Annotated in this window: 106 protein-coding genes and 10 pseudogenes (2 of these 116 running past the window's edge); 49 read left to right on the top strand and 67 right to left on the bottom strand. The window is 45.9% G+C overall.

Going from position 1 to position 115,343, the window contains the following annotated elements:
• The 18 genes from glgB to U5R06_05880 all read right to left on the bottom strand — a co-directional run.
• Positions 1-427, bottom strand: the beginning of a protein-coding gene (gene glgB / locus U5R06_05965; protein ID MDZ7722368.1) for a 1,4-alpha-glucan branching protein GlgB. Its footprint begins 1,787 nt before the window's first position; only the first 427 of its 2,214 coding nucleotides appear in the window; its start codon is at positions 425-427; the stop codon falls past the left edge of the window.
• Positions 428-448: 21 nt separating this feature from the next.
• A complete protein-coding gene (locus U5R06_05960; protein MDZ7722367.1) occupies positions 449-1,075 on the bottom strand; it encodes a hypothetical protein in 627 nt (208 codons plus the stop codon).
• 99 nt (positions 1,076-1,174) lie between these two features.
• The gene (locus U5R06_05955; GenBank protein MDZ7722366.1) at positions 1,175-1,552 is read right to left on the bottom strand and encodes a macro domain-containing protein; all 378 of its coding nucleotides are present in this window, start codon (positions 1,550-1,552) and stop codon (positions 1,175-1,177) included.
• Positions 1,553-1,565: 13 nt separating this feature from the next.
• Positions 1,566-1,925 (bottom strand): YraN family protein, encoded by a 360-nt coding sequence (locus U5R06_05950; GenBank protein MDZ7722365.1) that lies wholly within the window; start codon positions 1,923-1,925, stop codon positions 1,566-1,568.
• Positions 1,906-2,526 (bottom strand): ribonuclease HII, encoded by a 621-nt coding sequence (locus U5R06_05945; GenBank protein ID MDZ7722364.1) that lies wholly within the window; start codon positions 2,524-2,526, stop codon positions 1,906-1,908. Before U5R06_05945 ends, U5R06_05950 begins: the two co-directional genes overlap by 20 nt.
• A 2-nt stretch (positions 2,527-2,528) precedes the next feature.
• Positions 2,529-3,242: a hypothetical protein gene (locus U5R06_05940; GenBank protein ID MDZ7722363.1), complete on the bottom strand. Its 714-nt coding sequence runs from the start codon at positions 3,240-3,242 to the stop codon at positions 2,529-2,531.
• Positions 3,243-3,251: 9 nt separating this feature from the next.
• Positions 3,252-5,168, bottom strand: a complete 1,917-nt coding sequence (locus U5R06_05935; protein ID MDZ7722362.1) for a FlgD immunoglobulin-like domain containing protein — start codon at positions 5,166-5,168, stop codon at positions 3,252-3,254.
• The gene (locus tag U5R06_05930; GenBank protein MDZ7722361.1) at positions 5,125-9,819 is read right to left on the bottom strand and encodes a VCBS repeat-containing protein; all 4,695 of its coding nucleotides are present in this window, start codon (positions 9,817-9,819) and stop codon (positions 5,125-5,127) included. Before U5R06_05930 ends, U5R06_05935 begins: the two co-directional genes overlap by 44 nt.
• A gap of 2 nt (positions 9,820-9,821) precedes the next feature.
• Positions 9,822-11,669, bottom strand: coding sequence for a PEGA domain-containing protein (locus U5R06_05925; GenBank protein ID MDZ7722360.1), 1,848 nt, complete (start codon positions 11,667-11,669; stop codon positions 9,822-9,824).
• A gap of 148 nt (positions 11,670-11,817) precedes the next feature.
• On the bottom strand, positions 11,818-14,187 hold the full coding sequence (locus U5R06_05920; protein MDZ7722359.1) for a DNA internalization-related competence protein ComEC/Rec2: 2,370 nt from the start codon (positions 14,185-14,187) through the stop codon (positions 11,818-11,820).
• A gap of 469 nt (positions 14,188-14,656) precedes the next feature.
• Complete coding sequence (locus U5R06_05915; GenBank protein ID MDZ7722358.1) at positions 14,657-15,781, bottom strand: peptidoglycan bridge formation glycyltransferase FemA/FemB family protein; 1,125 nt, start codon at positions 15,779-15,781, stop codon at positions 14,657-14,659.
• 56 nt (positions 15,782-15,837) lie between these two features.
• A complete protein-coding gene (locus U5R06_05910; protein ID MDZ7722357.1) occupies positions 15,838-16,122 on the bottom strand; it encodes a hypothetical protein in 285 nt (94 codons plus the stop codon).
• 175 nt (positions 16,123-16,297) lie between these two features.
• A complete protein-coding gene (locus U5R06_05905) occupies positions 16,298-16,918 on the bottom strand; it encodes a carbonic anhydrase (protein ID MDZ7722356.1) in 621 nt (206 codons plus the stop codon).
• Positions 16,919-17,116: 198 nt separating this feature from the next.
• Positions 17,117-18,730 (bottom strand): DEAD/DEAH box helicase, encoded by a 1,614-nt coding sequence (locus tag U5R06_05900; protein MDZ7722355.1) that lies wholly within the window; start codon positions 18,728-18,730, stop codon positions 17,117-17,119.
• Positions 18,731-18,768: 38 nt separating this feature from the next.
• A complete protein-coding gene (locus U5R06_05895) occupies positions 18,769-19,038 on the bottom strand; it encodes an RNA-binding protein (GenBank protein ID MDZ7722354.1) in 270 nt (89 codons plus the stop codon).
• Positions 19,039-19,324: 286 nt separating this feature from the next.
• A complete protein-coding gene (locus tag U5R06_05890) occupies positions 19,325-19,525 on the bottom strand; it encodes a cold-shock protein (protein MDZ7722353.1) in 201 nt (66 codons plus the stop codon).
• Positions 19,526-19,747: 222 nt separating this feature from the next.
• Positions 19,748-20,137 (bottom strand): polysaccharide lyase beta-sandwich domain-containing protein, encoded by a 390-nt coding sequence (locus U5R06_05885; GenBank protein ID MDZ7722352.1) that lies wholly within the window; start codon positions 20,135-20,137, stop codon positions 19,748-19,750.
• Positions 20,138-20,274: 137 nt separating this feature from the next.
• Entirely contained in the window at positions 20,275-21,831 is a 1,557-nt protein-coding gene (locus tag U5R06_05880; protein ID MDZ7722351.1) for a polysaccharide lyase family 8 super-sandwich domain-containing protein, read from the bottom strand.
• Positions 21,832-22,171: 340 nt separating this feature from the next.
• Here U5R06_05880 and U5R06_05875 point away from each other — a divergent pair, with 340 nt between their 5' ends.
• The 3 genes from U5R06_05875 (at position 22,172) to U5R06_05865 (ending at position 23,232) form a co-directional block, all read left to right on the top strand.
• Positions 22,172-22,534 carry a cupin gene (locus tag U5R06_05875; protein ID MDZ7722350.1) on the top strand — a complete coding sequence of 121 codons (363 nt, stop codon included), beginning with the start codon at positions 22,172-22,174 and terminating at the stop codon, positions 22,532-22,534.
• A gap of 115 nt (positions 22,535-22,649) precedes the next feature.
• The gene (locus tag U5R06_05870) at positions 22,650-22,964 is read left to right on the top strand and encodes an ankyrin repeat domain-containing protein (GenBank protein MDZ7722349.1); all 315 of its coding nucleotides are present in this window, start codon (positions 22,650-22,652) and stop codon (positions 22,962-22,964) included.
• A gap of 136 nt (positions 22,965-23,100) precedes the next feature.
• A complete protein-coding gene (locus U5R06_05865; protein MDZ7722348.1) occupies positions 23,101-23,232 on the top strand; it encodes a hypothetical protein in 132 nt (43 codons plus the stop codon).
• 119 nt (positions 23,233-23,351) lie between these two features.
• Here U5R06_05865 and aroQ read toward each other — a convergent pair whose 3' ends face one another.
• The 9 genes and pseudogenes from aroQ to U5R06_05820 form a co-directional block, all read right to left on the bottom strand.
• Complete coding sequence (gene aroQ, locus U5R06_05860; protein ID MDZ7722347.1) at positions 23,352-23,807, bottom strand: type II 3-dehydroquinate dehydratase; 456 nt, start codon at positions 23,805-23,807, stop codon at positions 23,352-23,354.
• Positions 23,808-24,905, bottom strand: a complete 1,098-nt coding sequence (gene aroB / locus U5R06_05855; protein ID MDZ7722346.1) for a 3-dehydroquinate synthase — start codon at positions 24,903-24,905, stop codon at positions 23,808-23,810.
• Complete coding sequence (locus U5R06_05850; protein ID MDZ7722345.1) at positions 24,895-25,431, bottom strand: shikimate kinase; 537 nt, start codon at positions 25,429-25,431, stop codon at positions 24,895-24,897. The genes aroB and U5R06_05850 overlap by 11 nt, the downstream gene beginning before the upstream one ends.
• Positions 25,412-26,603, bottom strand: a pseudogene (gene aroC, locus U5R06_05845) (chorismate synthase). Before aroC ends, U5R06_05850 begins: the two are co-directional and overlap by 20 nt.
• Positions 26,604-26,626: 23 nt before the next feature.
• Entirely contained in the window at positions 26,627-27,466 is an 840-nt protein-coding gene (aroE, locus tag U5R06_05840) for a shikimate dehydrogenase (GenBank protein MDZ7722344.1), read from the bottom strand.
• A complete protein-coding gene (gene aroA / locus U5R06_05835) occupies positions 27,459-28,742 on the bottom strand; it encodes a 3-phosphoshikimate 1-carboxyvinyltransferase (protein ID MDZ7722343.1) in 1,284 nt (427 codons plus the stop codon). The genes aroE and aroA overlap by 8 nt, the downstream gene beginning before the upstream one ends.
• Before the next feature lie 2 nt (positions 28,743-28,744).
• Entirely contained in the window at positions 28,745-29,857 is a 1,113-nt protein-coding gene (locus tag U5R06_05830) for a prephenate dehydrogenase (protein MDZ7722342.1), read from the bottom strand.
• 20 nt (positions 29,858-29,877) lie between these two features.
• Positions 29,878-30,894, bottom strand: a complete 1,017-nt coding sequence (gene aroF, locus U5R06_05825) for a 3-deoxy-7-phosphoheptulonate synthase (protein ID MDZ7722341.1) — start codon at positions 30,892-30,894, stop codon at positions 29,878-29,880.
• Positions 30,895-30,921: 27 nt separating this feature from the next.
• Positions 30,922-31,176 carry a chorismate mutase gene (locus U5R06_05820; GenBank protein MDZ7722340.1) on the bottom strand — a complete coding sequence of 85 codons (255 nt, stop codon included), beginning with the start codon at positions 31,174-31,176 and terminating at the stop codon, positions 30,922-30,924.
• Between the two features lie 340 nt (positions 31,177-31,516).
• Between U5R06_05820 and U5R06_05815 the strand changes: the two genes are divergently transcribed.
• From U5R06_05815 to U5R06_05805, 3 genes are read left to right on the top strand one after another with little or no spacing between them, the layout of a single operon-like run.
• The gene (locus U5R06_05815; protein ID MDZ7722339.1) at positions 31,517-33,562 is read left to right on the top strand and encodes a hypothetical protein; all 2,046 of its coding nucleotides are present in this window, start codon (positions 31,517-31,519) and stop codon (positions 33,560-33,562) included.
• A 49-nt stretch (positions 33,563-33,611) separates the two neighbouring features.
• Entirely contained in the window at positions 33,612-34,166 is a 555-nt protein-coding gene (locus U5R06_05810) for a PKD domain-containing protein (protein MDZ7722338.1), read from the top strand.
• A gap of 16 nt (positions 34,167-34,182) precedes the next feature.
• Positions 34,183-34,326: a hypothetical protein gene (locus U5R06_05805; protein MDZ7722337.1), complete on the top strand. Its 144-nt coding sequence runs from the start codon at positions 34,183-34,185 to the stop codon at positions 34,324-34,326.
• A 69-nt stretch (positions 34,327-34,395) separates the two neighbouring features.
• On the opposite strand, the pseudogene amt reads toward U5R06_05805, so the two are convergent.
• From amt to U5R06_05780, 5 genes and pseudogenes are all read right to left on the bottom strand, one after another.
• Positions 34,396-35,615 (bottom strand): annotated as a pseudogene (gene amt, locus U5R06_05800) (ammonium transporter).
• A gap of 154 nt (positions 35,616-35,769) precedes the next feature.
• A complete protein-coding gene (locus U5R06_05795; GenBank protein MDZ7722336.1) occupies positions 35,770-36,111 on the bottom strand; it encodes a P-II family nitrogen regulator in 342 nt (113 codons plus the stop codon).
• Positions 36,112-36,587: 476 nt separating this feature from the next.
• Positions 36,588-36,818 carry a 6-carboxytetrahydropterin synthase gene (locus tag U5R06_05790; protein MDZ7722335.1) on the bottom strand — a complete coding sequence of 77 codons (231 nt, stop codon included), beginning with the start codon at positions 36,816-36,818 and terminating at the stop codon, positions 36,588-36,590.
• Between the two features lie 7 nt (positions 36,819-36,825).
• Positions 36,826-36,957 carry a 6-carboxytetrahydropterin synthase gene (locus tag U5R06_05785; protein ID MDZ7722334.1) on the bottom strand — a complete coding sequence of 44 codons (132 nt, stop codon included), beginning with the start codon at positions 36,955-36,957 and terminating at the stop codon, positions 36,826-36,828.
• Between the two features lie 120 nt (positions 36,958-37,077).
• On the bottom strand, positions 37,078-38,703 hold the full coding sequence (locus U5R06_05780; protein ID MDZ7722333.1) for a sulfatase-like hydrolase/transferase: 1,626 nt from the start codon (positions 38,701-38,703) through the stop codon (positions 37,078-37,080).
• Positions 38,704-38,922: 219 nt separating this feature from the next.
• Here U5R06_05780 and U5R06_05775 point away from each other — a divergent pair, with 219 nt between their 5' ends.
• The 15 genes from U5R06_05775 (at position 38,923) to U5R06_05705 (ending at position 51,691) form a co-directional block, all read left to right on the top strand.
• A complete protein-coding gene (locus U5R06_05775; protein MDZ7722332.1) occupies positions 38,923-39,342 on the top strand; it encodes a hypothetical protein in 420 nt (139 codons plus the stop codon).
• A gap of 152 nt (positions 39,343-39,494) precedes the next feature.
• Positions 39,495-39,683: a ferredoxin gene (locus U5R06_05770; GenBank protein ID MDZ7722331.1), complete on the top strand. Its 189-nt coding sequence runs from the start codon at positions 39,495-39,497 to the stop codon at positions 39,681-39,683.
• Positions 39,684-39,888: 205 nt separating this feature from the next.
• The gene (locus U5R06_05765; GenBank protein MDZ7722330.1) at positions 39,889-40,899 is read left to right on the top strand and encodes a TRAP transporter substrate-binding protein; all 1,011 of its coding nucleotides are present in this window, start codon (positions 39,889-39,891) and stop codon (positions 40,897-40,899) included.
• On the top strand, positions 40,859-41,344 hold the full coding sequence (locus tag U5R06_05760; GenBank protein ID MDZ7722329.1) for a TRAP transporter small permease: 486 nt from the start codon (positions 40,859-40,861) through the stop codon (positions 41,342-41,344). The genes U5R06_05765 and U5R06_05760 overlap by 41 nt, the downstream gene beginning before the upstream one ends.
• Positions 41,345-41,375: 31 nt before the next feature.
• Positions 41,376-42,680, top strand: coding sequence for a TRAP transporter large permease (locus tag U5R06_05755; protein MDZ7722328.1), 1,305 nt, complete (start codon positions 41,376-41,378; stop codon positions 42,678-42,680).
• Between the two features lie 2 nt (positions 42,681-42,682).
• The gene (locus U5R06_05750) at positions 42,683-43,765 is read left to right on the top strand and encodes a LacI family DNA-binding transcriptional regulator (GenBank protein MDZ7722327.1); all 1,083 of its coding nucleotides are present in this window, start codon (positions 42,683-42,685) and stop codon (positions 43,763-43,765) included.
• 11 nt (positions 43,766-43,776) lie between these two features.
• Complete coding sequence (locus U5R06_05745; protein ID MDZ7722326.1) at positions 43,777-44,556, top strand: SDR family oxidoreductase; 780 nt, start codon at positions 43,777-43,779, stop codon at positions 44,554-44,556.
• A gap of 33 nt (positions 44,557-44,589) precedes the next feature.
• Positions 44,590-44,748: a hypothetical protein gene (locus U5R06_05740; GenBank protein MDZ7722325.1), complete on the top strand. Its 159-nt coding sequence runs from the start codon at positions 44,590-44,592 to the stop codon at positions 44,746-44,748.
• 24 nt (positions 44,749-44,772) lie between these two features.
• Positions 44,773-45,624, top strand: coding sequence for a tetratricopeptide repeat protein (locus U5R06_05735; protein ID MDZ7722324.1), 852 nt, complete (start codon positions 44,773-44,775; stop codon positions 45,622-45,624).
• A 12-nt stretch (positions 45,625-45,636) separates the two neighbouring features.
• Positions 45,637-47,088, top strand: a complete 1,452-nt coding sequence (gnd, locus tag U5R06_05730) for a decarboxylating NADP(+)-dependent phosphogluconate dehydrogenase (protein ID MDZ7722323.1) — start codon at positions 45,637-45,639, stop codon at positions 47,086-47,088.
• Positions 46,997-47,836 carry an alpha/beta hydrolase gene (locus U5R06_05725; GenBank protein MDZ7722322.1) on the top strand — a complete coding sequence of 280 codons (840 nt, stop codon included), beginning with the start codon at positions 46,997-46,999 and terminating at the stop codon, positions 47,834-47,836. Before gnd ends, U5R06_05725 begins: the two co-directional genes overlap by 92 nt.
• Positions 47,837-47,853: 17 nt before the next feature.
• Positions 47,854-48,558, top strand: a complete 705-nt coding sequence (locus U5R06_05720; GenBank protein MDZ7722321.1) for an amino acid racemase — start codon at positions 47,854-47,856, stop codon at positions 48,556-48,558.
• A gap of 21 nt (positions 48,559-48,579) precedes the next feature.
• Positions 48,580-49,836 (top strand): lactate racemase domain-containing protein, encoded by a 1,257-nt coding sequence (locus U5R06_05715; protein MDZ7722320.1) that lies wholly within the window; start codon positions 48,580-48,582, stop codon positions 49,834-49,836.
• Positions 49,837-49,959: 123 nt separating this feature from the next.
• On the top strand, positions 49,960-50,730 hold the full coding sequence (locus tag U5R06_05710; GenBank protein ID MDZ7722319.1) for an SDR family oxidoreductase: 771 nt from the start codon (positions 49,960-49,962) through the stop codon (positions 50,728-50,730).
• Positions 50,731-50,806: 76 nt separating this feature from the next.
• Positions 50,807-51,691, top strand: a complete 885-nt coding sequence (locus tag U5R06_05705; protein MDZ7722318.1) for a hypothetical protein — start codon at positions 50,807-50,809, stop codon at positions 51,689-51,691.
• 315 nt (positions 51,692-52,006) lie between these two features.
• On the opposite strand, the gene U5R06_05700 is transcribed toward U5R06_05705, so the two are convergent.
• Entirely contained in the window at positions 52,007-52,369 is a 363-nt protein-coding gene (locus tag U5R06_05700; protein MDZ7722317.1) for a hypothetical protein, read from the bottom strand.
• Positions 52,370-52,710: 341 nt separating this feature from the next.
• On the opposite strand from U5R06_05700, the gene U5R06_05695 reads away from it, so the two are divergent.
• The 6 genes from U5R06_05695 to U5R06_05670 all read left to right on the top strand — a co-directional run bounded on the left by U5R06_05695 (position 52,711) and on the right by U5R06_05670 (position 60,232).
• The gene (locus U5R06_05695; GenBank protein MDZ7722316.1) at positions 52,711-53,436 is read left to right on the top strand and encodes a class I SAM-dependent methyltransferase; all 726 of its coding nucleotides are present in this window, start codon (positions 52,711-52,713) and stop codon (positions 53,434-53,436) included.
• The gene (locus U5R06_05690; protein ID MDZ7722315.1) at positions 53,433-53,828 is read left to right on the top strand and encodes a class I SAM-dependent methyltransferase; all 396 of its coding nucleotides are present in this window, start codon (positions 53,433-53,435) and stop codon (positions 53,826-53,828) included. The genes U5R06_05695 and U5R06_05690 overlap by 4 nt, the downstream gene beginning before the upstream one ends.
• Before the next feature lie 22 nt (positions 53,829-53,850).
• A complete protein-coding gene (locus U5R06_05685; GenBank protein MDZ7722314.1) occupies positions 53,851-54,807 on the top strand; it encodes an NAD(P)/FAD-dependent oxidoreductase in 957 nt (318 codons plus the stop codon).
• Positions 54,808-55,807: 1,000 nt separating this feature from the next.
• Positions 55,808-56,149: a hypothetical protein gene (locus tag U5R06_05680; GenBank protein ID MDZ7722313.1), complete on the top strand. Its 342-nt coding sequence runs from the start codon at positions 55,808-55,810 to the stop codon at positions 56,147-56,149.
• A gap of 316 nt (positions 56,150-56,465) precedes the next feature.
• Positions 56,466-58,523 carry a hypothetical protein gene (locus U5R06_05675; protein MDZ7722312.1) on the top strand — a complete coding sequence of 686 codons (2,058 nt, stop codon included), beginning with the start codon at positions 56,466-56,468 and terminating at the stop codon, positions 58,521-58,523.
• A 203-nt stretch (positions 58,524-58,726) separates the two neighbouring features.
• Positions 58,727-60,232 carry a hypothetical protein gene (locus U5R06_05670; GenBank protein ID MDZ7722311.1) on the top strand — a complete coding sequence of 502 codons (1,506 nt, stop codon included), beginning with the start codon at positions 58,727-58,729 and terminating at the stop codon, positions 60,230-60,232.
• 307 nt (positions 60,233-60,539) lie between these two features.
• Here the strand turns inward: U5R06_05670 and U5R06_05665 are convergent, their stop codons facing one another.
• The 6 genes from U5R06_05665 to U5R06_05640 all read right to left on the bottom strand — a co-directional run bounded on the left by U5R06_05665 (position 60,540) and on the right by U5R06_05640 (position 65,231).
• Positions 60,540-61,220 carry a hypothetical protein gene (locus U5R06_05665; protein MDZ7722310.1) on the bottom strand — a complete coding sequence of 227 codons (681 nt, stop codon included), beginning with the start codon at positions 61,218-61,220 and terminating at the stop codon, positions 60,540-60,542.
• Positions 61,221-61,357: 137 nt separating this feature from the next.
• Positions 61,358-61,570: a hypothetical protein gene (locus U5R06_05660; GenBank protein MDZ7722309.1), complete on the bottom strand. Its 213-nt coding sequence runs from the start codon at positions 61,568-61,570 to the stop codon at positions 61,358-61,360.
• A 113-nt stretch (positions 61,571-61,683) separates the two neighbouring features.
• The gene (locus U5R06_05655; GenBank protein MDZ7722308.1) at positions 61,684-62,931 is read right to left on the bottom strand and encodes an OFA family MFS transporter; all 1,248 of its coding nucleotides are present in this window, start codon (positions 62,929-62,931) and stop codon (positions 61,684-61,686) included.
• A 249-nt stretch (positions 62,932-63,180) separates the two neighbouring features.
• Complete coding sequence (locus U5R06_05650; GenBank protein ID MDZ7722307.1) at positions 63,181-63,321, bottom strand: Arc family DNA-binding protein; 141 nt, start codon at positions 63,319-63,321, stop codon at positions 63,181-63,183.
• 435 nt (positions 63,322-63,756) lie between these two features.
• Positions 63,757-64,644 (bottom strand): DMT family transporter, encoded by an 888-nt coding sequence (locus tag U5R06_05645; protein ID MDZ7722306.1) that lies wholly within the window; start codon positions 64,642-64,644, stop codon positions 63,757-63,759.
• Positions 64,645-65,003: 359 nt separating this feature from the next.
• Positions 65,004-65,231, bottom strand: a complete 228-nt coding sequence (locus U5R06_05640) for a hypothetical protein (protein ID MDZ7722305.1) — start codon at positions 65,229-65,231, stop codon at positions 65,004-65,006.
• Positions 65,232-65,525: 294 nt separating this feature from the next.
• On the opposite strand from U5R06_05640, the gene U5R06_05635 reads away from it, so the two are divergent.
• The gene (locus U5R06_05635) at positions 65,526-65,783 is read left to right on the top strand and encodes a type II toxin-antitoxin system RelB/DinJ family antitoxin (GenBank protein MDZ7722304.1); all 258 of its coding nucleotides are present in this window, start codon (positions 65,526-65,528) and stop codon (positions 65,781-65,783) included.
• Positions 65,725-66,045: pseudogene (locus U5R06_05630) on the top strand (type II toxin-antitoxin system YafQ family toxin). The gene U5R06_05635 and the pseudogene U5R06_05630 overlap by 59 nt, the downstream one beginning before the upstream one ends.
• 136 nt (positions 66,046-66,181) lie before the next feature.
• Here U5R06_05630 and U5R06_05625 read toward each other — a convergent pair.
• The 3 genes from U5R06_05625 to U5R06_05615 form a co-directional block, all read right to left on the bottom strand.
• The gene (locus U5R06_05625) at positions 66,182-67,393 is read right to left on the bottom strand and encodes an AAA family ATPase (protein MDZ7722303.1); all 1,212 of its coding nucleotides are present in this window, start codon (positions 67,391-67,393) and stop codon (positions 66,182-66,184) included.
• A 214-nt stretch (positions 67,394-67,607) separates the two neighbouring features.
• Positions 67,608-67,964: a type II toxin-antitoxin system PemK/MazF family toxin gene (locus tag U5R06_05620; protein MDZ7722302.1), complete on the bottom strand. Its 357-nt coding sequence runs from the start codon at positions 67,962-67,964 to the stop codon at positions 67,608-67,610.
• Positions 67,957-68,184 carry a hypothetical protein gene (locus U5R06_05615; protein MDZ7722301.1) on the bottom strand — a complete coding sequence of 76 codons (228 nt, stop codon included), beginning with the start codon at positions 68,182-68,184 and terminating at the stop codon, positions 67,957-67,959. The genes U5R06_05620 and U5R06_05615 overlap by 8 nt, the downstream gene beginning before the upstream one ends.
• 382 nt (positions 68,185-68,566) lie before the next feature.
• Here U5R06_05615 and U5R06_05610 point away from each other — a divergent pair.
• Positions 68,567-69,724: pseudogene (locus U5R06_05610) on the top strand (IS4 family transposase).
• Positions 69,725-69,731: 7 nt separating this feature from the next.
• Here the strand turns inward: U5R06_05610 and U5R06_05605 are convergent.
• The 18 genes and pseudogenes from U5R06_05605 to U5R06_05520 all read right to left on the bottom strand — a co-directional run bounded on the left by U5R06_05605 (position 69,732) and on the right by U5R06_05520 (position 83,910).
• Positions 69,732-70,040 (bottom strand): annotated as a pseudogene (locus U5R06_05605) (transposase).
• A 106-nt stretch (positions 70,041-70,146) separates the two neighbouring features.
• Positions 70,147-70,515, bottom strand: a pseudogene (locus tag U5R06_05600) (transposase).
• Positions 70,516-71,075: 560 nt separating this feature from the next.
• The gene (locus U5R06_05595) at positions 71,076-71,381 is read right to left on the bottom strand and encodes a HigA family addiction module antitoxin (GenBank protein ID MDZ7722300.1); all 306 of its coding nucleotides are present in this window, start codon (positions 71,379-71,381) and stop codon (positions 71,076-71,078) included.
• A 13-nt stretch (positions 71,382-71,394) separates the two neighbouring features.
• Positions 71,395-71,675, bottom strand: a pseudogene (locus U5R06_05590) (type II toxin-antitoxin system RelE/ParE family toxin).
• A gap of 174 nt (positions 71,676-71,849) precedes the next feature.
• The gene (locus U5R06_05585; GenBank protein MDZ7722299.1) at positions 71,850-72,152 is read right to left on the bottom strand and encodes a helix-turn-helix transcriptional regulator; all 303 of its coding nucleotides are present in this window, start codon (positions 72,150-72,152) and stop codon (positions 71,850-71,852) included.
• A 3-nt stretch (positions 72,153-72,155) separates the two neighbouring features.
• Positions 72,156-72,503 (bottom strand): type II toxin-antitoxin system RelE/ParE family toxin, encoded by a 348-nt coding sequence (locus U5R06_05580; protein ID MDZ7722298.1) that lies wholly within the window; start codon positions 72,501-72,503, stop codon positions 72,156-72,158.
• A gap of 971 nt (positions 72,504-73,474) precedes the next feature.
• Positions 73,475-73,768, bottom strand: coding sequence for a CopG family antitoxin (locus U5R06_05575; protein ID MDZ7722297.1), 294 nt, complete (start codon positions 73,766-73,768; stop codon positions 73,475-73,477).
• Complete coding sequence (locus tag U5R06_05570) at positions 73,765-74,028, bottom strand: toxin (GenBank protein ID MDZ7722296.1); 264 nt, start codon at positions 74,026-74,028, stop codon at positions 73,765-73,767. Before U5R06_05570 ends, U5R06_05575 begins: the two co-directional genes overlap by 4 nt.
• Positions 74,029-74,420: 392 nt before the next feature.
• Positions 74,421-74,711: pseudogene (locus tag U5R06_05565) on the bottom strand (transposase).
• A 970-nt stretch (positions 74,712-75,681) separates the two neighbouring features.
• Positions 75,682-77,997 carry a NosD domain-containing protein gene (locus U5R06_05560; GenBank protein ID MDZ7722295.1) on the bottom strand — a complete coding sequence of 772 codons (2,316 nt, stop codon included), beginning with the start codon at positions 77,995-77,997 and terminating at the stop codon, positions 75,682-75,684.
• Entirely contained in the window at positions 77,888-79,789 is a 1,902-nt protein-coding gene (locus tag U5R06_05555) for a hypothetical protein (GenBank protein ID MDZ7722294.1), read from the bottom strand. Before U5R06_05555 ends, U5R06_05560 begins: the two co-directional genes overlap by 110 nt.
• Before the next feature lie 554 nt (positions 79,790-80,343).
• Positions 80,344-80,499, bottom strand: coding sequence for a hypothetical protein (locus U5R06_05550; protein MDZ7722293.1), 156 nt, complete (start codon positions 80,497-80,499; stop codon positions 80,344-80,346).
• A gap of 223 nt (positions 80,500-80,722) precedes the next feature.
• Positions 80,723-81,262 carry an outer membrane beta-barrel protein gene (locus tag U5R06_05545; GenBank protein MDZ7722292.1) on the bottom strand — a complete coding sequence of 180 codons (540 nt, stop codon included), beginning with the start codon at positions 81,260-81,262 and terminating at the stop codon, positions 80,723-80,725.
• 21 nt (positions 81,263-81,283) lie between these two features.
• Positions 81,284-81,742 carry a hypothetical protein gene (locus U5R06_05540; GenBank protein MDZ7722291.1) on the bottom strand — a complete coding sequence of 153 codons (459 nt, stop codon included), beginning with the start codon at positions 81,740-81,742 and terminating at the stop codon, positions 81,284-81,286.
• 224 nt (positions 81,743-81,966) lie between these two features.
• On the bottom strand, positions 81,967-82,701 hold the full coding sequence (locus U5R06_05535) for a sulfatase-like hydrolase/transferase (GenBank protein MDZ7722290.1): 735 nt from the start codon (positions 82,699-82,701) through the stop codon (positions 81,967-81,969).
• Positions 82,644-83,141 (bottom strand): sulfatase-like hydrolase/transferase, encoded by a 498-nt coding sequence (locus U5R06_05530; GenBank protein MDZ7722289.1) that lies wholly within the window; start codon positions 83,139-83,141, stop codon positions 82,644-82,646. The genes U5R06_05535 and U5R06_05530 overlap by 58 nt, the downstream gene beginning before the upstream one ends.
• On the bottom strand, positions 83,104-83,553 hold the full coding sequence (locus tag U5R06_05525) for a sulfatase-like hydrolase/transferase (protein MDZ7722288.1): 450 nt from the start codon (positions 83,551-83,553) through the stop codon (positions 83,104-83,106). The genes U5R06_05530 and U5R06_05525 overlap by 38 nt, the downstream gene beginning before the upstream one ends.
• An 84-nt stretch (positions 83,554-83,637) precedes the next feature.
• Positions 83,638-83,910 (bottom strand): hypothetical protein, encoded by a 273-nt coding sequence (locus U5R06_05520; protein MDZ7722287.1) that lies wholly within the window; start codon positions 83,908-83,910, stop codon positions 83,638-83,640.
• A 275-nt stretch (positions 83,911-84,185) separates the two neighbouring features.
• On the opposite strand from U5R06_05520, the gene U5R06_05515 reads away from it, so the two are divergent.
• The 3 genes from U5R06_05515 to U5R06_05505 are packed head-to-tail and all read left to right on the top strand — an operon-like array spanning position 84,186 to position 87,706.
• Positions 84,186-84,950 carry a hypothetical protein gene (locus U5R06_05515; GenBank protein ID MDZ7722286.1) on the top strand — a complete coding sequence of 255 codons (765 nt, stop codon included), beginning with the start codon at positions 84,186-84,188 and terminating at the stop codon, positions 84,948-84,950.
• Between the two features lie 9 nt (positions 84,951-84,959).
• Positions 84,960-86,135, top strand: coding sequence for a hypothetical protein (locus tag U5R06_05510; protein MDZ7722285.1), 1,176 nt, complete (start codon positions 84,960-84,962; stop codon positions 86,133-86,135).
• A 14-nt stretch (positions 86,136-86,149) separates the two neighbouring features.
• Positions 86,150-87,706, top strand: coding sequence for a hypothetical protein (locus U5R06_05505; GenBank protein MDZ7722284.1), 1,557 nt, complete (start codon positions 86,150-86,152; stop codon positions 87,704-87,706).
• A 128-nt stretch (positions 87,707-87,834) separates the two neighbouring features.
• On the opposite strand, the pseudogene U5R06_05500 reads toward U5R06_05505, so the two are convergent.
• From U5R06_05500 to U5R06_05485, 4 genes and pseudogenes are all read right to left on the bottom strand, one after another.
• Positions 87,835-88,715 (bottom strand): annotated as a pseudogene (locus U5R06_05500) (bifunctional methionine sulfoxide reductase B/A protein).
• A gap of 224 nt (positions 88,716-88,939) precedes the next feature.
• Positions 88,940-89,236 (bottom strand): hypothetical protein, encoded by a 297-nt coding sequence (locus U5R06_05495; protein ID MDZ7722283.1) that lies wholly within the window; start codon positions 89,234-89,236, stop codon positions 88,940-88,942.
• Positions 89,237-89,473: 237 nt separating this feature from the next.
• Positions 89,474-89,908, bottom strand: coding sequence for a hypothetical protein (locus tag U5R06_05490; protein ID MDZ7722282.1), 435 nt, complete (start codon positions 89,906-89,908; stop codon positions 89,474-89,476).
• Positions 89,895-90,170, bottom strand: a complete 276-nt coding sequence (locus tag U5R06_05485; protein ID MDZ7722281.1) for a hypothetical protein — start codon at positions 90,168-90,170, stop codon at positions 89,895-89,897. Before U5R06_05485 ends, U5R06_05490 begins: the two co-directional genes overlap by 14 nt.
• 467 nt (positions 90,171-90,637) lie before the next feature.
• On the opposite strand from U5R06_05485, the gene U5R06_05480 reads away from it, so the two are divergent.
• Complete coding sequence (locus U5R06_05480; protein ID MDZ7722280.1) at positions 90,638-91,231, top strand: hypothetical protein; 594 nt, start codon at positions 90,638-90,640, stop codon at positions 91,229-91,231.
• A complete protein-coding gene (locus U5R06_05475; protein MDZ7722279.1) occupies positions 91,228-92,049 on the top strand; it encodes a T9SS type A sorting domain-containing protein in 822 nt (273 codons plus the stop codon). The genes U5R06_05480 and U5R06_05475 overlap by 4 nt, the downstream gene beginning before the upstream one ends.
• A 285-nt stretch (positions 92,050-92,334) precedes the next feature.
• Here U5R06_05475 and U5R06_05470 read toward each other — a convergent pair whose 3' ends face one another.
• The 3 genes and pseudogenes from U5R06_05470 to U5R06_05460 form a co-directional block, all read right to left on the bottom strand.
• Positions 92,335-94,182 carry an IS1634 family transposase gene (locus U5R06_05470; protein MDZ7722278.1) on the bottom strand — a complete coding sequence of 616 codons (1,848 nt, stop codon included), beginning with the start codon at positions 94,180-94,182 and terminating at the stop codon, positions 92,335-92,337.
• Positions 94,183-94,328: 146 nt separating this feature from the next.
• Positions 94,329-94,886, bottom strand: a pseudogene (locus U5R06_05465) (methionine-R-sulfoxide reductase).
• A 171-nt stretch (positions 94,887-95,057) separates the two neighbouring features.
• Positions 95,058-96,296 (bottom strand): hypothetical protein, encoded by a 1,239-nt coding sequence (locus U5R06_05460; GenBank protein MDZ7722277.1) that lies wholly within the window; start codon positions 96,294-96,296, stop codon positions 95,058-95,060.
• 475 nt (positions 96,297-96,771) lie between these two features.
• Between U5R06_05460 and U5R06_05455 the strand changes: the two genes are divergently transcribed.
• From U5R06_05455 to U5R06_05390, 14 genes are all read left to right on the top strand, one after another.
• On the top strand, positions 96,772-98,142 hold the full coding sequence (locus U5R06_05455) for a T9SS type A sorting domain-containing protein (protein MDZ7722276.1): 1,371 nt from the start codon (positions 96,772-96,774) through the stop codon (positions 98,140-98,142).
• Positions 98,143-98,577: 435 nt separating this feature from the next.
• Entirely contained in the window at positions 98,578-101,592 is a 3,015-nt protein-coding gene (locus U5R06_05450; GenBank protein MDZ7722275.1) for a TonB-dependent receptor, read from the top strand.
• 34 nt (positions 101,593-101,626) lie between these two features.
• On the top strand, positions 101,627-103,225 hold the full coding sequence (locus tag U5R06_05445) for a hypothetical protein (protein ID MDZ7722274.1): 1,599 nt from the start codon (positions 101,627-101,629) through the stop codon (positions 103,223-103,225).
• The gene (locus U5R06_05440) at positions 103,218-103,787 is read left to right on the top strand and encodes a hypothetical protein (protein ID MDZ7722273.1); all 570 of its coding nucleotides are present in this window, start codon (positions 103,218-103,220) and stop codon (positions 103,785-103,787) included. The genes U5R06_05445 and U5R06_05440 overlap by 8 nt, the downstream gene beginning before the upstream one ends.
• A 21-nt stretch (positions 103,788-103,808) precedes the next feature.
• Entirely contained in the window at positions 103,809-104,033 is a 225-nt protein-coding gene (locus tag U5R06_05435; protein MDZ7722272.1) for a hypothetical protein, read from the top strand.
• Positions 104,000-104,812, top strand: coding sequence for a PorV/PorQ family protein (locus tag U5R06_05430; GenBank protein ID MDZ7722271.1), 813 nt, complete (start codon positions 104,000-104,002; stop codon positions 104,810-104,812). The genes U5R06_05435 and U5R06_05430 overlap by 34 nt, the downstream gene beginning before the upstream one ends.
• 58 nt (positions 104,813-104,870) lie before the next feature.
• Positions 104,871-105,593, top strand: coding sequence for a DUF1961 family protein (locus U5R06_05425; protein ID MDZ7722270.1), 723 nt, complete (start codon positions 104,871-104,873; stop codon positions 105,591-105,593).
• Positions 105,594-105,830: 237 nt separating this feature from the next.
• Positions 105,831-106,091: a sulfatase-like hydrolase/transferase gene (locus U5R06_05420; protein MDZ7722269.1), complete on the top strand. Its 261-nt coding sequence runs from the start codon at positions 105,831-105,833 to the stop codon at positions 106,089-106,091.
• On the top strand, positions 106,072-107,187 hold the full coding sequence (locus U5R06_05415; GenBank protein ID MDZ7722268.1) for a sulfatase-like hydrolase/transferase: 1,116 nt from the start codon (positions 106,072-106,074) through the stop codon (positions 107,185-107,187). The genes U5R06_05420 and U5R06_05415 overlap by 20 nt, the downstream gene beginning before the upstream one ends.
• A 79-nt stretch (positions 107,188-107,266) precedes the next feature.
• On the top strand, positions 107,267-108,646 hold the full coding sequence (locus U5R06_05410; GenBank protein MDZ7722267.1) for a sulfatase: 1,380 nt from the start codon (positions 107,267-107,269) through the stop codon (positions 108,644-108,646).
• A gap of 28 nt (positions 108,647-108,674) precedes the next feature.
• The gene (locus tag U5R06_05405) at positions 108,675-109,055 is read left to right on the top strand and encodes a hypothetical protein (protein MDZ7722266.1); all 381 of its coding nucleotides are present in this window, start codon (positions 108,675-108,677) and stop codon (positions 109,053-109,055) included.
• Positions 109,000-110,049, top strand: coding sequence for a hypothetical protein (locus U5R06_05400; protein MDZ7722265.1), 1,050 nt, complete (start codon positions 109,000-109,002; stop codon positions 110,047-110,049). Before U5R06_05405 ends, U5R06_05400 begins: the two co-directional genes overlap by 56 nt.
• A gap of 83 nt (positions 110,050-110,132) precedes the next feature.
• Positions 110,133-112,733 (top strand): DUF4962 domain-containing protein, encoded by a 2,601-nt coding sequence (locus tag U5R06_05395; protein MDZ7722264.1) that lies wholly within the window; start codon positions 110,133-110,135, stop codon positions 112,731-112,733.
• Between the two features lie 129 nt (positions 112,734-112,862).
• Positions 112,863-115,343, top strand: partial view of a glycosyl hydrolase family 2 gene (locus tag U5R06_05390; GenBank protein MDZ7722263.1) — the 5' portion only. Its footprint extends 498 nt past the window's final position; only the first 2,481 of its 2,979 coding nucleotides appear in the window; its start codon is at positions 112,863-112,865; the stop codon falls past the right edge of the window.

The following is a 115,343-nucleotide window of genomic DNA, read 5'->3' as shown; positions in this document are numbered from 1 at the left end:
CATCGATCCGGGTAGGATGAGCGCCCATCTTTTCATAGAGCTTGTGATGATCGCCTTTGCCAAATAAATAGAGATCGGTGTCCGTGAGATATGGCAGAAAAAAATAGGAATCATGATCAAATCGTTCTTTATCATCGTACGTCAGCACGTGAAATTGGTAGTTTGGCAATTCAGCTTTTCGTGACACTATCCCTTCAAAAAACTGATCATGATGCGCCCTCACCATATCGATATGTTCTCTTGCCTCCGGTAAATAAAGGCTTACTGTTCTGGCATTCGGAAGCCATGCCCTCACCAGCCAGCATAATTCTCCATTTATTTCAATCTGATGCGGACCCAATATCTGAAACGGATCATGATGGTTTTTATGAACAATCTGTTCCACTTTCTCTTTTGTAATATTCGGTAAATCATTAACTTTTGGCATAGGTTGTCAATTCCTTGTCGTTTATTCAGTGACTGAAATCAAAACACCGACATTCAGCATAAGATCGTCAGCATCGGTTCGAAAAGTACGGTTTTCTTTTTCAATCTGTACATCGAATAGTCTCTGATAGTTGAAACCAACATCGATTAAAACCCCCAGCCCGATATCAAAGAGCAAACCACCCTGCAAACGGCCGCCATAAGTCCATTGACTGTCACGCGTGTCTGATACCGTATAGCCGTAATAGTAATACAAATCAGGATAGGTTGATACGGAGCGAAAGTTAAAAACTCCTACCATGGGAGAAATATAGGATCGTACCGTGCCTGATCCCCAATCAAATTGCACGCCTGTGGTCAGCTGAAAGGATTCATGCCGGGTTCTCTCCAAAAGACCGGGCGTGTTTTCAATCGAACTCCGTTGTTCTCCGTAAGAAAGATACAAAAGATCAGCCCGGGCGCGTAAATAATGTATATTTTCAAATTGATACAGCACTTTGGCGCCAAGTCCCTCACCGGCCGTATTGCCATAAACATGGTCTCCGGTCGGGAATGAAAAACCGACATGCGGGCCGATTTCCCATTTGGGGGCGGCGAACGATACGCAATGCACCAGTAACAGTGCAGCAATAAAAATAGTTTTTTTCATGAGCTAAACTCCAGCTGTTAATCAGTGATTTACATGTTTGAAACCCGGCATTCAGGGCATTGTTCCGGCCAAAGGAGGGATATTTTTGGCGTTCCCGGATTATTTTCCTGACAATTCCTCAACAAATGTATCATAGGCTTTCTGGTTGAACAAACAAAATATAATATGCTTTACAGAGGAACCGGATTTCAGGAATTCAATGGATTCAGAAATCATAATCTCGGCACATTTTTTCAACGGGTACCCGAATATCCCTGTGCGGATGGCCGGAAACGCAATAGACTGACCATGCTTTTTGACCCACTCTGTGCTCTGTTTCTGTACAAGCCTGCCTCCGGCCTTTGAAATTGCTTTGGCCACCCCTCCGCCATGTGCCAACTGTTCATTGGCAGCATTGACAATGGCATCAACCGATAATTTCGTAATGTCATCCTGCAGGCACTGCAGTTTTTTTCCATCTGCTAAATATTTTTCCATGCTCACCTCCCCGTCATTCAAGCCAAAAGGCGTTTTCAAAATGTTCAATCTGCATGCAACTCAAATCAACGGTAACAATATCAAAACGGCAGTCCAGTTCGTTCTCCTGCCGGCTCATATATTCATTCGCAGTTTCACCTATGCGTTCCTGTTTTCGGGCATTCACCCATTCCAGCGGATCGCCGAAGGATTTGGATTTTCGGCTTTTCACTTCTATAAAGACCAACACATCACGATCCCGGCAAATGATATCAATCTCCCCTCCTGCGCCATGATAGTTGCGTTCCTGAATGTCATAGCCTTTTCTTTCGAGATATTCTGCAGCAAGGGCTTCGCCCTGTGTTCCGGTTTTTTTAGAGTTCGATGCCGTCAAGTGCTTTTACCCTGAATGATCGTCTGTGAATCGGTGACAAACCATGTTGTTCAATGGCTTCAACATGGTGTTTTGTAGGATAACCTTTGTGCCTTGCAAATCCGTATTCCGGATACTGCCGGTCGTATTCTATCATCATACAGTCGCGTTCCACTTTGGCAATAACCGAAGCAGCTGCAATCACTCTTGATTTTAAATCTCCTTTGATGAGCGCCTCACAGGGTATCGTTGTATCCAGAACATTCCGGCCGTCAACAAGAATTTGATCCGGTATTACGCTCAAAGCGTTAACGGCCCGCTGCATGGCCAAAAGGCTGGCTTTTAATATGTTCAGCCTGTCAATTTCATCATGTTCACAAATTCCGATTCCAACGCACAACGCGCGCTCTCGGATATATTCAGCGATCTGTGTTCTCTTTTTAATAGACAATAATTTTGAATCTTTAATTCCTGGGTTTTCAAAATCATGTCTTGAAAAGATCACCGCAGAGGCTACCACCGGACCGGCCAGGGGTCCCCGACCCGCTTCATCAACCCCGGCAATATAAGCATGGCCTTTGGCCCAGAATTCAGTTTCAAATTCGAGTAAATCAGTCAGCATAATCAGGGGCGGTCCGGAGGCAACGGTAAGGATTTTTTCTCATTGTCTGAATCCGTATCTACAAATTGTGCTAAAACCAAAACGCCGGCGACTAAAATTCCAGCTCCGTAAGGCCAGTACTTTTTCAGAACAGCTGGTTTGCTTGCTTTCAGTGTTACGTTCAGAATCTCCGATTTTGACGGCTGCAGGGTTGCGGCGCCTGTAAATGCCTTCCAGCCTTGTTTAGAAACGACAATGCTGTACCTTTTACGTTCGATACCATACAGTCGATACGGAGTCACATGTTCCTCAATTTCATGCGTTTCAAGATCCAATAAAACGATTGAAGCGCTATCCGGATGACTGGTAACCAGCAATGAACCGACCGTTTCCCCCCGTACAGAATCATATCGGTCGGTCAAATCAGGTGGAAATTTGGCGGAATCAAGCACGGTGTCCGGTCTGGCCTGAGCAGCCAGACGAAGATGCATAGTGATATTTTCTACCAGATAGCCAAGGCGGTATTTTGAAAATGCAATGTAAAGATGAATCCTGAACAGATCGCTTTTTTCCAGAGTATCCCGATTCAGCACGTTCTGCAGAATTTGTATGGATTGTTCAAATTCTGCCTGGTAAAAAGCTTGTATGCCGCGATCAATTTCAATATCAGCTTCCTGCCCGGAGATCATGCCGGCTGCAGCTATCATCATTATAGTGAAAATACTTTTTTTAGACATCGAGCCTTCCTAACGGGTATAAATCATTTTACGTGTTTGGGAATACTCCTTGGTCTCCAGACGGAGAATATAGATTCCCGTACCGACCGGATTTCCAAAATCATCCAGTCCGTCCCAACTGATTTGGTGAAATCCTTTTTCCAGAAATCCTGATTTTAATCCCCTGACCCGCTGAGCCAGTAAATTGTAAACAACCAGTTTCACATCAGACGCAGACTCTAAATGAAAAGATATGACGGTTGTTGAATTAAAAGGATTCGGGTGATTCTGCAGTATTTTCCGGGGTTCAGCCGTATCCTCTGATTCTTCAGCCAAATGGTCACTGCTACTCCCGATGATTTCCAATGTACGGGGTGACATATCCCTGTTAGAGAGGAATTGATATGACGATTCCTGCGTCAAATCAATTTCAATATTAGCTTGTTGATCCTTTAAAACCAGATGCAGATCGTCCGGCAGAGGCGTGAGAGTATGGAAAAACAATTCGACACTGCACTCGGGTTTGCTGTTTTCCACATGCAAAACCCAGGTATTTTTATGCTTTGGAGCGCGTATATCCACGCCAAAACGCTCCAACACAGGTTTCCAATCCGGGTGTGGAAAAAACAGAGTGATATAATCGCCTATCACCGGAGCTTCCACATAATCGTACCGATCAAAAGCATCATTGGCATTCTCAGCTGTGCCAATGATGTTCATCGAGTCTGCAGACGCTCCGCAGACAGCTATGAGCTGTAATCCCCAATTCAGGACGCTCCCATAGGGCTTATTCAGGCTGGAACCGGCCTCAATCGGTGGTATTTTCAGGGTCATTTGTTCCGATTCGCAGTAAAGACTGTATCCCTGCCAGGGCTCCAGTGTCTTTATTTCAAATGGATAAATCCAGCGTTTATCAAATGTAAACGGTCCCCATAACAACGAGGTGTCCAGTGTACTGGCCGTTACAATATCATCCCAGGTAATGTTAAACGTGAAAGGCAAAGCGATATCATTCCAGCCCTGGTACAGCTTTATATCATACGCTTCTTTGGTTGAAATTGATTTGCCGCCAGTGACACTAAAGTTAACACTGTCGCTTAAAGTAATACTCCAATAAGCCTGAGCCGGCTCAAGTGATTGAATATCAGGGTATTCGACATATTGATTGTTCAACGGCTGCCAATATAAAAATCGCCAGGTTTCATCTTCAAAGGGACCAAAATTGTCCACCAATACAGCTTCAGCGTGATTGTTGGCCGGTTCAAACGGAATTGAAACCATCCGATATGCATCAGCTTCACTGCCGCCGATTAAGGTAAATGCAGCGGTTCGATCGCCCCCCCATTGGACATTGGGACACAGAACACTGGAGTCTAATGGGAAGAATGGGCTATAGAGCGCGTCTGAGGCTTGTATTTTGAATTCAATTCCGCGCATGCCGACAGAATCACCGGGAATGACAGCAGAATACACATCTCCCGTTGCATTCATCTCGATTTGGTTAAAGTTTTGCCAGCCTCCCTTTTTATAGTAGAGCAGCGCCTGTTCAACGAAAACATCATCTGTAATACGGGCCGACACTGAATAGTCTTCTCCCGCTTGTGTGAGAGTATCCCACTGGCTGATCTCGATTCCGGGAGCAATCAGATCGATATCGATAGAGAAACTGTCCAATTGCGTATTCCGGGCGGAATCGCCAACCATGCAGTATACAGAGTGATTTCCCGATGCTAAATCCGAAAGATCCACAGTCAACGACAGACTGTCATTGTCAACAGGAACGCGTAGAGTATCCAGGTTCGATGAGAAAAAACTCACAAAAGCCGGATTCATTTCCTGCATTTGCAAAAGAATGCTGCACCGGCTCGCCATCTCTTTTGAAAAACGGTCAATATTTAATGGATTAATCGGATAGACTGTTGTGATAACCGGAGACTGTATTATCATTTTTTATATAAATTTCCGTATACCGGGTATGATCTGTGTTTCCGACGCCGTCTTCAAGCCAGAGAAAACATCGGACTCCGTTTTCCGGTATGGTATTGAGAATGATGGAAGAATCGCCGTTGATTCTCTGCATCCCGCTGTAATCCTCAGCAGTTTCAGGAGCGGTACCATATTTGTAATAAACAGCTGAAATGCCGGAAAGATCATCCGGGTTTTTCCATGACAAAGTTAGTGAGGTATCACTAAACCATACTGTGGGATCTTGTCCGTTTATTTTAACAGATAACGGAGCATCAGGAGGTGTCGAATCTTGAAAATTGGTATCGATATGCGTGCTTGTTTCCGCTATACCGCTGAACAGTTCACGATTTCCGGTATTGTCCCAGGCGGCCGCTTCAAATTCATACGTTTTGCCGTGATCCCCGCTGAATGAAAATGACTTGATTCCGAGTCTGCTGATAATCGTGCGCCACTCTCCTGCATTCACCCGCATTCGTAAATCATATTGTCCGGACAATCCCGAGCCGTTTTCCTGATCTACACCCGGAGCGCCCTGCCAGGTTACGGAAAACGCTTTGGATAAACTCGTGTCCGGAGACTGGGCAATCGTTGCCTGCGGTGCTTCTGAATCAATACAGCATTCATGCTGCACCGTTGTACTGTTTCCCGCACTATCTGTGACTGTAAATGCAATCCTATGACAGCCCTGAGCAAGATCTAAAACCGGAATCTGCAGGTTATATTGTGCGTTCATGGATGCCAGGGTATCCATGAACGCAGATGCGGCATCGGTTCCCTCAATTGACCATTGTATCGAATCTAAATGAGCCTCACGTACCGTCAGTCTGTAATGCGCGGCTGTATTTGAATCCGGATTCAGCCATTTTTCTAAAAATACAGCATTAACAAGCCGAAGAGAATCAACCTGCGGATCAGTCGGATCATATCCCAGCCGGATATCAGCGTATTGTTCGCTGTCCGTATTACCGCTGCTGTCCTCAAGCCAGAGGTACAGGATGTTCTTTCCCGTATCCGGTATTGTCGCCGTGAATGGCGAAACAGCCGGTTCTTTTTCATCATAATCCGATGAATCGGCCGGCGGTGAGTTCCACTTTAAATAGTAATGAGATATTCCCGATTCATCCGGGGGAGTCTCCCATGATACCTTTATCTCCCGATCAGCAAACCATTGAAACAGTCCGTGGCCATTCACTTTAGTATTCAGCGGTTTTCCAGGCGGCTGATCATCAACATAATTCTCATTCACATAGGTACTGCATTCGGCCTGGCCCTTAAACAGTTCGACGTTACCGGCATTATCGATTGCACCGGCAGCAAAATAATACATATGTCCGAATTGCGCAGCATGATTGTATTTTGAATCGGTATATCGGGATCGGGCAATAGACCACTCCCCATCGTCTGTTTTCACCCATATACGGTAAACTCCGCTCAGACCGGATGTATTTTCAATGGTGTTTATGGTATCTATGGAGATGGGAATATTTTGCAGACTGGTGGTATCAGGCGCCAGCGCCATCGTATTCTGCGGTGGCGTCGAATCCAGTCCGATAAAGAACGGCTGTTCTGAACGGTTTCCGGCTTTATCTATGCAACTGAGCGTTGCGGTTAACCGCGTATCGGGTATAGTCTGCAAATCAATTGAAAAATCAATACTGTCTGTTACGGCGGGAGTCCGGGTTATAGGATCAAGAAACTCGGAAAATTCGCAGCGCAGCTGTACAGGATTCAGTTCATCATAGAACATACGCAAAACCGCTGTCGAATTGCTGTCCGGATTGAACCACAAAGCCGAGGTATCCCGACCTGCCAGCAAAAGCTTTACAGCCTGTATTACAGGTTCTGTGGCATCGTAACGCAACAGAACCGAATCCCTGCTGTTAAAATCTGCATTGCCGCTGGAATCCTGCAACCAGATATAAACATACTGTCCGTTTTCCCGGTTGGCTGAAATGTCTACACGTTGCGTTTGCGGCAGAGTGCCGGTCGTATCCCAGTCATCCAGAGGTGACGTTTCCAGTTTATACAGTGTACGTGCAATACCGCTTTCGTCCGGTGGATTTTCCCAGCCGATCTGAAATTCAGGTTGTGCCTGCCAATTTGACACTTTGCCGTCATCCACCAGCAAATTGACGGGTTGTCCGGGTGGCAGGGTGTCGCCGGGTATAGAGACGGTCACAGCATCCTGTTCACCGGCATAAGGCTGCTGATATCCCACATGATCTGAACCAACAGCCTCAAAATAGTATGTGCTTTTGTTTTCTCCGGTGAACAGCGAATCGGTTTTTTCTGTATTGTAAATCCATACCGTCCACTTACCATCATTCTGCTTGTAACGAATCCGGTAGCTGTGAATGCCGCTGCCGTTGCCATCTTTTCCTCCGCCCCAAAACACTCTGAATGTATCCGTTCGGCTGGTGTCGCTTTTAATGTCGCAGGCCGCGCCGGACGGCGGGGTAAAGTCGAGTCCCAGGGTGTCAGCAATAAAAGAGCGCTGTCCTGCTTTGTCAATCACATCGCAACGGACGGAGTACAGCCCATCAGTTTGAACCTCAGGCCAAAAGGAAAATGGACCGGTATGCAGGGTGTCGTCGAATATATAGGCAAACCGACCCACCTCGTCTCCGGTCAGCACAACAGAATCCGGATGCTCCTCCTGCAGATCAACTTGAAAACTGATTTCTGTTTCCGTATCCGCCGCATACCATTTGTCAGCATAATCCGGGTTTTGCCAGATCAACTCTGTGATGATCGGAGCTTGAGAGTCAATACTGAATGCCCGGCGCGGCGAGGGCTCGCTGATCATCAGGGAATCCTGCGCAATCACCTCCCATTCGTACACCGCGTCTCTGAGAGAGACAGGCAGCTGAAATCGCATGTCTCCGCTTGCAGCCGCCACCGGGGGAACCGGATCGAACAATTGCGGCTTCTTTGCCGCATCATATTGCAAAAGGGTTCCGTTTTCATCAAAAATATTCACAATAAAAGATAATGAATCACCATCCGCATCGTCCGGAATCTCCCAGGCAAACCGGGAAAGGGTATCCTGATGCACACTATTGGATAACGGGGCGATGAGCCGGGGTGAATCCGGAGCATGCCGTTCATCCGGACGATTAAACAAAAAAGTCATTGTGCCGGACGCATCAGCAATGCAAAAATCCATACCGTCGTTTTGATCAAAATATCCGCTTGCAGCCCGAACCGGATTCTCCAGAATTCTGTAATTCGTGGACGCCGTGTTAAAACCATTGTCGTTCCACAAAATACTAAATTGGCCCACGGAATAGCCAATCCAGCCGATATCCATATCATCATCCGCATCAAAATCAGAGGAAATCAGGGATAGTGTACCGCCGATACTGTTGTTAAACCGGGACAATCTAAACTCCGGTTTGAACGGCGTCAGTCCCGTGTCAACTCCCTGGTGTTCATAAAGAAAAAAGTCAACATTTGTAAAATCTCCCCAAAGCAGATCAGGAAGATGATCATTGTTAAAATCATGGCAAAGACTGGATTCAAAATCATAATTACCGTGTTCAATCGTATAATCCGGTTCGTTCTGATACAAAGAGTCCCGCCCGGAATTGCAAAAAATCGATATCCCGCTCCGGCTTCCGCTATGATGGGAAACCGCAAGATCAACCGTTCCGTCCAGATTAAAATCGTTTCCCAGCATGCTTTCACCCTGGGGCTGACTGTAAAAAAGGTGTGATGGACCGCTCTGATCGAATGCCCCGGAGCCGTTATTCAGATAAACATAGATGCTTTTTGAGGTCCCAGTTCGCATGAGTAAAGCGATATCAAGCGCGCCGTCTCCGTTCAAATCCTTTAAAAAAGCATCTCTGGGTTCAGCCGTGCCGGCTTTCAGTCCCGCCACGGTAACTGTTTGTTCGAGTGTAAAATTTCCCTGAGAAGAAACCGTGACAACAGAAAACCGCGGCGGTATGTCATACAGCGATTTCCCGCGGTGCAGCAGCAACAAATCAGAAATCCCGTCGGCATTCAGGTCACCCGTGATAATCGGACGCACACGGTCAGGCACGCCAAACAGAGGCCCGGCTTTAATCTGACCATAGTTATTATTCAATAACTGGATATAATGCTGATTATTCCGACTCCCCGCAATAATGATTTCATCGACACCGTCATCCTGGATATCCAGAGTGGCCAAAGAGGTCAGATTCAGATTGGAATCATAGCTCAGATTATGATAATAGGGATGGGATGCGGCGGTACGGATTGTAAAACTCCAGATAAAAAAATCAGGTGAACGATCAATATTCAAAGCGTTTAAGGATAAAACGCCCGTGATTTCATCACTAAATAGAAAAGGAGATTGCGGTGTAAAGATAAATTGTGCTGAATCTGAATTGTATTGTACGTTTCCGCTTATACGACCGGAACGCTGGCCGTAAAGCTTCAGCATATCTTCAGGGCGGTCAATAGAATCAACATCAAGAGTTGTGTGTATGATGATGGCTGTATTTTCATTCACACCGATTGTATAGGGTCGAGGTGTAACACTTTCAACAAATTCCGAGTTAACGGCCTCGCCCTGAGAGAACAAAAGCTGAAGCACACCCTGGATCAAAAAAACGACAATAATATGTAACTTTTGTTTAAACATCTCTAGTTCATAATTCGACAAGTTATTTTGACCTGCTGGTCAGGCTCGACGACAAACACCGTATCTTGAGGTACAACCTGATAGCCTTTTCTGGAAAAACGGACCCGGTGGGGCCCGGCTGAGAGCGTTGTTTTGTAAGGTGTTGTCTGTAAAGTCTGGGTATCATCTATACTTACAAAAACATACCCATGTTCCTCAGCGTTGCGTAACACAAACAGCGCATTTCCTCTTCCCACATCAGCACGGTGCACCGACAATGTATCCGGAGAATCCGCTGTAATACTCAGAACCTGCGTATATGTAAAACCGGTTTCTGAATGCAGAAATGTGATAGTATGCCGACCCGGCGTCAACTCAATCTTGATCGGCAGGTCCTGATATTCTCCCTGGTCAATTTTTGCACGCTCTGCAAAATCCGGTTGTGTAATGGTCAGACGGTGGGCCGCTCTAACCGGTGAAAGCTCCGCCCTGATGTTGGCCCCGGTATTTTGCGGCCTGATGCTGCGTTCCCAGTTTTGATAGCCGTCTTTTTTTACAGCAATTAAAAAGGTTTCTCCTCGATTCAGGTTTAGACTGACAGGCCGGCCGGGATAGCATTGCCCCACATAATTCCGGTCAATAAACACACGGGCATTTACGGGTTCAGAGTTTGCATGAGCAGAAATGGTGTACTCTACTGATTGCGGCAGCTGTTCGCCGGGTTCCGGTTCGACGGTTGCGGAAGCAGCCCGGACTTTAGGTCCGTTATCATTACCTTTTTTTTCCATTTGCAGGCTGTCCGCCCGGCCTGCAAATTCTGTTGAATCCCGGACGGCAGAATCCGGCAATATCGTTCGTTCCGGTGATCCGTCGTTCATACCGTCATCCCGGGGGGTCGTTTCGACCATTTCCTGATACGCTGCATTGAGTTGTTCGTTTTCATTGTCAAAAGTACTGATCACCCGAAGAGTAACCAATAAAATGAGCAGAATACCCATTCCGGTTAAAATAAAAGCTTTATAGTTTGACCAAACCGCTAAAAGCTGCTGAGAAAAAAAAGCCTTTACAGGTTCGACTATTCGATGTATTGTCCCTCTGGGCACAATACTGCGTTTCCTCAGGTCCGGATATACATTTTTATCCTGCTGCGGATCAAGATAATCCAGAAAAGTATTCAAGGTGGTTCGCTCCGTCGGCACCGGATGCAGCAGAGACATGGCCCAGTCCGCCAGCTGAACCGGCACATGCGTATTGATATCCTTGGGTGACGGAGGTAGTTCCTGTTTTTGACGGATCACCGTCTGAATCGATTCTGAATAAAACGGCAGTATACGGGTCAGCATATAATAGCACAACACACCAAAGGCATAGACATCGGCTTTTCTGGAATCCAGCGACCGACCCTGAACAGCTTCCGGTGGAATAAAAGGCAGAATTGAAGTATAAAGTTCCGGATACAGAGGATACAGGAAATCATAGAGATGGTGGATGCCAAACCCAAATATTTTAATCTGATCTGTATCCGGATCAATCAAAATATATTCCGGCGCCGGACATCCATGCGGAATTCCAAGAAAAATTGTGTGCTGCAGAGTGCGTGCAATTTTTACCCAGATTGAAGTGATGCGGACTCGGGGTAAAATATGCTTTTTTTCAACAAAATCTTTGAACGAGACGCCTTTAAAGTGCTCGTATTCAATGACAGGTATTCCCTCTATAATCTGAGAATCGTAAACACGCAGCATATTCCGGTGCATGATCTTTTTGCCGACATCGAACTGGTGTGTAAACTGCAGAGTGGCTTCCAGATCTGTGGAAAATGGCTCTTCCAGGACCTGGATACAGACGCGGTATCCGGTGCGTGTGTTCAACGCACTGTAAAAGGACCAAAACGGAGCGCGAATAACAAGCTCGAGATTTTTATAATAGCCAATCGTCAGAATATAACCTTGTCTTTAATTTTTCTCTACTTGGAACTCTTTTAAATATAACAAAACCGATGTGAATATGCAATAGAATTTAAAAATGAGAATCGACAATTAACCCCTGTTCCTGAATTTGAACTCGGACAGCGCCGTTTAGATCAGTTCGCAATATCTTTGTGCCCTCAATTTCAAACTGCTCGAGCCGGAATTCGGACGGCAAACCAAACCGGTTAAAGGCGCCGACAGAAACCACGCCACATTCCGCATCAACCCTCTCCCGAAATGCGTGGCTGCTTGCGGTTGCGCTTCCGTGGTGGCCTATTTTCAAAACATCGACGTCCAGTAACCGCTGATAGACTGACATCTCCTGTTCAGCGGCTATTTCGGCATCGCCGGTCAAAAGAACAGAGCCGGTTTTATATTTGCAAAGAATGACCAGGGACACATCATTTATATTCGATGTGGTATCCTGTAACATGTGTTTACCCGGGTTCAACACCAAAAGGACCGGCTTTCCGTAGCCTTTGAGGATATCCCCTCTCTCTAATCCTTTCGTCGGGATGCTATTTTCCGCTGCAAATCGTTGGTATTTGATAAATTCTTTATGTTCCGGCTGATTCGGCATCGCCAGGGTATCAATGTGAAAATGATTCAGTAAATATTCGGCCCCGCCGGTATGATCGGAATGAAAATGAGTCAGGATCAACAGGTCAATATGGTCTATGCCGCGTCGTTTTAGAAACGGGCCTACAATGGACTCTCCACAGTCATACTTTTCGCTTGAATCGCCGGCATCAACAACCACGACAGAATGATTATCGAACATGAGCACAGCTGAATCACCCTGTCCCACATCCAGAAAATCAATGGACAAGATATCCTGTTTGGAAAAATTTCGGAACCAGAGTGATAAATTGGCCAGAATCAGAACCGTACCGATGGCTGCAAACCGATAGCGCCGTTCCTGCCAAAACACCAAAAGGCCCAAAATGAGATAATAAGCGGCAATATGCCAAAGCTTTGGCTGTGCAACATCAAGGGATACAAACCAAAGTGATCCCGTTGCCTGGGTGATGATCAACAGCAGTTTGGTAAACAACCACATCACTTGTCCCAACATCCAGCCGATCGGCCAAAACAAGACAGACAGCCCTAGAGCAAGAAACGCAGTGCTGACAATAACTCCGGCCAGAGGAAGCGCGACCAAATTCATCAATAGCGCCAGTGTCGGAATGCGGTTGAAATAATAAGCAGTCAAAGGCAGGGTTGCAAATTGCGCAGATGCACTGACCAGCAGCAACCCGACCAGGTAAAACCGGATTTGACCGTTCTCGCGCGCGTTCAGCAGCCAGCCCTGGGCCAATGTTTTAAATTTCTTATAAAACAGTAAAATGCCGGTTACCGCGGCAAAGCTCAGCTGAAATCCTGCCTGAAAGAGGTGCAGAGGCTGAATTAACAGCAGGACTAATGCGGCCATTGCCATGGAATTCAAAGAATATCCGGGCCGCTGTATGACGGTACCGATCATTAATATAACCGCCATAAGCGTAGCCCGGACCACGGGCACTTTAAAGCCGGTCAGGGCTGCATAAAACACCAGACATCCGATAATCAGCACAACACGCCATGGGTTTTTGATGCGCAGCAGTTGAAACATTGCGGTCAGCATGGTCCATAAAAATCCGACATGCAGTCCGGATACCGCCAGGATATGGATAATTCCAGAGCGAGCAAACGAATTTTTCATATCAGAAGAAAGCCCGCCCCGTTCACCAATGATCAGGGCCGCTGCAAAAGCGGACATTTCTCCTCCATCCAGCTGATTGAAAAAGAATAAAGCGTAACGCCTGCATGGAATAACAATATGCGACATGACCCAGCTGGCCTGATCGCGTTCGAGAATCAGTAAATCCATGTTGTTTTTCACGGAAAAAATTGAATGGATGTGCCGCACAGCGAGATATTCCCGATAATTAAAATCCCCGGGATTGCGGTCCCGGGACGGAAGGCGCAATTTGCCTTTTGCTATGATCTCGTCACCATAACGGAGAGGTCCGGGGTCATACCAGTTCAAAAGAACCTTGCCGCTTACAGGATAACGCACTCCCTGAATCCATACGGAGTCCGCTCGCAATACGCTACGAATGGATTCATCCCGCTCGCTGACAGGTGAGACAACAGTTCCTCTAATCGCGGTCAGAACCGGTAAATCGGCCATATGAGAACAATCCGTTTTTTTAATCTGTCCCGAGCCCTGATAAATCAGAATTCCGGCAACAAACAGCAAGAGAAAAGCGCACAGAGCAAACAATCGCAGGCGGTTAAAAAAATAAAACAAAAAGACAAACATAAATAATGAAATACTTGCGCTGTACAGCAGGACTGTCGGAGTCTGAACGCAGCGGGCGAATATAATCCCGGCTATATAGGGAAGTAAAATTTTTAAAATCGGAACTTTATGCAAAAGCACCCCCTTGAGTTTTGACAACACTAGAAACCAATAGTGCCGAGGCTATTACATGAAAATTGTTTTTGAATTCAATATTCAGAACTGTTTTTATTAACAGCATTAAATGATACAATGCGGCAGTCCTAAATTCTCCCTGCTTTAATATTTGACAAGACCTGACATGAACATCTGCCGGATGCCCGGTTTATGCCTGCAGCAGCCTCTGGCTGATGGTTTTCAGAATCGCATGTATGGAATCCAGGTCCAACTTGTATTTGATACTGCAATAAATTAATTTAACTAATCCTTGTTACTGACTGCTATATTGCGTATTACGTCGGTCGCTTTAACCAGTGGATTGCTGCATGCTAAATTGTCGCTCTTGATCCACAAATAATTTTCGGCCTGGTTTTTTATCAAAAGCTCAATACAGAACGGCTTTCTGAAAATGCCCGGCCTTTTGAATCCCCGGCAATTGTAGCATTTAGCCGAGATGGTATCCCTGACTGTTCAGTTCGGATACCCGATAGGTATCATAAGCGCGTTCGTTGAGAGGATAATCCCAGCAGCCCATACGGTGAAAAACATTTCCGCCGAACCCGGTTTTAAACCGGTAAAGACCGTACAGCGGATGCGCCGGATCAGGTTTCGGTGCAATGCCGAACATGTCATAATAACGGCATCCGGTCTGTTTGGCGCGTTTGATGGCATGCCACTGCAGCGCATAGGTGGGCATGGCATTGCGGTGCAAGGACGATGAAGCGCCATAGAGGTACGTCGCACGCCGACCGGAGAACACCAGAAACATGGCAGCCAGAGGTTCATGTTCTTTTTCTGCAATGAGCAGTTCTACATTTGCCGGTGAGCGCAGCTCATCGGTTTCTGCATTCAAAACAGTTTGAAAATAGTTCAGATCGTGCAGGCAGATATGATTCCGTTGCGCGGTTTGCCGGTACAGCCGATACCACAGTTCAAGATCGCTTATTCCGCCCCGCCTGACCCGGACTCTTCGTCTGCCTGACAGCCTGATGTTATAGCGGGTTTTGGGTTTCATGTTGGCAATCAGCTCTTCTTCATCCTGTAACAGATCGATAAACACCGTATCAGGCGGCAGCACATTGGTATTCGCCTTTTTCAAATTCCAGTTCTCGGTGCCGAAATTCACACGGATTTCCTGGTTGATTCTGGAAGGCGGACCTGTCCAGATTCCGTTGGCATCAAAATACGCATGATCCTTGGCCCAGGGTGATTCCCATCGGAGGTCATAGCGCAGCAATACGCAATTGTCCGGTAAATTCGGGCGCAGCGTCTCTGACAACTCTTCCAGAAACAGCCCCTGGTTTTCATCGTCCGGATTGAGTGTCGGACCATAAGGAACGTATCCAATCACATCATTCTGGCCCGCCGACTGCAGCAGCACCAGCACATCATCGGTTACATGCCGGCTTTGGGTATCTCCAATGTAAATATCATCTGAACGGATCTGGATATCAAAAGCCTGCGAACCAATCCCCTGCTGACGTTTTACTTTGGCCCAAAACGCGGTTTGCTGCAGCACCGGCGTTTTCGATATCTTTTCAGGCCGTTTTTCATTAATATGAATTTGCATAACATGATAATTTAATAATTCTCTGCTTTTGTTTCAAGGCCTGATTCGGCGTGTTTTCAGCTGCCGGCTGTATCGAAAGACGTTTTGAACGTCTCGCCGCTCTGATCCTGCAGATGTATTCGGGTTTTCGGCAGACTTGGATAGTTTGTATGTACCTTGCGGGACTGTAAATTATCCTGTACAGAAATGTCATAGCGTTTCAGGAAATTCAGCTTGATGACGCGTACAATTCTGATGAGGAGCCAGGCAATGCTGAAAATAATTAAAATCGTGGTTAATTTGTCTAAAATATTCCATGCAATCAAATCCCCGGGTAAAATTATCTCAGCTGCCGTTTTCATCAGAATAGACAAAATCAGTACAATCCACGGCGGAACGGCTTTTTAATATATTCTTTACTCATCAATTTAACCTCCCTGTTGATGTCCCTATAGTACAACAAAAACGAGGCCGTCGAGTATTTCAACATGCAGGCTCAAAATAGCCCGTATCTGTCCGGAACGTTCGGGGCTGCTCTCAACCTTTTTCCAAAAGCGACAGATCTTCGGGGGAAGAGAGCGTCAGACCAAGATCATTCATCCTGCCGGTTTCAAGATTGTAAATCCATCCATGTACACTCAGTGACTGCCCGGTATGCCAGGCGGACTGCACAAATGAGGTAAAACAGAGATTGAGCACCTGCGCGCGGACGTTCAGCTCGCACAAACGGTCCCATTGCTGTTTTTCTGACCCCGCGGCATCAAGTTCTTCCTGATGGTGACGGTACAAGTCCCGGAGTGGAGAAATCCAGTGTCCGACCACTCCGGAGGTTCGTTCCTGAAGCGCAGCCTTGACACCACCACAGCCGTAATGACCGCCGATAATAATGTGAGATACCTTGAGTACATTAACGGCATACTGGATCACGGATTGACAGTTGATATCCGTATGCAGAACCAGATTGCCAATATTTCTGTGAACGAACAAATCCCCCGGCTGCAGTCCGAGAATAAGCTCCGGAGGAACCCGGCTGTCTGAGCAGCCGATAAAAAAATACTCCGGAGCCTGCCCTGCTGACAGTTTGATAAAATCCGGATTCGATTGAAAGCTTTCGGACCATGCTCTATTATTTTTAAACAAATGTTCCAAGCCGTTCATCATTCTTTCCTGTGCTTGTTCGGCATTTTACTGACATTGAGGTTTTATAGAATATAACAAACTGTTAAAAAAAATCCCCGGCTTTAAGACGAGGATATTTTTAAAAATGAGATTACAAAATTTTTTAGTTAAAACCAAGAAAATTCTAAAACGCGAAAGATTAATCAGACTGACCGATAAAAAATTGTAGCCGTTATATTAGTGTTTTCCCGATCCTTTTTTCTTTTTGGACTTTTCTTTGGCGTGAGTAAACAGCGGTCTCTGACCTTTGATTCGGAAATTTTTGACAATCTCTTCAGCTTTGTCAAACGGCACCGTGACAAACGAAAAATTGTCCAAAAGCTGAATATCGCTGATCTGCCGGGGTTTAATCTCAACCTGATTGGTGATCATATCGATCAATTTTCTGGCTGTGAGTTTGTCTTTTTTACCGAGAGCGACAAACAGTCTGGCTCTGCCCTGCTTGTCCAGCTGGGTTCCGCGCGCACTGGCTTTGGACAGTTCAGTGTATGAACCGGCATCAAGTTCTTTTTCAAATGAATAGCTCAAGACCGCTGCCAACACCTCTGTTGGATCTTTGGTTTCAAGCAGTTTTTTAGCCCAGTTGTAAAACATGGGATCCAGTTCTTCTTCCAGTAAAAGCTCAATATCATCTGTGATTTTTTTACGTTTCGCCCGGATGATCTGTCTGACCTTGGGCACTTTGGATTTTTTGATATCGGTTTTGGTTTTCTTCTGGATGAACAGCAGCCGTTTGTACTCGCTGGGCGTAATAAACGTGATCGCGGTCCCCTCTTTTCCCGCCCGGCCGGTTCGTCCGATCCGGTGCACATAAGATTCGGGGTCCTGAGGAAGCGCATAGTTGATGACATGCGTAAGGTCGTTGACATCGATTCCGCGCGCCGCCACGTCCGTGGCCACCAGTATATTAACCGTCCGGCCTTTGAATTTGCCGAGCGAACGTTCGCGCTGCGCCTGGGAAATATCACCGTGAATCGCTTCAGCGTCATAACCGCGGTCGATCAAGTGCGTGGCCAGCTCATCCACATCCCGTTTGGTCCGGCAGAAAATAAGTCCGTAAAATTCTTCTTCAATATCAATAATGCGGCACAGGGCTTCGAATTTGTCTGCTGCCTTGACTTCAAAGTAGATTTGTTCCGTTAGATGCGTGGTCAGGGTTTCTTTTTTGGCTTTAATCAGCTCATAACCAGTCATATACTCACGTGCCAACTCTTTAATCCGGGCTGGCATAGTGGCTGAAAACAACAGGGTTCGTTTGTCAGGATTGGTGTATTTGAATATTTCTTCCATATCCTCGATAAAGCCCATATTCAGCATTTCATCCGCTTCGTCCAGAATCAGATGCTCAATGCGATCGAGAAACAGAGTCCTGCGGTGCAGATGATCAATGATCCGGCCGGGCGAACCGACAACAATATGAACGCCTTTTTTCAGTCGGCGCAGCTGCTGGTCAATGGACTGACCGCCATAGATCGGAATAGTTTTTATTTTTTTATCGCCTCGCAGGGAATTGATCTCTTCAGAGACTTGTATTGCCAATTCACGGGTCGGCACAAGAATAAGCGCCTGCACCCGTTCATCACCGGGATCAATCATTTCCATCAGCGGCAGTCCGAATGCCGCGGTTTTACCCGTGCCCGTCTGCGCCTGGGCAATGATATTATGCTGATCCTGCAACATAACCGGAATGGTCAGCGCCTGGATCGTGGTCGGCTCTTCAAACCCCTTTTTATTTACCGCCTTTAACATGGCGTCAGATAGGCCGAGATCCTTAAAAGTTACTTTGTTCATTCTATTCTCTTTAATATATCTGATATGTCAATGATTCACTATCTGCGCCGTCTGGAAGAACGTTTTCGCTTGTTTTCAGCCTGGCTGATTTTGATGCGTGATTCTTTGACTTGCATGCCGTTCAGGGCTTTCATTGCCTTGTCGGCTTCTGAATTATCCGGCATATCCACAAACCCGAATCCTTTTGATTGTCCTGAAAACCGGTCTTTGACAATCTTGACTGTTTCCACCGTTCCATAGTCAGAAAATAATTGTTCCAGATCGCCTTCGGTCACTTTATGGGATAAATTTCCAATGTACATATTCATAAACAGTCACCTTTCATAAGTATCATCGGCAGCATGCCGATGTCACGGGACCATCATCGCCCCGTATATTCAATTGGAAAATTAGAGTTAATAATCGGAATTTGAATGTGCAATCGATGCAGCGTGATTAAAACCTGGCTGGATTGATACGTTTGAATCTGCCGATTGGTGAATAAATAAAATTCATGGATATTCAGCAGAACTTCAGATTCATACTGTTTTTGGATATGCCGCGTATTGAAACAAAAAAAACCCCCGAAATCGGGGGTTTTTGAACAATCGTCTATTATATTCTCGAGACGTTGGTGGCTTTTTGACCCTTGGGGCTGTCTTCAACTTCGAATTCGACTGTTTCGCCTTCATCGAGAGTTTTGTATCCGTCACCGTTAATGGCATTGTAATGTACAAAGATGTCCGTGCCCTCATCAGTGGTGATAAAGCCATAACCTTTAGATCCGTTAAACCATTTGACTGTTCCTTTTTGCATAGAACCATTCCTTTACTTGAATTAAAGTCAATGTACGTCTCAGTTTTAAGCTCATGGGAACGAAAGAGACAACCTAGACTAAGTTTCAGCCGATTTGCGCTCTGTTCGTTTTGCTGTGCGTCGCCCCTAAAAATAGAGTGTTAACATCAAACCAAAAGTCCTAAAAACAGGGTACAAATAAATTAGTTGTATAATATACTGTTATTTTTTATAAAATGCAAGTTATTTCTTTGAAAAAAGGCTCCGTTTCACAGATTGTCCGGCAGCTCCGCCGGGAGGCAACGTGAACTCAACATGAGTGATACCCTGGCCGGCCTCATACCGGCAGCCTGGCCCGGTCCACTGCCCGGACAAGGATACGATCAGCTTTTCCAGCATCTGTGTCGGATCCGACACACAGACTTGCAAACCGTTTTCATCTTTCTGCAGCATAAGCAGACCGGGATGATTCATCCGCAGCTCAAAACCGCCAACAGACAGTGCCCCGGGCACGTAAAAGACGCACTGCCATATCTCTCGCTCGGGATGAAACACCGCCTGAAGCCGCGAATGATTGGCCAATATGCGCACATCCGGGATTGGCTGCAATTCCGGATTCGAGTTCGGCCGCACAATATAAGCATATTCCGCATTCCGCGGCTGAGCGCCATGGTCAATGCACAGCGTAAACAGCTCATCGCTCAGCAGTTCAGCAGGTTTGGAGCGGTTGATCTCGTACCAGGATCCGGATTCAAAGGTGTTGTGCAGTATCAGTTCGCTATACTCGGGAAAATATATTCAGCAGATGCATGCCGGATCATCACCGGCCCCTTTATGCGGTGCTCTCCCCGTGACGGTGTCTGTACGGATTCCTTTGAGATGCTCACCTCTCCGTTCAGATAACATTGATCCACGGTTGTATACACCGGTTCATTTGTATTGCTGGAAATACCGGCGCCCAGACAGACATACTGCCGGTCAAAGAAAAACCAGGATTTGCGCGCAGCCAGAGAATCGTATTTGAAATCAAACGCAGCCAGACCGTATGTGCCGTCCGAGACGCCGCCGACAAAGTCCGATCTGCCGCTGCGACGTACATTGCCCTGCAGACTATCAAACTGTATAACGGTAGTTCCTGGAATCCTGCGCCAGTCCCAAAGCGGGAAAATGTTTTTGTATTCATTCCCGGACACAAACCGAAAATTGCATCCGTCGGCAATATGATGACTTTTTAATCCTTCGCTGTTGTAGGGATTGTCGGTATTATCCATGCGCGTGGAATACATGCGCACTGACGCGTAATAATCCGGTCGGTGATGCGTCATAAAATCAGAGCGCCAAAAGTGTTTGTTGCCGAAAATATTGGCGGTATCCGGATAGGTGATCCGGTTGATCAATCTTTGCAGCTCCTCTTCCCTGCCGGTGTCCAGCTGCAGCAGATTTTCCGCGGCGTTGCGCAAATAACCGGCATTCTCGCCTGGACGCGTTATCTCGCGTCCAAGCGCCCCGTAATCCGCGGTGCGGCCATAGATCATCCACGCCGATCCGTCCAGGATGTAGCGCGTCAGAATATTTATTTTTTCAGCTGAGAACTCAAAGCGGGTTCCGGCGGCCAGAGCGGCAAGTCTCGACACATCCACCGCAAATCCGGAGCCGTAACCGTGATTGTACAGACAGTTGCCATGCTGATGAAAACTGAAATCCGGCTGAATGCCCTCTGCTGTGGTGATGCGGATCTCGCTCTCAATGCGCGCAAAGGCGCTGTCCACCAGTGCAAGATCGTTCTGCAGAATACCACGATTGATGGTCACACCGGCCACCCACACCAGATTCTGACCGGTCATGCCCAGTTCGGCGCGTTTGAGGATTTCAATGCCTTTGCTGAGCTGCACAGAATCAAGTTCAGACTGCAACAGTAGAAACAGAGACGATAGGGATCTTGGCACTCCGATGACATTGTGCCACCAGTTGGGATTCTGATAATCATGCTGCAGCCAGTCATTAAGCGCTGCATGCACGGCCCGGCGCAGTTCAGGCTGCCCCTGCAGGGGCGAGCGGTCAGAGCGGTACGCCAGCGTCAGTTTGGTCAGATTGTACAGATGCTGATTCAGCTTCCAGCCCGAGCGTGTGCTGTCCGAATAATCAATGGACGGCCAGCTGCCCTCCGGCTGCTGCGCTGTTATCAGCCGCTGCACCTGATCCGTGTCCACCCGTGCGTTCTGCAGTGGATCCAGAATGCGGGATTTCAGCACCTGCAGATCATCAGCCTGCGCACCAACGGCGCCGCCTAAAAGAATAACAATGACTATCAGAATCCAAATTCGCATGTTCATTCCGTTTTGAGGGTCAATGATCACAGAACTCTTTAAAGCTAACAGTTTGTCATATCAGAATCAAGTAAAAATAATGAATCGGAATGCGATATTTTCAAGTGGTGAATCGTGAATTGAAATTGGAAAACCGGAAGCTCGGATTATTTGCACATCGGAAAAGTCAATTAAATTTTGTATATTAATAAATACTATTGAGATAAAATAGTACGTACTAGGGTATGTACTGTTCTACGGTGCGTCTTTTTTTTGTGTTAACTGCTTTACCAATGTTGCATCATAACCTCAATTTTGTGTTTTTTATCATCGTAAAAATCAATCAAAAGGATTTTTTTTTATGGCCACAGTCATAGAACATCCCACGCGCATCCCGGCAGCCGGTGTACCCGCCAAACAAATCCATGAATACATCGGCCGCGTCAACAGCGGCACGCAGCAGATCAGCGTTGCGCATATGAACAGTCCGTGCGGCTGGTCCGAGCCAGGACAGACGCCCGGGTTTGATGAATATACTGTGGTGCTTCAAGGCAGTCTGCACATCAAGCTGCGCGACTCGGAATTTGATGTGAATGCTGAGCAGGCTGTCATTGTCCATGCAGGTGAATGGGTGCAGTACAGTTCTCCGGGGCCCGACGGCGCCGAATATATTTCTGTATGTCTGCCGGCGTTTTCCATCCAGACTGTGCATCGTGACGAATAGGGGTTTTGTGTGAGGTAAAGGGCTGCTTACTCCCTGATTCCGATGACATCAGAATCAGCTCTATTACTAAAAAAAAGTCTTGCACTTTCCGACAAATCAATATTATAATAGAGGTGTGAACGTCAATGCAATGTCTGATAACGGCAGTACAGCATTGATAGCCGCTGCGGGTTTGGCCGAACCAAGGCTATTGGGTTTTCTGATCCAGGCCGGCGCAACTGTCAACCATCAGAACAAAAATGGGTATACTGCTCTTTTGGCTGCGGTGGACACTATGCGTCCGGAAATTATCAAACTATTGCTTTCAAAAGGCGCCAGGACCGACCAGAGAACCCGTTTCGATCGTACAGCCAAAACTATTGCGGACATGCATAAACCGGATGAAAACTATGACACGGTCATCAGGTTATTGCAAGCAACCGATGGCTAACGCTGATAAGGCGCTGGCGCAGATCCGCATGGACTCTACCCTATTGCCCGTCAAATGCTTGCACGCGCTTTATAGTAAAGTTGAGGCGGTGAAAAAACATTGATTCCGGGTAAAAAACCCAAGCTGAGGAGGTTCTATGCTCGCTCTTGGTGCATTAGCAGGTCTTGGAATTCAAGAATTGTTGGTGCTGCTAATTGCTGTGTTCGGTTATATTCTGCCCTTTTATCTGAAATTGACACCGCCCGCGTCCGGGAAACGTACGGCCTGAGCATGGCCTGTTTCACATCAACAATCGAAAGAAAAGGAGGATGATCCATGCTGGATAGCCGAGCTCAATATTAAACTGCTTTTATAATTTAAGCTTGGTTAAAGTTACACGCAAAAAAGTTATTCTGTTTTCGATTCGTTGTTCAAAATATCTGTAATAAACTCCAGACCCTCAACATACCCCTCAATCCCCTTGCCGCTGATCTGTTTCAAGCAAGCCGGCCGGGTAACAGAAATCCGCCTGAATTCTTCACGCTTGTGAATATCTGACAGATGCACTTCCACGGCCGGCAGGCAAATACCGATAATCGCGTCGTGCAGGGCATAGCTGTAATGCGTCAAAGCGCCGGGATTGATCACCAGTCCCCTAACTGTTTTGCGCTGACGGTGCAGAAAATCAATGATCCGGCCTTCGTGATTGGACTGATAAAAGACCGGTTTGACATTTAGCTCGCGTGCTTTGCTGCGGATTGCTGCATTCACATCTTTGAGTGTGGCTGTGCCGTAAACATCCGGCTCGCGTTCGCCCAGGAGATTCAGATTCGGTCCGTGTACAATTAAAATCCGCGGTTTCATCTAGTGATCCATTTCTTTCATAAATGCAATACTCTGACGGATACAGTCATCGGTCACGTCCTGCTCCAGGTGTGCGCGTCCCGGTTTCTGCAGCAGCACCCAGGTCTGACCCGTGGATGACCGCTTTTTATCGTGTTTCGTCGCATTCAACAGTTCAACATCATCGATGGAAGCGGGGATGGCGGGAGGATCAAAGCGGTTGAGCAGCAGAATGCTTTTTTCAACGGTAGAGCGTTCCAGATACCCCTTGAGATAAGACAGGTAAAGCGCGGCTTTCATACCGTGCACCACGGCTTCGCCGTGTAGAAAATGCTCATATTGCGTCAGTGCTTCCAGAGCATGACCGATGGTATGGCCGAAATTCAGTATAGCGCGCAGACCGCTTTCCCGTTCATCCTGGGCCACCACATCCGCTTTGATCTGACAGCAGGTTTCCAGCACTGACTGCAGGTGTTCCATGTCATTCAACGCCAGGAGATTGTCGAGAGATTCTGCAAGCAGATGGAACAGTTCAACATCAGCGATAAAACCGTATTTGACCACCTCACCGAATCCGGCGCGGGTCTGCCGCTGTGACAGGGTATGCAGCACATTCGGATCAATGAGTACAAATTTCGGCTGATAAAAGGCGCCGATCATATTTTTACCCAGTGGATGGTTAATACCGACCTTGCCTCCCACACTTGAATCCACCTGACTTAATACCGTAGTGGGAATCTGCACCAGCGGCACACCGCGCATATAGGTTGCTGCCACAAATCCGGCCAGATCACCGATCACACCGCCGCCGAATGCGATAATCACCGAATCGCGGCCGGCCTGATTTTCAATCAGCCAGGTATACAGTTTTTCAGCCGATTCCGGGGATTTGGTGCGTTCACCGGCGGCCAGCACAACGTGTTCCGAGTGAAAGCCTTCCTGACGCAGATGCTGCAGCGCGGCATTGGCGTACAGCGGCGCCACATGTTCATCGGTGATGATAAAAACCTGACGCGCCAGCTCGTGCTGATGCAAAAGTTCAGCCAGTTCACCCAGTCCCCCCTGCCGGATATAAATGGGATAAGGTTCGCCTGTATTGACAATAATTTCACGATTCATATAACAGTCTTTCAAACAAATCAAAAACGACTTTATTCACAGGTTGTTTTCCGCTGCAGTTTATTTTCACCCGGGCTCGTTGATAATAGAGTTTACGCGCCTGCATCATGGTGCGGATTTTTTTACGGCGTTCAGAATCGGACAGTCCGGCCAGCAGCGGACGCTGTGAGGATGTCGCCACCCGCCGATCCACAGCGCTCACCGGAATATTGAGCCAGATGGTTATACCCGACGCATCAAGCAGCTGCCAGTTTTCCTCGCGCAATACAGCGCCGCCGCCGAGAGCGATGACCGTATTTTTGCGCTGCGCCAGGTTTCGGATGGCGTCTGTCTCCATATCCCGGAACGCTGTTTCGCCCTGTTCGGCAAATATTTCAGGCACGGATTTGCCCGCGGATTCTTCAATATAGGTATCGGTATCCACAAACGGCCAGCCGAGATAAGAGGCAAACGCGCTGCCGATGGTCGATTTTCCGGCAGCCATAAACCCGATAAAATAAATATTTTTACCACTCCAGGGGTACATGCGGCAATGCGTTAAAACGTTCAGTCATTTCATTGACGGAATCTCCGCCGATTTTGTCCATCAGGGCATCGGCCAGAGTCAAAGCCATCATTGCTTCTCCCACCACAGCAGCTGCCGGTACGGCACAGACATCCGCGCGTTCATAATGCGCTTCTTTTGCGGATTTGTTTTTGACATTCACGGACCGCAGCGGTGCGGTCATGGTCGGCAGTGGTTTCATGGCCAGACGCACCACAATGGGTTCGCCGTTGCTCATCCCACCTTCAATACCGCCGGCATGATTGTGACTGCGGCTATAACCGGATTCTTTGCTGTAAAACAGTTCATCGTGCACAAGCGAACCGGGGGTTTGCGAGACACGCCCGCCCAGTCCGATCTCGACCATTTTGATGGCATTGATACTCATCATGCTGTACGCGAGCATTGCATCCAGTTTGCGGTCCCAGTGAACATGACTGCCCAGTCCCACCGGCACACCGCAGGCAATGCATTCCACCAGTCCGCCCAGCGAATACCCCTGCTTTTTTGCCTGATCAATCGCCGCGCGCATGGTATCACCGGCCTTTGCATCGGTGCAGGACACATCCGATTCCTCGGCGCGTTTAAAAAATGCCGTCCATTCCTCAGTACCGGGCGCCAATGGATGATCAATTCGAGAATTGTCCGATACAGCCGGACCAATACGCGTTACATGGCTGTAAATCCGGATATTAAACTGCGCCAGCAGCTGTCTGGCGGCGGCGCCTGCGGCCACACGCATCGGTGGTTTCGCGCGCTGACGAGCGTTCCAGAATATTGCGCAGATCATCCTGGCGGTACTTGACCATGCCGGCAAAGTCGGCATGTCCGGGACGAGGCATCTGCAGTTTATCCACCGGATATTGAACCGGGTCTGCGCTCATTTTATGCGTCCAGTTGGGCCAGTCCTTGTTATGCAGCACCAGAGACACCGGACTCCCCAGTGTGCTGCCATAGCGCACTCCGCTGAGTATGTTTGCCTTGTCTTTTTCAATCTGCATACGTCCGCCGCGACCGTATCCTTTTTGCCGGCGTTTTAAATCACGGACAATATCATCTTCCGTGAGCGGCAGTCCGGCCGGAAGTCCCTCGATAATGCAGTTGAGCGCCGGCCCATGCGATTCGCCGGCTGTCAAAAAACGCAGTCTATTCATAAAGTTCGGTTTCCAGTAAGGTTCTACATTCTTTTAGTTGCTCCGGCGTCAGCTTGCAGATTTTGTCCGGTCCAGATGCGCAGCGACTGCAGACCCTGAAAGATAAGCATATCCAGTCCGTTCTGCACAAACGCGCCTTTGGATTTTGCGGTACGCAACAGTCGGGTTTGCAACGGATTGTAAATCAGATCATAGACAAAATGGCGCCTGGAAAACGGCGCATCATCACCGCAGAGGGTGGCCTCGATGTGCGGATGCATCCCGACCGAGGTTGTATTGATCACAATAGAGCTGGATTCGATCGTGCGGTTCAGCTCACTTTGCGCGACGCTCTCAGCCGATGTGAACCCGAAAGACTGTGCAGCCTCGCGGATGAGCTGCTCCGCGTTCTCGCGCGTCCGGTTATAAATTGACACCCGATCCACCTCAAGCTGTGATAATGCATAGAGAATCGAACGCGCGGCGCCGCCGGCGCCCAACATACAAACAGCATTTCCCCGGAACAGGCTTTGCCGATCTCCCAATGATTCGAGAAATCCGGCGTGATCCGTCACATCAGCACAAAGGCCTGTTTCATCCGGAGTAATGGTGTTGGCCGCGCCCAATGTTTCAACATCTTTAGAAACTGTCCGGCAAAAAGCTCGCACCTTGATTTTATGCGGCAATGTGACGTTGATACCTTTTATATTCAACGCCTGCAGTCCCGCCAGAGCCGTTTTAAGGTCTTTGGAGCGCACATGACAGGCCGCATATACCGCGTCCAGATCAAATAGTTTGATCAAATAGTTCTGCATCAGCGGGGACAGGCTGTGCTCAACGGGGTCTCCGATGACCGCATAAATGTCAGTGGACCCTTTAATCACGAGTCAGGTGTTCCAATTTTTCATAAAAATCAGGAAAACTCACGGACACACAATCCGTATCTTTGATCACGGTTTCGCCTTTCGCGATCAGTCCGGCAATGCTGAATGCCATAGCAATACGGTGATCCTTGTAACTGTCAATTTCAGCGCCTTTGAGCTGAACCGGACCTTTGATGACCAAACCGTCTTTTTTTTCCCGGACATCCGCACCCATCCGCTTGAGGTTGTCGACAAGCGCGGAAATTCGATCGGATTCCTTGACGCGCAGTTCTCCGGCATCCCGGATGGTGGTGGTGCCGTGCGCCTGGGTAGCGGCAACCGCCAGAATGGGAATCTCGTCGATGATGCTCGGGATCATGGGACCGGAAATATGGGTCGAATTCAGTTTGGAGGAAATCACGCGAATATCAGCCCGGGGTTCCCGGTTTATCTCGACCTGGTTTTTGTATTGAAATTGCGCGCCCATGGCGCTGAGTGCATCCAAAACGCCGGTGCGCGCCGGGTTAATGCCCACATTCTCTAACAGCAGTTCGGAATCGGGTAAAAGCGCCGCGGCGGCGATGAAAAACGCCGCTGCGGAAATATCGCCGGGCACATCGATATCGCAGGCAACCGGCACAGTCGGTCCTTTGATGGCGACGATGGTCTGTGTCTGTTTGATGGTGACCTGCATATCCGATAGCATGCGTTCACTGTGGTCACGAGACCGGTAGGGTTCCGTGATTTGAGTCATGCCTTTGGCAGACAGACCGGCCAGCAGAATACAGGATTTGACCTGAGCGCTCGAGATGCGAGTGCTGTAATCAATCGCGTTCAAATGTCCGCCTCGTATTTTGAGCGGCGCGCGGTAGTTGTCACTTTCCACGGTCGCGTACATTTGTTCCAGCGGCTCTATGATGCGGCGCATGGGACGGTTTATCAAAGACTCGTCTCCGGTAATTTCCGTGACGAACGGCAGCGATGCCAGAACGCCGCTCAACAGCCGGATGGTGGTTCCGGAATTTCCGGCATTTAGCGGTTCAGACGGCTGCTCCAGTCCTTCAATCCCCCTGCCTATAATCTTCTTGCCGTTTTCATGGTCCTCGATGGACACGCCCAATTGCTTTAGACAGTTTTCAGTGCTTTTTACATCAGCGGAATTCAACAGCCCGGTGATCCGGCTCTCTCCTTTTGCGATGGCATTGAAAATAAGCGCCCGATGCGAAATAGATTTGTCGCCGGGCACACGTATGTTTCCATCAACCCGACTGACGGGTTTGATACGACGCTCTGACATAATTAACCTCGCTTCCGGCACTCAAAGCCGTGTTTCTGTAACAATTCGATCGCGCTGGTTTGTTCGGATTCTCCGGCAAATGCAAGACGGATGGTACCGCCTTCATCTTCTCTGATTTTCAGAACTTCGATGTCTTTGATATTAATACTCTCCTTTGCAAGCGTCCCCGCGATATCCGCAATGATACCGGGACGGTCTTCAACGGACACACTAATCTCATACTGGGGATTCAAAAATCCCTTGGTATCCGTGGGAATGGACAGGCGGTTTTTGGCAGCATCATGAAAATAGGATTCGAGTTTTCCCTTGTTGTTAATAATACCTTTCAACTCCTCCAGTTCTTTTACATACGCATCAATAAATCCGGTAATCATATCTGCATTGGTGTCGCAGATATCTTCCCAAATGCCGAACGGACTGGAGGCAATGCGGGTCATATCCCTGAATCCGCCGGCGGCCATTTTGAGAAAATGCGGACTTTCTGTCTGCTTTTTGGCGACCAGATTCATCAACGCGATCGCGGCCATTTGAGGCAGATGGCTGACCGCGCCCGCGATTTCGTCATGCAGTTTGGGCTGTAGCAGCAGCACCTTGGCGCCGATGCATTCAAGCAGTTCACCCAGAGCCTGACGTTTGCTGACATCCACAGGCCGGCTGGGTGTGAGCACATAAGAAGTATTCTCAAACAAAAACGGATCAGCAGCATGCACGCCCCGGAATTCGGATCCGGCCATGGGGTGTCCGCCGATGAAGCTGCAGCTGGACGGCAGATGCAAATTGGCAGTTTCTACAATCTGGCGTTTGATACTGCCCACGTCGGTGATCAACGTCCCGGATTTTACATAATCGCCGATTTCCTTCAACAGCTGCATTATATCAGTGATGGGTGTGCACAGAAAGACCAGGTCGGAATGTTCAAGACCGTCTTTGATATTGATACGGGAGATGCCTTCATCGATGGCTCCGCGTTTGAGAGCGTTTTCGAGAACATAGGGATCATCGATACCAATAACCCGGCCTCTGAATTTTTTGCGCCGCAGTGCAAGTCCCAGTGATCCTCCGATCAATCCAACGCCGATAATACTGATGGTTTTGAAATGATCACATGTTGACATGGTATCTACCTCCTGAATATCTAATCCACGTTGCGGCCGATAGCCCAGGCGATCATACGGATCTCTTCCATAAGCCGACTGAACTGTTTGGGATGCAGAGACTGCGGGCCGTCCGACATTGCATGATCCGGATCGTGATGCACCTCCACCATCAATCCGTCAGCGCCGGCCGCAACCGCTGCGCGGGCCATAGGGGCTACCTTTTCACGAATCCCGGTGCCGTGGCTGGGGTCCGCAACAATCGGAAGATGACTGGTCTTTTTTACGACAGGAATAGCTGAAATATCAAGTGTATTGCGAGTATAGGTCTCAAACGTCCGAATGCCGCGCTCGCAGAGAATCACGTCATAATTGCCGCCGGCCATCACATATTCAGCAGCCATAAGCAGTTCCTCGATCAGCGCGGACATACCCCGCTTTAGCAATACGGGCTTTTTGATTTTGCCGAGCTCACGCAATAAAGGGAAATTCTGCATATTGCGGGCGCCCACTTGCAGAATATCGACATATTCACTCATTAATTCAACCTGATTTTCACGCATCACCTCGGAAATAGTGGGAATATTAAACTCTTCGCCCGCCTGCTTTAGCAGTTTCAGGCCCTCTTCTCCCATCCCCTGGAACGAATAAGGCGATGTTCTCGGTTTGTACGCCCCGCCGCGCAGGACTTTGGCTCCGGCATCCTTGACGGCTTTGGCAATGGTGAACAACTGCTCTTCGCTCTCAATCGAGCAGGGTCCTGCAATAACGGAAATATGATCGCCCCCGAATACCGCATCCTTGACCTTGATCACGGAATCTTCGGCATGAAACGTTCGACCCGCCAGTTTATAGGGCTCGGATATACGAATCACTTCAAACACACTGTCCATGATCTCGAATTCTCTCTGATCAACACCGCGTACTTCACCCAGGGCGCCCAGGATGGTGCGGTTGACACCAACCACCTTGTGAACATCAAATCCGATTTCTTTTAAGCGATTGGATACGGTTTCAACCTGTTCCACGGTTGCCGTATCTTTCATAACAATGACCACATCAGCACCTCTTGGATTTGTTAAAATTCAGTTTTGAATTTCTCTGCAGGCAGCAATGATTTGTTTATAAATATCGATAATATCCCTGTCTTTCAACGGTCCCGGATTCAATCCGACCATCCGATGCAAAATATCCTGTTCGCGTTTTTGGTTGACGACCGGCATATCCGCACGCGATTTTTCACGGCCGATCTTTTGCGCAATATCCGCTCGCGAGTTCAGCAGTTCAAGAAGTTTTTGATCGATCTGATCGATGTCGGAACGGTATTTTTTCAGACTCATCTGCATCACCTATAAAAAAAAAGCCCACTCGAAAAAGTGGGCAAAGTTAGCGTTGAATGATAGTATTCGGCGTCTCCGTGCTAACCTTTGCCGCTACAGGTAAAATAAAAATAATAGTTGTAAAAAAAATAAAACATTCAAAAATCTCCTTTATACTTCACTAAAGATACAATTTTTTTTTATTCAGAGCAAGCACTTTTTTCTTTGATTTCCTTATAGTATTTCTTACTTTTTTTAGTGGGTGGTCATATCTGTTTCCTTCCGTTGATTCTTCCGCTCCCGCGATCACCTTTTTATTCTCACAACATAGCTATATTTTCACAACATAGCGGGGTGCGTCATGAAAACTTTATTATGTATTTTCATGCTTTTGGCAACTTGTTATTCAATGGACTTGCTGGATCAGGACTTTCAAATCAGCAGGATTTCTCCGGAAAACTTTAAATTCGGCGATCTGCATACTGACGCAAGCGGAAAAATGCTGTTAACCTGGGTTGAGGCCTATCGTCCCACACATTCACCTTCTTTTTACTATGCATTGTATGGACAACGGTTGTCCAATTCCGGTGTTATACTCACCGAACCATTCGAGATTGAACATGATTTCACTAATGTCAAAAGCCAATACGCGCTTTCTATTTCAAACGATGGAAATTTTATTGTGGCATGGATCAAAAACAGCAAAGTATACATCAAACGGGTAAACTATGATAATTCACTGTATGAACGGGATGCTGTCCGAATTGATGCCGGATTCACGAAACGGGCCACTCGGGACAATATCCAGGTCAGTATCAACGAACAGGGATTCGCCGTTGCGGTGTGGGAAACACGGAATCCGGCCCACGAACTGGAAGGCGCTCTCATTCCCCCCGTTCCTGCGCCCACTGCAAATTCGTTTATCATCTCGACTGATGCTGTTTGCCCCAACGTGCAACTACTGCCGGACAGCAAATTCCTGACGATCTGGGCCGATGGAGATTTGAAAGGAAAAATTTATGATTATTCGGGGAATTTGACCGTCATTAAAAATGACTTTACCATTGACTCGACACCGTCGTCGATTCCATACCCTCCGTTGATGGATGCAGACAACAATGGAAAAACCACTATACTCTATCAACCGTTTGAGGATAACTATGTTAACATCAAATGCTGCCAGCTGAGTGCGAATGGAGGCATGGCAACATCGCCTGTATACCTCGAAAAAAACCAGTATCATGTAACCGACCGTTTGCTGGGTCTGGATGTCGGCTCTTCAAATTCAGTGGTTGCCCTCTGGGGATCGTCTCTTGATCATGTTCTGCTGACTGAACAAATGAATTCCCATCTGGATAATATCTGGGGCCCTGTAAACATTTTCCACGATATCACCCGGGATGACATGCATGGATATGCTGTGCCGGCTCTGGGATCGAATAACGATACCTGGATGCTTTACAGTTCCGGCTATAGCGGGATGGTTCTGGGCAGACGTAATCAAAACGGCTATCAAACCAAACCTTATGTCTATACACTGAGACCCGGATCCGATGCCGCCTATCCGCAAACAGCGATGGATAAAACGACTGGCTATGCGGCTGTAACCTGGCATGGTCATGAAAATGGCGAGATAAGGGTACAGCTTTTGAGCCCTGAACCGGATTATATTGAGGAAAATGTAAATGTATGCGAAACCAATACCGGTTCGCATCCCGATGTCGGTGTGGGTGATCATGTGGTTGTGGTCTGGGAAGACCATCGCGATTCTCAGGAACAGGATATTTATCTGCAGTCTATCGAACTGGTCGGCGCTCTTTCCGGCGGCAATGTGCGTGTGAATGACCTGGGTATGAGCTGTGAGGAATCTTTTGCGGCAATGAACGGCGACACCGCCCTCGTAGTTTGGGAAAATACGAATACCGGACAAATAACAGGTCAGCTTTTCAAGTCAGGTTCACCGCTGGGCGGGAATTTTGTAATTTCCAGCGATTTTGACAATGCCTCCGCCGCTTGCGTGGCCGGCAGCGGCAACGGACGGTTTGCGGTTGCCTGGCAGGCAACTCATATCACGCCGCCGTTCCTGGTCTCATCTGCTGTCTATGGCCGTGTTTATGATTCAAAAGGCGATTTGATTGTTGATACGTTCAAAGTTGCAGGCGACAGTGGCAATGCCAGTCAACCCAAACTGGATATGGACCGAGATAATAACTTGATGATCACCTGGTTGGACTACCGCCGTGATCAGTTTAACGCCTCGGTTTACTGCCGACGGTATTCAAACAGCGGCAAACCAGCGGGGAAGGAGATACGAATCAACGCAGATGACACCGGCAAAGAACGTGTGGATATTGCGGTGCATCCGAGCGGCGGCGGACTTTTATACTGGGTGACGCGGTCAATATGATGATCCGCCTTACAAACTCGAATTTCGCTTTTTAAATGAAAACGGCAAATTGAGTCCGATTGCCCGGGCCTCGCGGTTTGACTTGCGGGCGCAAAAAGCAGCGCCCTCCATTGCCTGCTCGGATACGGTTGCACTGCTGACATGGATGAACTCTCACCATCAGGATATAAGCAAACGCGATATCTGGGCGGATTATGTTGCCTTTTCTGATGATCTGTTTGATGTCGATCCGGCCTTTACAGCGGATGACACAATAGGTCAGGCCCCGTTCACAACTCAATTCCGTGATCAATCCAGCGGCCTTGTCACTGAACGGCGCTGGACATTCGGCGACGGAACCGTCAGCACCGAACACCATCCTGTCCATACCTACACTGAACCGGGAACCTACACAGTCAAATTGGTAATAAGGAGACTATCTTCACTTGCTTCACAGACTTTTGAAGACTATATCACAGTCATTGACAGCACAACATCAGTGGCTCAACATCCGGCGCTCCCGGATCAATTCAGACTGTCAGCTTTTCCCAATCCTTTCAATCCGAGCACAACGATTAAAGTTGAGGTTCCCCGATTCGGATTGATCGAGCATTGCTGTTTATAATATTCTGGGAAACCGCGTGCAAACGCTGATAAAACGCGACCTCCAGGCCGGATATTATGACTATACATGGGATGCTTCGTATCATAGCAGCGGGATTTATTTCATAAAACTGCAAACACGTGATGAACAGCAGACTTTAAAATGTTCCCTCTTGAAATAAAAAATGCGCCGTACCTGTCATAATGCAGGTACGGCGCTTTCAGGCAGAAAAGGACAAAGGTTTGTCACACTATTCTGTAATAAAAATCTGAAATCCGCTATAGGCTTCCATACTGTGCTCACCGATATCCAGGCCGCGCAGTTCCTCTTGTTCGCTCACCCGGATTCCCATGGTTTTCTTGAGCACAGCAAAAAGTCCCAACGCCACCGGCAAACACAGGGCAGCCGCGCCGGCCACACCGGCCAGTGCGAGAGAAAACTAAACTCGCTGCTGAACAATCCAACCGCCAGTGTCCCCCATACACCGCAGATCAGGTGAACGGAAAGCGCACCCACCGGATCATCCAGATGCAGCTTGTCAATGGTTAAAACAGACACCACCACGATGAATCCGGCAATACCGCCGATGACAATAGCCGAGACAATCGACACCACATCGGCTCCGGCTGTAATCCCGACAAGTCCGGCCAGACAGCCGTTCAGGACCATAGACAAATCCGGCTTTTTCTGAATGATCCATGAGGTCATCATGGCAATGACAATTCCCGAGGCGGCTGCCAGAGTGGTGGTCACAAACACATAACTGACTCCGCCCGGATTTGCCGACAATACTGAACCGCCGTTGAATCCAAACCAGCCGAGCCAGAGCAGAAACACACCGATGGCGGCCAGCGGCATGTTATGTCCCATAATGGGTTTAATATGGCCGTTCACATATTTTCCAAGCCGCGGTCCCAGCACAATAACACCGGCGAGTGCAGCCCAGCCGCCGACGGAATGCACAAAGGTTGAACCGGCAAAATCATGAAAATTGATGGAATCCAGCCAACCTCCGCCCCATCCCCAGGAACCGACAATGGGATAGATCACAGCGACGTACACCGCGGAAAAAATCAAAAACGCATCCAGCTTGATGCGTTCGGCCACCGCACCGGAAACAATGGTCGCAGCGGTGGCTGCAAACATGGCCTGAAACAGAAAATCCGTCCAGTAAGTATACCCGATGTTATAAGCAGGTGTAATACCGGCCGCATCGGTTCCGATACCCAATCCGGCAAATCCCAGCACCTTTCCCAGCATCCAGGTATCGCCGGGATACATGAGATTAAAACCAATCAGCGTATAGGTCAACAGGCCAATCGCCACAATCAGGGTGTTTTTGAATAATATATTAACGGTATTTTTTGCCCGGGTCAATCCAACCTCAAGCGTCGCAAAACCAAGGTGCATAATAAATACCAGAAACGTTGCAACCAGCATCCAGGTATTATTGATGGTAAAAAGTGCCATTTGCGATGAATCACCGGATTCCTCTGCAAACAGACCTGTTGATGTTAAAAGTATTATGATACATGCAGACAACCATGCAGTTTTTTTGAGATCGATCACACTAGCCTCCAGAAAATGTTTTTAGTAAAATTGACAATAAAAGGTTATGCAGCGCTCAGCCGATGGCATCGTGTCCGGTCTCACCCGTTCGAATACGGATACATTCCGTCAACGGCATGACAAATATCTTTCCGTCCCCGATCGTACCGGTCTTGGCGCCGGCAATAATTGCCTCGATTGTTCGATCCACAAAATCATCGTTGACAGCGATTTCAATACGGATTTTTTTCAGCAGATTCACCTCGATATCCGCGCCGCGATAGGTCTCGTGATAGCCCTTTTGCTGTCCACAGCCCAATGCATTGGTGATGGACATTTTAAAGACCTCACGCTCGTACAATTCCTGTTTGACAAAATTCAGGCGCTCCGGCTGAATATAAGCGATAATTAGATTCATGTGTCTCCCTGTAATTTTTTGATTTCTGTAAGGGCAAAGTCAGTGCCAAATTTTTGCAGCTCACACGACAGGGCCGAAAGGTTATTTAATTAATTGTTTTATTGTCAGTTAAGGAAAAGATATCTGGAATTGATTTAATGAAACAAGATGCAATATTGTAAGAATTAAAATAATACCCCACTCTATTGTCATTTTTTAGCATTTTGCCGCGCTTGCGGTCAGAATTTCTCCGCAACCGCGGCAACGGTTGTGCAAATAGACAAGTTTGCTGATAAAATACAAGGGTTACCTGCCATCAAAATTGAGTATTTTTACGAATAACCCTGAAACTAAGGGGAAAACATCAGACATTCCATCCAAATCAGCATAAATCAGTTCTAATCCATACATTATTGTATTTCAATAAATATATATATCATATTTGTAGGATATAAAACAGCATGCAGGCGGGTGATACGCAGAGATATGCAGGTTTTTTATTCCCCCGAATAGGTCACACTGAACGCATCCACTTCATGCACGGTCACACAGGCGACCGACACATGTTCAGGGATTCGTTTTGCCATCGCGTCAAATATAAACTTTGCGATATTTTCCGAGGTGGGATTGTTGCAGTTAAACGGTTCGATTTCATTCAGCAGTTGATGATCAAACGGTTTGATGCAGTGATCGAGCATTGTCTGCAGCTGCATCAAATCCATGATCATTCCGCTGTCATTGAGTCTGCATCGCCTGAATGGACAGCGATACTTTGTAATTGTGACCGTGAATACGTTTGCAATCTCCGGGATAATCGACCAGACGGTGCGCAGCGGAAAAACCGCTTTTTACGGTCAAAGTATACATGAACAACGCTCCTCTATTGAATAGCCGGATGCGGCATGTCTCCGTATACCGCAGCCGAACTGTATTTATCGTTTCCAGATGGGATTTGCCTCCTCAGGCGGCCAGACAATGCTCCCATGATCACGCGGCAGCCAGGCGATATAATCCGTGCCCAGAATCTTTGGTGTTTTTGGCCAACAGTTTATACTCGGGTGTATACAAAAACGGCTGCGGCTGCAAATCGTACGGATGTGAAAATGTGCCAAGCCGAACCGTTAGCTTTTGTTTCATTGATTTTAAGATTTTCGCATAATCGGGATTACCGGCCAGATTATTTTGTTCAAAGGGATCAGATTTCAGATCGTATAGCTGATCTTGATCAAAATAATTCGGGAAATGCTGAATCGCAATTTGGGAATGTGCCTGTTTGAACGTATCGAGATGATTCGGCGCATACTGCGTTTCACCGTTTTTCATGGCGTCAACAATCGGTTGCGGATAACGCACTGCAATGTATTTGTATTGTCCGTCTACAAGAGCGCGGGAATATCCCGACTCGAGGTACACAGAGTCACGCACCTGATCTGAACCTTTAAACAGCGGGGTCATATCAACTCCGTCGAATTGATGATCTGCAGGCAAGGTAATACCGGCTGCATTCAGCAGGGTCGGCAGTATATCCACACTCTGGACCAGCGCAGGACTCACCTGTCCCGGTTTGACATGTCCAGGCCATTTGATAATAAACGGAACGCGGTTGCCTTTTTCATAGCACGTGGCTTTTCCGGGTTCAATGTTGTGGTCGCCCATAAATATGACAATCGTATTGTCTTCAATTCCCAGATCCGTTAGAGTTTGCATGACTTGTCCCACATGGTGATCCAGGCAGGCCATACCGGCGATCTTGTGGTGCATCCATTCCGGTGCGAGCTTTAAGCGTTTATTCAGAGCATCCTGAGAGAGCTGATACTGTTCAACATCTTCAAGCTTGCCCTGCGGCGTATAATTCAGATCATGCTTGAACTGATCAGGATGATAGGGGCCATGAACCGCGGTGGTGGCTGCATAAACAAAAAACGGCTTGTTCTTTTGCCTACAATCCTGAATCAACTCTACGGTTCCCTTGGTGATCCAGGGAAAATTATGATGACGCAGGGCCCTGACCGGATGTTCGTCCAGATTGCCCCAGGACACGCTTTTGGCCAGATCAAATCCGGCATCCTGCTTTACCTGTTCAGCGGCAATTCTGTGACGTTCCTGAAGCAGTTTGTCGGTTTTTTCGTTCTTTAAATCTGCATCAGCATCTATTTCAGGAAACCCCAAAGTCTCCGGTCCGATATGCCATTTTCCGCTCATCCCGGTGAGATAACCGGATCGGGACAGCAATCCGGGCAATGTAACATGCGATTGATCCAGGTAAGTATTCCAGGCCACCGAATACATCTGATCATCGGGATACTCCTGGATAAAGGCGGGATGCTTGCAGCGTCCCGGATACTGACCGGTCAGCACGCCAAAGCGGCTGGGTGTGCACATGGGCGCAGCACAGTAAGCATGTGTAAACCGAAGACCTTCTCTGGCCAACTTGTCAATATTCGGCGTTTGAACTCCGCCTCCGTAACAGCTGATAAAATCATAGGCCAGCTCATCTGAAAAAAACAGGACGATATTCGGCGGTTTTTCACCGGAACAGCGAAAAGAACCCAGAGCAGACACAGCAGCAGCGGCGCCTGTTGATTTCAGGAATTGACGTCGTGTGGTTTGCATAATGATTTCCTTTATTTGGTGCGGTTGAATTTCAAGATCTAAAATACCAAAAATTAATGAATAAACAAATGAAATGCCCATCAAGTTTATATTTTTTCCAGTCTCACTGTGATCCGTACAATATTTTCAGGATGCTCTGAGGGGTCAAAGTTTGGTATAATGCAGGAACCTGACAGGACTCTGGTTCTTTATTTGAAAAATTATACGAAAGGAGAATTTATGCAATTGTTTCAGAGTCAAACATTGAAACAGTTAACCACTCCGCGCAATGAAATTTGTTTTTCGATTTATATTCCGACCCATCCGCAATGGGACAAAATACAGAATGATAAAATCCGGTTTAAAAACAGGCTCCAGGATCTAAAAGCACAATTAAAAAATGACGGCTATGATGAGGTCACAGCTCTGGCCATGCTGGAGCCGGGAGAACAGTTTTTAAATCCGGACTATAAAGTGTTGGGAAAATATAATGCAGCAGACGGCAATGTGGTTCTTGATGAGCCGAATGATCCGGAAAACCGGGATCTGGTTGAAATGATTATTGTAAACACGTTGCATTACGGCGGCACGGTTTACACGGTTGATCCGCAGCAGATGCCCAACCAGGAACATATGGGCGCCTTGCTGCGTTTTCCCTGAAAATGCACAGACACACAGACAGCTGGTGGATGACAGTCTGCAGCGGGTCATTTTTTAATGTACAAGTAAAAATACTTGTGTAAAAAAAAACTCTTTTGTATATTCAACTGCTGAAATCATTAAAAAATGTCCATTTAACTGGAGGATAAACAATGAAAGCTTCAATTGATGAAAGTCTGTGCACAGCATGTGAGCTCTGTGTAGATACGTGCCCCGATGTTTTTGAAATGGGAGATGATGTCGCGCAGGTTAAAGTAGATACAGTCCCTGCTGAATTCGAAGATGACGTCCGAGATGCAGCCGACTCTTGTCCCGCCGAATGCATCAGTATTAAAGAATAAAACATGTTTTGATAGGAAAGGCCGGTTTTTAACCGGCCTTTTATTCTCCCTCCTGCTGAATTTTCCTGATTTATAAGCGGATTTGGCTGCAAAATCCGCTTGACTTTGCTTTTTTTCAATAAATCACAAAACAACTCTTGACAAAGAAACCCTGAATAATTATATTAAACAACATTTTGAACCGGTTCAAATACAGGAGAATCCAATGAGACGTATAAGTTTATTTTTGGCAGCAGTGGCGCTGATTATCAGCGGCTGCGGAAACAATAGCGGTGTAACCAATCTGAAACTTGCACACGGGCTGGCCACCAGTCATCCCGTGCATCAGGGTATGGAGTACATGGCTGAAAAGGCGCTTGAGCTATCTGATTCGACACTTGTTATTCAAATTTATCCGAGTGAGCAGCTGGGCAACGAAAAAGAAACCCTGGAAAAACTTCAAATGGGCGCCATCGCCATGTGCAAAGTCTCAAGTTCCATGCTGGAACGTTTTGTCGAAGAATACAAAGTGTTTGCCCTGCCCTATCTGTTCAACAATGAAGAGCACGTATGGAAGGTGTTAAACGGCGACCTGGGGAAAGAAATTCTGACCGCAGGCGAGAGTAAAAAGCTCAAAGGACTGGTCTATTATGATGCGGGCGCGCGCAGCTTTTACACACGCGAAAAACCGATTCTGCATCCGGATGACCTAAAGGGCCTGAAAATCAGAACCCAGCAGAGCCCGATGGCCATGGATATGATCCGCAGCATGGGCGGATCCGCCACCCCCATCAGCTGGGGCGAACTTTACACATCACTGCAGGCCGGTGTGGTAGACGGCGCCGAAAATAATGTTCCCAGTCTGTATACGTCCAATCATTATGAAGTCTGTAAACATTACAGTCTTGATCAGCACACGGTTGTTCCGGATGTGGTTGTCATCAATACGACCGCATACGAACGGCTGTCCGAAGAACACAAACAAGTACTGCAGCAGGCTGCAGAGGCGTCTGTGTCCTATCAGCGTGAAATGTGGGATGAATTTGTCGAAAATGCCATGCAAAAAATGAAAAAGAAGGCTTGCAAGTGTATCAGCCGGACAAAGCCCCGTTTCAGGAACGCACCCGGTCCATGTATGATAAATTTGACGGAACCCGTATCGGGGAACTGGCTCAGGCTATACAAGAGGTGGAATAATGCTAAAACGCTTTTTGAACAAATTGTCTCGTGTCCTTGAATTTTTTACAGCCGCATCCATGGGAATTCTTGTCATCGATGTCTCCTGGCAGGTGATCACCCGGTTTATTCTAAAAGCTCCCAGTGATTTTACAGAAGAACTGGCTACTTTTCTCATGATCTGGGTTGGATTGCTGGGCGCTGCAGTTGCATACAACCGCAAGGCTCACCTGGGCATTGACTATTTTGTTGCCAAATTCAATCCAAGGAACCGTTTAATAGCAGAAGGAATTGTTAACTTTATGGTTCTGTTTTTTTCCGTATCCGTATTGTTTTACGGTGGCATACAGCTGGTGGTCAGGACATTTTCCCTGGGACAGGCATCCCCTGCCCTGGGACTGCCGCTGGGATTTGTTTATCTGTGCGTCCCGGTGTCCGGGTTCTTTTTGACCCTGTACAGCATTGAATATCTGCTAGAAACGATACACCAATTTAAATCGAACTGACACTTGCATAACCCGTTGATCGAGGTTTTCGATGAGTATTCCAATCATTGTTCTCATAGTGAGCTTTGTCATATTTCTTTTGCTCAATGTTCCCATTGCCTTTGCCATGGGCCTGGCCTCTTTTTTCACCCTGATTGCCATCGGCACCATGGACGGTGCAGCCATACTTTCAATGATCGCGCATACAACTGCAACCGGCATTGACAGTTTTGCACTGCTGGCGATTCCGTTTTTTATACTCGCCGGTTTATTCATGAGCCGGGGCGGAATTGCCAGACGTTTGATTGATTTTGCCAATGTTCTGGTAGGCCGGTACCGCGGCGGTTTGTCCTATGTCAATGTGGTCACCTGTATGATGTTCGGCGCCATCTCCGGGTCGTCTGTGGCTGCGGTTTCCAGTGTCGGCGGATTCATGATCCCGTTGATGAACAAAGAAGGATATGACAATGACTTTAATGCATCCGTCACCATCACTGCTGCAACTACGGGACTTTTAATACCGCCCAGCAACGTGATGATTGTCTATTCTCTCGCCACCGGCGGGATGGTCTCGATTGCGGCCATATTTATGGCCGGAATTCTGCCCGGCATCCTGATGGGCCTGGCGCTCATGATTGTCGCCGGCATCATTTCCATCATAAATGATTATGGACGCGGCGTGAAATTCGGACTCCGCGAAGGTGTGTTCAAATTCCTGGCCGCTATTCCGCCGCTGTTTCTCATTTTCCTGGTTCTGGGCGGTATTCTGAGCGGAATTTTTACTGCCACTGAGGCATCCGCGATTGCTGTGCTCTATGCTTTCTTTTTATCTGTGTTTGTGTACAAAGAAGTCAAATGGAAAGATATACCGGATATCCTTCTCCAGTGCGGTATTACCACAGCGGTGGTGATGCTGCTGATCGGTACATCCACAGCCATGTCGCAGGTGATGACTCTGGAAAATATTCCGCAGAAAATCAGTGATGCGCTTCTGGGCCTGACCAACGACAAGTATATGATTCTTTTGATCATCAATATCATGATGCTGCTGGTCGGCACGTTCATGGATATGACACCGGCGATTCTCATTTTCACTCCCATCTTTTTGCCGATCGTCACCAATCTGGGCGTACATCCCATTCATTTCGGTATTATCCTGATTATGAACCTGTGTATCGGTATCTGTACCCCTCCGGTCGGGACGTGTCTGTTCGTGGGCTGCGGAATTGCCAACACATCGATCACCCGCATTCTTCGGCACATTCTGCCGTTTTTCCTGGCCATGATCATTGTACTGTTGATCACAACCTATTTACCGATTATTTCACTGTGGCTGCCCAACTTGTTTAATTTATAATTATGAAACGATCCCATCGACATATTACGATCAGCGATATTGCCAGAGAAGCCGGTGTGTCCAGGGCTACGGTCTCGGGTGTTTTGAATAACAATCCGGCTGTGGCTTATAAAACACGCGAACGTATTTTAAAAATTATCGCAAAGCATAATTACAGTCCCAATGAAACAGCCCGGGCTCTGGCCCGTCAGCATACCGGCATGATTGGATTGGTGGTCAAGGATATTTCCAACCCGCTCTATTCCAGCATCTCACTCGGTGTGGAAGCGGCTTGCTCAAAGAGCAAATATAATGTTGTGATCGGTAATACGCATACAAAGCCGGAACAGGAAGTTGAATATCTAAAGCTTTTAAAACGCAGGCGTGTGGATGGTATCATTATCCTCCCGCTTCAGAAGGAAAGCGATCTCGAAATGTTCCACGAACTCGAACAGCGCAAACTCCCGTTTGTGCTGTTAGGTGATCTGGAAGGTGTACAGGCCCCGCTTGTGCGTGCAGACGATATCACGGGCGCCTACAATGCCGCCTCTCATTTGTTGAAAAATGGCTATCGCCGTCTTTTGTACCTGTCCGGCCCAAAAGAGTTTATGGCCAGCGACCGACGCAGGCAGGGCTTTGTCAAGGCGCATCAGGATTTCGGTATGCCGGTTGATAAAGACCAAATCAGGGTGTGCGGCTGGCGGATGCAGGACGGCTACTGCACCGGGACTGAATATTTTGAGCAAATCAAAAGCCGTTTTGATGCTGTTTTCTGTTACAACGACACAATCGCCATCGGTTTGATCCGGGCGATGCTGGAAAAAGGTATCCGGATACCTGAAGAAATCGGAGTGATCGGCTTTGACGACTCTGAATTCGGGAATTATATCACTCCCGGACTCACCACAGTGGCGCAGCCGGCTTTCGATATCGGCTATCGGGCGGCGGAGATACTCATCGATTGTATTAAAAATGACAATCCCCCTAATACCGAAACCACGCTCCTAAATACGACCCTGATGATTCGTGAAACCTGCGGATCATATCGAAATAATGGCCGAAAATACATGGCGATGGGATGTAATCAAGAATTGGATCAAACCTGAAAGGAGTTATTTTGAGTTATATTCAAGAATTGTATCAGCTAAACGGAAAAACCGCAGTGATCACCGGTGGCACGGGAGTGCTGTCCCAGGCGATGGCTGAAGGACTTGGAAAGGCGGGTTGCCGCCTGGTGTTACTGGATATCAATGCGCAGAATTGTGACGCCGAGGTTGAGCGTCTGCGAAATATGGATATTGAGGTTGAAGCGCTTGTCTGCAATGTTCTGAACCGCGACAACATTGAAGAATGCGCGCAGCATATCGCTACAACCCGGGGTGAGCCGGATATTCTCATCAATGCGGCCGGTGTCAATTCCTCCACCCCCTTTTTCGATATCACTGAAGCAGAGTATGATAAAATTATGGGCGTCAACCTAAAAGGCACATTTTTCGCCTGTCAGGTTTTCGGGCAGCGTATCATAAATGCGGACAAGCCGGCCAGCATCATCAATATTTCTTCGGCTTCGTCCGGTCCTCCGCTGTCCCGTGTCTGTTCTTACAGTATCAGCAAGGCCGGTATCAATAATCTGACCCAGTTTCTGGCCCGCGAATGGGCACAAAAAAAGATACGCGTCAACGCCCTGGCGCCCGGCTTTTTTCCGGCGGAACAAAACCGAAAGATTTTGACCGAGGAGCGTGTTAAAGACATTATGGGACACACGCCGATGAACCGCTTTGGTGATCCCAAAGAGCTTATCGGGGCTGTCATCTGGCTGGCATCGGAAAAGGCTTCCTCTTTTGTTACCGGTTCCATTATCCGAGTGGACGGCGGTTTTTCAGCCATGACCATTTAACCCGTTAATCGAAAACAGCAAAAGGAATGCTCTATGAAGCAATTATTGGTGATACTGTTCGGTTCTCTTTTCGCTCTGTTTGCGGCCTGCGGCAAGTCAACTGTGTCATTTGTCGATTCTCATAAAACAGCGCTTGAGCTGGCAGGTGCAAAAAACAAACCGGTGCTGGTTGATTTTTATTCGCCGACCTGAGGCCCCTGCAAAAAGCTGGACCAGTTGGTTTTCCAGGATAAAGAACACGCACAAAAGATTAACGAGCTGTTTGTCGCTGTAAAAATTGTTAAAAATAAAGGAAATTATAAAGAGCTCCGGGAATTGTACCATATGCGGGGATTTCCGACCGTCATTGTGCTGGCCCCGGACGGATCGGAACGCGACCGTATCGTGGGATTTGCAAACAATCCGGACAAGTATATGCAGAAACTGACAGACTATGCACACAACCGGAACACATTGTCAATGCTGCAGAAAAAGTATCGGCAAGATTCCATGGATGTCGAAATCACGTTTAAACTCGCTGAAAAATACATGGATCGGTTTGAAGCGAAAAACGCACAACCCTATTTCAGACGCGTGATAAAGCTCACAGATGATCCCGGTGACAAATATGCACAGCAGGCGTGTTACCAGATCGCCACGTATCAGGCCCGGAACCATCAGAATGATGCCCCCTTGCTTGAACTGATTCCGCAACTTGACCGGGAAAAGAAAAGCGATGCGTACGTTACTTTGGCCCGTTCCCATAATGCTCAGGCGGACACACAAAAGACGTTCTATTATTATGAAAAAGCCCTAAAAGAGCTGCCCCGGGATGCGGGATTGATGAATGCCTATGCCTGGACCGTATTTGAATACAAATATCATAAAAAATACGACCGGGCCATCCAGGTAGCGGAAAAAGCGGTCAAACTGGACCCTGACAATTCTTCCATTTGGGATACCCTGGGATGGCTGTATTATGCCAACGGCGATACGACTGAGGCCATCAGGGCCATGCAGCAAGCATTCGACCTGGATCCGGACAATGAATACTATCGAGATAATTTGCAGACATTTAAAAAACAATAAAGGAGTAATAAAATGGCAGAACATGATATCGGCATCATCGGTCTTGCGGTGATGGGAGAAAACCTGATTTTAAACATGGAAAGCAAAGGGTTTAAGGTTGCCTGTTATAACCGAACCACCTCCAAGGTGACTGATTTTGTAGAGGGCCGGGCCAAGGGCAAACAAATCAAAGGCTGCTATTCCATTGAGGAACTGGTACAAAGCCTGAAGCGTCCCCGGCGCGTTATGCTGATGGTCAAGGCGGGCAAACCCGTGGATATATTTATAGACAAGATAATTCCCTATCTGGAAAAAGGCGATATTATCATTGACGGCGGCAACAGTCATTTTCCCGATACCATGCGCCGTACCGAATATCTGGAAGAAAAAGGATTGCTGTATATCGGCACCGGGGTATCCGGTGGTGAAGAAGGCGCGCTAAAAGGTCCATCCATGATGCCCGGCGGTTCTCCGGACGCGTGGCCGCATGTAAAAACTATTTTCCAGACCATTGCCGCCCATACTGATGACGGTGAACCCTGCTGCGACTGGGTTGGTGAAAACGGCGCCGGTCATTTTGTCAAAATGACCCATAACGGTATCGAATACGGTGATATGCAGATGATCAACGAAACCTATGCCATTATGAAACGCGGGCTGGGCATGAGCAATCAGGATATGCACCAGGTTTTTTCCGAATGGAACACCGGAAAACTGGACAGTTATCTGATCGAGATCACTCGGGATATTTTGAACTATAAAGATGAAAACGGCGAGTATGTGCTGGACTATATTCTGGACACGGCGGGACAAAAAGGCACCGGCAAATGGACAGCCATCGAAGCGCTGAACCAGGGCCAGCCGACCACGCTGATCGGTGAAGCGGTGTTTGCGCGAAATTTATCCGCGTTAAAGGATGAACGCGTTGAAGCATCAAAACAGTTAAAAGGTCCGGACACTCCATTCACCGGTGATAAAAAACAGTTTATACAGGATCTGGAACAGGCCCTCTATGCTTCCAAGATCGTCAGCTATGCCCAGGGATTTCAGCTGATGCGCGCTGCTGCGCAGGAATATAACTGGAATCTGAATTACGGCGGTATTGCCCTCATGTGGCGCGGCGGCTGTATCATCCGTTCCGCATTTCTGGGAAAAATCAAGGAAGCGTATGAACGCAATCCGGAACTGGTGAATTTGCTGCTGGATCCGTTTTTTAAAGACGCGATACAGGAAGCGCTGCCCGGATGGCGCCGTGTGGTCGGCAAAGCATTCGAAATCGGTATTCCCATCCCGGCTCTCAGCACAGCGCTGGCATTTTACGACGGATACCGCAGCGAACGCCTGCCTGCGAATCTGCTTCAGGCGCAGCGCGACTATTTCGGCGCCCACACGTATGAGCGTATCGATAAACCCCGCGGCGAATTCTTCCATACAAACTGGACCGGTAAAGGCGGACAGACATCCGCTTCAACTTATAATGCGTGACAACGAACAGTCTACGGCTTTGAGATTTTGTTCTTTCCTGATCATTCTCGTCTCTCTAATTTCCGGGTGCTCCAACGGTTTTCAATACCATTGGCAGCACCCGGATACGACCGGCAGAGAATGCGTTGTTCTGGTACACGGACTGCGGGCAAACAGCTCGTTCATGCACAAACTTCAAGATATGCTGGTCGATTCCGGATATCATGTGCTCAACCTCGATTATCCGTCGTCCAAATATAAAATTCAGGCATTGGCAGACACTGCGATAGGTGTGGCACTGGAAGAATGCAAATCCGAATGCGATACTGTACATTTTATCGGTCACTCGATGGGCAATGCGTTGATACGCTATACCCTGCAGAAACCGCATCCCTGCCGGGTCCACCGGATTGTGATGATCGCGCCGGTCAATCAGGGAAGCGAACTTGTAAGCCGTCTGAACTGGGTTCCGCTTTTCGCAAAACTGAACAGTCCGGCCGGCATGCAGCTGGGCAGCCGGAAGGACAGTTTTGTCAATTCACTTCCTCCTCTTGAACACGAGACAGGTATCATTGCCGGCAGCCGAAGCATCAATCCCGTTGCATCTTTGATCATTCCGGGCAAAGATGACGGAAGGGTATCGATCGAAAACACAAAAGAAAAAGGTATGAATGATTTTATAATTGTACCGGCCAATCATCATGTTATCACAAAAAAAGACAGCACGATAAACTGTGCCGTGCGTTTCATTCAACACGGTCATTTTTGACCGGCAGAAAGGCTATCATGACAACAATGGGTATGATCGGGGGCCTGGGACCCCAGGCGACCATTTATTATTATCAGCGCATGATTGATCAGTTTCAGAACACATATGATAAAACCGGCTTTCCTCATATCATTATCGAAAGCCTGAATATCAAAACTTGTCTCGAATTAAGCTCAAACGGTCGCTGGGATGACTTGGCAAAAGGCCTGACGGAGCGTTGCGATGCATTGCTGAACGCCGGAGCACATTTCGGATTGATCGCCTCAAATACGCCGCATAAAGTGTTCGATCAGATTCAATCACAAACCCGACTGCCGTTATTGAGTATTCTGGATACCACCCGGACCTATCTGCAGGAGCACCGATTCAAAAAACCGCTTCTGCTCGGTACCGGTTTTACCATGAAATCAGATTTTTTCACTAAAATATTAAAACAGGTGAACATCCATCCTGTTGTCCCCGATGAAGAAAGCATTGTCTGGATTCATGATAAAATATTTTCAGAGATTGAATTCAATATTATAAAACCGGAAACCAAAAAACGTTTTATCGAGATTATTGAAAAACACAGACGCATGGATCATGTGGATTGCGTCATTCTCGGCTGCACGGAATTGCCGTTAATTATTCAAAGCCGGGACACAGATCTGCCACGGGTGGATACCGCTGAAATTCACGCAGATTCAGCGGTGAGTCGATATCTGTATTTGGAACAATCATAAACCAGCAAATAAGGATAAATTATGAACTTTAAAGCAACATCTGATACCCCCCTGACTGAGGAGCAGATCAAACAGGTTGTGCATCAGGCGTTTGAACACTATTCTGTCGATAATGAAAAGGTGCTGGTGATCATACCGGATACAACACGCACGGCGCCCATGCCGACGCTGTTCAGGACCCTGCATGAGCGCCTCGGCAAAACAGTTGAAAAGTTTGATATTCTGGTGGCGCTTGGCACGCATCCGCCCCTGTCTGATGCCCATCTGGAATCTCATCTCGGGATCCAGCTGTCGGATTTTCCGGATGTGGGATTTTATAACCATCACTGGGATTCCCCGGAACACTTGTATTCCGCCGGTACCCTGCCCGAATCTAAAGTAAGCGAATTATCGGGCGGCATGCTGCAAGAGACGGTGAACGTGACACTGAATAAACTGGTACGCGATTATGACAAACTGATCATCATCGGCCCTGTTTTCCCTCATGAAGTTGTGGGCATGTCCGGCGGCAGCAAATACCTGTTCCCCGGTATTTCCGGCCCGGATTTTCTCAATCTGTTTCACTGGCTGGGTGCGCTGATCACCAGTTCCGCACTGATCGGTAAAGCAGATACACCTGTCCGTCGTGTGATAAACGAAGCGGCAAAGCTTGTGAAAGTAGACCAATTCACACTGAACCTGGTTATGGACGGCAGGGATATGAAAGGTCTGTATATCGGAGATTCAACCGATGCATGGAATGAGGCTGCTGAACAATCACGGAAAATGAACACCATGTTCAAACCGCATCCGTTTGATCGTGTCCTGTCCTGCGCGCCGGAAATGTATGACGATCTCTGGACCGGCGCCAAGTGCATGTACAAACTCGAACCGGTGGTTGCAGACGGCGGAGAACTGATTATCTATGCGCCGCATATCACAGAAATTTCGAAAACCCACGGCAAGCTCATCGAACAGATCGGTTATCATGTGCGCGATTATTTTACCAAACAATCGAACCGGTTTAAAAACATTCCCGGCGGTATCCGCGCGCATTCCACGCATGTCAAAGGACTGGGTACATTTGAAAACGGAATCGAGACCCCGCGCATTCAGGTGTCTCTGGCCACCGGCATCCCCAAAGAAATCTGTGAACAAGTAAATCTGGGATATGTCGATCCGCTCAGCATCGATGTCGACAACTGGGGCAGAGATGACGAGCGGGCTTTGATCGTACCGCATGCCGGTGAAAAACTGTACCGGCTCGAAAATGATCCGTTCGGTCTTGACAGTCAATAAAGAACAGCCAAACCGGCACTCGTCCTTTACGACTGAAAGCAGCGGAACCGGGTACAGCAAAGTATGTGCCCGGGATGTAAATCATAAAACAGAAATCACCTGACCCCACAACGGAGTGCCATTTTGAGCTATATCAATGATCTATACGAGTTGAATGATAAAACAGCCGTCATTATCGGCGGAAAAGGCGTGCTGGGCAGTGCCATGGCCGACGGCCTCGGCAAAGCCGGATGCAAACTGGCCCTGCTCAGCCCGTCTGTCACCAAAGACGACCCAAACGTGCAGAAACGGGATGCGAAAACTAAAACCTTTCAATGTGATGTGCAGAACCGCTCGGAACTTGAACACGCGGCTGATGAAATCGTTGAAACCTGGGGCGAACCGGATATACTGGTCAACGCAGCCGGTATCAATTCAACCACGCCGTTTTTTGATATCACGGAAGAAGAATATGATAAAATTATGAATGTCAATCTAAAAGGCACGTTTCTGGCCTGTCAGGTATTCGGCAAACATTTTCAAAATTCCGGAAAACCGGCCAGCATTATTAATATTTCTTCCGTAACATCCATTACGCCTTTATCCAAAGTATTTACCTACGGGGTCAGCAAATCCGGGATCAATAATCTAACCCGGTTTTTAGCCAGAGAATGGGCAACGGATCAAATTCGCGTCAATGCCATTGTACCGGGATTTTTCCCGGCCAAGCAGAACCGAAAGATCCTGACCGAGAAACGGATAAATGATATTATGCGCCATACCCCCATGCAGCGTTTTGGCGAGCCGGAAGAATTGATCGGCGCCGTGCTCTGGCTGGCCTCGAAACAAGCCTCTTCCTTTATCACCGGCGCTATCATTCCTATAGACGGCGGATTTACAGCTATGACCATATAGTATTCATCCGGCATTTGAAACAATTTCTCGGCAGCTTCGTATGGAAACATATCAACATGAATGACGGGAGACTGCTATGTATTTGAGAATGAATTGGCTCATTGTTTCAATTGTTATTATTTCGTCCGGCCTTGTATCAGCCCGGGGATTCGGAATCCCCTCGGATCACTGGGGAATCGGTTTTGGGAATACACCTGAATTCAACGGGCTGCGCATTAATTTCCAGGACCACAATGTCCGGCAGGTGAACGGTATCAACATCACCCTTTGGAAACCTTCAGAGGAAAACATAAACTCTGAAATCAACGGACTGTCTCTGGGCCTCATGCCCGGCGGCGCCCGGCTGCGCGGTGTACAGCTGGGACTCGTGGGGGTGGCGGCTCAGGAATCGGCTCATGGTATTAACATGGGACTCCTCGGCGCCGGCAGCGGCGGTGACTTGAGGGGCATTAATATCGGCGGAGTCGGATGCGGCGCCGGTGACAATATGACCGGACTCAATATCGGCGGAGTCGGATGCGGCGCCGGCGGTGATATCAAAGGCATCACACTGGCAATGCTCGGAGCCGGAGCCGGAGATAAAATGTCCGGTATACAGATCAGCGGACTGGGCTGCGGCGCTGGCGACGAGCTAAGAGGCATTTCGTTTTCCGGTTTGGGCGTGGGTTCGCCGAAAATACGAGGTTTGTCTTTCGCAGGCGGATTCGTCGGCGGCAGCGATGTCATAGGAATTGCCATGGCAGGCGGAGCCGTTTTGGTTAAAGACGACAAAGGGCCGGCAGAGTTTAACGGCTTGGCTGTCAGTGCCTGCAATCTGGTCAAAGGCACACAAACCGGATTGTCGATCGGTATCGTCAATGTTGCAGACACGCTGAACGGCGTACAGCTGGGCGTGATCAATGTGGCCAATAACAATAAAGGAATTTTCAGAATTTTGCCGTTTCTGAATGCGCATCTATGAGATTAAACGCAGCTACATGCGTTATCAATAATTTGGGGTTCAGACTAAATGTCGCCCGGAATGATATCCGGGCCGTTTCACACCTGTAAGACATTTGCTGTAAACAGGTTTATAAAGACATTAAATAACCGTTCTTTTTTCCTCTACATCTTAAAATCCGCATAGGGATTTGAACCGTCCCAGTCAATGTCGATGCCCACTATATCACTGTAGAATGGAAGCATTTCCTTCAAATTCGAAACAACAAACCAATGATATCAAAACGGATACTCATATTTTGAATCCTTTCCCGAGCGCAAACGTAATCTGACGGTTCTATCCCAGCATCCATGCACCAGTTATACCGATGCCGCTGCCGAGAACAGCCGCGAGTACCAGCATGGGCACGATCGCTTTTTTATCATGCGGAACAACGATAATCATAATGCGCTGCGAACCCTCCGCGGTATGGAATTCTGTTTTCATGTCGCGCAGGATATAAAGGCGGTAGACCTGACGCCTGCCGTCACGCTGATAATCGGCTTGAACCGGTCCGCAAATGGTCGGTACTTTGATACGACTTGATGTCAATGTGCCGGGCTGCGGCTGGATGCGTGCTGTTTGAATCCCGTTTGCAACGAACGAATCGCCTTCCTGGATCAGGATTCCGAACACGTCCCTGCCGAAATCGATAAACACATGACCGTCTTTGATTTGGACAATCCTATTTTAAAGATATATAGTCGAATTAAAACTCGTCCTGTTTGCCGGATTCAATTAAAAGATCCGGCATCCGGGTACAGGTTAAAGGAAAAGCCATACACAGCAGCAACAGGTGGCGTTTTTTCATGTTAAATTTCACAGCATTGATAACGTTTAAAATAAAAAAACAAACCGGAAATAATAAACTGAAACACAGTCGGCGTTCAGGATATACCCTGCCAAAACATCGATGACATTTTTTCAAATTTTACAGAATTTTTCAAAACCTGAACCTGTTGCAATAATTAAAGCCAGAGACCTATTTTCAGGAGGAGACCATGTTTAGGGAAGAATTACTGTTTCGCAATCTTTTGGAAAAAGCGGATATCAGGGTCAATGGTGATCGTCCGTTTGATATCCGGGTGAACCATCCGGATTTCTACCGGCGTGTGCTGGCCAAGGGGTCAATCGGACTTGGCGAATCCTACATGGATGGCTGGTGGGACTGTGAACAGCTGGACGAGTTTATCAATCAAGTCATCCGCGCCGATCTGCCGTCACAGATCAAGGGCAATCTGAGCCTGTTCTGGCATGTGCTGCGCGCCAAACTGTTCAATCTGCAAAGTCGCGGCCGCGCTTTCAACGTCGGTAAACATCATTACGATATCGGCAATGATCTTTACGAGGCCATGCTGGACAAACGCATGAACTATACCTGCGCCTACTGGAAGGATGCAGAAAATCTTGACCAGGCCCAGGAGAACAAACTGGATCTGATCTGCCGGAAGATCGGATTGGAACCGGGCATGACGGTTCTGGAACTGGGCTGCGGATTCGGCGGTTTTGCCGGATATGCGGCCGAGAAATACGGCGCCGAGGTCACCGGGGTGACTGTATCGCGAAAACAGGTCGAATGGGCCAACGAACATTATTCGCATCTGCCGGTAGATATCCAATTGCAGGATTACCGCAATGTAAGCGGTCCATTCGACCGCGTCATTTCTATCGGCGTCATGGAACATGTGGGACATAAAAATTATCGCACCTATATGGAAACCGTATAGACCGCACCCTCAAACCGGACGGTCTGGCCTTTTTTCACACCATCGGCGGCAATCTGAGTTTGGCGATTACCGATCCCTGGACCACCACGTATATATTCCCGAACGGACAGCTGCCGTCCATTGCCCAGCTGGCAAGTGCTATGGAAGGATTATTCATTGTCGAGGACTGGCACAATATTGGACAGGATTACGATCCGACGCTGATGGCCTGGTATCGTAACTTTGAAAACGCCTGGCCGGACCTAAAGCATACATACAGCGAACGCTTTTACCGCATGTGGCGCTATTATCTGTTGAGCAGCGCCGGCGGATTCCGGGGCCGGCACAATCAACTCTGGCAGGTGGTTATGAACCGCCCGCACCGCGATCAACCGGACTGCCGCAAAAGCTGACATTCTGAATGGAGAATATGAAATGATCGACCGAACAGCCATTATTGTCGGCGGCGGACCCGCCGGAGCCAGTTGCGCACAGGCCTTGAATCACGCCGGCATCGATACATTGATCCTGGACAAACAATCCTTTCCCCGCCCCAAACTCTGCGCCGGATGGATCACGCCGCGGGTGTGGAGAAAATTGAACCTGAACCCGCGGTCCTATTCCGGCAGTCTGACGTTTTTCGATCATCTGCATGTGCATATATACGGACGCTATATTCCGATACCGACGCGACAGTACGCAATCCGTCGACTGGAATTTGATCATTTTCTCCTGAACCGCGCCGGCGTAACGGTCGAAAAGCACCGCGCTGCAGACATCAAGCAGGAAAACGGTCGATATGTCATAGACAACAGATTTCGCTGTACCTATCTGATTGGCGCCGGCGGAACCGGCTGTCCGGTGTACCGCACGTTTTTCCGAAACGCGTCACCGCGGCCGCGCTCCTCTCAGATTACAACGCTGGAACTTGAGTTCAAATCAAGCTATGAGGATACACGCTGTCAGCTGTGGTTCTTTGAACAGGGACTGCCCGGTTATGCCTGGTATGTGCCCAAACAGAACGGCATTATCAATATCGGTATCGGCGCCAAAGCCTCTCCCCTGCTGTCCGAACACCGGTCCATCCAGTATCACTGGCAGCAGTTTGCCCGCAAGATCAAGGAGGAGAATCTCATTGATATTCTTCCCGATCCGCCCAGAGGGCATACGTATTTCCTGCGCCACCGCGTCCCCCGCCTGCGTCTTGGCAATGCATTCATCATCGGAGACGCCGCCGGCCTCGCTACTCTGGACATGGGCGAAGGCATCGGACCGGCTGTGGAAAGCGGCCAGCGCGCCGCAAAGGCGGTTATCAGCGGCGGACGTTATCACCTGCGCGGTATCCCCCGCTACAGCATCCTTGATATATTAAAACACGTTATAAAAATGTAGGGCGACGAGTTCGTCGCCCGTGAGCGTCGGGCAGGTTTTGCGCCCAGACCACCCCGGTCCGCATTGCAAATTGTGCTGATTTTGATGATTTTACGCTTCTCATTCCCCCATTCTATGGGGGAATGCCGTCGAGACACTCTGTGTCTCGGCGGCATTCATTTATACGTATAAACACTGCTCTTGATTACGTACAATCCGGGCATGGATCATCCTCTCAACGGCGGCCATGTTGAATAACACGAACCTCCTTCGTCCGCGCACCGCCCATGCGTCAACACCGGGCTCTGAAAAGAAAGCGTCCGTTAGCTGGCGGACACTAACGGGAGGGTTAGTGGCAAAGGTTAGGATCAAAAGTGAATATTTTTTACAAAAGCATTGGATTCAAGATTAGAACCGGGCGCTTGAGCGTCCTTTCGTCTCTGAGCCCACGGACCGTATCCGCCCACAGGCTGATTCATTCGTGGACGGTTGAACGTTGCGGCAGGGAAATGCCTCTGTGTTACTCATTCCCGTATATGAGAGATACAATTTGGATGCTCTGTATCCCGGATTGTATGCCGTACCGGATTCGGAATTCGGGTCACTGCTGATTTCCAATCTTGTCATTTTTAATTGTCATGCGCATACGACTGGACACTGCATGTCTGGACTCTGCCCAAAACTGACAGAATTAAGTAAAGCGTTAATTTTTCTTGAATTTCATTCAATTAATCCTTGACTTTGATGAGTTTTTTATTTAGGTTTTAAAGGCAATAAAAAATCTCACCTGCACATTGCATCTTTGAAATCCACACAGCTCTGTTGATATGTGCATTTAATATTCTGCGGCCAACAGTCGCTAAATGTCCCGGGGGTCATGAGGAATAGGTTGCTCAATCGGTGTTTGGAGCGGTTGAGTAGAGTGAAAATTTTTCGCAGTTCTGTATTTTGCATCAATGCTTTTAGGGCAAAGTATGCTCAATAAGGCAAATTATTATTTGATTACAATAAGGGAGGAGACATGAATTATCGTATTTTAATTCTCATTTTGTTTTTCAAGTCTATTTTGTTTGCTGCGGAATTTAGTGTTCCGATTGGCAGTGAAAAAAATACTTTTTCTTTACGCATCAATAATGATCTGTATCGAAGTATGACAGATGTTGCTGTTAAGGTCGTTCATTCTCCTGAATGGGTAATTTTTGAGGATTCCAGTATTTTTATAGAAAAAATTGATCCTCAGAACAGCAAAGTTGCAGAATTTTATTTTGATGTTGCGAATGATATGACAGGCCAAACAGGATCTATAGTTATGGATGTAGTCGATCAATTTGGTCATAGGTTCCATCGTTATAAATTCAATTGAAAAGCAGAGCTTGCTGTAGAATGTGCTGAATTACTTCCTACAATTCCGAATCCTGCTAATCCAACAACAAAAATTTCTTACTGCATTCCCCATCAAAGTCATGTTCAAGTTGACATTTATAATGTTTTGGGGCAACGAGTTCGTCGTCTGATAGATGAACATCAGGCTTTTGGACATCGGAACATTATCTGGGATGGTCGGGATGGCACCGGTAGTTCGGTTTCAAGTGGAGTATATATTGTTTTGTTGAAAATTCAATCAAAGGATCATTCACAGCAATTAAGCAAAAAAATCATTTTACAAAAGTGAGGATGTTATGGAGGGTAAATATTTTACTTTGATAATGATGTTATTTCTACCGAGTCTGTTTAATTTAGTTGATGGACAGGTGATCATAAAGGATGAGATCTCGATTTCAAGACCGGAATTCTTTGAGGATATTGCTCTCTCAGGTGATAGCCTTCAATCAATTAAATCTGAAGCAGGATTATCTAAAACCTGGGGGCAGCAACCACCTTATATTTATATGCCTTGCGATGGTCGTTTAATTGTGACTATTGTAGGCGGTGATGCCGCAGCAAGACTTGATCTATATTTATGGCAACCGGAAAAAATTCTAATAGCTCAAAATGCAAATTCTCACCACGGATTACAATGGACTTCATCGGGGTATACTAAATCTACACGTATACTATTTGATATGTATTGGTGGTATCACGGCAGCAGTTGGTGGTGTTATGGATATAGAGTGGAAAAAGTAAGTAATCTGGAATATTTGTTATGGTTTGAAGATTTATATGTTTCTCCATTATTTGAAGATTTGATTGTCAAGGTAGAAATTGATACGACCGTGTCACTTGATCACTTTGATGTCACTTTAAAACCGGATACAATAAAGTATGCAGAAAAGACAACAATAAAGATTCAGGGCAAAGATAAAGATAACAACAATGTGGATATGGGTATTTCTGATATAGTCAATGTGAGAATGGATTCAACGGGCAGCAATTATGGTACACTATTGGGTATTTTTTCAATGCCTTGTCCGGGTAATATATTAAATATCAATTACAAGTATGCTCGAGACAATGGCGCCGGATATGTTGCTGATAAAGAACAATTTGAAAAAGATGAAAAGGTAAAAATAGTGGTGGAAGTTCCTGGCGAACCGGAAATTCGCGGGGAGGCAATGCTCTATCTGGATGCCGAGAATACAATAGAGTTTTTGGATGCATCAGAAAATCCGACAGATAACCTTCAGATTTCATTATGGGACGGAGCGTATCCCGGGGGAACGTTTATGAGCAATTTTATTGACAATGATTCACGGTGTTTTTACATTCGGGTTCACGATGATGAACGGAATCTGGATCCCGGGCAAAAGGAAACCATCACTGTAGAGATTGGCACAGATTTTGGAATTTTATGGGATCCTCCTTCATTTGATAACCTTCAAGAGATAACGCTGGAGGAAACGGGAGCCAATACAGGTATTTTCAAATCCGAAGCTCAGTTAATAACGTCGCCGGACCTTGATGAGGTCGCGCCGAATCAAACAGATGACGGCTATAAACACGGGTCAATGTATTCTGCCGAGGCTGTGCCTGACGAAGATTTCAATGACCGTACTCACCAGTGCTATCCGGGAGGAGAAGTGATTGTCAACTATCAACCCGCGGGCGGAGCGGATGTGCTGCGACAAACAGTTTCCGTGATGCAGCCTAAAAAATTGTATCTGCGCTGTTATGTGCTGCAGGAGGCATTTAAAGATATAGGATATATAGCTGCGACTGGGGAAAGAATTGGCAAAGACAATGACGAATTTGATTGGGAAGGCAAGGAACGGGGAGAGCCTTTCAGCCCCGGTGTACCCAGTGAACCCTTTTTAGATGCTAGTTCAGGAGATTGGTTCGAGTTTAAAAGTGGAAATGAACTCTCGACTCTTAGTGATGGCCGGGGACCGGCTTTCAAAGACCGATATATTGATGCTTCAATAAAACGGGCAAAAATTGCCTGGGCACAAGCAGGAATCTATATCTTAAAAACGGATGTAATAAAAGGAGCTGTTTTTGATCATGAAAATCTTATTCCTTTATTCGAAGATGGCCGGGCTGATTTTCCGCCGTTGAATCAATTAAATCGAGATGGAAAAGATTTCGAAGCATTGCGTAAGGTGTTTGAAAATAAACTGGAATTTGATTTGAATCCGGATATCCTTCATGTGGTGTTTTTAGGAACAGAATTCAAAGATATCAATGATGATAGTCCGGGACGATCAGCAACTCTGGGACTTTGTGGCTTTCCCAGTCTGACCTCAAGGCACCCTTTTTGGCGATGGGATGATTGTTTTGCATTTATTGAACCCAATAGTTAAACGTGTTCTTGCTCATGAAATCGGGCATGCTCTCACACGAAAAGGCGATATACATAATTATCGTCACATTTTTTTCCCGCAGACACCAATACCCGGACCTGATACTGATGTCCGAACTTTTCGCAGGATTAGCCGGGAAACCTATCAGGATTGTATGATCAGTCCATTATTAAAGTAATGATAAAAAGAGAGGAAAATAAATCATGCAAAGAAAATATTTTTCAAATATTATGTTGGTCATTGTATTGATATTTACACATAATTTATTTTCACAAATCAGTGAAGAACAGGCTCGTCAGGATATGCATGACGTGGTCAATGTTGATGATTATATTTACAGCGTTCAGAACCCGGAATATCAGCAATTGAAACAAAAACTGAAAAATCATCCGGATGTATATATTGATATTATTGAACAAGAGATACATCTCCCCCGGGATTTTAGCCAAATATGCTCAAATTCCATTCTTAAATATGGCGATCACATTGGATTGCTGTTCTTTTTTAATACAGGACGGTCACGGGATCTGTTGTATGAACAATATCAGTTACAGTCTGCTTTATTGCGAGATATTCGTCATCAGGTAAAAAGATTGAGAAAGCTTGATTATCAGCATCCGGATTACGAACAGGCCGATTGTGCGTATCAAACGATTATGCTAATGCAGTCAGATTTCATCAAGAACACAACGTATTATCGTGACTCCCGCTATATTGAGCCCTATCTGGAGCGGTTTGGGGAGATAGAATTTGGTCTGGATACCAGTATTCTAGAATATTTTAGAGTCGTCGCCCTGGATAATCCAGAGGTGATTACCCGATTAAAGCAATACTATTTTGATCCTGGAACAGAACGCTGGGGTAATCCTGAAATCGAAGAAACCTTGATAAAAATGGGTCACCCCAATATAGATACCGTTGCCACGTATTCGGTCCTTGCGCTGCGCTCAATCCGGTTGTCCCAAAACAGTCAGCTATTATCCGGATTTGCCGCGATTCAGGAAGACACCTGTTCGGACATTCAGGATGCACATATGGTCATTGAAAATAATGCCCGGGTAGCTGACAGTTGTGATGTGTTTGCTCCGAGTATACAAATCCGACCAAATGCTGAGGTCTATGGAAATGTCTATACCAATCATCTAAGTAACCGGGGAACGATTACCGGCGCCATATCACGGTCATTGGGATTTCCGATTCTTTATCATGGTCTGCCCGCATTCCCGGACATTACCCCGGGCACGCGGGATATTGATCTGAAACCGCATAAAACGCATACATTGTCATCCGGTTCTTACCGGGACGTTACTCTCAAACCCGGCTGCACCCTGATTTTGCGCGGCGGCGATATCCGGCTGCGCAATCTGCGTCTGAGCAATGACTGTGAGATCAGGGCAAAATCACCGGTCCGGGTATTGATTTCACAGAGTTTTGAAACCGGCAGCAACTGTGTGATCGCCTCGGATCGTGTGTCGGCCTCGGAAGTGCTGTTTTATATTGCCGGATCCGGAAAGGACCGGGGCAATCCGCAGGCGGCCGCGACGATCGGCAACGGCAGCCGGGTGCAAGCCAATGTCTACGCGCCGAACGGCCTCCTGCACATCCGCCAGCACTGCGAGGCCACGGGCGGATTCATTGCCCGGGATGTGCTGGTGGGCAACGGCAGTGTGGTCCGGCTGGATAACGGGTTTGAGAGAGTGTTTGAGTGAGTGTTGACCAGCTCGTCGGCGGAGTCCGTGCTGCTTGTTATGATTCGTCTTGTTTGTTTGGGTGCACGGACCACCCCGGTCCACCAGAGCCGGACGGCGTCCGCATCTGACGAACGTCCCCTCCTTGGAAAAGGAGGGGAGATTTGCGGATTGCAGATCAAGTAACTTTTTTTGTTATGTGTTTTTTTGCCGGGTTCACCTCCCTCCTATTGCCTCCTGACAGAGATGGTACGGGCGGGGTTTCGCAGGGTAACAGGTAGAATCAGAAAAAACTGTCAAAATGAATACGTAATGATTCGGCTTGTCATTACGCATCATGCAAGGTATACGATTGAAAATAGGCGATCAGGTCATTTTTCGATACTTTTTCCTGAAAATCAGTGACGAGATCCTGAAAATCAAACCATTTGTGGGTTTCCAGTAAATATTTATTGATCACAATAATGGGATTCTCATATGACAGGCAGCGATTATCAGCATACATGGCTCCGCCTTCATTCAACAGCCTCGTTTTCGAATCTCCCCATACGCGGTACGCCATCAGGTGAAACAATTCATGCCGGAAATACGGTCTGGTCTCTGAATTATAAACAAACAGCGCCAGATCGTCCTTTCGAATCGACAATCCCTTGTAATTATGCCCGAACAACCGCCCCATTTCCTCTCTTGAATCAAGCATGATCAAATGAACTCCTTTGGAAAGACGATCCATTTCTAATAAGGTTTTGATTCTTAAAATAGCCTCTTCGATCTGTATGAGTAAACCTTCGATATGCCTCTCTGAATAGCTGTCCCTTTTGCAATATAATATATATTCACTGCGTTTGTACTCGCGCAGGGGTCCCAGCGTATCAAGGATCGACATTGTCAGTGCTGTTTTTGCGGGATATTTTATGGAATGTTCACGATTGGATATGGCGTGGTTGTCAGATGTTTCTGAACAACCGGTCAATAATAAAACCGAGATGATGAGGACGATGTTTTTCATGTTCAATTCCCGGGTGGTTTTACAGAGCTGTGCGCGACGAACCTCTGCAAATTGTTTGGATTTGCTTAAAAAATGACCTGCAATATTTTATGAATTAAAGCTGTCAACCGACTGTCAGTTAATCGTTTACGTGATTGTTAACCGTCTTTATCAGGATGTTTCATATAAAAGAGAATGATGCCGGCCATCAGTCCAAATGACGCACCTATAGCAGGTCCGTATGCCGCACCCATTGAGATATTCCCCAGGGCTGCTCCGACGGCAACACCGATGGACACGCCTGTTCCCGTACCCAACGCCAGGCCCAACCCGATATAGAATGCAAAATTACGATTTTCGTGATCAATCATTTTTTTCTCCATGATATAACGGCTGATCAATGATAAAGGAATTTGTGAATAATAAAAAAAAAGCCCGTATCCGGGCTTTTTTTTTGCAAATATAAAGAGGACGATTTTTCAGCTTACGCCTTTTGAGGCTTGACTAAAAATGCAAAACCTGCGGCCACCACACACAACACCCCGCAGATCGTAAAGGCCAACGGAAAATTGCCAAGATCGCCCAGCTTTCCACCCATGATCGGGCCTGCAATCCCGCCCACGCCGTAAGCGAGGAAAACCCATGGGTAGTTCTGTCCGATATGTTTGGTGCCGAATGTATCGGCTGTCAGTGTCGGGAACAGTGAAAAGTTGCCGCCAAAGTTAAAGCCAATCAACGTGGCAGCGATAAAGAGCAGGCCCGGTGTACCGGCCATCTCTGTAAAAGCAAACATCATAATACCCTGTGTGGCGCACATAATAATCACAGAGAGCTTGCGGCCGAGCTTGTCGGACAACGTGCCCCAGGCAATACGACCGATGCCGTTGGCAAGAGAAAAGAAAACAGCCATGGCCGTACCGGCGATTGCACTTGCTTCTACGGCGGATTTTCCGCTCGCCTGCAGAGCTTCGAGCGGAAAAAGCTTCATCAGACCGATCGTCATCAGGCCGGCGCCCCCGCTGAACACAAAAATGAAAAAAATCAGGTAAAAAGACGGAGTTTTCAGCATTTGATTGGGTGTCAGGTTGACATCCGCCGCCGTCTGTCCGGGCTTGGCTTCAGGAGGTACCCAGCCTTTGGGCTTCCAGTTTTCCGGCGGAAAGACCATCCAAATGCCACCGACCACAACCATGACAAGAAAAACGATGCCGTAAATGGTGAACGTATGGCTTAGCCCCACATTGGCAAGAAGCCGTCCCCATTCGCCGGCCAGTTTCACCCATAACATGGCGCCGAACCCGAAACCGGCCACAGCCAGTCCGGTGATCAGGCCCTTTTTATCCGGAAACCAGCGCATGCCGACCGCGATCGGCACGACATAAGCCAGGCCGATCCCCGAGCCTCCCACAATACCGATGAACAGGATCAGCAGCAACGGATTCGTGCCGCCGACCAGTCCGCCCAGCACGTAACCCAATCCAAGCACAATACCGCCTGAAATGGCCAGTTTTTTCGGACCGACTTTGGGCATCATCTTTCCCGCGAGCACCATGACGATCGCAAAAGATGCGAGACCCGCTGCAAAGACATACTGAGTTTCCGCCTTGGTCCATCCCGCCTCTTTCAGGGCTGTTGTGAAAACAGACCAGGCGTAAATCGCACCAAGCGCCAATTGAATCAAAATAGCGCCGACTACCGCCAGCCACCGGTTCATAACTTTTTCTTCAACCATGCTTCACCTCGATGTTTTTATGCTATTTAAAAATATGTGCATCTCTTCTGTGTATGCACTGCCAATTTTTTCTTGTAAAAATATAGTGTGTTCCGGAAATGCTTTTATCAGGTTGATATGTCTTTTTCCCCTGGATAAAAAAATAGGATATAATATTTGTATCAGCGACGATCACAATCGGCCCTCGTTTTTGATGTGGTGCAATTCCTCGTCAGTCAAATACGGCAGTTGAATTTCTTTCCCTCGTCTTTAAAGGGGGTCCGGAAATTGAGTTTTATCGATTCGTCTGTTTTTTATCGCTTTTTCAATGCAAACGATAATTTCGTTATTCAAACTGCGGTGATTAACCGCAGCGGCTTTTTTGAGATTCTCGTAAAGATCATTCGGAATATTTTTTACCGTAATATTTGCCGTGGCAAAAAAACCTCATATTTACATCTTTACAATACCATATTGAAATCTATAAAATATTTCAATATATGCAAGACTTTTTTGTTCCGGCCTATGCATAAAAAGTAATTTTATTGATCGTCTCGAATTTGAATTCATAACTTTTCTTGCATTTCTATAAATATTCGTCTCATCAATCTCGATCTTCATCCAAAAATTGGTGCCTGTCGGCCAATCAAACTAGATACGCGATTCGGTTTCTCCCGATTTCTCTATTTTATGATATCTTTTAGTTATAAACATGTCGAGCCGTGACAATCAAAAGGGAATCGGGTCAGGTCGTTTTTAATGATCATCTGCACTCCGAACTCGCTTTTAAACCGGTCCATTTTAATTGACTCTTTCACCGGGTACTATTTCAGACAAAACCAGTGATTAGAAAAAGTCCGACCATCGAGTTTTTGAATATACGCTCAGTGCAGTCACTGTGAACAAAATCAATCCCATACCGAATATTTGCAGACCGACCAGGTTTTCATTCAAAACCACAACGCTGAATAGAGACGCAGTGACCGGCTCAACCATTGCCACAATTGAGGCCACGCCCGGCGCGGTATGATTCAGGCCGACGATATAGAGAATAAAGGACAATCCTGCGCCAAGTATCCCCAGCACTGCGAATAGTGGCCAACTCGGTGTGTTCAGCACTGCCACGGTCTGCCCGGCATCACCCGGCCAGATGAGTACGGTGACCAGGACCGCGAACGCAATCACGAGAATCGCCTGAGGGCTGCCGTGTGGCGCCGCATACTTGAATCCGAAAATGAATACCGCATAGGACAGGCCTGAAAGCAGTCCGGCGCCGATGCCGACCAGTGTGACGCCGTCGACTCCTGTCTCGTAAAACCGTGTAAGCAGCACGATGCCAAGCATTACCATCGTGATCGCGGCCCACTTTAACGGAGAGGATCTTTCCAGCTTGAGTATAAAGGATATGAGATAAACCCACACCGGTGCACAGTACATCAGCGTCACCGCAACCGCGACACTGCCTTTCGCAATACTCACAAAATAGAAAGCAAAGTTGCCGGATACCCCGAGGCCGGCAATCACCGACCAGAACCATAATCGGCGATTTGCCAATCCGCTGCCGCCCGGACGCAACAATAGCCAAACGAGAACAAATAACAGCCCGATCGCGCCCCGGTAGAACGACACCACGAACGCGTCCCAGCCGTTGGTTATGAGAATGCCGCCGATCCCGCCCGATACCCCCCAGCATAACGCCGCCAGTATCACAAACGCCGTACTGATATTCTTCATGGGTCTCCATGTTGTTTGATCAAGGGAATCCGCACGGCGGTGGCCATTTCCATATCGGATTGGCCGTCCGCCCTATTCTGCTTGTAATTCTTTGTCCATGAGCCGAATTGTTCTACGCAGCACATATATCTATGGAAGTTATATTAATGCCATCGCTATTCGGGGTTTTCATGCTCGTCCATATTTTAATTTCCGAACTGATAACTCTGTCCGAATCAGCAATGTAGAGTGTCCAAAAAGGAGACTTTTTCAGTTTTACAAAGAAAGCTTCTTCATTACCATTAATGACACCTTGACCTGTAATAGACACGTTTTCGACCTGATGGGCATAAATGATTCCATAATGAACTGGAGGATAATCAGGCGCTTTGTATTTCAATTTTCTTGAGATTTAATTCATGATCGTCTATTTTCGGGAATTCTTCAGCTTTGTTAACCCCATCGATAAAATTTAACCATGGATCATTTTCAGGTATCAATACCAGCAAGTTATTAATCTTGTTTATTTTGACTGAATCAACATCTAAACGATAGTCTTTTTGGCAAACGAATAGCTTGACTATTTCCTGATTTAAATACTTTTGCATTTATCCTTTTACATCTCCAGTATATACATCAATATATACAATAAAATTTTAGTTTTCAAGTTTTTTAGCCATAGCGGCTAAATCAGTGGTTGATTACAAACCGAGATTCAACTGAAAATAAGAGATTCCAGCAAGCGTTAAAATCTTAAAATATCTGTTTTCAACCCACTGCATTTTTGGGTTAAATGCTCTCTTTCAAGATTAATAGAATTATGAAAACTTTTTCTCGCAGATTGCGTTATATTTTTTTTATATTTAATGTACTGACAATTGTATTACAAAAGGAGCAAAATCATGGCTAAAACAGCGATTATTCAGGCTCGAATCGAGCCTGAAGTTAAAAATAATGCTCAAAACATTCCAAGTAAACTTAATATTACGATGTCCGAAGCTATTTCCATTTTCCTGACACAAGTTACATTAAATCGAGGAATACCGTTTGATGTTAAAATACCCAACGACCTGACTTTTGATACCTTGTTAAAATCTGAAAATGAAAAAGAGGTTCATAAAGTATCTTCGGTTGACGAATTATTTGAGTTGGATAGTTGACCATCTATTATACCAGCCATTTAAAAAAGATTACAAACGAATAAAGAAACAGAACAAGAACCTTGAAAAACTTAAAACTGTTATCGAATTACTTTCTTCCGGTGATGTCTTGGAGGAGAAATACCACGACCATCAACTTGCCGGAAAATGAAAAGACCACCGTGATTGTCATATTGAGCCTGAGTGGCTTTTAATATATCGTTTAACCTCCGATTCTTTATATTTAGAACGTACTGGATCTCACTCCGACTTGTTTGGGTAATCTATATCAGTTAACACGTTGCTCACCGTCTGGAGCAGTATCGGACGAACCTGATAAAATGCACAAAATTTAACATCATTTTAAATCTCGAAACAAAACTCGGCTGTTCCATCCGGTGCAGCGCATTGGTATTTGTTTAATACAAGAAGCCAAAATAATAAAGCGGTATCGTATTGCCACTCGGAAATAAAATATCATCCTTCACCAAGAAAGAATCTTTCAAGCTGTTTTTAATTTGCTTGTTCGATTTGCTCTTGCCGCCAATCTCAAAGTTAAAATCTCGAACTTGAAAATCGCCTATTTTGCTGTAGAAGACATTCTCGTTTGCATTCTGAAGCATTTTTATAAAAAATATCTCTCGTACTGTTCCTCTATTGTAATCGAAACCAATTTCATCTATGATTGCTTTATAAATATTTGAATTATCCAGGTATATTTTTTCAGTGCTTTTTAGCAGACTGCTTCCCGCTTTGTTTTCTTTAACAAGACAGACAAGCCCAGTTTCGTTTAATATTTGCAAATAGTTTTCAACAGTTCGGTTATCCAAACCAATATGTTTTGATATACTGTTACGATTCAATTGTCCAGGAGGAATGGTTGCCAAGTATGATAGTATTTTCCGAAAATTTACGAGATTTTCTGTTTTAAGTTTATAGAAATTTGAAATATCTTCATAGATCGTTTTATCGATAACATTCAATATCTTTTGATGATAATTTGCTTCATCTTCAAACACAAAGGGATAATATCCATTCTCGAGATATTCGAGAAAAAGCCCTTTAATTCTCTCAAAATGTAACAACTGCTCCGTTAGCGCCTCAGGCTTTTCCAGCAAATCACCAAAGCTGATCACTGAAATTGTGGCGGCCAGTCTGAACTCAAGATACTCTCTAAAGGACATGCCGTTGAGCCTAAATAATCTTCCCCGTCTTGAAAGATCATATGTTCCTCGGATTAAGTCCATACTCGAGCTTCCGGAAAAGACGATATTGATATCCGGATATGAATCATAGATATTCTTTAGTTCTTGATCCCAATTTTGATATTTGTGAACCTCGTCCAGGAATATATATCGGATCCCCTCAATTTGATAGAAATCGTCTACAAAATCAATGAGGTTGACTCGTGTGAAATAGATATTATCCAAGGACAAATAGATGCAACGGCTTTTATCCTCAATTTTATCATTGATATACTGAAGCAGTAGCGTCGTCTTCCCGGTACCTCGAGGTCCAACAAGCCCCGTTAAGCGGCTATCAGTATTGAATGATTTGTATAAATAACGATGCGTGCTGTAGTTAGTATTTTGAAGCAATCTTCTGTAAATTGCTTTAAAATGATCTCTCATTCGATATTACTCCAAGGATAGTGGTATTTTATTGGAGTGTAATCATATTTAATCGAGATTCCAAGTTCTTTTTTAGTTAACGTGATTTTCACCGGTCAAACCACAAACCGCTATTTCAAAGAAAACAAGAAATTCCACTAACCATCAAAATTAGAAAAAATAGTACGTGGTTCGATCCGTGTGCAAAATTTCGTTATGCTACTCTATATCTCATTCAGGAATCTATGTCAAAAATTATTTTTATATTCTTTTTCACTTTATCAATTAAATTTTGCGGAATTTTTCCAATTTTTTTCATCAGTCTTTTATTATCTATTGCTCGTATTTGATCTATCATTATATCACAATTTTCAAGAACATTAGCTGTACCTTTTTGAAGATGAACTCGCAATATATTTGATTCTTGTTCCGTTTTTGTTGTAATTGGACAAATTATTGTAGAAGTATGGCCGACATTATTTAATAAATTAGTTTGTACTATTAATACAGGTCTTGTTTTTCCTGGTTCAGTTCCGATTTGAGGATTAAGATCAGCAATCCATATTTCATATTGCTTCATATCATTATTCATAATCAATATCCTCAAACTCTTTTAGGATAGCTAGCGATTCATCTTTAATCAATGAAGATTCTTTTTCAAGTTTTTCTTCTAATAATTTTCGTTTATATAATTTGTTATAATGGTCAAGAGCTTCATTGATATATCTGTTTCTTGGTTTTTTTAAATCTGATACAATATTTTCTGTATCTCCAAATATTGCATCATCAATTTTGAGTGAAATAGTTTTCATTGTAGTTTTCTCCGTATATTTAATTAAAATATACAAAATATATATACTTTTTAGATGTTAAACAATATCTTTTTTTGTTATTTTAATCTATCTTAAAACCAGGGTATTTGTCATGGATACTTGCGAGTGAATACACAAGTATTATAGAATCGCCAGCCGCGAGTTTAATATCATATTTCACTAGTGTCCGGTTAAAAGTCGAATAATTCCAATTGGTTAGAAATATCATTTAATTTAGTTAAATTCAGTAACGTCCGGTTAGGTAATTGCAACGCTCAGATTATACAAAAAAATATGACATAACACAAAAAAACACTTGACATTACGTCAAAAATTTTGAAGTCGATTTTCATAACATTAATAAATATAAGGTGTTATGGAAATGCGACGTAAATTCAAAAAGTTTAAGCCTCGACAAAAATCTAAAACATTCAAAAGACTAATGGAACCGATCAAGGCTATCTTGTCCAAGGTACCACCATTAGTTTCACGAGGAGATCGACCTCTGCAAATGACATTTGAAGATCAACTCAATGCCCTCGTGTTTTATCATCTTGAAGAGCATGAATCAGGGACTCATCTTGTCCAGGTTCTTCAAGAAGATACATTTGCTCGGGAGCATATTGCCCCGAAAGAAGGAATCAAAAAAGTAGCTTTTTTGAGGCTATCAACAATCGCGGCCTCGAACAACTAGCTGTTGTTTTTAATGAACTTCAAGCCAAAGCTGCGACCACTATCCCAAAGCAATTTGAACATTTGGGGGAGCTTGTTGCCATCGACGGTTCTTTGATTGATGCTGTTCTTTCAATGACTTGGGCTGATTATAGAAACGGCTCTAAAAAGGCAAAAGTTCATCTCGGTTTTGATATTAATCGGTCCATTCCAACAAAACTATATCTCACAGGCGGTTTAGCCGGTGAACGACCATTTGTCGATCAAATACTCTCTTCTGACCAGTCCGGCGTTCTTGATCGGGGCTATCAATGCCATAAACGCTTTGACCAATGGCAGGAGGACGGTCGTCAATTTTTCTGCCGCATCAAAGCATCGACGAAAAAAATGTCTTTATGCACATGACATAAAACCAGAAAGCATTGTTTTTTATGATGCTATAGTTTTATTGGGGACGCCGGGCACCAATCAAACAAAAAAGTCGATACGACTTGTCGGTTATAAAATCGGCAATGTAAAATACTGGATCGCGACAAATCGTTATGACCTCTCTGCAGAAGATGTTGCTCAGGCATACAAACTTCGTTGGGAAATTGAAAATTTCTTCGCTTGGTGGAAACGCCATCTCAAAGTCTATCATCTCATAGCTCGAAGTCAGTACGGACTTATGGTTCAAATTCTCGGCGGCCTCATTACATATTTGCTACTGGCAATCTATTGTCATGAAAATTATAACGAAAAAGTTAACATCGAAAGAGTGCGAGAACTCCGTATTCAAATTCAAAATGAAGTGCGAGATTCCGACAAGAAAAATCGTAGAAAATCTCATCGAAAAAATCGACGAAATTACTTACGTGCAAAAACCTAACCGGACGTTACTGAGTTAAATTATCATTTCTTGTAACGAATTGTAAAATATCAACTTTATCAAAAGCTAAAGTGCCCAGAATGTCCAAAAAAGTGTAAAGTGAAATATTTAGATTCATCCGCTCTTTCAGGATTGCGGCGTAGACATAGACACAAACCGCAATCCAAATTTGGGGCTTTACAGCATTTTCTAAAGTACCAAAAAATGTTTTTATTCGTAAAGGTTGCTTGATCCATTTAAAGAAAAGTTCAACTTGCCATCGACTTTTGAACAGTTTAGTTATAACCAAAGCCTCATGAGCAAAATTGTTAGTAATAGCGGATTCTGAAATAGCCATGCGGCAGAACATGAAGCAAAAAACGTCTGATTCATCCCGTGAGATAATACAAGGATAATCATTTATAATATTGTCGAAATTTATCTCACGGGATAAATTCATCATACTTTAATGACATCTTTTTCTTGCGGCTGTCATCCTGATAATCCTTATAGGAAAATGTGACCTTATCATTGTCTATCGATTCAATCCGGTAATTTCTGGTCGCAACCCGGTGCGTATAGCGGCCCAGATAATCGATCACTCGTTCAGGATCGCGATAAACATCTTTGCAAAACGTAATCCAGTTTTTGGCACACAGTTTTTTCTTGAATGATTTGAACGAGCTCTTGTGTTTTAAATACTGAACCTTGCCATGAAACCCTAATTTATTCTTCTGCCAGGCCTCATTTAGATACGCCATAAATTTCTTTTTGAACAAATCCGATATCACATTCACATGTATAAAAACATGACGTTTCTGATTCGTCTTGCGCGGGTTGAACGAGAGCCGTCATTGGATAATCCGCCCCCGGTAACCAGGCAGTGCAAATGCGGGTGATCAACCTATAAAGCGTGTTGCGATACAAAAATTTGATCGCGCTACAAGCCTGTTTAAGATTGGCCTGACTGCATTTTCTGACCGTTTTCATATCATACAGATAGCGTCTGATATCATCGGTTGTTACCGATTCAGCAGGTTTTCCAATCGCCTCCAGAAATCGACATGACAAGTATAAGCAAGTATCGTTTTGGGACTGTAACTCATCAGAGACAAATCCATTTTCATTTGTTCAACGAGCTGTGAATGATCCTCCTTTGATAATGTTAATGGTAAGTGAATCTACATCAACATCAGGATCATTACAACAGGTCTTCAGTTGTCAAAGAACAATCTTTTTATTTACAGGCTACCGCGAAGCGGTTTCGTTCAACGTGATAATCAATGGTTTTGCCTCAAACCATACTGTCAATTTTAGTTGTAAAGTTGCGAGGCAAAATCCATTGCATTAACAGATTATCAGACTTGATGATTTAGACAGCTTTAGAATACACTTTCACTTCTTCTTTAAGCCTTTTACCTAGATTATCAGATTCAATTTCCAAATCATAATGAGCTTGTAAATTTGTCCAAAATTGCGGTGACAGACTGAAATATCTGCCAAGTCTAAGAGCTGTATCTGCAGTTACTGAACGTTTGCAGTGTACAATTTCATTTATTCGACGTGGTGGTACATTTATATCTTTTGCTAAACGATATTGTGTGATACCCATAGGATCAAGGAACTCTTCTTTTAATATTTCTCCGGGGTGTATGGGCGGTATTTTTTTTGTATTCATTATTTATATCCTCCTAATGATAATCAACAATTTCGACATCAAATGCATTTCCTTTCTCCCCTCTAAAGGTTATTCTCCACTGTTGGTTTATTCGGATACTATATTGTCTCTTTCTTTTACCTTTTAATAACTCAAGATGCTTGGATGGAGGGCTATGTAATGAATTAAGATCAGGAGAAGCATCAATCATCCATAATTTTTCATTGCTATTCTTTGAATCTCAGCTGGTAATTTTTTCGAATATTGCCTATAATATATTTTTTCAGTTTCTTTGCATTTGAAAGACTTTATCATATAATATAATAACACATCCCGTTATTAATGTCAAGCGTTAATATGTTTATTTATTCTGATAACCCTGGTTTAACCTGCAAAACCGCTACACTAAAAATGATACAATGCACAGAATTTAAAATCTCAGCTATACTTGAATTGAAGCACGGCGGTTTTGTCAGGTTGAAACCGATGTTAGAAAAGTGACCGCTGAGCGCCGACGAATTTAATTTCCAGCCGTTTGCCTAGAGCTAAAGCAGCTCGCTCCAAAGTTTGAAGGGTTACTGATTCATTACGCGGATCAAGTAATCTATCAATTGATGAACGGCTTGTATTCATTCGTTTTGCCATATCCGTTTTTGAAATATTCTCCTTTTGCATTAATTCTGCAAGATGACATGCGATTGCTCTTTTTATTGCATTTGCCTCGACCTCTGCGAATAATCCTTCTTGTTCCAAAAAATCATCAAAATCGCTGCCGATATATTTGTTTTCCATTCGTTATTCACTCCTAATATCTTGAATTCTTTTCCTTGCTAATTGGATATCTTGTTTTGGGGTTTTTTGAGTTTTTTTGACAAATCCGTGAAGGAGGATCATGTTATCATTAATAATAGTAAACAAGACTCGGGCTGTTCTGTTTTTTAGATGACTGCGAATTTCCCACAAGTCACTATCCAATTTGCGAATTAGTGGCATTCCCAAAGGCCACCCAAACTGTATTGTTTTTATATCTTCACCGATATTTTTCTTTTCCGCACGAGTCAAATCTTGAAGCCATTCTCTTACTGGTTCATTTCCGGATCCAGTCTTATAAAAGACTACTTTTAAACGGAATAAATCTGTCATAATTGAAATGTACCACTTTTGGTACGCTTTGTCAATATTTTTCTTATTTAAGGATTGATCTTATCAGCTTTCTAACATCAAGTATTTTATCCTGTGTTGAGCCCGGAAAAAACCGCACATGACTGCGGTTCTTCCAGGTTGATTACAAAGTTATAAATTGTCAAACAAACAAGCTCAATGCTGGATAAAATACCGGTTGAACGATGCCGCGGTCTATGCCTATCTCTATCCAATATCATAGTGTTGAAAATATTACCTTTTTGCTCTTTTTCACTGATTTTATTGAATGATTTGAACGAGTTCTCATGTTTCAAGTACTGAATCTTGCCATGAAACCCTGATTTATCCTCTTGCCAGGCCTCATTTAGACACGCCATAAATTTCTTTTTGAACAAATCCGATATCACATTCACATGTATAAAAACATGACGTTTCTGATTCGTCTTGCGCGGGTTGAACGAGAGCCGTCATTGGATAATCCGCCCCCGGTAACCAGGCAGTGCAAATGCGGGTGATCAACCTATCAAGCGTGTTGCGATACAAAAATTTGATCGCGCTACAAGCCTGTTTAAGATTGGCCTGACTGCATTTTCTGACCGTTTTCATATCATACAGATAGCGTCTGATATCATCGGTTGTTACCGATTCAGCAGGTTTTCCAATCGCCTCCAGAAAACGACATGACAAGTATAAGCAAGTATCGTTTTGGGACTGTAACTCATCAGAGACAAATCCATTTTCATTTGTTCAACGAGCTGTGAATGATCCTCCTTTGATAATGTTAATGGTAAGTGAATCTACATCAACATCAGGATCATTACAACAGGTCTTCAGTTGTCAAAGAACAATCTTTTTATTTACAGGCTACCGCGAAGCGGTTTCGTCAAACATGATAATCAATGGTTTTGCCTCAAACGGTACTGTCAATTTTAGTTGTAAGGTTGCGAGGCAAAATCCATTGCATTAACAGGTTAGCTGCCATATTTTAAAATTTGAACACTTTTTATAATATCCTTTTGTTCAATTAACTGATCGGTAAGATACTTGTGCAGGATGCTTGAAATCAATGTCTGATATGGAATGCCTTCCTGTTCTGCCTTTTGTTTTAATAATTCTAAATCATAATTGTTAATTCGTAAGTTTATACTCTTTTTCTCTTTTGATTTCCTAATAATCGAATCAATCTTTTTTTTACTTTTTGCAGATACAGGTTTATATTCAGAAATATTATCTTCAATATCTTTTTCAAATTTATCTAGTTTCATTTTTTACCTCTGTATTTTTTTTGTAATTTTCTACTTGGATATGCGGTTTTTAGTACAATATTATCTTCTTCGTCAATGATAAATGGTACTGCGTGTATATAATTATTAATTTCAATAATAAATATTTTTTGATTCTTCCTTTTAGTGTGTTCTAAAATATCGATATATTCTTCTTCAAGGATCATCTCGGCTATTTGTTCAAAAATAATATTCCTTTCAAGTTTAAGTTTAACACTCTTATTTTGATCCCAAATAATCATGTATTAATATAACGCTAATGTGTATACATTGTCAATAATTATTTTAATTACAGCTAACATCAAGTATTTTATCCTGCGTTGAGCCCGGAAAAAACCGCACATAACTGCGGCTCTTCCAGGGTTGATTACAAAGTTATAAATGGTCAAACAAACAAGCTCAATGCTGGATAAAATACCGGTTGAACGATGCCGCGGTCTATACCTATCTCTATCCAGTATCATAGTGTTAAAAGTTTTGCTCTTTTGCTCAATTTCATGGATTATAGAAACAATTTTCAAAAATTTATCTATTTTCATTCTCTTTTTTTCTTTTCACATTCAATAAAACTCGCCAAAACGTACATCTCCAATGGCCCCCGACTATTTTTTTTGAAATTGTGACACCGAAAACATTATTTTATACCTCTATGGTGGTTGATAAACCGGTAATTGCTGATCGCAACCCGGTGCGTATAGCGGCCCAGATAATCAATCACTCGTTCAGGATCGCGATAAACATCTTTGCAAAACGTAATCCACTTTTTCTTGTACAGCTTTTTCTTGAATAATTTGAACGAGTTCTCATGTTTCAAGTACTGAATCTTGCCATAAAACCCTAATCTATCCTCTTGCCAGGCCTCATTTAGATACGCCATAAATTTCTTTTTGAACAAATCCGATATCACATTCACATGTATAAAAACATGACATTTCTGATTCGTCTTGCGCGGGTTGAACGAGAGCCGTCATTGGATAATCCGCCTCCGGTAACCAGGCAGTGCAAATGCGGGTGATCAACCTATCAAGCGTGTTGCGATACAAAAATTTGATCGCGCTACAAGCCTGTTTAAGATTATGATATTTAACAAACTTTATTATCCAACTGATATACGTTCGCACAGTCCGCAAACTGTAATGGCTCGCGCGCAGCGCTCCCCTCACCTGATTGAGGCGTTTCGGCTGGTTCTGCCGTGTGGATGTGTTCAACCCCAAAGACTGCCCCGCTTTTTTGAGTTTGATTTACTTGTTTTATTGATTTTTTTGTATAGATGCAAGAAATAAAGTATCAAGGGCTCAAGTTTTAAGATGACCTTACCCCCTATTGTGGACGCTCTGAAACAGGGTACGGTAAAAAAATGACTGAGATCGGCAACAATTGAAAAAAAACTGTACTCTGCTCCTTTCATTTGTCGCACCATTGAAAATTGTACGACAAGGGTATGATTCTGACGCACTGACAATCCCACCCGGCACGTTGTGAAAACAGAGGGGGGAGCGGAAGACAGGCAGCCGAGCGGCCGGCCGGCGTTTCTCAGACGGACGGTAAACCGGCCCGCGGGGGTGCGGGATTGAAACTTGTAGCATCCACTGCGTAATTCGATCGCACCGCGATGGTGAGGCCGGTTTAGCGAGGCGGTGCCCGCCCTGCTCAGACTATCAACTGCCGGCAGTATTGCCAAGAGGCGGGCAGCCTGGCTGCAGCGAGGGGGAGACCTCCCCCTCCTGAACGGGTTTATAATGAAACAACATAAAATGATTCTGTTTTTATCTGAAAAACAATATTTCTTTTAACAATTCAACTTTTAACCGATTAAACATATCAATTGAACATGAAGCACAGGTGTCCAAAACAGAAATAGTTGTTACACATTTAAAGCGCTGTCTTTATCGATCTCACCGCACCAATAGCAGTTTCTGTACCTGGCGAAATGAATCACCGGCGCGCAGTTCGAGGATATAGAGTCCCGAGCTCAAAGGCCGGCCCTGGTCGTCGCGGGCCTGCCAGCGCAGCTGGTGGCGGCCGGCCTCGACTTTTGGTTGATGCGACCAGAGCCGCTGTCCGCGGATGTTATAAATGTGCAGGGTCACCCGGGCTGGTTCCGGCACGCTAAAGCTCAAGGTGGTCACCGGATTGAACGGATTGGGGGAGGCCGGATACAGACAATAGTCCCGCGGAATCTCATCCGGTTGTTCCACCCGCACATCCGAGCTGATGATCACCACTGCGCTCTGCTGCACGGATTGGTCCGGGACGCTCACCTGCACCTGATACTCACCGGATTGCTCCCCGGCGGTAAACAGTCCGGTTTCATCAATACTGCCTCCCTCCGCTTCCCAGTCAAACGGCGTACGCTGCTGCTGTCCGTACTGATCGGTGCACAGGGCGCTGAATCGTACAGAATCGCCGGGGGTCAGAATCACAGTATCCGGCGTGAGGGTAATATATGCCGGTACCGGGGTATAGCTCATGACGTACAGGCTGTCGCGTGCGCTCAATGCATCCGACTGCATGACCGCGTTCAGCTTTATCCAGCCGCCGCTTCCCCCCTGGCGGCCGTCGAATTTGATACGGCACACGGCCGCGCCGGTATCGGGCAGTACCAGCGCTGTATCCGCGGTGCTGCTCATCCAGCCGGTGGCGTCGGTGATCGTCAGATTCAGTTCGTCCGCCTGACCGTCAAAGCGGTTGACCAAAACCGCAACGGAATCCCGCTGATCCCGCAGAAACAGGGTGTCTTGCGGAATCGACAGGACCGCGTTCACCGGCTGCGGCAGCCAGGTTTGCACGCGGACAGCGCCGGAAATATCATCAGCGCCGGGACCGCCCGCCGATCCCCACCAGTTGTCGTTGGCGCTGACGGAATCCGGCTGGCTATTGGTGACGCCGGGATTATTGTCGACGATATTGTTGCCGCGGATGAGCGCATCCGAGGCGTTTTTCAGGGCAATGCCGCTGCCGTGATTCCCGGCAATATGATTGTTTTCAATGCGGGCGGATGATTGATCCAGATGCACCCCGGTCAGAAATCCGCTGCTGTTGCGGATGATATTGATTCCCAGGCGGATATCATCGCTGCGTTCCAGTAAAAGTCCCGTATGGTTTTCCAGCAACACATTGCCGTCCACACTCCAGTTATCGGAGGAATACATGTAAATAGCGTATCCGCAGTTCAGAATTCTGTTGTCCAGTATTTTATTACCATATTTATGGTTATGCATGTTAAACGTGCCCAGACAGGCGATTCCGTTGTTAAAGTTTGATATTTTATTATGGCGCAGCTTGACAAGATCGACACCCGAGCTGACTTTAATCCCGATAAAAGTCCCGCGCTCTGCAGAGCGCAAATTATTGTGTTCAACATCCAGAAACACAACATTGGCGAGATCAAACATAGCCAGTTCATCTCCGTCCCTGCGCCGCCAGTTCACAGTATTACCCTCTATTTTGCTCATGAGTGTCTTGTTCAGCAGCACTCTAAAGTTGCTGTTATCGGTAATATTCGCCAGTTCAGTGTCATTGAGGACAATATATCCGCCCCATCTCTGCATCTGATCCACATGGTTGTCCCGGATCTTTATATTTTTAACACGCAGACCCCATATGCCGAAATCAGTTTGCGATCGATTGCCCGTGATGTCGGCTTTTGAAACATCGAGTAAATAAACGGCTGTTTCCTCAAAATATATCCGGCCCAGATCGTCCCGGGACAGTTCCAGAATATTATCAAATTCATTGTCACTGATATTGACATGCTCAGAACCATGCACATAAATAGAGTGATGCTCCGGAAAGCCGAATCGATTATCCCCGATAGTAATCGGTTTGTTTTGATACAAGGTGATTGCGTTCGCAAATCCTGCAGCAAATGTATTCCCGGTCAACTGCACGGCGCTTTCGAAAGCATAATCACTGGTCACCGCGGTTTGACCGGATTGAAAGTCAAAACCGGAGATGGATACCGTTCCCTCTTTTGCGCGGATGTCAATTAACGGCAGCTTTGTTTGTGCATGTTCCGGATCGTGCCGCAATATAACCGGTTTTGCCGCATTCATTCCTTTGAGACACAGGGGGCGCGGGATGGCCAGATTTTCATTGTACTCACCGGGACACACCCAAACCGTATCGCCCTGCCGGGTACTCTGGTGATCGAGCGCCGGCTGTATTTCGGCAAATCCCTGATCGGCCGAATTGACAACGCGCGCGATCATTAACGTATCGTTGCCGGCGCTGCCCAGAATCTGTCCCGGTGAATAATGGTCTGGGCATGGCCGTCAGATCCGTGGTTTCGATGAGAAACGTGCGCACGCTGTCCTGTGCGTAGGCGCTGTCATAATCGAACTGATAGTACAAATTCATGCGGATGGTGCTGGCCTGGGGAATGAGCAGCGGCGGATCAAAGGCCAGTTGAATGTCACCGTTATCCCGGCTGTAGGATCCGGTGGCGACGACCGCCTGTCCGCGTTTCAGGATCACGTTTTCAATATCCTTTTGTTCATCACCGGCGCCCCGCGATTTCAAGGTGATATTGACCGCGGTCCAGTCATCGGCCTGACTGGCCATCAGGTTGACCGGGGTGATGAGCTGCTCGGTTTCCAGAGCTTTATCGGGGCAGAGCACCCGGCGCTCGCCGCGGCCGGTGACCGTCAGAATCGGCATAAACACCGCCGTGACCTCGGTGTCTTCGGTGACGGTGATGCTGGTGGGATTGGTATTCGGCACCGGTCCGATCCAGTGACTGAACGCCCAGCCGTCGCCGGGCGTGGCGGAGAGTTCAACGGTTTCCTCATCTGCGGGATCGTAATAATACACCCCCGGAGGCGGCGACATCTCGCAGCCTTCTTCAGCCGCCTTTGCCGGAGTGATCGCCAGTGTTAATTTCACCTGGTTTTCACCGGTTTTCGGTTTTCTGATCTTGATGATGCGCACGCCCTCGGACTGCTCGCCGGAATACAGAGTATAGGTCACGCCGTCGTCCGGGGTGCGTGCGGATTTGTACAGACCGGAACGGTCGTCGCTGATGGCGATCATCTGCATGGGGAAATCGGTGGCCACGGACGGTCCGGATTGCAATGTCTGCTGATCCGGATTCCAGGCATGTGAGGTAATCAATCCGGCGCTGGACAGACTGGCGAAAAGCGTTCCTTCCAGCATCATCAGATCGCTCACAAAACCGTCATCGTCCAAAACCAGTTCGGAAACAGTCTGGACGTCCAACGGGTCGCCAATGTCGTAAAATTTGAGCAGCGATTCGGCGCGACCGCTGCCGTTCAGAGCAAGGATCAAGGTATTGCCGTCAACAGCGATATCCACCGGATCCCTTGTTTCGGTCAATGAATCCACAACAACGGGTTCGGCCGGATTCGAGATATCAATGATCACCAGACCGTTATTCTTCCAGCCTGCGCTAGTGGCCGCCGCGATATAGTGTCCGCTGAACACCGGACTCAACGCTTTGGCGCGGCCGGGAATCATGACGCTGCCGGTTAAATCAGGCGACTCGGGCGAACTTGTATCCACCAGTTCCAGCCGGGTTGACTGTTCATTCGCCGGATACTGATACGGCAGCGCAATTGCCAGGGAGTGATGAAACGTCATATCCGTAATCCGGTTCACGGATTGATATTCAGAGACAAGCTGCAGCTCTCCCCCGCTGCCCACATGGTAAACCGTCACCGTTCCGCTGTCGCTCGTCAGATAAACATGTTCATGCACATAGATGGAAACGCTATTGTGGTGAAGGTAGGTATGCAGCCGTTCGGGATTGAGAGGATCGTTCAAGTCAAAGACATTCAGGCTGTCGGTTTCGCCGGACAGATTGTGCAGACTGAACAGGTAATTTCCGTCCGTGGCGATATCGCCGAACCAGGTGTCCAGCTGCCCCTCTACGCTCATACTGAGAGGAATATCGAGGCTGTCGCCTTGAACATTCGAATGGGCCGGAACCAACGAAACAAACAGCAACATGAATACACGCACGCAAAACAGTTCGAGTTTGTTCATAACCTCCCTCCTTTTGCGGTGGTTAAAACCGATAAATTACATCATAATGAACACAGATGCACAGTGTCGGATGTTAATGGTCGGGGGAAAAGCAGTATGCTATACTATAATAGCTAATTTAGGGGGGATTGTCAAGGGTTTTTAGAACCGTATGCAGTAAATAGAAAAGTAAGCAGAGGGAATGAATGGAGAATGGAAAACAATGAAAAATTGACAAACGCTTAAACCGTTAAACATGATAAATTGGCAATAGGACGGGTAAAATGAACAGATAATCCATTTCATCCCTGTTCTTTGTTTGAGAACAAGTTGAAAGATTATTTTTTCAAAACAGGGTTTTAATCTTTATTAATTAATTGGCTAATGCCAGGGCAAACAGAACGTACTATAGTACGTTTTGTTTTCAAAGCCGGCAAAATCAAGGCGATTCAATCAAGCCCGTCCCGGTTGTAAATCTTCCGGGACGGATTTGTTTTTTGCTGTTGCGATTTCATTTGTTGACAGTCACTCAGAGTATTCGGGGAATAAACATGATGTATCTTTTTCCCCCAATTTTACCGATCCAGCAGCAGCAATAAACCTGCCGCAATGGCCAGCAGAGACATGATGACATCAAGATACTCGATATGGAAACTTAGCAGCGTAACAAGTCCGGTAACAATCAGCCAAATTGCCAGTAACAGAACTCCGATTTTCCCTTTTTTCTTCATGCTTTCTCCTTTCCAAGTGGAGGCCATTCATGCCGATTCAAGACCTGATGAATGCCTCCGGATGAAATCAGGCACCCGTAGAATTAAGGACGAGTGCGATTAAAAACAAGACACCATACATAAAATTGAGCGATTTTAGCCGATACTGCGTCAATGCCTCTGAATCCGAAAAGCCGCAACCACGGCGCATCAGAGCCCATCTTGACAACTGTTATCCTTTCAATTACAGCCCGAACAACAAACCGACATCAATCACGAAAAAGTCATTATCAATTTTATCAGACGTCGGGGTTTGTTCAAAATCATAATCAATGAACACATAGCGGATATCGCCTGTGAGCTTTAAATTTTTTCCAACCGGCAGTTCAATGCCGCCGCCGAAATGCCAGCCGAATTCCTGACTGGTCTCATCGTCCGGTTCAAACAGACCGACTTTATAATCATACTCAATCTTGGTATTGTACCAGCCGGCACCGACCGCCGCGTAGACGAGAGGCAGCGGATAAACCAGCCCGCTTACCATAACCGGATAATTGGTCACTTTAACATTGCCGTCAGCATATTCTTCAGAGCGATAAAGGATCGCGCCTTCTATGCCGAACGTTTGATTCAGTTTCATACGCACAGCGCCGCCTCCCAGCAGACTCCCTTCTTCCGCATCCTGAGCTTTCTGATATCCCAGCACAGGACCGATTCCCAGTCCCTGAGCATTGAGTGTTGCAGTAAAACCGATCATAAATACGATTACAAACAGCTTTTTCATTTTATACTCCCTGTTTGATAGTTAGAACCGCAATCCGAGTCCGATCACAAAATCGTCATAATCCCCCAAAATCAATTTGCCCTGTATATAGGGTGTCACATCCCCCACCGTATCAAATCCTAATCCCATCAGTAAATTTAAGCCTGTTTCTGTGTTGCTGTTATCTTTTCCGTCCCAATCAAAATACTGTATAGCCAGACCGGCACCTGCCCACATAAAAGCGCGTCGGCTGTGAAAGAAATCATAGTGCGCATCCAGATTAAACGTCATATACGTGGCATCTTCCAGCAGAATATATTCTATATTGGGATTGAGATAGGTATGACGGGCCAATGGTGTCAGCAATTCACCTCCGACAAACAGTTCTTCCATATCTGTATATGACCCCACCCGGACACCAAAATCTGCAGTCTGTGCGGGTAAAGTCATGACAAGCATCATCATTCCAATAATAGTCACTTGCATAAACTTTTGATTCATTCAAGCCTCCTGTGCATGTAAGTCCACCTGTTCAAAACCGGCAAAAGCACGGCGGTTCAGTTGCTATTGTTAACAAAGACCCATGGCAAAGGATTCCCATTGATTTGGCAAAACAGAGGACACAACAAGCCGTTTGATGCAGCTTTAAGCATGAACGTGATGGATTCCCGTATAGCGCCATTTTCCAATGCCTCGCGATACCCCTTCAGTCCAGCCATCTCTGATCACGGCATCAAATCAACCGAATCCTTGACGGATTTGTACCAGCGCCGCCATTTCGCTTGCATGGAATTCAGCATCTCCGGTTCTTCTTCGGCAAGATTCCGGGTCTCGGTTCGGTCCGATTCAATATCATAGAGATCCCATTCTTTTTCATAAAACACAGCTTTTGTATCATCCACACGCATTCCCCCGCCTTTTCTCCATTCCCAGAATAAAGGCTTTCCACGCCTGATGGATTCGCCCCGGAAGGAGGGTACGATAGCGGCGCCCTGCATCGGTGTAATTTTTTCTGCGTTATAGGTCTGGGGATAGGACGCGCCGGCAATTTCAACAAACGTCGACATAAAATCAATAAAATGGATCGGTTGGCGGTAAAATCCGCCGGTATTTACAATGTATCCCGTCCACTGTGCGATGAGCGGCGTGCAGATACCGCCCTCATGCGACCAGTTTTTCCAGTAACGCAGGGGCGTGTTTTGTACCGTGGCCCAATCCTCCCCCACTGTTTCATAGCTGGCCACAGCGCCGAAATCCTGAATATCCTCAGAGCGAACCCGGGTTGGGGCGCCTTCGGCACAGGCGCCGTTATCGGATGCAAACAGAATGAGCGTGTTGTCCAGCTCACCCTGTTGTTCGAGTTTGTCCAAAAGACGTCCGATGTTTTGATCCACACGATCGATCATTGCCGCATAGATCTGCATTCGCAGTATTTCTTTATCCCGTTCCAGGCCCTGCACGGACTCCCAGGGTTTGGGAACCGGAGACCTCCGGCAGCGGCGCTTTTTTCCGGTTCGATCAGTCCCATCTCGATCTGTCTCTGATACCGTTCATGACGGATAGCCTGATATCCTTTATCATAAACACCGTCATATTTGGCAATATCCTCCGGCCAGGCATGCAGCGGATAATGCGGCGCCGTATAAGACAGGTAGAGAAAAAACGGTTTTTCACGGGTTTCCGGTTCATCCAGCCAGGTCAGGGCTTTGTCTGTGAATGCATCGGTCGTATAAAAATCTTTATCCTCAGGTGTATAAGGGTAATAATGTTCCGCATCATCACACCAGTGACGCGTGCGTTTGCGGCCCGGTTCCGGTTCACCCGGTCGCTTTTCACCCGGATTCCAGAAATTACAGCAGCCGTCACGCAGACCGGTAATAGTGGTCAAATCCGCGATCATACAGGTTTTCCGTGCCGTGATGCTTTCCCGAAGCCAGGGTGCGGTACCCGGCGGACTTCAAAACCTCGCCCAGCGTCACCGCATTTTTGATTTCACCATGCTTTTCGTCCATGCCGCATTGCTGGGCATAGACTCCGGTGAGCAGACAGGCGCGCGACGGAAAGCACTTTGCGGTGTTGTAACATTGAGTGAACCGCAGACCGTTTTCAGCAAGTCTGTCGATATTCGGAGTTTTGATCTCGGCGCCATAGCAGCCCAAATCCGACCAGCCCATGTCGTCGACCAGGATAAAAAGAATGTTTGGTTTGTGTTCGGCGCCGCATGATATCATGCCGGAGAATCCGGCACTCGATAAAACAGCCGCACCGGCGCCGGCTTTTAAAAAGGTTCTGCGATTGCATGTGAAACTCATATTCTTGTCCTTTCCTTGAATAATGACATTTTACTCGATGGTACAGCATCCCGAACCTGACTCTTTTCACCTGCCCGTCTCTGCTCATACCCACAGTCCCAGCCAGGCAGTCGCAAAAAGCAGTAAAAGTACAGCCCGGGTATAAATAGAAAAGTAGCGGCGCTGTACATGTTTTCTATAATTCTGGAATTCATGGCCGAACCATTTTTTCAGCTGATTATCTTCAAAAAGCCCGTTGAGACTCTGAATGACAAACATCCAGCAGCGCCGCCGCCAGCATCCAGGATTGCCCGTATTCGTGTCTTTTTTCTTTTCGGCTCTGACTTGATAATTTAAGAGAAAATGTTTTTTTTCCAACAAGAATTCACAAAGTAGAGTATTTTTGAATGTCACTGTATCCGTTGTTAATCTATCCCGTGAAAATCAGCTATAGGTTTCGAGTATTCTGATAAAAATCGACCGATAAAGAGAAAAAGGCGCCTTGATGCAACACACATTTAATTCAAAAAAATGATTGTAATTGTAATCCGTGTTGATTAATTTAAAGTACAATAAAATATCCTTTAGCGCTGTTTACGGCTGTATCTTTTGAATTTCATTTTCGGCATGTATCACTTTACATGGACGCTCCTATGAAATGGATTGATGTCTGTATTTTTATCATGTTGCTTTTCATCCCCGAACCGCTCTGGAGCGTCAACAGCTACCCCGAATGGTTTCTTTATCCCTACAAATATCCCAACATCACCACCGGCTATTCCTATAACGGCCTGTCCGCCAAAGAAGACGTCGTCAGCATGCTAACAGCCTATTCCGATTGTGTGGTCAACGGGCACCTCGAGGTCTTTGAATACCCCGGACGCGATGACGTTTTAAAAAACAGCGAATATTATTACTGGTTTTCTGAACAATCCGCAGACAATCTGCGCTCCCGAATTATTCCATTACAGCGATATGATATTGACCTGCTCACCAAAGACTATATTCAGGCGTTTTCAATGGACAGCATAAAACTCGATTCTGTACCGCTGGTCGATATTCAAACGCTAAAACGTCCCTGGTGGATCGAAAAATTCTGTTTTGAAAGCGATCAATACTATTACGGAGTCGGCATGTATACGTCACAGGGACGGGAAAACGATGCCTGGAAAACCGCGGAAGAACAGGCCGTATTTTCCATCCTGACGCATGTGGCTGTCAGATTCCACAATATTGTAATCCTGAAAAAAACCAGTTCACCGCAGGAGGGGTTTACAAAGATTTCGTTTCTCGAGTTAAGGTTCCATCTGGAAAACATTCATATTCTGGAACGCTATCCGGACTGGAAGAATCAGCTTTATTATGTATTGGTGCGTATTCATAAATCGAATATACATTCACCTTTACTCAAGCAGTGAGGGGTCCTCATGAAACAATTATTTACAGTTTTGTTATGCTTTGTCTCAATGGGCTTTGGCTATGATTACAAGGTAACGGTCAGCTGGGATGAAATGGCCATGATGGGCGATGCCGAAGGGGTGCTGCAGTATATGCACGACGGGGAAACCGAAGTGATCCGCGGAAACCTGCGCGAATCTTCAAATGACGGCAACATTACAGCCGCCTCTTCCCTGTCAGGCGGGATTCAGGAATTTATCATCCAAGAATCCCGTGATTGCCAGATCAACCTGTGGATCGCCAATAATTTGATGGATGAATCCTTTGCCGGCAAAGAGGATTACCTCATGTTGTCGCGCTCCAAAGCAAAGATTGAGGTCACGGATCAGAGCAGCAACCAGACGGTTACCGTCAGCATCCCGGCGGAAACATCCGGACTGATTTTTCACGGCGGTTCCATTATTGACGGCGTCTTTTACAAGGTGTCAGAAATGTACGAACGCCAGCGGCTCTGCAAAGTCCGGCTTTTGAACGCGGCAAACGGAGACCCATTGCCGGACGTCAAGGTTTCCCTGATCAACACTGCCACCGGTCAGGAGGTCGTCACCGGCCGTACAAACGCCAACGGCGGTTTCGAACATCAGCTGGAATACGGCCGCTACACAGCACGATTCGAAAAGGACGAGTTTATTCCGTCCGAACACACGTTTCAAATGGACCTGAATGAACTGCCGGTGTTTATAAATGCCGCGCTGACGCCGCGAATCAAAGAACTGCGTATTGTATTGACATGGGGCGCCGCTCCCCCCGACCTGGATGCTCATCTGGCCGGACCCGATCCGGCAGGCGGCCGCTTTCATATCTGGTGGCACAACAAAGCGCTGATCGGCGGTAAGAACTTTTTAGATGTCGATGACCGCCAATCCTACGGACCGGAAACCATCACCGTGTATAAACCGGCCGAAGGCATTTATCATTATGCCGTTCATAATTTCAGCGGCAGAAAACGGCCGAATCATAAAACACTTTCCTACTCTCAGTCCAGAGTGGATGTCTATGCAGACGGCCGGCACCACTCCACAGTTACCATACCGGTCAACCGCAAAGGCAACACCTGGCATGTATTTGATTTTGATGCAGCCGGTGAGATTGTGCCGGTCAACACATTTTCCGGCTGTGTGAACAGTTCAAAAGTTACTCAATAAGAAAGGGGTTTGCCATGAGATCAACCATTGCACTCTGTATTATCCTACTCATTCTGATGTCATTGTCATTGACCGCTCAGGAAAGCTATGAAGACTGGCTGAAAAAAGATCAGCAAGCGTATGAGAATTATCTGAGCGAACAGGACCGGGCGTTTATGGATTTTTTAAAAGCCGACTGGGAAGCGTTTCAGTCCTTTCAGGGGATTCACCCGGATACCACCCCGAAACCCGTGGACACCCCTGTTGCGCCAAATATCAAACCGCCGGAACCGCAACCGGAGACAGTCCCCCCCGAACCGGTAGAGGTGCCGCCGGCCCCGGAAGAGCCGCAAGCAGAGGCGCAACCGCAGAGGCCGTGCCCGGAACCGGAGCAGGAACCCGAACCGCAAGCGCCGGAATGGGACCAGCCGATAGAGCCCGAGCCCGAACCCGAGCCTGAACCCGAACCAATACAGCCGCCGCAACCGCAGCCGGATCAATCCACGCTAAATGTGCGGTTTTACCAAACATCCCTGAGCATTCCGTCTCCGGATGATCTCGATTTAACGCTGCAACGTCCTCTCAATAATGAATCGTTTGCAAAGGCCTGGGAGTCGCTGGCTCGATTAAATTTCAAGCCCACGCTCGACTATATGAGCAGCGTTTCCGAACGCATGTCGCTGAATGACTGGGGCTTTTTGCAGCTGGCGCAACGCTATGCCGAGGTGGTGTTTCCCGGACAAACCTCCAAACAGCTGGTGCTGGACTGGTTCATCACCAATAAATCCGGGTACAAGGTTAAAATCAGCTATCAGAGCGGCGACGTCCTGCTGCTGCTGCCGTTCAAGCAGACCGTCTATGAACTGCCCTATACCAGCATTGACGGACAAAAATACTATTTTTATGCACCGGATAAAAGTCTGGACACCGGCAAACCGCTGTACAGCTATAAAAAAGATTATCCGGATGCGGACAGAACCCTGAATTTGTCGCTGGAAACCCTGCCGGACATTTCGCCGGACATGGGAGAAAAATCCCTGACCTTCGAATACGCCGGGCAGCCGTTTGAGATGACGGTTGCGTATAAAAAAGATGCGGTGACGTTTCTGGCCGATTACCCTCAGAGTGAAATCGGGATTTTTGTGCGCTCGCATCCCTCCCGGTCGTTTCAGTCATCTATCATCAAGGCGCTGCGTCCGGCCCTGAAAGGCAAAACCGAACTGGAAGCGGTCAATTTGCTGCTTCACTTTGTGCAAACCGGATTTGAATATCAAACCGATGACCAGCAGTTCGGCAAAGAAAAATATCTGCTGCCCGAAGAGACCATTCATTATCCGGCCTCGGACTGTGAAGACCGGTCGCTGTTGTTTTCTTTTCTGGTGAATGAACTGCTCGGCAATAAAGTCATTCTTCTGGACTTTCCCGGGCATATATGTACCGCTGTTCAGTTGAACACCGAGCTGGACGGTGACAGCGTCGAATATAACGGCAGCCGCTATACCGTATGCGACCCGACCTATATCAACGCCACCGCCGGCATGCTGATGCCCAATTTCGCCGGCGTGCAACCGGAGGTGATTGCTTACAATTAAAACGCTCCGATATCCCTGTACAGATAATGGCGCAAACATAAAAAAACCCTCTGCGGGCCCGGCATGTTTTGAGTGACAATCATTCCGGGCTCACCGAGGGTTTATAAAACCAAATGAATTAGACCTGATTATTCGTCAAAGCGCTTGGTATACGTATGGCAATACGGTGTTGATCCTTTTTTCTCGTAATAGTCCTGATGATAGTTTTCCGCACTGTAAAATGTGTCCGCCGGTTTAATTTCCGTCGCCACATCATAGCCTTTTTCTTTCAGCGTTTTAATCAGGCTCCTGTGTCACTTTTTTTGTGCTTCATCCTGTACAAACACAGCCGAACGGTACTGTTCGCCCACATCCGGTCCTGGCGATTCACCTGGGTCGGATCATGGATTTCGAAAAACAGCCTGGCCAGTTCCCGGTACGACACTTTGGACGGATCATAGGTGATTTCCACCGCTTCCGCGTGACCGGTTGTGCCGCTGCACACCTCCTGATACGTCGGATTCTCTTTATGGCCGCCGGTGTAGCCGGACACCACGGATTTGACGCCGTCCAGTTTTTCAAAATGATACTCGACGCCCCAGAAACAACCGCCTGCAAACACAGCTTTGGCTTGTTTCGATTGCGAATTCACAGCGTCCGCCTCGGAGTTGAAATTCAACGATACGGAATTGACACAGTGCCGGGTATCTTTGGGCGTAAACCCTTCGCCGTAAAACACATGTCCCAGATGACCGCCGCAATTGGCGCAGACAATTTCAGTGCGGCGTCCGTCCGCATCCGGCTGCTTTTTGACAGCGCCCTCAATTTCATCGTCAAAACTGGGCCAGCCGCAGTTTGAATTAAATTTGCTGTCGGATTGATACAAAGCCGCCCCGCAGCGCTTGCAGGTATAGGTACCGTCCTCTTTATGATCGACATATTTGCCGGTCCAGGGCCGTTCCGTGCCCTTTTCCAGAATCACATATTTTTCAAAATCCGTCAATTCGTTATATAGTTTGTCCTGAGCCATAAGGCCTCCCGTGAGTATAACACATAAAAGTAATAGTCGCATAACTGCCTCCTTTTGTTTTATGAGATTATAATACAAATATCAGCAGCTAAATGTTCCATATTACAATGCCCTTGCGAAACCCGCATTTTTACGGCCTTGTCTCCTTTATGATCAAAAGAGCCAGAATATTTGGCGCAGAAAAAAAGGCACAGGCGCTCTGCAGTGACATAACTTACCAGAGTTCAGCTGCCTCGCTCAACCTTCCGGTACTCTATTACTTTGGTATCCAGATCGCTGCGTTCATAACCACTCACTTTGAAAACAAGCTCGAAATAGTCTGGAAATAGTTCATATTTTTTTTCAAACAATTCAGTCAACTCTGATAAAGATTCCGGACGGGTCAAATATTTTGCGGCGCCTCGGGAGCCGGAGGCACTGAAACTGGAAATCAGTAAAATTGTATTGTGGTTCGGACCGGGCAGTTTTTTCACGATACAATAATCTACATGCAGTTTGCTTAAAAGACGCGGTTGGATCATACCTTTTTATCACGGAAGCCCCGTTTTGTATGACAATTTGTTTTCGCGAAAAATCAAATTTGTAATCTAATCGTTGACTCATCAATTCCAGGAGCCCCAGTGAACGATAATAACCGACATAAATGATATTATTGTCCTTTAATTCGCGCGGCGTTACAGCAGAGGAACGCTGTAAATAATAGTTCTGATTAGAAACCATGCAAACCGGTATAATATCCACCATAGGCCAGACGCTGTTCATGGCAAAATACTCCGGACTGTTTTCCTGAACGGTTTCGAATGTCGAGAAGGATACTGCTGCTTCAATTTTTCAAGTTCATCATCGGATTCCACCTGATTATAGCGAACAAGTACAAACTGCTGTAAATCGGGATCATACTTTCTGAAAAAATATATTTCACCCAGGACTATCATATTGGGCAGCGAAGACTGGTTAAAAACACTCCATACCGGGTGCTTTGTCGCTTGTACAGCTTTGATGAAATTTTGATTCAGTTTTATATTTTCCTGTTTGAGATCCAGGAAATAATCTCCGATAAAAAATCCCAGCACCACGACAAGAATCATAACAAGGGGTATCAATAATTTATCCCGGATACGGCTTTGATTGTCGTTTTTACGAAACTGACAGCATAATGCCCTCGCGGGATCTCGATTCTTATATGGGTTCATTCTTTCCTTCCTTCTGATAATACTTGTCCAGTTTCTTTCGCAAATGAAACACATTTACGCGAACATTGGTATCCACATTGGGATTATAATCAGCATTTTTGCCAAAAACATCCACAGCAATAGAGTATTCATCGGGCGTTCTTCCCTGCATAGATTCGTGCACCAGAAAAGTCAACAACTGTTTGTGTTTCCTGGCGTGCACAAATTCCGGACTTTTCAGAACACGTTTTAAGATTTCCTCTCTTGTTTTATTGTCGGGCATATTTTATCCAAAATTAATAAAAAAGTATGCGTTAAAAGCGCAATGATCGATTAGCTCAAATCCAAGCAAAAGTCATTGATAATTTTAAAAATATAATTCTTGATCAATAAAGATGCAAGACAATTATAGTTTTACCAAAATTTTCCTGTTTAAGAAATTGTTAACAGTGAATTAAACCGTTAATAACCGTTAAATTACACGTAAATTAACTTGAAACTAACTCTGTTTTTATGTATATGATAGGTGTGACATTAATCAATCAACATATTCTCATCGCCATCGACTCGAATAGGCATCAGCCTTTACATATTGCATAACTACAGAGACATGATTAACGTTTATAATCCAATACTCTGCCGAAATGGTTATTAAAGATAAATCATATAAATATCAATATTTTCACCAGACAAAGGAGGTAAAGTTACAAACTAACAAGAAAGTGAGAGTAACTCATCAATCAGGAGGATATGAAAATGTTGAAAAAAGCTATTATTGGATGTATATTTTGTTTACTACCATTTGCTTTGTTTTCCGCAGAGGTTCAGGTCGAACCCGGTGACGCGACACTGAGCGCCGCTATAACGGCGTGCGATGACGGCGATGTATTGGTGCTGCAGGACGGCGGCGAGTACCGTGAAACGGATCAGACGGTTCTGCCGATTGCTGTCGACGGCATTGAATTGACCATCAAGGCGGAAGACGGATACAGCACGCGTCCGGTGATTTCATTTCCCGCCTTCCCAAGCGGAGGTAACATTGCGGCAGAAACTTTTGGATTTGAATTGTCTGATTGCGATTTCACCGTTCAGGGTCTGGAATTTGACTGCGGCATGGCCGATACCAGTCAATATAAAGCGCTTGCTGCATTGTTTAACATCAGTTGGGAGACCACGCTTCAGATGATTGATAAATTCACCATTGATGACTGTTTTATTCATCATGTGTTCTGGCCCTGGGTCGTGTTGTACATGGTGAAAGCGGTGATCACGCCAGCGCCTTTGTTGGAATCGATTCTTGTATCATCACCAATTCTCTCTTTTACAAAGCGCCCAAAGCAATGACCACCAAAAATGCCATTCTTAATTATCTCTGGGTTGAAAACAATACATTTTGGCAGAGCGAGCGCAAATCGATTCGTGCGGAGGATCGGGGCAATGGCAGCAATCCCGAGATTCATATTCTGCACAATACTTTTTATGCGCTGGGTGACAGAGCGATGCAATTACGCTATTCGGTTGAAGATCCCAACAGCATCACGATCAAGAATAACATTTTTGCCAAAATCATCAGTGATTTGGGCGCAGAACCGGGTGGCGATAATGCAAAAGATCCGATTCAAATCCGTGATAATGAAAACACGATGGTCGAGTACAATCTGTTTTACATGACAGATGCCATTGATATTGCGGACAGCACAGACGCCAAAAACAACTGGTGGGATGTGGACCCGAAATTCGCCAACGCGCCGTTGGCATTGGATCCAGGGCCGGACGCTGATTTCACGCTGGCGGAAGATTCACCGGCTTTGGGTGAAGCGGATGACGGCACAGCCCTGGGTGATGTACGTTGGGACCCGACAGCAACGGCTGTTGCATCCGAACCGGTATCAACACCAAACGGCTTTACCCTGAAACAGAATTATCCGAACCCGTTCAATCCGACAACAACCATTGAATATACCCTGAGTAAAGCTGACTGGACCACAATAAAGGTATATGATACGATGGGCAGAACAGTGGCGACTCTGGTTCATGATCTGGTTCCGGCCGGTTCTCATCATATTACTTTTGACGCAGGCGATTTGCCATCCGGTGTTTATGTTTACACCATCACATCGGGCGCATTGCATGCTGAAAAGAAAATGCTGGTTCTGAAATAATTAACAACTTTTTCTCTTCAATTTCAGGTCCGGGATGGACAGTTATTTATTCCGGACCTGGAGTTTAATCAGTGAATAAATAAATTCGCGAAAACACATATCGCGTCAAGCAAAAACATGAGCAACAGTGTAAAACCGTTCAGCGGCTAAACACATCAAAATTCTTTTCTCTTGAAGAATAGGAGAATTCTAATGATTAAAAAGTTTTTAACCCATCTTTACCATCATAGCTTATAAGTATATAGAAAACAGACACTCATTTTTAAATCTGATCACTACAGATTTTCAGCTTTCATATCGTTTCGTTTTTAGAGGACTATGAGATATATTAAGAGCACCATAAATCATTTTATGGAACGCATCCGCTTGTGATGTTTTTCTAATATAAAGACGTTGACGATCTTTTGTCATAAAAGATGTGGTAACCCTTTCATGAGAGGATAGCCGCTCCCGAATGTATTGCCACTGCATATGAATGTTGTTCTTTTTCAATTCTTTCTGGATGACATTTAAGAGATGGTAAGCCAAAACCGCAATAAAAATATGGGCATCGGCATGCTCTTCTTTTCTGTGAAAAATGGGACGTAAATTCGACTCTGTTTTCAATGACCGAAAAGCACCTTCCAGATTGGTTAACATCGTATACAAAGACCATATTTCCTGCTCGGATAAATCGGTTCGGCTGGTCCACAAATAATAGGTGCCTGAAAAGCGGTCTTCTGCTCGTTTCTGATTCACTTTTACCCAGGTGATGGCCGATGCGAAATTGCCTTGTTGCTTGACCTCGATATGGTAATATTGTGAAATGCGTTTGTGCTTTTCCATCAGACGATTAACGCGTTTAACGACCTTGTCATAGGTTTTGACGCCGCCTTTTTGGCTTAAAGCCGCAGAGGCAAGTTTGAGATCATGCTCCAAGCGATTTTCGAACATCTGGCGCATGCTTTGTTCTTTTCTTGCTTTCAATTTGCTCTGACAGGTCAGGATTGCTTCGTCGTCTTGAACGTAAAGTTTGGCTTGTACTTTATTACGATGATCCTCTTTTACTGTGGTAAATGGCATGCTCTCCTGACTGCGCGGCAATTTTGGTTTTTTGCGGGAGACCACAATATAATCGTATCCCTGACTTTTGAGTAAACCAATATTGTCATCGGTCGCAATACCGGCATCCATGACCACGGTAATAGTTTGGGAAGTTTCTCTCTTTTCTTTTTTCGAATCGTAATATGTTGAATCTAAAGCCTTTAACGTATTTTCGAGTGTATGAGGTTCAGAAATATTGCCCGGCAATATACGACTGGTTTTGACAAAACCTTGTTCATCTATAACCATGGCCAATGTCAATAAGGGACAATCATTGCGTTTTTCTTTGGAGCGGCCTCTTTGTGCCTTTTTATTGTGTTTGGCAGTTCCTTCAAAATAGGTATTGGTCAGATCATAGAGAATGATCTTTTCCGGTAAAGAAAAAAGATCTTTTTCAGTTTTTGCCAGATAGGCCTCGATCTCATCTTTATGCTTAAGGAGTCGGTCGCTGATCCGATACAACGCATTGTGAGAAAGATGTGTAAAATCAACGCCGAGCAATTCACCGATACCACTAATATGGCGCGCCCATTCAGCTGTTTTGAGCTCACTTCCCGGACGAACCAACCGGCCAATGATGGACAACAGGGCTACTTGTGTTTGCTTGGTGGTAAATCCTAATTCTTCCAACAAAGAATCCAGACCCAATCGTTTGCAGGCTTTTAGACCGACATATTCAGCGCCAAGGGTTTTAATTTGAGAGTTTTGCAGAGAATTGACATCAACGGATTTAAAATCATGTTTTTCTTGTTCTTCAGTCTTAGATTCCGGTTGTTTTTCGAGATGTTTTTTAATAATTTTTTGTGCATAGTAGGTTGCCAGTGAGTCAATCTTTTTGTCAACAGGCAGCATGGTTTGTTGCCCTGAGACCTTGGCTTCAATGGTGTCAGCCAGCAGTTTCCATTGATCTTTGGGAAGGTCCAAATACCCCAGATCGAGAATCACTCGTTGTCTGGGACCTTTTTCGGTACGGTAGGATTCTACGAGTCGATGGGCAATAAACTGTTTTTCGTATGGTTTATTTCTTCTTTTTATTTCTCTTATAAACATGTGTCAATATATGAAAAAAAAGTATTGATGTCAAGAATAAAATAAATGTATAGGTCACTACACTTTAAACCTAAACTAAAAAACATATGTTTAGCTCGCAAAAATATGAAAAAACGCTTTTTTTAAATATTTATGGTAAAGATGGGTGTCGGATTCTCTTTATGGCCGCCGGTGTAGCCGGACACCACGGATTTGACGCCGTCCAGTTTTTCAAAATGATACTCGACGCCCCAGAAACAACCGCCTGCAAACACAGCTTTGGCTTGTTTCGATTGCGAATTCACAGCGTCCGCCTCGGAGTTGAAATTCAACGATACGGAATTGACACAGTGCCGGGTATCTTTGGGCGTAAACCCTTCGCCGTAAAACACATGTCCCAGATGACCGCCGCAATTGGCGCAGACAATTTCAGTGCGGCGTCCGTCCGCATCCGGCTGCTTTTTGACAGCGCCCTCAATTTCATCGTCAAAACTGGGCCAGCCGCAGTTTGAATTAAATTTGCTGTCGGATTGATACAAAGCCGCCCCGCAGCGCTTGCAGGTATAGGTACCGTCCTCTTTATGATCGACATATTTGCCGGTCCAGGGCCGTTCCGTGCCCTTTTCCAGAATCACATATTTTTCAAAATCCGTCAATTCGTTATATAGTTTGTCCTGAGCCATAAGGCCTCCCGTGAGTATAACACATAAAAGTAATAGTCGCATAACTGCCTCCTTTTGTTTTATAGATTATAATACAAATATCAGCAGCTAAATGTTCCATATTACAATGCCCTTGCGAAACCCGCATTTTTACGGCCTTGTCTCCTTTATGATCAAAAGAGCCAGAATATTTGGCACAGAAAAAAAGGCACAGGCGCTCTGCAGTGACATAACTTACCAGAGTTCAGCTCCTCGCTCAACCTTCCGGTACTCTATTACTTTGGTATCCAGATCGCTGCGTTCATAACCACTCACTTTGAAAACAAGCTCGAAATAGTCTGGAAATAGTTCATATTTTTTTTCAAACAATTCAGTCAACTCTGATAAAGATTCCGGACGGGTCAGATATTTTGCGGCGCCTCGGGAGCCGGAGGCACTGAAACTGGAAATCAGTAAAATTGTATTGTGGTTCGTACCGGGCAGTTTTTTCACGATACAATAATCTACATGAGTTTGCTTAAAAGACGCGGTTGGATCATACCTTTTTATCACGGAAGCCCCGTTTTGTATGACAATTTGTTTTCGCGAAAAATCAAATTTGTAATCTAATCGTTGACTCATCAATTCCAGGAGCCCCAGTGAACGATAATAACCGACATAAATGATATTATTGTCCTTTAATTCGCGCGGCGTTACAGCAGAGGAACGCTGTAAATAATAGTTCTGATTAGAAACCATGCAAACCGGTATAATATCCACCATAGGCCAGACGCTGTTCATGGCAAAATACTCCGGACTGTTTTCCTGAACGGTTTCGAATTGTAGAGAAGGATACTGCTGCTTCAATTTTTCAAGTTCATCATCGGATTCCACCTGATTATAGCGAACAAGTACAAACTGCTGTAAATCGGGATCATACTTTCTGAAAAAATATATTTCACCCAGGACTATCATATTGGGCAGCGAAGACTGGTTAAAAACACTCCATACCGGGTGCTTTGTCGCTTGTACAGCTTTGATGAAATTTTGATTCAGTTTTATATTTTCCTGTTTGAGATCCAGGAAATAATCTCCGATAAAAAATCCCAGCACCACGACAAGAATCATAACAAGGGGTATCAATAATTTATCCCGGATACGGCTTTGATTGTCGTTTTTTACGAAACTGACAGCATAATGCCCTCGCGGGATCTCGATTCTTATGGGTTCATTCTTTCCTTCCTTCTGATAATACTTGTCCAGTTTCTTTCGCAAATGAAACACATTTACGCGAACATTGGTATCCACATTGGGATTATAATCAGCATTTTTGCCAAAAACATCCACAGCAATAGAGTATTCATCGGGCGTTCTTCCCTGCATAGATTCGTGCACCAGAAAAGTCAACAACTGTTTGTGTTTCCTGGCGTGCACAAATTCCGGACTTTTCAGAACACGTTTTAAGATTTCCTCTCTTGTTTTATTGTCGGGCATATTTTATCCAAAATTAATAAAAAAGTATGCGTTAAAAGCGCAATGATCGATTAGCTCAAATCCAAGCAAAAGTCATTGATAATTTTAAAAATATAATTCTTGATCAATAAAGATGCAAGACAATTATAGTTTTACCAAAATTTTCCTGTTTAAGAAATTGTTAACAGTGAATTAAACCGTTAATAACCGTTAAATTACACGTGAATTAACTTGAAACTAACTCTGCTTTTATGTATATGATAGGTGTGTCATTAATCAATCAAATATTCTCATCGCCATCGACTCGAATAGGATAGGCATCAGCCTTTACATATTGCATAACTACATCAGAGACATGATTAACGTTTATAATCCAATACTCTGCCGAAATGGTTATTAAAGATAAATCATATAAATATCAATTTTTTCACCAGACAAAGGAGGTAAAGTTACAAACTAACAAGTAAAGTGAGAGTAACTCATCAATCAGGAGGATATGAAAATGTTGAAAAAAGCTATTATTGGATGTATGTTTTGTTTACTACCATTTGCTTTGTTTTCCGCAGAGGTTCAGGTCGAACCCGGTGACGCGACACTGAGCGCCGCTATAGCAGCTGCGAATGACGGCGATGTATTGGTATTACAAGATGGTGGAGAATATGTGGAAACTTTTTTGAACAGCATTACTATTGACAAAGAATTAACGATTAAAGCCAAAGATAATTATACTGATCGACCTGTTATCAAAAATCATTCGGTGCAAACAGGAAGCGGCGGTAATCGACCGGCATTTTTCATGCTTGAATCCCAGGCACATCTCACACTAACAGGATTGGACCTGGATGGCTTAGAACCTGATACGGCACAATACCGTGCAGCTAATTATGTGGTAACATTTGCTCCCGGTGCAGCAGTTGATGCTATTAAATTTGATGATTGCTATGTGCATGATTTTTGTAGATTTATTGTTAATGGAACAGATGGGATGAGCGGGCAGTTTGTGATGGTGGATACATTATGGATAAATAACAGTTTGGTTACCCATAATGCCGGTTTTAGTTTCAAAGTTACAACGATTAATTATATATATTCTAAAAACTCTACCTTTTGGAATATAGGTGATAAAGTGTTTCGGTATGATAACTCTACGATTGCCAATGATCCCACCGTCTATATTAATCATGTAACAATTGCCTATGTGGCGCAAAAAGCAATACAAATGCGGCCGGGGCATGCGGAAAACAATATGATTACCATTAAGAATTCTCTTTTTTATATGATCAATGGCGATGATTATGTGTTTGGAAACAATCCTCGTGAGCCTATTCAACTTAGAGACGGCATGAATGCACTTGTTGCAAATTGCTGTTTCTGGGAGGCGGATCAGACAGCTATGGGAGAACAAGTTGCGAATCAGGATATGTTCCAGGACACATTATGGATTGATCCCGGTTTTGCCAATGTCGATCCCATCGGAAATGGTGATTTTACACTGGCTGAAGATTCACCGATTTTGGGGCAAGCTGACGATGGTATGGCTATTGGTGATCTGCGTTGGGATCCGACCCATACGGGTGTGGATTCAAAACCGGTATCAACACCAAACGGCTTTACCCTGAAACAGAATTATCCGAACCCGTTCAATCCGACAACAACCATTGAATATACCCTGACTAAAGCTGACTGGACCACAATAAAGGTATATGATACGATGGGCAGAACAGTGGCGACTCTGGTTCATGATCTGGTTCCGGCCGGTTCTCATCATATTACTTTTGACGCAGGCGATTTGCCATCCGGTGTTTATGTTTACACCATCACATCGGGCGCATTGCATGCTGAAAAGAAAATGCTGGTTCTGAAATAATTAACAACTTTTTCTCTTCAATTTCAGGTCCGGATGGACAGTTATTTATTCCGGACCTGGAGTTTAATCAGTGAATAAATAAATTCGCGAAAACACATATCGCGTCAAGCAAAAACATGAGCAACAGTGTAAAACCGCTCAGCGGCTAAACACATCAAAATTCTTTTCTCTTGAAGAATAGGAGAATTCTAATGATTAAAAAGTTTTTAATATATGGTATATGGGTCATTCTTTTCATATTTATCCTGCATATTCCGGGTTTCGCACAAACCACCGGTAAAATTGAAGGAGTCGTAACAGACGCTGCCACCAACGAACCTTTGCCCGGAGCCAATGTAACCATCCCGCAGACTTCAATAGGAGCGTGCTACGGATTTACAGGGTCGATATATCATTGTCAATGTCCCGGTCGGCGAGTTCAAGGTACGCGCATCCATGATCGGATATAAAATCGTAACCAAGACCAATGTGCTGGTACAAGTGAACCGGACATCCAATGTTCCTTTTAATCTTGAACCCAGTGTAATAGAAGGTGAAGAAGTAACGGTGGTTGCGGAACGTGATATATTGCACAAAGAGGTATCCTATAGCCAGGAAGTCATGACCAGTGATCAGATTATCGAAACAGCATCCATTCGCACACTAAAAGACTTTATCACAAAACAAGCCGGCGTTGCAGAGAATCTCGGCATCCGCGGTGGTGATCCCGCCCAGACCGGGACCATCCTGAATGGTATCACATTTGTTAATAAACGCCATGGCACTCCAACCGTAAATATCCCTCTCAGCAGTATTGAACAGGTATCTGTCGTCAAAGGCGGATTCAACGCAGAATATGGGAATTTCCGTTCCGGTATGATGGAAATCACCACTAAATCCGGGAGCAGACAGACATATTCCGGTCGTCTGGATATGTCGATGAACAATCCGCACATGAAACGCTTTGGCAAATCCCTATATGATTATACCAATTATGAGCTACGCGCTGATTTGGACCCGGACGTTGCTTTTGTGGGCAATGAAGAGGCATGGGGGGACAATGATTACCTGAAAGGTCAATACCGGCCGTTTGTCGGCTGGAACACATTGGCCACGTTATTCAATAGATCCAATTCTTATGATATTGAAGCTCAACCCATTGATTTATATCTCTGGGACGCCTGGATGCATATGATCGATCCGCCGTGGGACAAACTGGCGGAACAGGGCTATGAAGTATCTGACGAAATCAAGAAAAAATTCGCAGACCACGCACATCCGCGTGAAGGCGGACACTCTGACTGGAACATTGACTTTGGTTTCGGCGGTCCGGTACCGTTTATCGGCGACCCCCTGGGCAATGCTACTTTTTATTTATCCCATAACAGCAGTCAAAAGTACTATACAGTTCCGAACACCAAAGACAGTCAGCTGGAATCGACCACCATGTTGACATTGAAATCCGATCTCAGCAAATCATTAAAACTGGAGTTAAACGGATTATACCGGTTTCAGGACGGCATGATCGAAGCATTAAAAGGCAATCAGGCGCCGGATGGAATGGGGCAAATGCAGCCCGTCAACAATATCATTGACAATACAGCGGGTGAATCCCAGTATTTGTATCAACCGGTCAATTTCAGTCCCATGAAAACATACACCACTCTGGTGAGTGCAAAACTCACAAAGACACTCAGCGCCCGTACATTCTGGGATGTCACCCTGAGCCGGGAATCCCGCCGATATCGTGCAACCCCGTCCTGGGCGAATAAAATCAGTATTGACGAATGGTGGGATATCACCGGTCAGGAATTTCTTGAAAAATACAGTGACCGAACACCGGGCGCCATCGCAGAATTCGGACCCATCAAGGTAAATGAAATGCCGTATCATTTCAGTACCGGCAGATATGAATTGGACGGATTTGACTATAGCGGCAACTATGAACAACCGTTCGGCGTCACTCATCATCGGTTTGCACAGGTCGGCCAAGCCTGGATGGACAGTTCCAATGTTCAGACATTCCGGGGAAAATTCAATCTGGCAAGTCAGTTGACTCCCCACCATTTCATTAAAACCGGTATTGAACTGGAATATTCCAACGTTGAAAACGAGCTGGTTTCGCATTGGTACGGTCATTCCGGCGGACATCACACATTATTCTGGAATCGCAATCCCCTGTTCGGTGGGGCTTATATTCAGGATCAAATCACTTTTGAAGGTGTGGTCACCAATATCGGACTGCGGGCGGACTATTATGATCCTTCCGGCAGATGGCCCGAAGCGAATATGTTTGATGAAGACGTGTGGGGTACACACGGCTCAAATACGGAAGAAGAAGCCAAAAGGGAAATCAATGCATTTGATGTCTGGGACAGTCTTGGTGTGCTCAAAGATGTTGAAACCAAATTCATTCTCAGTCCGCGACTGGGCATGTCTTTTCCGGTCACGGATAAATCAAAATTCTATTTCAATTATGGTCATTTTCGCCAGCTGGTGCCCTGGAAAAATTTGTATATCACTGAAGCCAGGCCGTTGCGCATCGGCCTGATTGAAGTCGGTGACCCGAATATGGACCCGCCGCGCACGATTTCTTATGAAACCGGTGTGGAATATGAAATGGCGGAACAATACCTGATCAGGATAAGCGGCTTTTATAAAGATGTAACCGGCGAACAGGGACAAGTAAACATTCAAAATGCAGCCGGATCCGTTGATTACGACAAATATTACAATAACAACTATGAAGACATCCTGGGCCTTGAATTGAGTATCTCAAAAAATGTGGGACGATGGTTCACGGGTTGGGCTAATTTTGATTTCACATTTCGTAAATCCGGATATACCGGGAAACAGGCTTTTTATCAGGATCCATCCAAAAATGAACAATTCAGTCTGTACGAGGGCGCGGAATCCACATTCCTGCCGGAACCCGGATTCAGAGCAAATCTGTCAGTTCACTCTCCTTCCGACTTTGGTCCCCGTCTTATCGGTATTCACCCCCTGGGTCAGTTAAGAATGAGTATGCTGCCGGTGTTTCAATCCGGACGCCATTTCACCTGGAATCCTCTCGGCGAATTGTTTGCATCAAAAAATCTTCAGTGGCCGAATTACTGGGAAATGGATGTCAGGTTCAGCAAGCGACTAAAGATAGGATCTTTATCTTTTGAAGCCTATCTCAATATCAACAATATTTTTAATGCCAAACGTCCGCTGTTTCACCGCGGATATGCATTTACCAGCGACGCGGACTATCAGGATTATCTCGCGTCCCTGCATCTGCCTATGTATGATTCAGAGGAATATGATGTATTGCGGGAGAACAGTCCTGATGGTTACTATGTAGCAGGAGATGACAAACCGGGTGATCTTCGTTCCAATGACAAGCCATATATCAATGATCCGAATTCACAACTGTGGTTATTTGATAATCCCCGCGATATATGGTTCGGCATTGAAGTTTATTTCTAATCGATTTTTTAAAACTTGTACGAAGGAGATCCAAATGAGAGTTCCATTTCTGCACAAAAAATACAAGGTCATTATTATATCAAGTCTGTTGCTTTCAGGATTAATCTTCTCGGTAGTCGGCGAGCAATCTGAAACCAAAAACATAAAAACAGGACGCTGCTGGGCTGTGGTCAGTACAGCCGGGGACGGTGTTCAGGGCTCTGCAGCAAGCGGTTGGTTTCCCGCTGAGTTTAATGTGATTTCGTTCGGTGAGAATGACAGGTCACAAAACGGCGGCGCATCCGAAATTGGTATTATCCATAAAAATTACATGGACACAGCCGGTGAAACCTACGAATATGTTATGGCCGGGCCGTCTGATCAGCTGGGCAATATCCTGCTTGTTGAACCCTTTGAAAGCTATGTGCGTTACGGTCTGCCGGATAACAGTGTCAATAATCAAGCCATAGAAACACCGGAGCGCGGGCAGGTCGCGCCTGATAAAATGATCGGAACCTGTGAACACGTCCTGACTTCAGTTTTCGACTATGAGACCGGAATTCGCGCTGAACGAAAGGTGTTTGCCTGGAGTCAGCCCTTTCATGATAACTATATTGTAACAGAATTTATCTTTACCAATATAACGGATCAAATGGAAGGAGTCGCTGAACAAACCTTTGAGGATGTATGGTTCAGTCAGGCACAGGAAGATCCCGATCTGGCCTGGGGGCAAAACCCCGAACCGGAGAATGTCGGCGATGACAGTCCGGGCTGGATTCACTATTACGGCGGACGTCCCGATGATTCTTTACGCGTTTATTACCGTTTACATGCTGATGATCCGACCTCAGGCGGCGACAATATGGGCAACCCGGCCTTTGATCAGGAAGGCCGGCTCATGCGGCCCGGCGCATCCTTTTGGACATTCCTGCATGTATCCAAAGAACCCTACAGCGATCCGGCACAGGACGAGAATGATCCCTTGCAGCCCATCACGACGTATGTCGCAAAATCAGGTTTGATCGGCGGAGCAGGCGGCGACAATATTTTTGATCCGAACATGAATACGGTTAATGCCGCATTGGGAAAAATTGCCGATCAGAATCCCATGCCCGGAGCCCTTTCAGGCACTCATCATGAAATCAACAATGATGAAACCGGTCTGGCTGATTTTGGCGCGTTTTCCCAGTATGTATCCTCGGGACAGGGTGGCAATCGTCCGCGAATTCGTATCGGTCCCATAAAAGACTGGGAGCCTGGTGAAAGTGTCCGTTATGTGTATGCAGCCGGACACGCCTCCCTGGATCTGGCAAGGGTGAAAGAAATCGGCAAAAAATTCATTAGGGGTGAATTAGACCCTCCTCCGAATCTGCCGAATCCGACCACCGGATTTCTTCCGGAAAATTTTAAATTTCCGGAAGGTGCATCTCAGGCTGACATCAACAAGGATTTATGGTTGAGTACAGTGGTAGACTCTGTCCATAAGACAATATCACGCATCAAACACAATTATGAACATGACTGGCAGGCCCCTATGGCTCCCCCGCCTCCTTCGCTCAGTGTAAAAGGATTGGGCGGTGCGGCTCAACTTGAATGGGAGCGATCCGGAAGCCGAAGAGATGCCGAACTTTGCAGGCTATCGCATTATGCGTAGAAAATCCAATCTGGATACGGCATTGTTTCAAATCATCGAACACATACCACCGGAAGAGAAAGCGCCTGTTCACCAGTACGAAGACACATCAGTGCAATTCGGCGCTTCTTATTACTATACGATTCAGGCGGGTGTAAAAGTCGATAATGACAATCCAAATGCAACGCCAAAGAACAGTGAGCCTGTCCTATGGAGCGGTCGATCCTATTTACCGACTTCTCGTTTTATCGAGCCGCCCCGCGGCGGCAGTGAAACGCTGTCAGACATTATCATTGCGCCGAATCCATACAACGTCAATGACCCCAGAGTTCAGGCGCAAGGCTGGACGGATTATCGAGGTATTATCTTTTTTAACTTGCCGGCGACAGTCACCATAAAAATCTTTACAGAAGACGGTGATCTGATTAAAACCATTGAGCATGACAGTCCGCTTAAAATCGGTTCCCTGCGGTGGGATATGCTAACCGAAAGCCAGCAGGTCATCTCCAGCGGTGTTTATATCGCCACATTCAGCAAGCCTGACGGAGAAGTGGCCTTTCGCAAATTCGTCGTGGCTCGATAATGAATCAATGAGGAGATTTACATGATACGGAAAATTTTTACTTGTTTTGCATTGCTCCTGATTTTATCGCTGCTTGTATCTAATCCTGTACAGGCGCAGGTAGGAATAAAAAAACTGGGGCAGTCTACCATGAACTTTCTCAAAGTAAGCGTTTCCCCCAAAGCTGCGGGCATGGGCAATGCTTACACCTCTATCGGCGACGGCGAGAAAGTATCTTTTACAATCCCGCCGGACTGGCCGGTTTAGAAAGCAATTTTGATATATTCCTGGGGCAAACCCGGTGGATCGCTGATATCAATTACTCCGCCGGCGCAGCGGCAATGAATTTGGGCAACTTTGGAACTGTCGGCATCAGTGTTATCTCTGTGGACTATGGCGATATCCAGGGTGCTGATCTAATCTCTCTATCTGATCCCAAAGGTTATGTTGAAACCGGCAATGTGGACGTCGGGGCTTTTGCGTTTGGCCTGGCCTATGCGCGTCAAATCAGTGAGGAATTTTCCATGGGCGGCCTGGTTCAGTACGTCGGACAACAGCTCGGAGACACAAATGTATCAAACGGCACAGTCACCAATGCCCAGCAAAAACTGACTCTTAATTTCGGTATCAAGTATCTATCGACCTTTAAAAAGTTCCGTTTTGCCATGGCGCTTCGTAATTTTTCAACTCAAGTCAAATACGAAGAAATGGATACTGAATTGCCATTAATCTTCATGTTTGGGATCGGTATCGATATGCTGGATGTCATCAAACCGGGACACGGCGGTGATCCGCTGCTGGTGTCCGCCGAATTCCTGCACCCCAATAATTATACCGAACGTGTTAATATAGGCGCCGAGTATTCATTGATGGGACTCTTGACACTGAGAACCGGATATGAATTCAACCGCGATTTGGGTGGTTTGAGCGCCGGGATTGGAATCAAACAGGAACTGGCGGGAAAAGGACTGGAAATCAATTATTCTTATTCTACTTTTGACATGTTTAATAATGTCAACCGTTTCTCATTGAATTTTAATCTATAAATGTATCTATAACCGCATCCGGTCTCCAAAACGGGGCCGGATGCAATTGGACTGAAAGATGATAATTTTCAAACTTTTAATCATGGTTTTTCTCGCAGCTGTACCTGTTCATGCCGATCCGCTAGTTGCCGAAAAAGGAGAACTGTTGTATATGAATGCATTATCCCGGCCGTCCCTTGTTGAAAACTGGGTTATGGAAGGGCCCGGGAAATTGCGGTTCAAAGACGGCTGGATGCATATGTTTTCACCGGATGAATCCTATCATCACGTCTTTTGGTGTCCGCATAATTTTCCGGATCATTTCATCGCCGAATGGCAGGCGCAAAACATGGAGCCGGATGCGGGGTTGTGCATCATCTTTTTCGCCGCCAAAGGACTGAACGGGGAAGATATTCTCACAGGCGATCTTCCATCCCGCGACGGCACATTCGGAAATTACATCCGCGGTCCATTGAACTGCTACCATATTTCATATTACGCCAACACGCCCAAAAAACCGGACCGGGGTGATTCACATCTGCGGAAAAACAAGGGATTTCACCTCGTCGAGTCGGGAAAAGAAGGCATTCCGACTGAATCAACGGACATTCATACGATGCGCCTTGTGAAAAACGGCGCGCATATCGTGATGTATGTGGATGATCGTAAAATTATTGAATGGAAAGACCCAAAGGGAAAATATGGACCGCCTTTAAAAGACGGAAAAATCGGTTTCAGGCAAATGCAGTGGACACATTTTCGATATAGAAACTTTAGGGTCTGGTCAATAAAGAATAAATGACATTATATCAAGCAGCTCGAAACAAAGGCGTTCAGGTGATAAGATAATTATTTTCATGAATTTTTAGCACCATCGCTGATGGTAATTAAAAATATAGGATGCTATCCATTATGAACCATACTAAACCTTTAACACGCCGGGATTTTTTAAAAAACACCCAAAAAAGCTGCGGCCAGTTTACTGACTACGGTTGCTGCCCCCGGTTTGATTAATGCCAAGTCATCCCAACCGCCCAATGTGGTTTTTATTATCTGTGATCAGATGCGCGGAGATGCTATGAGCTGTATGAATAATCGAAATGCACACACACCCAATCTGGACCGCATGGCATCAAACGGTGTTCTTTTTGAAAACTATTTTTCCAATAATCCGGTATGCCAGCCCGCGCGTGTCACTCTGTTCAGCGGTTTGCATCCGCATCAACATGGGAAATTAACCAATAAATCCGGGAGAAAGAATCAGTGCAATCAAGGGATCATTGCTCGGATTCTTTCGTGAACGTGGTTACAAGCTCGGCTGGATTGGTAAAAACCATACCTTTCAGGATCATTGCTTACGAGAACTGGATGTATGGAACGAACGCGCCAGAGAATCGTTCCGGCGCTACAATGCCTATGTTCCGCCTTGTTGGCACAGTGACATGTATTTGGAAGAAGAGAAGCTGCATGGCACGATAACCACACAAAAAAGTATCGAGTTTATCAGACAAAAAAAAGATGAGCCGTTTTTTCTGCATATCAGTTATTTTGATCCACATCCCCCCTATTTTGCACCCTCGGCCTATACCAGCCGATACTGCTCGCAGGACATACACCTACCGCCTTCTGTGTTACCAAAACCAAGCGCCCGGTTAAACGATTACGCCAAAGCTTTGCATTACGATCAGCTTACAGATTCGGATTTAACCGAGACCCTGCGCTACTATTACGCCTCGGTGGAATGGGGCGTAGATTATCAAGTCGGGAGGGTATTAAAAACGCTACGGGATACCGGACTCGAAGACAATACCATTGTGTTGTTCATGTCCGATCATGGTGACTTTATGGGAGATTTCCGCATGGTGCGTAAAGGCATGTTTTTATATGATGCTTTACTGCATGCACCGCTCATATGGCATGCCCCTGGTTTAATAAAACAGGGGCAGCGGGTTGCAAATCTTGTTCAGGGTGTGGATATCTTTCCCACATTTCTGGATTTGATTGATAATAAAACCAATCCGAATATGCCGGGACGCTCCCTTGTGCCCTTTTTGCAGGGAAAATCCAAAGAGGAACCTGAATATACAATCTATGCATCAGCAGCTTACAGTGATCTAAAAGACGATTATTTTCAAAATCCAGAGCCACGGATTGACCTCGAGAGCGGTGATCCCTTTCATACAAGGATTTATCGCCGCACATGGAAGGCTGATCAACGAACAGCTATGGCTCGGACGAGAGACTGGAAATTGATCCTGAATGAAAGTCAACCCCCGGAATTGTACAACATGAACAGCGGATATTTAGAGACTGAAAATCTGGCTAAAAGTCCGGAATATACCAAAGTCCGCAAAACCCTTGAACAACGGATTAAAAACAACTGGGATTGGCGCTAAAACATTAATTTTGATACAGTTTTATTTTGTTTTTTTATGAATTATAATATCGATAAATAATGAAAAATTAGAGGTGATCATGTCAGTCTGCACAACACGTAGAAAATTTATAAAAAACGCAGCCCTCGGTTGTGCTGTCGGTCTAAGCGGCGTATCTATACATTGTAAAAAATCAGAAAAAAACAAGCCAAACATATTTTTATTCTTATCCGATGATCATGGACTTTTTGAAACCGGGTGCTATGGCAATGATACGGTCCAGACACCTCATATTGATCAACTTGCCAGCGAGGGACTGCGCTTCACGCGCATGTTCACAGCAGAAGCGATGTGTTCGCCAGCGCGCGCTATGCTTTACACAGGATTGTTCCCGCATCGCAATGGATTGCATCAAAATCACAGCAAAGCCAATGCGGATATTAAAAGTTTACCGCATTACCTGAAAACGTTGGGGTATCGGGTCATCCTGGCCGGAAAAATTCATGTAGAGCCCGCAAGCGTATTCCCCTTTGAATATATTGAGAAAGAAGAAACAGAGGAATATATTTCCGGAAATCATGATCAACCGTTTTGCCTGATCTATGCCACTAAAAATCCGCATGCCCCCTATTTTCCCGAGCCTCCACCAGAAGGCGGACATCATCCTGAAAAAATAAAAATACCTCCCTATCTGATTAACGCTCCGCATACCCGGGAAATGGTTGCGGCTTATTATAATAAAGTCAAAGATATGGATAAAGAGGTCGGACAGTGCCGGGAGCTGCTGCGAAAGCATAACCTGGAAGACAGGACTGTATTCATTTATGCAAGTGATAACGGCCCGGGCCTGCCCTTTGCCAAATGGACTTTATATGAAGCCGCATTGAACGTGCCGTTTGTCGTGAAATGGCCGGGCGTAACCCGTAAAAACACTGTCACAGATGCCATGTGCCAATTCACAGATGTTGTTCCCACTTTTATAGAGATGGCCGGAGGGAAAGTAACGGGCAATCTGGACGGTTCAAGCTTTCTTAAAGTGCTAAAAGGTAATACCAAAACTCATCGAGAATATGTTTACGGCACTCATACCAACGAAGGCATAAAGCAAGGCAGCAGGTATCCGATCCGTTCTGTTCGATCCTCGAGATATAAATATATTCTTAATTTGAATCCAAACCATACCTTTACAAACAATATCACAGAGGGTCACAGTCCGCGTCCCGGACTTGATGCGGATGAAGCCTGGTATGAATGGATGCGTCTGGCGGAAAACGACCAGGAGATTGCAGATCGTATGAACCATTATCAGCACAGACCGCCCGAAGAGCTGTATGATCTTGAAAATGATCCCTATGAGCAGAGTAATATCATCAATGATCCTGAACGACAACATGAATTAAAAACGCTCAGAAAAGAATTACGAGCATGGATGCTCCAACAGAAGGATCCCCTGCTTGTAGAATGGACAAACAATTCATAATTCTGAAAATATCAAACCGGAGTTCATTATGCGACGAAGAAAATTCTTGAAAACCTCAGCCGGATTGATTGCGATTGCAATGACTGACAATATCTGGTCGATCGAGTTGCCGGAATCCAAAACAAAATCCGTGAATTTTAAAACGTATAGAAAAGGCCGAACACTGGCGCCGGTGACCAAAGTCACTCCGGATGACGGTTTTTATATTCATACATTTTATGACGAATGTCCCTGGAGTCCCAATCAACGTTATCTGGTAGTCAGCAAACTTCCGTATCAGAAAAAAGAAACCGCAGTGGGGAGACACCGCGGATGTTTGCCTTATCGATCTGCACAACCGAACCATTCGAACAGTGTACACCACCAAAGCCTGGTCGTTTCAGATGGGCGCCAATGCGCAATGGGATAATGTCTCCAATCGTTATTTATACACCAATGACATTATTGACGGCAAACCGGTGTGTGTGCGTCTGGATCTGGAAACCAATACGGCAAAAGCATTTACGGGCCCCAAATATGATGTGGCGCCGGACGGTAAATCAGTAGCCGGCCCGGATTTGCGATATGTAAATATTACTCAATATGGATATGCCGTCCCCGACCCGCCAGACGGCGAACCCAACCAATTCAAAAAAGAGCAGATGGATTCCCAGGGTCTGTGGAAAACGGACCTGGTTCATAACAAAACCCGTCTTTTGGCCAGCATGAATGATTTTTATAACCATGCTGTGCCCGAGGATCGCAAGTTTTATAAAGACGGTGTCTATTATACATTCCATACCAAATACAATAGCAAAAGCACACGTATTATGCAGGTATTCCGGTGTTTGTTCAACGGTGAAGGCCGCCACGCCTCACTATTCACCCTTAATACAGATGGGAGCGATATTATTCAGTGTTTAACGCGCGAGCACTGGAATCAAAAAGCCCGTCTCGGCGGCGGCGGCAATCATCCCAACTGGCATCCGGATGGCGAACATATCATCATGAATACCATTCCGACCTGGCTGGGATACAAAGACATGATGCTGTCCATGTTCAAATACGATGGTTCTGATTTCAAAGTGCTCACAGACAGATTTATGGGCAGCGGTCACCCCAGCATTGAACCCCATTCACGATATGTGGTTACGGATGCGTATATGAAACAGACCTATGTGGTTAATAATAAAGAAATCCCGATCCGTTTGATTGACCTGGAAAAGGATGCTGAACACATTTTGTGCACCATATCCAACAATGTCGGCAATGAAGGAAAAATGTATTCGGATGAGGGCGGCAGTCAATTCAAACTGGACCCGCATCCCACCTGGAGTCGGGATTATAAAGCATTATGTATCAACGGCGCGCCAAAAGGTAAACGACAGGTTTTTCTCATTGATATTTCAGACGTCATATCGTAAAAATTATCACATAAAAAGCAACAGATCATTCATCTTTGCACCAGCTTGAAGTGATCTGTTGTTTCCTTTTTTAAGGTGAAAATATGAACTTTTTCGAATTGCATTTTAAAGAATTGACTATATTCATATTCCTATTTGTATGTTTTAATTTGGCATCCACCGCATCTGCGCAATCCGGTTGCGATATCATAACATTGCCTCAATCAAGTTCCATTCATCCAAAACAGCGACGGCTTGCTCAGCCCCGAAATGGCACAGAGGCTAAAACAAATCCGCCGGCACTGTTGTGGCCCTCTGACGAAAGTGATAATGTCCGTTATTCGGTTCGCCTCTCTAAACATCCCGACTTTACAGAGGCTCTGCTCAAAACCAACCTGTCCTGGGCCATGTTCAATCCGCACCGCCGATTGGACTCCGGTGCCTGGTATTGGCAATATAAAAGTATGCATTCCGGATCAGACGGCAGCTGGTCGGATGTTTTCTCTTTTATCATATCGGACTCGACTTTTGTATATGATACACCCTCCATTGAAGAATTTGTAAGCGCTTGCAAAAGCAAACATCCCAGAATACTCGTCAGCGCAGAGGCCCTGTCCGATTTCAGAATCCGGGTTCAGGATTCTGAAGAAGCGTCCATAATTATCAAACAAGCGGAGCAATACATCGGAACACCAATCCCGAAGGAACGCGACGGCATACCGTTAAAGCGCGGTGAGAATTATATGCAGAACCGTAAATTCGCCATGTGGGCGAGTAAAGGTCTTGCCTACAAAGTGCACGAACAAACAGACATGCTGGTCAAAGCTTATGTGTTAACCGGTTCTGAGGAATACGGTCTGGAAGCGATTCGCCGGGCCATAAATGTAGCGCACTGGAATCCCGAAGGCGTCACCAGTCATGAGGTCAATAACTTTGCCAATGCAGCCTGTCTGCATTTGATGGCGCTGGTGTATGATTCCTGTTATGATTTGCTTACCCGCGAACAAAAACAACTCGTCCAGGAAGTATTAATTCTGAGAATGCATCAGGAAATCGACGGCTTTATCAATAACCTGGAATCCAGGTCTTTTGCCGGACATAACTGGCAGCATATTATCGCCCAGTGTCTCGATGCCTGTATCGCGCTGGCTGGCGAAGATATTCCGGACGAAATACGGGAAATGGGACGTACACCGGACATATCACACTGGCTAACTTACCTCTATGAATTATGGGTGAATCGAGTGCCGACCCTGGGCGGTGATGACGGCGGCTGGGCGAATGGCAACTATTATTTCAGAACCAATTATCATACCCTCGTGCATGTACCGAAAATGCTGCAGCAATTGACAGGATTTGATTTCCTGGACATGCCCTGGTACCGCAATATTCCTTATTTTTTGATCTATACCTGGCCGCCGGGTTCCTATGCAGCCGGTTTCGGTGACGGACTGGACCGCATACAAACACCTCCTCTGGAGACAATCGCTTTTGCAGATATACTCAGCAGAGAGCTCCGGGATTCCTATGCATCCTGGTATGTTGAGCAATGTCTCAAACATACAGATCAATCTCTACTTGGAAATGATGAACTGCGCTGGTATCGTCTTTTATCGGCTAAAGAACCTCCTCCTCCGGTGAACGATTTCTCTCTGCCTTTAAGCCGTTGTTTTCCGGATATCGGTGTGGTGGCCATGCATCATGATATCGCTTCTGTGCCGGACAACTGTATGGTCACCCTCCGTTCAAGTCCCTATGCACAAACGCACGGACACATGCATGCCGATCAGAATGCTTTCAATTTGCTATACGGCGGAAAACCCATGTTCTACAGCAGTGGTTATTACATCACCATGGGGGATCCGCATACGGTTGATTGGTACCGGCAAACGCTCGCCAAAAACAGTGTAACCATCAACGGTCAGGGACAGCCCCGCAGCGGCGACAGCTTTGGCTGGATACCCCGGTTTTTAAATCAAACCCATATGAGTTACGCCGTCGGCGATGCTTCAAATGCATATCAAGGTACCGGACTGACCCGGTTTCGCCGTCACATTGTATTTTTACGACCGGATATTGTCGTCATTTATGATGTGTTAGAGGCGGATCATCACGCACACTGGCAATGGCATCTACACAGTTCGAACGACATATTGAAACATTCTCAAGACATTTTGACATCAGCCAATGAATACGGTCATGCAAAAGCAAAAGTACTGGGTTCGGTACCTTTGAATCTGTCGATTCATACAGATTTTAACCCAAAACCGGTAAACTGGAAACAAAGCCGGGATGATCAGGGTCATCTCATCACGCATGCAGATCAATATCATGTTTCAGCTGAAACAAACGAAAAAACAGAGACGATGCGATATCTTGCCATTATTCAGATATCAGATAAACATAAATCGCTGGATACATATTTGCACAAAAGCAATCAGTCGTTTCAAATTAATAACTGGACCATTCAGGCCGGTTTGAAAAGAGATGAAAAACCATTTTTGCAAATTACCAATATCGCGCAACGGACCGGACTGTCCTATAATTCATATCTAAAAATGCAAGGTAAGGTCATTCATGCCGGAAATAATGCGCAAACCGTTATGGTTGAATTTATTAACGATACACCTCGAATCCAATGCACATCGGATCAGCTTCCCAAGGCCGCTGAATATATGCTCAAGATAGAACAAAATACCAATTAATCATTCAACTCTTGATTTTGCAGGCAGGTCATGTCATTTCAATTAATGTCTCATAAATTAGCCTTTCTTTTTCTATTAATAATGATTTTTAATCATACTCCTGTATGCGCTTATAAATCACCTGATACATTGTCACATACTTTTGAAATCCGCTATTTCTCAAACGAAAAACGGGCTAATGGTATTACGGATTTTAAAGGTAAAACAGAGTTCTTTAATACAGACCAGAGGGTGGATTATCTGCGATTTTATTCTGAATTTGCCAAACAGTTTTTTAATGATCCGGATTTGGACAAACAGGTCATAAATGATTCAAAGATTCAAGGTGCGATTTCCGGATTAAAACCACAGCCGCAGCCCGTCATCAGACAACGGGTCAATTTACAGAAATGGAAATGGCTGGGTTATAAATCCGGACAGCGCCAAAAGGAACAGGAACAGCTTGGCCAATGGCGGGGAAAATCCGGAATTGTCATTGACAGTCTTTTACGAATAAAGGATACATACAAAGAACTATCTATACCTCTGGGGACCCAAACATGGCGATTTTTCATCAGGTTTCGCGTCAAACCCAACGCTCTGTCTTTAGTTACCATTAATTTAAAACAAGAAGAACAAACCGTATGCTCGTTCGGATTTGATCAAAGCGGTCATATTTACCATACAGACCGTCAAAAGAAAATTACCGATGCGGTTTATGATCCCGACACATGGTATACATTCAAGGCGGAGGTTGATCTGCATAACGCACATCGATACAATCTGTATATCAATGATGAATTAATTGCTGACTATGTTCCGCTCATGATTGAAACAGATTTCGTAAATACAATACAGATCGATATGCAGAAGGGAGCTTTTCTGGATGATCTTTGGGGTGTTGGATATGACATGTTGCATGAATCTTTTAGGCCCACGAAAATCAAACAAAGTCCAAACGTTCTGGACAAGGACCTTGCAGCATTACCCATGGCATCAGATGCTCAGAAAACGTATGAGAACAGACGACCTTTTTCCATAAAAACATTTCTTGATCAGGATTTTTCGGTACCGACGGATATCAAAGGCTGGCAAACGGCTGAATATAACGACAGCGCCTGGAAATCTACACAGCTACCGCACGTTCACGGCGGAGAGCGGTATGCCGGACAAGATTTATATCTGCGGAAGACTATAGAGATCGGGGACTTTGAACGCGCCGTGCTGAATAGTGAATCTCTTGATCCGGGCGGTGAGATCTGGGTGAACGGCCATATTGTCAAAAATGTTCGCAATCGGCGTCCACAAGCCATAGATGTGACACCTTATCTTGAGAAACACAGCGAGAATCTGATTGCCGTACGGGTTCCGGCCTTTGCTGTGCAGCGTCCTATGGGACATACACCTTATGATTTCAATATAGGCTGGTTCGCCGGCCGTATGCATGTTGATCTATTGTCAAAAAAACATATAAATGATGTGTTTGTACATACAACGGGCATAGACAATCCGGTGCATGCAAATACACGCATCAGTCTGGAGAACAGCAGCCGGCAGGCGTTTACCGGCAGCATTAAAGTCCAATTCAAGCCCTGGTTTCCTCAGAAAACCGGTGAGTGGAGCGGTGAAACGCAGCAATCGATTACTCTTTTGCCATGGGAAGAAAAATCAGTCACACTGGCATCTCTGATTAAAAACCCGCGTCTGTGGTCTGTACAAAATCCGAATCTGTACAAAGTCCATGTGATTCTTCAGAATCAACAAGGTACCCCCATTGATGATTATATCGTAACCACGGGGCTGCGCACCATCACCCAGAAAAACGGCAACTTGCAGATTAACGGCAACGACGAAATTCTGCGCGGCGCCCAGATCATGGGATATCGCGCCCCTCTTGACAAAGTGGCTGCCTGGAATCGTTGTGCACCTCTTGATTGGCTGGTTCGCGAAGCATTAATGATCAAAGCCATGGGCGGCAATATGATGCGCATACATGTGCACGCCTGGATGCATGCAGCCCGGAATATCAATGATCCCCGTTTGGCCGAAATCGGAGATCAGCTGGGTCTCATATTCATCTGGCCGACAACCGCCTGGGTGCGCACGGCGACAGACGGCTCTTCATTCGGGATTGATCTTGAAGGATATCCACAGTACATGCGTCAGGTTTACAATCATCCGTCCATTGCGATATGGGAAGTGAGCAACCATCTTCATGGATTTGCAGGTCATGATGTGGAAAAAGTCAATGACTATTTCACGCGCGTTTATGACACCCTCTATCCAGTTGATCCAAGCCGTTTAATCGCCCCCTCGGCCAATATGACGGAAGACTTTCCCTATGGCAATGACACGGGCACCCGGGACAAACAGGGGCGGTCGATTCAAGCTTGCACAGCATTCACCGCTCCGGGTATAACTCGAGGCAATATGAGCCAAATTACAGGAAAGGGAAATGAATGGTCTCTGCTGCGTAAATGGCCTCCGCCTGTTCAGAAAATTTTTTTAAACAGCACGGAGCGCGCTTATTTTGATTTCGAACATCAGGAATCCATCGGACAACCCAACTGGTCGCTGCGTAAAGGCAAGCCCTCCTATCACATACATTCTTATGAATGGTGGTATGATATC

The organism is candidate division KSB1 bacterium (assembly GCA_034521575.1).
Lineage (GTDB): Bacteria > Zhuqueibacterota > Zhuqueibacteria > Residuimicrobiales > Krinioviventaceae > JAXHMJ01.
The sequence above is the reverse complement of the archived record's forward strand: the minus strand, read 5'-3'. Positions and strand labels throughout refer to the sequence as shown.

Excerpts from the sequence above, each read along its gene's own strand:
- aroB (MDZ7722346.1), bottom strand. The coding sequence starts at position 24,905 with ATGAATCGTGAAATTATTGTCAATACAGGCGAACCTTATCCCATTTAT.
- U5R06_05480 (MDZ7722280.1), top strand. The coding sequence starts at position 90,638 with ATGAAAATGTTGAAAAAAGCTATTATTGGATGTATATTTTGTTTACTA.
- U5R06_05850 (MDZ7722345.1), bottom strand. The coding sequence starts at position 25,431 with ATGTACCCCTGGAGTGGTAAAAATATTTATTTTATCGGGTTTATGGCT.
- U5R06_05680 (MDZ7722313.1), top strand. The coding sequence starts at position 55,808 with ATGAATTATCGTATTTTAATTCTCATTTTGTTTTTCAAGTCTATTTTG.
- U5R06_05755 (MDZ7722328.1), top strand. The coding sequence starts at position 41,376 with ATGAGTATTCCAATCATTGTTCTCATAGTGAGCTTTGTCATATTTCTT.
- U5R06_05620 (MDZ7722302.1), bottom strand. The coding sequence starts at position 67,964 with ATGAATAATGATATGAAGCAATATGAAATATGGATTGCTGATCTTAAT.
- U5R06_05530 (MDZ7722289.1), bottom strand. The coding sequence starts at position 83,141 with ATGATCGCGGATTTGACCACTATTACCGGTCTGCGTGACGGCTGCTGT.
- U5R06_05570 (MDZ7722296.1), bottom strand. The coding sequence starts at position 74,028 with ATGATTATTTGGGATCAAAATAAGAGTGTTAAACTTAAACTTGAAAGG.
- U5R06_05770 (MDZ7722331.1), top strand. The coding sequence starts at position 39,495 with ATGAAAGCTTCAATTGATGAAAGTCTGTGCACAGCATGTGAGCTCTGT.
- U5R06_05525 (MDZ7722288.1), bottom strand. The coding sequence starts at position 83,553 with ATGAGTTTCACATGCAATCGCAGAACCTTTTTAAAAGCCGGCGCCGGT.
- U5R06_05585 (MDZ7722299.1), bottom strand. The coding sequence starts at position 72,152 with ATGGAAAACAAATATATCGGCAGCGATTTTGATGATTTTTTGGAACAA.
- U5R06_05695 (MDZ7722316.1), top strand. The coding sequence starts at position 52,711 with ATGTTTAGGGAAGAATTACTGTTTCGCAATCTTTTGGAAAAAGCGGAT.
- U5R06_05615 (MDZ7722301.1), bottom strand. The coding sequence starts at position 68,184 with ATGAAAACTATTTCACTCAAAATTGATGATGCAATATTTGGAGATACA.
- U5R06_05740 (MDZ7722325.1), top strand. The coding sequence starts at position 44,590 with ATGAAGCAATTATTGGTGATACTGTTCGGTTCTCTTTTCGCTCTGTTT.
- U5R06_05760 (MDZ7722329.1), top strand. The coding sequence starts at position 40,859 with ATGCTAAAACGCTTTTTGAACAAATTGTCTCGTGTCCTTGAATTTTTT.
- U5R06_05645 (MDZ7722306.1), bottom strand. The coding sequence starts at position 64,644 with ATGAAGAATATCAGTACGGCGTTTGTGATACTGGCGGCGTTATGCTGG.
- U5R06_05865 (MDZ7722348.1), top strand. The coding sequence starts at position 23,101 with ATGCTCGCTCTTGGTGCATTAGCAGGTCTTGGAATTCAAGAATTGTTG.
- U5R06_05905 (MDZ7722356.1), bottom strand. The coding sequence starts at position 16,918 with ATGAACGGCTTGGAACATTTGTTTAAAAATAATAGAGCATGGTCCGAA.
- U5R06_05775 (MDZ7722332.1), top strand. The coding sequence starts at position 38,923 with ATGCAATTGTTTCAGAGTCAAACATTGAAACAGTTAACCACTCCGCGC.
- U5R06_05595 (MDZ7722300.1), bottom strand. The coding sequence starts at position 71,381 with ATGAATACAAAAAAAATACCGCCCATACACCCCGGAGAAATATTAAAA.
- U5R06_05540 (MDZ7722291.1), bottom strand. The coding sequence starts at position 81,742 with ATGAATCAAAAGTTTATGCAAGTGACTATTATTGGAATGATGATGCTT.
- U5R06_05960 (MDZ7722367.1), bottom strand. The coding sequence starts at position 1,075 with ATGAAAAAAACTATTTTTATTGCTGCACTGTTACTGGTGCATTGCGTA.
- U5R06_05490 (MDZ7722282.1), bottom strand. The coding sequence starts at position 89,908 with ATGAACCCATATAAGAATCGAGATCCCGCGAGGGCATTATGCTGTCAG.
- U5R06_05545 (MDZ7722292.1), bottom strand. The coding sequence starts at position 81,262 with ATGAAAAAGCTGTTTGTAATCGTATTTATGATCGGTTTTACTGCAACA.
- U5R06_05655 (MDZ7722308.1), bottom strand. The coding sequence starts at position 62,931 with ATGGTTGAAGAAAAAGTTATGAACCGGTGGCTGGCGGTAGTCGGCGCT.
- aroQ (MDZ7722347.1), bottom strand. The coding sequence starts at position 23,807 with ATGAAACCGCGGATTTTAATTGTACACGGACCGAATCTGAATCTCCTG.
- U5R06_05440 (MDZ7722273.1), top strand. The coding sequence starts at position 103,218 with ATGCGTAGAAAATCCAATCTGGATACGGCATTGTTTCAAATCATCGAA.
- U5R06_05485 (MDZ7722281.1), bottom strand. The coding sequence starts at position 90,170 with ATGCCCGACAATAAAACAAGAGAGGAAATCTTAAAACGTGTTCTGAAA.
- U5R06_05795 (MDZ7722336.1), bottom strand. The coding sequence starts at position 36,111 with ATGAATCTAATTATCGCTTATATTCAGCCGGAGCGCCTGAATTTTGTC.
- U5R06_05435 (MDZ7722272.1), top strand. The coding sequence starts at position 103,809 with ATGATACGGAAAATTTTTACTTGTTTTGCATTGCTCCTGATTTTATCG.
- U5R06_05575 (MDZ7722297.1), bottom strand. The coding sequence starts at position 73,768 with ATGAAACTAGATAAATTTGAAAAAGATATTGAAGATAATATTTCTGAA.
- U5R06_05555 (MDZ7722294.1), bottom strand. The coding sequence starts at position 79,789 with ATGAACAAACTCGAACTGTTTTGCGTGCGTGTATTCATGTTGCTGTTT.
- U5R06_05830 (MDZ7722342.1), bottom strand. The coding sequence starts at position 29,857 with ATGTCAACATGTGATCATTTCAAAACCATCAGTATTATCGGCGTTGGA.
- U5R06_05930 (MDZ7722361.1), bottom strand. The coding sequence starts at position 9,819 with ATGTTTAAACAAAAGTTACATATTATTGTCGTTTTTTTGATCCAGGGT.
- U5R06_05635 (MDZ7722304.1), top strand. The coding sequence starts at position 65,526 with ATGGCTAAAACAGCGATTATTCAGGCTCGAATCGAGCCTGAAGTTAAA.
- U5R06_05820 (MDZ7722340.1), bottom strand. The coding sequence starts at position 31,176 with ATGAGTCTGAAAAAATACCGTTCCGACATCGATCAGATCGATCAAAAA.
- U5R06_05510 (MDZ7722285.1), top strand. The coding sequence starts at position 84,960 with ATGAAACAATTATTTACAGTTTTGTTATGCTTTGTCTCAATGGGCTTT.
- U5R06_05425 (MDZ7722270.1), top strand. The coding sequence starts at position 104,871 with ATGATAATTTTCAAACTTTTAATCATGGTTTTTCTCGCAGCTGTACCT.
- U5R06_05405 (MDZ7722266.1), top strand. The coding sequence starts at position 108,675 with ATGCGACGAAGAAAATTCTTGAAAACCTCAGCCGGATTGATTGCGATT.
- U5R06_05640 (MDZ7722305.1), bottom strand. The coding sequence starts at position 65,231 with ATGCAAAAGTATTTAAATCAGGAAATAGTCAAGCTATTCGTTTGCCAA.
- U5R06_05940 (MDZ7722363.1), bottom strand. The coding sequence starts at position 3,242 with ATGTCTAAAAAAAGTATTTTCACTATAATGATGATAGCTGCAGCCGGC.
- U5R06_05455 (MDZ7722276.1), top strand. The coding sequence starts at position 96,772 with ATGAAAATGTTGAAAAAAGCTATTATTGGATGTATGTTTTGTTTACTA.
- U5R06_05945 (MDZ7722364.1), bottom strand. The coding sequence starts at position 2,526 with ATGCTGACTGATTTACTCGAATTTGAAACTGAATTCTGGGCCAAAGGC.
- U5R06_05660 (MDZ7722309.1), bottom strand. The coding sequence starts at position 61,570 with ATGATTGATCACGAAAATCGTAATTTTGCATTCTATATCGGGTTGGGC.
- U5R06_05625 (MDZ7722303.1), bottom strand. The coding sequence starts at position 67,393 with ATGAGAGATCATTTTAAAGCAATTTACAGAAGATTGCTTCAAAATACT.
- U5R06_05580 (MDZ7722298.1), bottom strand. The coding sequence starts at position 72,503 with ATGACAGATTTATTCCGTTTAAAAGTAGTCTTTTATAAGACTGGATCC.
- U5R06_05470 (MDZ7722278.1), bottom strand. The coding sequence starts at position 94,182 with ATGTTTATAAGAGAAATAAAAAGAAGAAATAAACCATACGAAAAACAG.
- U5R06_05450 (MDZ7722275.1), top strand. The coding sequence starts at position 98,578 with ATGATCGGATATAAAATCGTAACCAAGACCAATGTGCTGGTACAAGTG.
- U5R06_05790 (MDZ7722335.1), bottom strand. The coding sequence starts at position 36,818 with ATGATCATGGATTTGATGCAGCTGCAGACAATGCTCGATCACTGCATC.
- U5R06_05705 (MDZ7722318.1), top strand. The coding sequence starts at position 50,807 with ATGTATTTGAGAATGAATTGGCTCATTGTTTCAATTGTTATTATTTCG.
- U5R06_05505 (MDZ7722284.1), top strand. The coding sequence starts at position 86,150 with ATGAGATCAACCATTGCACTCTGTATTATCCTACTCATTCTGATGTCA.
- gnd (MDZ7722323.1), top strand. The coding sequence starts at position 45,637 with ATGGCAGAACATGATATCGGCATCATCGGTCTTGCGGTGATGGGAGAA.
- U5R06_05765 (MDZ7722330.1), top strand. The coding sequence starts at position 39,889 with ATGAGACGTATAAGTTTATTTTTGGCAGCAGTGGCGCTGATTATCAGC.
- U5R06_05560 (MDZ7722295.1), bottom strand. The coding sequence starts at position 77,997 with ATGATCGCGCGCGTTGTCAATTCGGCCGATCAGGGATTTGCCGAAATA.
- U5R06_05895 (MDZ7722354.1), bottom strand. The coding sequence starts at position 19,038 with ATGAATATGTACATTGGAAATTTATCCCATAAAGTGACCGAAGGCGAT.
- U5R06_05475 (MDZ7722279.1), top strand. The coding sequence starts at position 91,228 with ATGACCACCAAAAATGCCATTCTTAATTATCTCTGGGTTGAAAACAAT.
- U5R06_05935 (MDZ7722362.1), bottom strand. The coding sequence starts at position 5,168 with ATGATAATACAGTCTCCGGTTATCACAACAGTCTATCCGATTAATCCA.
- U5R06_05665 (MDZ7722310.1), bottom strand. The coding sequence starts at position 61,220 with ATGAAAAACATCGTCCTCATCATCTCGGTTTTATTATTGACCGGTTGT.
- U5R06_05410 (MDZ7722267.1), top strand. The coding sequence starts at position 107,267 with ATGTCAGTCTGCACAACACGTAGAAAATTTATAAAAAACGCAGCCCTC.
- U5R06_05900 (MDZ7722355.1), bottom strand. The coding sequence starts at position 18,730 with ATGAACAAAGTAACTTTTAAGGATCTCGGCCTATCTGACGCCATGTTA.
- U5R06_05955 (MDZ7722366.1), bottom strand. The coding sequence starts at position 1,552 with ATGGAAAAATATTTAGCAGATGGAAAAAAACTGCAGTGCCTGCAGGAT.
- U5R06_05785 (MDZ7722334.1), bottom strand. The coding sequence starts at position 36,957 with ATGTATACTTTGACCGTAAAAAGCGGTTTTTCCGCTGCGCACCGTCTG.
- U5R06_05515 (MDZ7722286.1), top strand. The coding sequence starts at position 84,186 with ATGAAATGGATTGATGTCTGTATTTTTATCATGTTGCTTTTCATCCCC.
- U5R06_05780 (MDZ7722333.1), bottom strand. The coding sequence starts at position 38,703 with ATGCAAACCACACGACGTCAATTCCTGAAATCAACAGGCGCCGCTGCT.
- U5R06_05675 (MDZ7722312.1), top strand. The coding sequence starts at position 56,466 with ATGGAGGGTAAATATTTTACTTTGATAATGATGTTATTTCTACCGAGT.
- U5R06_05890 (MDZ7722353.1), bottom strand. The coding sequence starts at position 19,525 with ATGCAAAAAGGAACAGTCAAATGGTTTAACGGATCTAAAGGTTATGGC.
- U5R06_05670 (MDZ7722311.1), top strand. The coding sequence starts at position 58,727 with ATGCAAAGAAAATATTTTTCAAATATTATGTTGGTCATTGTATTGATA.
- U5R06_05750 (MDZ7722327.1), top strand. The coding sequence starts at position 42,683 with ATGAAACGATCCCATCGACATATTACGATCAGCGATATTGCCAGAGAA.
- U5R06_05880 (MDZ7722351.1), bottom strand. The coding sequence starts at position 21,831 with ATGCGAATTTGGATTCTGATAGTCATTGTTATTCTTTTAGGCGGCGCC.
- U5R06_05875 (MDZ7722350.1), top strand. The coding sequence starts at position 22,172 with ATGGCCACAGTCATAGAACATCCCACGCGCATCCCGGCAGCCGGTGTA.
- U5R06_05715 (MDZ7722320.1), top strand. The coding sequence starts at position 48,580 with ATGAACTTTAAAGCAACATCTGATACCCCCCTGACTGAGGAGCAGATC.
- U5R06_05550 (MDZ7722293.1), bottom strand. The coding sequence starts at position 80,499 with ATGAAGAAAAAAGGGAAAATCGGAGTTCTGTTACTGGCAATTTGGCTG.
- U5R06_05720 (MDZ7722321.1), top strand. The coding sequence starts at position 47,854 with ATGACAACAATGGGTATGATCGGGGGCCTGGGACCCCAGGCGACCATT.
- U5R06_05685 (MDZ7722314.1), top strand. The coding sequence starts at position 53,851 with ATGATCGACCGAACAGCCATTATTGTCGGCGGCGGACCCGCCGGAGCC.
- U5R06_05915 (MDZ7722358.1), bottom strand. The coding sequence starts at position 15,781 with ATGCAAATTCATATTAATGAAAAACGGCCTGAAAAGATATCGAAAACG.
- U5R06_05460 (MDZ7722277.1), bottom strand. The coding sequence starts at position 96,296 with ATGCCCGACAATAAAACAAGAGAGGAAATCTTAAAACGTGTTCTGAAA.
- aroA (MDZ7722343.1), bottom strand. The coding sequence starts at position 28,742 with ATGTCAGAGCGTCGTATCAAACCCGTCAGTCGGGTTGATGGAAACATA.
- U5R06_05445 (MDZ7722274.1), top strand. The coding sequence starts at position 101,627 with ATGAGAGTTCCATTTCTGCACAAAAAATACAAGGTCATTATTATATCA.
- U5R06_05815 (MDZ7722339.1), top strand. The coding sequence starts at position 31,517 with ATGAAAACTTTATTATGTATTTTCATGCTTTTGGCAACTTGTTATTCA.
- U5R06_05495 (MDZ7722283.1), bottom strand. The coding sequence starts at position 89,236 with ATGATCCAACCGCGTCTTTTAAGCAAACTGCATGTAGATTATTGTATC.
- U5R06_05725 (MDZ7722322.1), top strand. The coding sequence starts at position 46,997 with ATGAGCGTATCGATAAACCCCGCGGCGAATTCTTCCATACAAACTGGA.
- U5R06_05395 (MDZ7722264.1), top strand. The coding sequence starts at position 110,133 with ATGAACTTTTTCGAATTGCATTTTAAAGAATTGACTATATTCATATTC.
- U5R06_05910 (MDZ7722357.1), bottom strand. The coding sequence starts at position 16,122 with ATGAAAACGGCAGCTGAGATAATTTTACCCGGGGATTTGATTGCATGG.